105 protein-coding genes and 9 pseudogenes (2 of these 114 cut by a window edge) are annotated in these 115,343 nt (G+C 46.1%); 52 read left to right on the forward strand and 62 right to left on the reverse strand.

Annotated elements, in window-relative coordinates; translation table 11 throughout:
• Window positions 1-177 carry the 3' end of a LysR family transcriptional regulator gene (locus NDI44_RS03530; RefSeq protein WP_190412394.1) on the forward strand. Its footprint begins 705 nt before the window's first position, so 177 of the gene's 882 nt are visible here — the last part of the coding sequence; the start codon falls outside the window, past its left edge; it ends in the stop codon at window positions 175-177.
• Between the two features lie 159 nt (window positions 178-336).
• Here the strand turns inward: NDI44_RS03530 and NDI44_RS03535 are convergent, their stop codons facing one another.
• Together NDI44_RS03535 and NDI44_RS03540 are read right to left on the reverse strand one after the other, a co-directional pair.
• Complete coding sequence (locus tag NDI44_RS03535; protein ID WP_190412395.1) at window positions 337-810, reverse strand: shikimate kinase; 474 nt, start codon at window positions 808-810, stop codon at window positions 337-339.
• Between the two features lie 65 nt (window positions 811-875).
• Window positions 876-2,075 carry an FAD-dependent monooxygenase gene (locus NDI44_RS03540; RefSeq protein ID WP_190412396.1) on the reverse strand — a complete coding sequence of 400 codons (1,200 nt, stop codon included), beginning with the start codon at window positions 2,073-2,075 and terminating at the stop codon, window positions 876-878.
• 220 nt (window positions 2,076-2,295) lie between these two features.
• On the opposite strand from NDI44_RS03540, the gene NDI44_RS03545 reads away from it, so the two are divergent.
• The 4 genes from NDI44_RS03545 (at window position 2,296) to NDI44_RS03560 (ending at window position 7,406) form a co-directional block, all read left to right on the forward strand.
• Complete coding sequence (locus tag NDI44_RS03545) at window positions 2,296-3,192, forward strand: pirin family protein (protein ID WP_190412397.1); 897 nt, start codon at window positions 2,296-2,298, stop codon at window positions 3,190-3,192.
• Between the two features lie 182 nt (window positions 3,193-3,374).
• Window positions 3,375-4,739 (forward strand): pyridoxal-dependent decarboxylase, encoded by a 1,365-nt coding sequence (locus NDI44_RS03550; protein ID WP_190412398.1) that lies wholly within the window; start codon window positions 3,375-3,377, stop codon window positions 4,737-4,739.
• A gap of 266 nt (window positions 4,740-5,005) precedes the next feature.
• On the forward strand, window positions 5,006-6,487 hold the full coding sequence (locus tag NDI44_RS03555; RefSeq protein WP_190412399.1) for a hypothetical protein: 1,482 nt from the start codon (window positions 5,006-5,008) through the stop codon (window positions 6,485-6,487).
• A 46-nt stretch (window positions 6,488-6,533) separates the two neighbouring features.
• On the forward strand, window positions 6,534-7,406 hold the full coding sequence (locus NDI44_RS03560) for a macro domain-containing protein (protein WP_190412400.1): 873 nt from the start codon (window positions 6,534-6,536) through the stop codon (window positions 7,404-7,406).
• A gap of 88 nt (window positions 7,407-7,494) precedes the next feature.
• Here the strand turns inward: NDI44_RS03560 and NDI44_RS03565 are convergent, their stop codons facing one another.
• From NDI44_RS03565 to NDI44_RS03575, 3 genes are all read right to left on the reverse strand, one after another.
• Window positions 7,495-8,115 (reverse strand): DNA-3-methyladenine glycosylase, encoded by a 621-nt coding sequence (locus NDI44_RS03565; RefSeq protein ID WP_190412401.1) that lies wholly within the window; start codon window positions 8,113-8,115, stop codon window positions 7,495-7,497.
• 23 nt (window positions 8,116-8,138) lie between these two features.
• Entirely contained in the window at window positions 8,139-10,034 is a 1,896-nt protein-coding gene (locus tag NDI44_RS03570) for a potassium transporter TrkA (RefSeq protein ID WP_190412402.1), read from the reverse strand.
• 508 nt (window positions 10,035-10,542) lie between these two features.
• Complete coding sequence (locus tag NDI44_RS03575; protein WP_190412403.1) at window positions 10,543-10,896, reverse strand: DOPA 4,5-dioxygenase family protein; 354 nt, start codon at window positions 10,894-10,896, stop codon at window positions 10,543-10,545.
• Between the two features lie 542 nt (window positions 10,897-11,438).
• Between NDI44_RS03575 and katG the strand changes: the two genes are divergently transcribed.
• Window positions 11,439-13,667, forward strand: a complete 2,229-nt coding sequence (katG, locus tag NDI44_RS03580; protein WP_190412404.1) for a catalase/peroxidase HPI — start codon at window positions 11,439-11,441, stop codon at window positions 13,665-13,667.
• 381 nt (window positions 13,668-14,048) lie between these two features.
• On the opposite strand, the gene NDI44_RS03585 is transcribed toward katG, so the two are convergent.
• The 6 genes from NDI44_RS03585 to tmpT form a co-directional block, all read right to left on the reverse strand.
• Window positions 14,049-14,567 (reverse strand): DUF1993 domain-containing protein, encoded by a 519-nt coding sequence (locus NDI44_RS03585; protein WP_190412405.1) that lies wholly within the window; start codon window positions 14,565-14,567, stop codon window positions 14,049-14,051.
• 178 nt (window positions 14,568-14,745) lie between these two features.
• Window positions 14,746-15,216 (reverse strand): cupin domain-containing protein, encoded by a 471-nt coding sequence (locus tag NDI44_RS03590; protein WP_190412406.1) that lies wholly within the window; start codon window positions 15,214-15,216, stop codon window positions 14,746-14,748.
• A gap of 426 nt (window positions 15,217-15,642) precedes the next feature.
• Complete coding sequence (locus tag NDI44_RS03595) at window positions 15,643-17,655, reverse strand: methyl-accepting chemotaxis protein (protein ID WP_190412407.1); 2,013 nt, start codon at window positions 17,653-17,655, stop codon at window positions 15,643-15,645.
• Window positions 17,656-17,965: 310 nt separating this feature from the next.
• Window positions 17,966-18,940 (reverse strand): aldo/keto reductase, encoded by a 975-nt coding sequence (locus NDI44_RS03600; protein ID WP_190412408.1) that lies wholly within the window; start codon window positions 18,938-18,940, stop codon window positions 17,966-17,968.
• A 104-nt stretch (window positions 18,941-19,044) separates the two neighbouring features.
• On the reverse strand, window positions 19,045-19,848 hold the full coding sequence (locus NDI44_RS03605) for a sulfite exporter TauE/SafE family protein (RefSeq protein ID WP_190412409.1): 804 nt from the start codon (window positions 19,846-19,848) through the stop codon (window positions 19,045-19,047).
• A gap of 14 nt (window positions 19,849-19,862) precedes the next feature.
• The gene (gene tmpT / locus NDI44_RS03610) at window positions 19,863-20,501 is read right to left on the reverse strand and encodes a thiopurine S-methyltransferase (RefSeq protein ID WP_190412410.1); all 639 of its coding nucleotides are present in this window, start codon (window positions 20,499-20,501) and stop codon (window positions 19,863-19,865) included.
• A gap of 136 nt (window positions 20,502-20,637) precedes the next feature.
• On the opposite strand from tmpT, the gene NDI44_RS03615 reads away from it, so the two are divergent.
• A complete protein-coding gene (locus tag NDI44_RS03615; protein ID WP_190412411.1) occupies window positions 20,638-21,057 on the forward strand; it encodes a helix-turn-helix domain-containing protein in 420 nt (139 codons plus the stop codon).
• 222 nt (window positions 21,058-21,279) lie between these two features.
• Here NDI44_RS03615 and NDI44_RS03620 read toward each other — a convergent pair whose 3' ends face one another.
• Entirely contained in the window at window positions 21,280-22,032 is a 753-nt protein-coding gene (locus tag NDI44_RS03620; RefSeq protein WP_190412412.1) for a DUF4336 domain-containing protein, read from the reverse strand.
• Window positions 22,033-22,214: 182 nt separating this feature from the next.
• Between NDI44_RS03620 and pyrC the strand changes: the two genes are divergently transcribed.
• The gene (pyrC, locus tag NDI44_RS03625) at window positions 22,215-23,267 is read left to right on the forward strand and encodes a dihydroorotase (protein WP_190412413.1); all 1,053 of its coding nucleotides are present in this window, start codon (window positions 22,215-22,217) and stop codon (window positions 23,265-23,267) included.
• Between the two features lie 180 nt (window positions 23,268-23,447).
• A complete protein-coding gene (locus NDI44_RS03630) occupies window positions 23,448-24,068 on the forward strand; it encodes a heme-binding protein (protein WP_190412414.1) in 621 nt (206 codons plus the stop codon).
• On the opposite strand, the gene NDI44_RS03635 is transcribed toward NDI44_RS03630, so the two are convergent.
• The 5 genes from NDI44_RS03635 to NDI44_RS03655 all read right to left on the reverse strand — a co-directional run bounded on the left by NDI44_RS03635 (window position 24,065) and on the right by NDI44_RS03655 (window position 33,356).
• Window positions 24,065-24,361: an antibiotic biosynthesis monooxygenase gene (locus NDI44_RS03635; RefSeq protein WP_190412859.1), complete on the reverse strand. Its 297-nt coding sequence runs from the start codon at window positions 24,359-24,361 to the stop codon at window positions 24,065-24,067. The genes NDI44_RS03630 and NDI44_RS03635 overlap by 4 nt on opposite strands.
• 47 nt (window positions 24,362-24,408) lie before the next feature.
• Window positions 24,409-24,633 (reverse strand): hypothetical protein, encoded by a 225-nt coding sequence (locus tag NDI44_RS03640; RefSeq protein WP_190412415.1) that lies wholly within the window; start codon window positions 24,631-24,633, stop codon window positions 24,409-24,411.
• A gap of 283 nt (window positions 24,634-24,916) precedes the next feature.
• A complete protein-coding gene (locus NDI44_RS03645) occupies window positions 24,917-30,265 on the reverse strand; it encodes an AAA family ATPase (RefSeq protein WP_190412416.1) in 5,349 nt (1,782 codons plus the stop codon).
• Window positions 30,266-30,793: 528 nt separating this feature from the next.
• Window positions 30,794-32,368 (reverse strand): amidase, encoded by a 1,575-nt coding sequence (locus NDI44_RS03650; protein WP_190412417.1) that lies wholly within the window; start codon window positions 32,366-32,368, stop codon window positions 30,794-30,796.
• A gap of 91 nt (window positions 32,369-32,459) precedes the next feature.
• On the reverse strand, window positions 32,460-33,356 hold the full coding sequence (locus NDI44_RS03655; protein ID WP_190412418.1) for an AraC family transcriptional regulator: 897 nt from the start codon (window positions 33,354-33,356) through the stop codon (window positions 32,460-32,462).
• A 129-nt stretch (window positions 33,357-33,485) separates the two neighbouring features.
• Here NDI44_RS03655 and NDI44_RS03660 point away from each other — a divergent pair, with 129 nt between their 5' ends.
• Entirely contained in the window at window positions 33,486-33,617 is a 132-nt protein-coding gene (locus NDI44_RS03660) for a hypothetical protein (RefSeq protein WP_277877551.1), read from the forward strand.
• Window positions 33,618-33,656: 39 nt separating this feature from the next.
• Here NDI44_RS03660 and NDI44_RS03665 read toward each other — a convergent pair whose 3' ends face one another.
• Complete coding sequence (locus NDI44_RS03665) at window positions 33,657-35,360, reverse strand: bifunctional diguanylate cyclase/phosphodiesterase (RefSeq protein WP_190412419.1); 1,704 nt, start codon at window positions 35,358-35,360, stop codon at window positions 33,657-33,659.
• Between the two features lie 481 nt (window positions 35,361-35,841).
• Here NDI44_RS03665 and NDI44_RS03670 point away from each other — a divergent pair, with 481 nt between their 5' ends.
• The 6 genes and pseudogenes from NDI44_RS03670 to NDI44_RS03695 form a co-directional block, all read left to right on the forward strand.
• Entirely contained in the window at window positions 35,842-36,072 is a 231-nt protein-coding gene (locus NDI44_RS03670; RefSeq protein ID WP_190412420.1) for a hypothetical protein, read from the forward strand.
• A 174-nt stretch (window positions 36,073-36,246) separates the two neighbouring features.
• The gene (locus tag NDI44_RS03675; RefSeq protein ID WP_190412860.1) at window positions 36,247-37,983 is read left to right on the forward strand and encodes an ABC transporter transmembrane domain-containing protein; all 1,737 of its coding nucleotides are present in this window, start codon (window positions 36,247-36,249) and stop codon (window positions 37,981-37,983) included.
• A gap of 153 nt (window positions 37,984-38,136) precedes the next feature.
• A complete protein-coding gene (locus NDI44_RS03680) occupies window positions 38,137-38,364 on the forward strand; it encodes a hypothetical protein (RefSeq protein ID WP_190412421.1) in 228 nt (75 codons plus the stop codon).
• A gap of 53 nt (window positions 38,365-38,417) precedes the next feature.
• Complete coding sequence (locus NDI44_RS03685) at window positions 38,418-38,699, forward strand: hypothetical protein (protein ID WP_190673222.1); 282 nt, start codon at window positions 38,418-38,420, stop codon at window positions 38,697-38,699.
• A 705-nt stretch (window positions 38,700-39,404) separates the two neighbouring features.
• Window positions 39,405-39,962, forward strand: a complete 558-nt coding sequence (locus NDI44_RS03690) for a PEP-CTERM sorting domain-containing protein (protein ID WP_199302304.1) — start codon at window positions 39,405-39,407, stop codon at window positions 39,960-39,962.
• Window positions 39,963-40,208: 246 nt separating this feature from the next.
• Window positions 40,209-40,587, forward strand: a pseudogene (locus NDI44_RS03695) (hypothetical protein); the annotation flags it as partial.
• Between the two features lie 27 nt (window positions 40,588-40,614).
• Here the strand turns inward: NDI44_RS03695 and NDI44_RS03700 are convergent.
• Complete coding sequence (locus tag NDI44_RS03700) at window positions 40,615-40,776, reverse strand: helix-turn-helix domain-containing protein (protein ID WP_199304824.1); 162 nt, start codon at window positions 40,774-40,776, stop codon at window positions 40,615-40,617.
• A gap of 412 nt (window positions 40,777-41,188) precedes the next feature.
• Here NDI44_RS03700 and NDI44_RS03705 point away from each other — a divergent pair, with 412 nt between their 5' ends.
• Window positions 41,189-42,973, forward strand: coding sequence for an ABC transporter ATP-binding protein (locus NDI44_RS03705; protein WP_190412423.1), 1,785 nt, complete (start codon window positions 41,189-41,191; stop codon window positions 42,971-42,973).
• 90 nt (window positions 42,974-43,063) lie between these two features.
• Here the strand turns inward: NDI44_RS03705 and NDI44_RS03710 are convergent, their stop codons facing one another.
• Complete coding sequence (locus NDI44_RS03710; RefSeq protein ID WP_190412424.1) at window positions 43,064-44,467, reverse strand: sugar porter family MFS transporter; 1,404 nt, start codon at window positions 44,465-44,467, stop codon at window positions 43,064-43,066.
• Window positions 44,468-45,000: 533 nt separating this feature from the next.
• Between NDI44_RS03710 and NDI44_RS03715 the strand changes: the two genes are divergently transcribed.
• Window positions 45,001-47,685: a hypothetical protein gene (locus NDI44_RS03715; protein ID WP_190412425.1), complete on the forward strand. Its 2,685-nt coding sequence runs from the start codon at window positions 45,001-45,003 to the stop codon at window positions 47,683-47,685.
• Window positions 47,686-47,863: 178 nt separating this feature from the next.
• On the opposite strand, the gene NDI44_RS03720 is transcribed toward NDI44_RS03715, so the two are convergent.
• Window positions 47,864-48,079, reverse strand: coding sequence for a hypothetical protein (locus NDI44_RS03720; protein ID WP_190412426.1), 216 nt, complete (start codon window positions 48,077-48,079; stop codon window positions 47,864-47,866).
• Window positions 48,080-48,481: 402 nt separating this feature from the next.
• On the opposite strand from NDI44_RS03720, the gene NDI44_RS03725 reads away from it, so the two are divergent.
• From NDI44_RS03725 to NDI44_RS03740, 4 genes are all read left to right on the forward strand, one after another.
• Window positions 48,482-49,732: a glycoside hydrolase family 10 protein gene (locus NDI44_RS03725; protein ID WP_190412427.1), complete on the forward strand. Its 1,251-nt coding sequence runs from the start codon at window positions 48,482-48,484 to the stop codon at window positions 49,730-49,732.
• 509 nt (window positions 49,733-50,241) lie between these two features.
• Window positions 50,242-50,835, forward strand: coding sequence for an HPP family protein (locus tag NDI44_RS03730; protein ID WP_190412428.1), 594 nt, complete (start codon window positions 50,242-50,244; stop codon window positions 50,833-50,835).
• A gap of 294 nt (window positions 50,836-51,129) precedes the next feature.
• The gene (locus NDI44_RS03735; protein WP_190412429.1) at window positions 51,130-51,993 is read left to right on the forward strand and encodes a neutral zinc metallopeptidase; all 864 of its coding nucleotides are present in this window, start codon (window positions 51,130-51,132) and stop codon (window positions 51,991-51,993) included.
• Window positions 51,994-52,145: 152 nt separating this feature from the next.
• Entirely contained in the window at window positions 52,146-52,706 is a 561-nt protein-coding gene (locus tag NDI44_RS03740; protein WP_190412861.1) for a Uma2 family endonuclease, read from the forward strand.
• A gap of 131 nt (window positions 52,707-52,837) precedes the next feature.
• Here NDI44_RS03740 and NDI44_RS03745 read toward each other — a convergent pair whose 3' ends face one another.
• Window positions 52,838-53,830 (reverse strand): Rieske 2Fe-2S domain-containing protein, encoded by a 993-nt coding sequence (locus tag NDI44_RS03745; protein WP_190412430.1) that lies wholly within the window; start codon window positions 53,828-53,830, stop codon window positions 52,838-52,840.
• Window positions 53,831-53,882: 52 nt separating this feature from the next.
• Between NDI44_RS03745 and NDI44_RS03750 the strand changes: the two are divergent.
• The 3 genes and pseudogenes from NDI44_RS03750 to NDI44_RS03760 all read left to right on the forward strand — a co-directional run.
• Window positions 53,883-54,485 (forward strand): annotated as a pseudogene (locus NDI44_RS03750) (TetR/AcrR family transcriptional regulator); the annotation flags it as partial.
• Window positions 54,486-54,542: 57 nt separating this feature from the next.
• A pseudogene (locus NDI44_RS03755) lies at window positions 54,543-54,647 on the forward strand (TetR/AcrR family transcriptional regulator); the annotation flags it as partial.
• Window positions 54,648-54,904: 257 nt separating this feature from the next.
• On the forward strand, window positions 54,905-55,480 hold the full coding sequence (locus NDI44_RS03760) for a hypothetical protein (protein WP_190412432.1): 576 nt from the start codon (window positions 54,905-54,907) through the stop codon (window positions 55,478-55,480).
• A gap of 125 nt (window positions 55,481-55,605) precedes the next feature.
• Here NDI44_RS03760 and NDI44_RS03765 read toward each other — a convergent pair whose 3' ends face one another.
• From NDI44_RS03765 to NDI44_RS03810, 10 genes are all read right to left on the reverse strand, one after another.
• Window positions 55,606-56,229, reverse strand: coding sequence for an antibiotic biosynthesis monooxygenase (locus NDI44_RS03765; RefSeq protein WP_190412433.1), 624 nt, complete (start codon window positions 56,227-56,229; stop codon window positions 55,606-55,608).
• Between the two features lie 54 nt (window positions 56,230-56,283).
• On the reverse strand, window positions 56,284-56,931 hold the full coding sequence (locus NDI44_RS03770; protein WP_190412434.1) for an antibiotic biosynthesis monooxygenase: 648 nt from the start codon (window positions 56,929-56,931) through the stop codon (window positions 56,284-56,286).
• 126 nt (window positions 56,932-57,057) lie between these two features.
• Window positions 57,058-57,954, reverse strand: a complete 897-nt coding sequence (locus tag NDI44_RS03775) for an AraC family transcriptional regulator (RefSeq protein ID WP_190412435.1) — start codon at window positions 57,952-57,954, stop codon at window positions 57,058-57,060.
• 158 nt (window positions 57,955-58,112) lie between these two features.
• A complete protein-coding gene (locus NDI44_RS03780) occupies window positions 58,113-60,386 on the reverse strand; it encodes an ATP-binding protein (RefSeq protein WP_190412862.1) in 2,274 nt (757 codons plus the stop codon).
• A 252-nt stretch (window positions 60,387-60,638) separates the two neighbouring features.
• Window positions 60,639-61,463, reverse strand: a complete 825-nt coding sequence (locus NDI44_RS03785) for a M90 family metallopeptidase (RefSeq protein WP_190412436.1) — start codon at window positions 61,461-61,463, stop codon at window positions 60,639-60,641.
• 177 nt (window positions 61,464-61,640) lie between these two features.
• Complete coding sequence (locus NDI44_RS03790; RefSeq protein WP_190412437.1) at window positions 61,641-62,945, reverse strand: Tudor-knot domain-containing protein; 1,305 nt, start codon at window positions 62,943-62,945, stop codon at window positions 61,641-61,643.
• Window positions 62,946-63,279: 334 nt separating this feature from the next.
• The gene (locus tag NDI44_RS03795) at window positions 63,280-63,702 is read right to left on the reverse strand and encodes a Spy/CpxP family protein refolding chaperone (RefSeq protein ID WP_190412438.1); all 423 of its coding nucleotides are present in this window, start codon (window positions 63,700-63,702) and stop codon (window positions 63,280-63,282) included.
• Between the two features lie 278 nt (window positions 63,703-63,980).
• A complete protein-coding gene (locus NDI44_RS03800; protein WP_190412439.1) occupies window positions 63,981-64,250 on the reverse strand; it encodes a hypothetical protein in 270 nt (89 codons plus the stop codon).
• A complete protein-coding gene (locus NDI44_RS03805; protein WP_190412440.1) occupies window positions 64,247-64,465 on the reverse strand; it encodes a hypothetical protein in 219 nt (72 codons plus the stop codon). Before NDI44_RS03805 ends, NDI44_RS03800 begins: the two co-directional genes overlap by 4 nt.
• A 552-nt stretch (window positions 64,466-65,017) precedes the next feature.
• Entirely contained in the window at window positions 65,018-66,985 is a 1,968-nt protein-coding gene (locus NDI44_RS03810) for an AIPR family protein (RefSeq protein WP_190412441.1), read from the reverse strand.
• A gap of 218 nt (window positions 66,986-67,203) precedes the next feature.
• Here NDI44_RS03810 and NDI44_RS03815 point away from each other — a divergent pair.
• Window positions 67,204-67,390 (forward strand): annotated as a pseudogene (locus NDI44_RS03815) (threonine ammonia-lyase, biosynthetic); the annotation flags it as partial.
• Window positions 67,391-67,413: 23 nt separating this feature from the next.
• Here NDI44_RS03815 and NDI44_RS03820 read toward each other — a convergent pair.
• Genes NDI44_RS03820 through NDI44_RS03830 form a run of 3 tightly spaced genes read right to left on the reverse strand, consistent with a single transcriptional unit; the run spans window position 67,414 to window position 68,260 of the window.
• Window positions 67,414-67,656: a hypothetical protein gene (locus tag NDI44_RS03820; RefSeq protein WP_190412442.1), complete on the reverse strand. Its 243-nt coding sequence runs from the start codon at window positions 67,654-67,656 to the stop codon at window positions 67,414-67,416.
• A gap of 44 nt (window positions 67,657-67,700) precedes the next feature.
• The gene (locus tag NDI44_RS03825; RefSeq protein ID WP_190412443.1) at window positions 67,701-68,039 is read right to left on the reverse strand and encodes a type II toxin-antitoxin system PemK/MazF family toxin; all 339 of its coding nucleotides are present in this window, start codon (window positions 68,037-68,039) and stop codon (window positions 67,701-67,703) included.
• A complete protein-coding gene (locus NDI44_RS03830; RefSeq protein ID WP_190412444.1) occupies window positions 68,036-68,260 on the reverse strand; it encodes a hypothetical protein in 225 nt (74 codons plus the stop codon). Before NDI44_RS03830 ends, NDI44_RS03825 begins: the two co-directional genes overlap by 4 nt.
• Before the next feature lie 127 nt (window positions 68,261-68,387).
• Here NDI44_RS03830 and ilvA point away from each other — a divergent pair, with 127 nt between their 5' ends.
• Window positions 68,388-69,932, forward strand: coding sequence for a threonine ammonia-lyase, biosynthetic (gene ilvA / locus NDI44_RS03835; protein ID WP_190412445.1), 1,545 nt, complete (start codon window positions 68,388-68,390; stop codon window positions 69,930-69,932).
• A 128-nt stretch (window positions 69,933-70,060) separates the two neighbouring features.
• Here the strand turns inward: ilvA and NDI44_RS03840 are convergent, their stop codons facing one another.
• The 3 genes from NDI44_RS03840 to NDI44_RS03850 all read right to left on the reverse strand — a co-directional run bounded on the left by NDI44_RS03840 (window position 70,061) and on the right by NDI44_RS03850 (window position 72,901).
• Window positions 70,061-71,170: a vWA domain-containing protein gene (locus NDI44_RS03840; RefSeq protein WP_190412446.1), complete on the reverse strand. Its 1,110-nt coding sequence runs from the start codon at window positions 71,168-71,170 to the stop codon at window positions 70,061-70,063.
• Window positions 71,171-71,504: 334 nt separating this feature from the next.
• A complete protein-coding gene (locus tag NDI44_RS03845) occupies window positions 71,505-72,410 on the reverse strand; it encodes a type 1 glutamine amidotransferase domain-containing protein (RefSeq protein ID WP_199304826.1) in 906 nt (301 codons plus the stop codon).
• 188 nt (window positions 72,411-72,598) lie between these two features.
• The gene (locus tag NDI44_RS03850) at window positions 72,599-72,901 is read right to left on the reverse strand and encodes a hypothetical protein (RefSeq protein ID WP_190412447.1); all 303 of its coding nucleotides are present in this window, start codon (window positions 72,899-72,901) and stop codon (window positions 72,599-72,601) included.
• Window positions 72,902-73,010: 109 nt separating this feature from the next.
• On the opposite strand from NDI44_RS03850, the gene NDI44_RS03855 reads away from it, so the two are divergent.
• Window positions 73,011-74,234, forward strand: a complete 1,224-nt coding sequence (locus NDI44_RS03855) for an ROK family transcriptional regulator (protein WP_190412448.1) — start codon at window positions 73,011-73,013, stop codon at window positions 74,232-74,234.
• Window positions 74,235-74,426: 192 nt separating this feature from the next.
• The gene (locus NDI44_RS03860; RefSeq protein WP_190412449.1) at window positions 74,427-75,749 is read left to right on the forward strand and encodes an amino acid permease; all 1,323 of its coding nucleotides are present in this window, start codon (window positions 74,427-74,429) and stop codon (window positions 75,747-75,749) included.
• 191 nt (window positions 75,750-75,940) lie between these two features.
• On the opposite strand, the gene NDI44_RS03865 is transcribed toward NDI44_RS03860, so the two are convergent.
• The 6 genes from NDI44_RS03865 to NDI44_RS03890 form a co-directional block, all read right to left on the reverse strand.
• Window positions 75,941-76,672, reverse strand: coding sequence for a tetratricopeptide repeat protein (locus NDI44_RS03865; RefSeq protein WP_190412450.1), 732 nt, complete (start codon window positions 76,670-76,672; stop codon window positions 75,941-75,943).
• A gap of 311 nt (window positions 76,673-76,983) precedes the next feature.
• Window positions 76,984-77,454: a cupin domain-containing protein gene (locus tag NDI44_RS03870; RefSeq protein ID WP_190412451.1), complete on the reverse strand. Its 471-nt coding sequence runs from the start codon at window positions 77,452-77,454 to the stop codon at window positions 76,984-76,986.
• Window positions 77,455-77,627: 173 nt separating this feature from the next.
• Window positions 77,628-77,927: a hypothetical protein gene (locus NDI44_RS03875; RefSeq protein WP_190412452.1), complete on the reverse strand. Its 300-nt coding sequence runs from the start codon at window positions 77,925-77,927 to the stop codon at window positions 77,628-77,630.
• A gap of 167 nt (window positions 77,928-78,094) precedes the next feature.
• The gene (locus NDI44_RS03880) at window positions 78,095-78,574 is read right to left on the reverse strand and encodes a GNAT family N-acetyltransferase (RefSeq protein ID WP_190412453.1); all 480 of its coding nucleotides are present in this window, start codon (window positions 78,572-78,574) and stop codon (window positions 78,095-78,097) included.
• Between the two features lie 100 nt (window positions 78,575-78,674).
• Entirely contained in the window at window positions 78,675-78,920 is a 246-nt protein-coding gene (locus tag NDI44_RS03885) for a hypothetical protein (protein WP_190412454.1), read from the reverse strand.
• Between the two features lie 13 nt (window positions 78,921-78,933).
• Window positions 78,934-79,524, reverse strand: coding sequence for a PadR family transcriptional regulator (locus NDI44_RS03890; RefSeq protein WP_190412455.1), 591 nt, complete (start codon window positions 79,522-79,524; stop codon window positions 78,934-78,936).
• A 476-nt stretch (window positions 79,525-80,000) separates the two neighbouring features.
• Here NDI44_RS03890 and NDI44_RS03895 point away from each other — a divergent pair, with 476 nt between their 5' ends.
• The 3 genes from NDI44_RS03895 (at window position 80,001) to NDI44_RS03905 (ending at window position 82,194) form a co-directional block, all read left to right on the forward strand.
• Window positions 80,001-80,267, forward strand: coding sequence for a hypothetical protein (locus NDI44_RS03895; RefSeq protein ID WP_190412456.1), 267 nt, complete (start codon window positions 80,001-80,003; stop codon window positions 80,265-80,267).
• A gap of 83 nt (window positions 80,268-80,350) precedes the next feature.
• Window positions 80,351-80,794: an ester cyclase gene (locus tag NDI44_RS03900; protein ID WP_242030512.1), complete on the forward strand. Its 444-nt coding sequence runs from the start codon at window positions 80,351-80,353 to the stop codon at window positions 80,792-80,794.
• A 206-nt stretch (window positions 80,795-81,000) separates the two neighbouring features.
• Window positions 81,001-82,194, forward strand: a complete 1,194-nt coding sequence (locus NDI44_RS03905; RefSeq protein ID WP_190412457.1) for a GUN4 domain-containing protein — start codon at window positions 81,001-81,003, stop codon at window positions 82,192-82,194.
• On the opposite strand, the gene NDI44_RS03910 is transcribed toward NDI44_RS03905, so the two are convergent.
• The 3 genes and pseudogenes from NDI44_RS03910 to NDI44_RS03920 all read right to left on the reverse strand — a co-directional run bounded on the left by NDI44_RS03910 (window position 82,172) and on the right by NDI44_RS03920 (window position 83,389).
• On the reverse strand, window positions 82,172-82,792 hold the full coding sequence (locus tag NDI44_RS03910; protein WP_190412458.1) for an alpha-ketoglutarate-dependent dioxygenase AlkB: 621 nt from the start codon (window positions 82,790-82,792) through the stop codon (window positions 82,172-82,174). The genes NDI44_RS03905 and NDI44_RS03910 overlap by 23 nt on opposite strands.
• Before the next feature lie 46 nt (window positions 82,793-82,838).
• Window positions 82,839-83,000, reverse strand: a pseudogene (locus NDI44_RS03915) (TrpB-like pyridoxal-phosphate dependent enzyme); the annotation flags it as partial.
• A 146-nt stretch (window positions 83,001-83,146) separates the two neighbouring features.
• The gene (locus NDI44_RS03920) at window positions 83,147-83,389 is read right to left on the reverse strand and encodes a hypothetical protein (RefSeq protein ID WP_199304828.1); all 243 of its coding nucleotides are present in this window, start codon (window positions 83,387-83,389) and stop codon (window positions 83,147-83,149) included.
• 156 nt (window positions 83,390-83,545) lie between these two features.
• Between NDI44_RS03920 and NDI44_RS03925 the strand changes: the two genes are divergently transcribed.
• Together NDI44_RS03925 and NDI44_RS03930 are read left to right on the forward strand one after the other, a co-directional pair.
• Window positions 83,546-86,533: an NACHT domain-containing protein gene (locus NDI44_RS03925; RefSeq protein ID WP_190412459.1), complete on the forward strand. Its 2,988-nt coding sequence runs from the start codon at window positions 83,546-83,548 to the stop codon at window positions 86,531-86,533.
• 131 nt (window positions 86,534-86,664) lie between these two features.
• Window positions 86,665-86,970, forward strand: a pseudogene (locus NDI44_RS03930) (Uma2 family endonuclease); the annotation flags it as partial.
• A gap of 213 nt (window positions 86,971-87,183) precedes the next feature.
• Here NDI44_RS03930 and NDI44_RS03935 read toward each other — a convergent pair.
• Window positions 87,184-87,528, reverse strand: coding sequence for a hypothetical protein (locus NDI44_RS03935; RefSeq protein WP_190412460.1), 345 nt, complete (start codon window positions 87,526-87,528; stop codon window positions 87,184-87,186).
• A 468-nt stretch (window positions 87,529-87,996) separates the two neighbouring features.
• Between NDI44_RS03935 and NDI44_RS03940 the strand changes: the two are divergent.
• Window positions 87,997-88,293, forward strand: a pseudogene (locus tag NDI44_RS03940) (Uma2 family endonuclease); the annotation flags it as partial.
• Between the two features lie 40 nt (window positions 88,294-88,333).
• Here the strand turns inward: NDI44_RS03940 and NDI44_RS03945 are convergent.
• The gene (locus NDI44_RS03945; protein WP_190412461.1) at window positions 88,334-88,522 is read right to left on the reverse strand and encodes a hypothetical protein; all 189 of its coding nucleotides are present in this window, start codon (window positions 88,520-88,522) and stop codon (window positions 88,334-88,336) included.
• A gap of 30 nt (window positions 88,523-88,552) precedes the next feature.
• On the opposite strand from NDI44_RS03945, the gene NDI44_RS03950 reads away from it, so the two are divergent.
• Together NDI44_RS03950 and NDI44_RS03955 are read left to right on the forward strand one after the other, a co-directional pair.
• Window positions 88,553-89,386: an aldo/keto reductase gene (locus NDI44_RS03950; protein WP_199304829.1), complete on the forward strand. Its 834-nt coding sequence runs from the start codon at window positions 88,553-88,555 to the stop codon at window positions 89,384-89,386.
• A gap of 99 nt (window positions 89,387-89,485) precedes the next feature.
• Window positions 89,486-90,730 (forward strand): b-glycosidase, encoded by a 1,245-nt coding sequence (locus tag NDI44_RS03955; RefSeq protein ID WP_190412463.1) that lies wholly within the window; start codon window positions 89,486-89,488, stop codon window positions 90,728-90,730.
• 101 nt (window positions 90,731-90,831) lie between these two features.
• Here NDI44_RS03955 and NDI44_RS03960 read toward each other — a convergent pair whose 3' ends face one another.
• Complete coding sequence (locus NDI44_RS03960; RefSeq protein ID WP_190412464.1) at window positions 90,832-91,566, reverse strand: class I SAM-dependent methyltransferase; 735 nt, start codon at window positions 91,564-91,566, stop codon at window positions 90,832-90,834.
• A 23-nt stretch (window positions 91,567-91,589) separates the two neighbouring features.
• Window positions 91,590-91,846, reverse strand: a pseudogene (locus NDI44_RS03965) (aminoacyl-tRNA hydrolase); the annotation flags it as partial.
• Between the two features lie 132 nt (window positions 91,847-91,978).
• Here NDI44_RS03965 and NDI44_RS03970 point away from each other — a divergent pair.
• Window positions 91,979-92,728 carry an alpha/beta hydrolase gene (locus NDI44_RS03970; protein WP_190412466.1) on the forward strand — a complete coding sequence of 250 codons (750 nt, stop codon included), beginning with the start codon at window positions 91,979-91,981 and terminating at the stop codon, window positions 92,726-92,728.
• Window positions 92,729-92,733: 5 nt separating this feature from the next.
• A complete protein-coding gene (locus NDI44_RS03975) occupies window positions 92,734-93,327 on the forward strand; it encodes a TetR/AcrR family transcriptional regulator (RefSeq protein WP_190412467.1) in 594 nt (197 codons plus the stop codon).
• A 14-nt stretch (window positions 93,328-93,341) separates the two neighbouring features.
• Here the strand turns inward: NDI44_RS03975 and arfB are convergent, their stop codons facing one another.
• Entirely contained in the window at window positions 93,342-93,758 is a 417-nt protein-coding gene (gene arfB / locus NDI44_RS03980) for an alternative ribosome rescue aminoacyl-tRNA hydrolase ArfB (protein ID WP_190412468.1), read from the reverse strand.
• 270 nt (window positions 93,759-94,028) lie between these two features.
• On the opposite strand from arfB, the gene NDI44_RS03985 reads away from it, so the two are divergent.
• Together NDI44_RS03985 and NDI44_RS03990 are read left to right on the forward strand one after the other, a co-directional pair.
• A complete protein-coding gene (locus tag NDI44_RS03985; protein WP_190412469.1) occupies window positions 94,029-94,745 on the forward strand; it encodes a class I SAM-dependent methyltransferase in 717 nt (238 codons plus the stop codon).
• A gap of 26 nt (window positions 94,746-94,771) precedes the next feature.
• Window positions 94,772-95,518, forward strand: a complete 747-nt coding sequence (locus NDI44_RS03990; protein ID WP_190412470.1) for a L,D-transpeptidase — start codon at window positions 94,772-94,774, stop codon at window positions 95,516-95,518.
• A 215-nt stretch (window positions 95,519-95,733) separates the two neighbouring features.
• Here the strand turns inward: NDI44_RS03990 and NDI44_RS03995 are convergent.
• A pseudogene (locus tag NDI44_RS03995) lies at window positions 95,734-95,841 on the reverse strand (aminoacyl-tRNA hydrolase); the annotation flags it as partial.
• A 107-nt stretch (window positions 95,842-95,948) separates the two neighbouring features.
• On the opposite strand from NDI44_RS03995, the gene NDI44_RS04000 reads away from it, so the two are divergent.
• From NDI44_RS04000 to NDI44_RS04010, 3 genes are all read left to right on the forward strand, one after another.
• Window positions 95,949-97,688 carry an ABC transporter ATP-binding protein/permease gene (locus NDI44_RS04000; protein ID WP_190412472.1) on the forward strand — a complete coding sequence of 580 codons (1,740 nt, stop codon included), beginning with the start codon at window positions 95,949-95,951 and terminating at the stop codon, window positions 97,686-97,688.
• A 173-nt stretch (window positions 97,689-97,861) separates the two neighbouring features.
• A complete protein-coding gene (locus tag NDI44_RS04005; RefSeq protein ID WP_190412473.1) occupies window positions 97,862-98,155 on the forward strand; it encodes a hypothetical protein in 294 nt (97 codons plus the stop codon).
• 2 nt (window positions 98,156-98,157) lie between these two features.
• Entirely contained in the window at window positions 98,158-98,310 is a 153-nt protein-coding gene (locus tag NDI44_RS04010) for a hypothetical protein (protein ID WP_190412474.1), read from the forward strand.
• 31 nt (window positions 98,311-98,341) lie between these two features.
• Here the strand turns inward: NDI44_RS04010 and NDI44_RS04015 are convergent, their stop codons facing one another.
• Both NDI44_RS04015 and NDI44_RS04020 read right to left on the reverse strand, forming a co-directional pair.
• Window positions 98,342-99,028 (reverse strand): Coq4 family protein, encoded by a 687-nt coding sequence (locus tag NDI44_RS04015; protein ID WP_190412475.1) that lies wholly within the window; start codon window positions 99,026-99,028, stop codon window positions 98,342-98,344.
• A 315-nt stretch (window positions 99,029-99,343) separates the two neighbouring features.
• Complete coding sequence (locus NDI44_RS04020; RefSeq protein WP_190412476.1) at window positions 99,344-99,898, reverse strand: DUF6438 domain-containing protein; 555 nt, start codon at window positions 99,896-99,898, stop codon at window positions 99,344-99,346.
• A gap of 343 nt (window positions 99,899-100,241) precedes the next feature.
• Here NDI44_RS04020 and NDI44_RS04025 point away from each other — a divergent pair, with 343 nt between their 5' ends.
• The 5 genes from NDI44_RS04025 (at window position 100,242) to NDI44_RS04045 (ending at window position 104,181) form a co-directional block, all read left to right on the forward strand.
• The gene (locus tag NDI44_RS04025) at window positions 100,242-100,517 is read left to right on the forward strand and encodes a UBP-type zinc finger domain-containing protein (protein ID WP_190412477.1); all 276 of its coding nucleotides are present in this window, start codon (window positions 100,242-100,244) and stop codon (window positions 100,515-100,517) included.
• 147 nt (window positions 100,518-100,664) lie between these two features.
• Window positions 100,665-100,931, forward strand: coding sequence for a Precorrin-3B methylase (locus NDI44_RS04030; RefSeq protein WP_190412478.1), 267 nt, complete (start codon window positions 100,665-100,667; stop codon window positions 100,929-100,931).
• Between the two features lie 138 nt (window positions 100,932-101,069).
• Window positions 101,070-102,716, forward strand: coding sequence for an AAA family ATPase (locus NDI44_RS04035; protein ID WP_190412479.1), 1,647 nt, complete (start codon window positions 101,070-101,072; stop codon window positions 102,714-102,716).
• Window positions 102,717-102,765: 49 nt separating this feature from the next.
• Window positions 102,766-102,993, forward strand: coding sequence for a hypothetical protein (locus NDI44_RS04040; RefSeq protein ID WP_190412480.1), 228 nt, complete (start codon window positions 102,766-102,768; stop codon window positions 102,991-102,993).
• A gap of 30 nt (window positions 102,994-103,023) precedes the next feature.
• Window positions 103,024-104,181, forward strand: coding sequence for a hypothetical protein (locus NDI44_RS04045; protein WP_190412481.1), 1,158 nt, complete (start codon window positions 103,024-103,026; stop codon window positions 104,179-104,181).
• Window positions 104,182-104,199: 18 nt separating this feature from the next.
• Here the strand turns inward: NDI44_RS04045 and NDI44_RS04050 are convergent, their stop codons facing one another.
• Together NDI44_RS04050 and NDI44_RS04055 are read right to left on the reverse strand one after the other, a co-directional pair.
• A complete protein-coding gene (locus tag NDI44_RS04050; protein WP_190412482.1) occupies window positions 104,200-104,856 on the reverse strand; it encodes an SDR family oxidoreductase in 657 nt (218 codons plus the stop codon).
• A gap of 212 nt (window positions 104,857-105,068) precedes the next feature.
• The gene (locus NDI44_RS04055) at window positions 105,069-106,949 is read right to left on the reverse strand and encodes an ABC transporter ATP-binding protein (RefSeq protein WP_339380644.1); all 1,881 of its coding nucleotides are present in this window, start codon (window positions 106,947-106,949) and stop codon (window positions 105,069-105,071) included.
• Between the two features lie 368 nt (window positions 106,950-107,317).
• Between NDI44_RS04055 and NDI44_RS04060 the strand changes: the two genes are divergently transcribed.
• A complete protein-coding gene (locus NDI44_RS04060; protein ID WP_190412483.1) occupies window positions 107,318-108,412 on the forward strand; it encodes a WD40 repeat domain-containing protein in 1,095 nt (364 codons plus the stop codon).
• A 45-nt stretch (window positions 108,413-108,457) separates the two neighbouring features.
• Here NDI44_RS04060 and NDI44_RS04065 read toward each other — a convergent pair whose 3' ends face one another.
• On the reverse strand, window positions 108,458-110,173 hold the full coding sequence (locus NDI44_RS04065) for a pseudouridine synthase (protein WP_339380645.1): 1,716 nt from the start codon (window positions 110,171-110,173) through the stop codon (window positions 108,458-108,460).
• Between the two features lie 42 nt (window positions 110,174-110,215).
• Entirely contained in the window at window positions 110,216-110,461 is a 246-nt protein-coding gene (locus NDI44_RS04070) for a hypothetical protein (RefSeq protein ID WP_190412484.1), read from the reverse strand.
• A gap of 186 nt (window positions 110,462-110,647) precedes the next feature.
• On the opposite strand from NDI44_RS04070, the gene NDI44_RS04075 reads away from it, so the two are divergent.
• Together NDI44_RS04075 and NDI44_RS04080 are read left to right on the forward strand one after the other, a co-directional pair.
• Entirely contained in the window at window positions 110,648-111,700 is a 1,053-nt protein-coding gene (locus NDI44_RS04075; RefSeq protein ID WP_190412485.1) for a type IV toxin-antitoxin system AbiEi family antitoxin, read from the forward strand.
• The gene (locus tag NDI44_RS04080) at window positions 111,693-112,457 is read left to right on the forward strand and encodes a nucleotidyl transferase AbiEii/AbiGii toxin family protein (RefSeq protein WP_190412486.1); all 765 of its coding nucleotides are present in this window, start codon (window positions 111,693-111,695) and stop codon (window positions 112,455-112,457) included. The genes NDI44_RS04075 and NDI44_RS04080 overlap by 8 nt, the downstream gene beginning before the upstream one ends.
• A 380-nt stretch (window positions 112,458-112,837) precedes the next feature.
• Here NDI44_RS04080 and NDI44_RS04085 read toward each other — a convergent pair whose 3' ends face one another.
• The 3 genes from NDI44_RS04085 to NDI44_RS04095 all read right to left on the reverse strand — a co-directional run.
• Window positions 112,838-113,542, reverse strand: coding sequence for a DevA family ABC transporter ATP-binding protein (locus NDI44_RS04085; protein WP_190412487.1), 705 nt, complete (start codon window positions 113,540-113,542; stop codon window positions 112,838-112,840).
• A gap of 9 nt (window positions 113,543-113,551) precedes the next feature.
• Window positions 113,552-114,727 carry an ABC transporter permease DevC gene (gene devC / locus NDI44_RS04090; RefSeq protein ID WP_190412488.1) on the reverse strand — a complete coding sequence of 392 codons (1,176 nt, stop codon included), beginning with the start codon at window positions 114,725-114,727 and terminating at the stop codon, window positions 113,552-113,554.
• A gap of 136 nt (window positions 114,728-114,863) precedes the next feature.
• A protein-coding gene (locus NDI44_RS04095) for an ABC exporter membrane fusion protein (RefSeq protein WP_190412489.1) crosses the window boundary here: on the reverse strand, window positions 114,864-115,343 show its final stretch. Its footprint extends 717 nt past the window's final position; only the last 480 of its 1,197 coding nucleotides appear in the window; its start codon lies off the right edge, out of view; the stop codon is at window positions 114,864-114,866.

Genomic DNA, 115,343 nt, shown 5'->3' on the forward strand with positions numbered 1-115,343 from the left:
CCCATATGGGCGTTTACTGATGAACTCCGAAATCAATCGGTCAAAGTCATCCTTGCAGAATACGAACCTGACCCAATACCGATTCAGGTCGTTTACCGTCGAGGACGCTTTCAGTCGGCGAAGATTAAATGCTTTATTGACTTTCTCATAGATGAATTTAAGGCTGGACTGTCTTGAAACAATAGACCTCTTGCTCTCATTCGCTGCTGGGATACTATGGGGTCTGAAATTAGGCGATAGCGAAGCGAGAAGAGCGAAGCGCAACTTGATTGATGCGTCGGCACAGATGCCTTCACCGCTGATGCCTTCACCGCTGATGCCAATGTTAGAAGCTGCTTATATAGATTCAATGACCCTAAGAATATCTTCATCAGTAGTCGGACTATTATTATCAATAACCGCATCCCATTGATGGCTAATGCTTGCTGCTATCTTATTGTATTCTTCTACTTTCTCATCTGATACGGGTATGTGTTCTGAATTGTCTCTGTTTCTCACTCTTCTCAAACACTCTTCTAAATCAGCAAAGACTTTTATCAACTTGACTTCGTATTTATTTCTTAATGACGAATGCATCTGATTGAATCCGTCTCCTGCCCCTAAACTTTCAATCATTACCTTACTATGCTGCTGAAACTCCTTATCGATTTCCTTCTCAACTGTTTCCCAACCATTCTCACCTGGCGCTAATTTCAGCCAGATCGGCTCTACTCTTAAGAACTTTATGTCTGTATTTTTATTGACTTGACTTCCAATATATGTTTTTCCTGAGCCTTTTGGACCAATGAGTATGTATAGTATTTTCCTCATCTTGTTATTACCTGTAACGGCTCTACTTGTATTGCAAACATGACGACAGGAGTTTACCCCCTAGTTCACACCATTAACTGTATCTGCGTTACCCCTTGGCGCAACTGGCGCTGCCTTTGTAACCAAGAGTGGCGCACGCCCTTGCCCAGCAGGGGTGCTAGCTGACTCACCGCCCAACGCAACAGTGCGCTTTTACGTAGTAGCTCAGCCTGAGCCGCTTCCTGACTTTGAAGCTGCTGCGCTCGAATAATCTCCGGCTCTCGCTCAGCTTGAATCTGTGGTAATACCGCATCAATTGCCGCATCTGTTGCTCCCTCACGCAACAGGGGAACTAGATGATTTGCTGCAACGATCGCATCCCGCAGAGCCATATTGATGCCTTGGGCGCGAATCGGTGACATCGGGTGAACAGCATCGCCCAACAGCAGTAACCCTGGTGCATACCAGCGCGGACAACGCCCGACGACAACGGATAACAGAATAGGCCGTTCAATACTTTCTGTGTGAGTCCGGATATGCTCGGCTAACCAGGGGGGCGATGCTTCTGCCAAAATATCAGGCCAATCGGCTTGCTTCCAGCCCATTGGGGCATCTTCATGGAGTGCCCAGCCTATCTGAAGATTCCCCTCGGAAGAGCGAAACAGCCCAAATGCATTGCGATCGCGAACAATTGAATAAAATACGTTCTCGGATTCCAAGCGATCGCTATCAGCCAATTTAAACCAAAGAATATCAAAGCTTCCGGACTGTTGTTCTAGAGGCAAGTTAGCTCGCTGCCGAACAACAGAATTACGACCATCTGCCCCTATGACTAGATTGGCACAGATGGAGCGATCGTCACCCAGCTTCACGCCCGAAACCCGTTGCTCGCTCCACAGCAAATCCTGCACGGGACTGCCCTGGATAAACTCAAAATTGGGATAAGTGTTTGCCTTGTCAATTACTGCTTCCAGGAAAGCTGGCTGTGAAACGAGAGTGCAGGGCTTACCACCCGGTTCGATTGGCTCATCAACTCGAAACAGAAACCGATTCTCAATCAGAACTTCCCAAGCATCTAAAGGTCGATGAGGGATGCTCTCTAGCACAGACGACAATCCCATCTGCTCTAGAGCATCTAGCCCACTGGGCATCAGTCCCTCACCGCGAAAAACTCTCCGGAAGTTACGGGAGGATTCAATCAGTTTGACGGCGATGCCACGTTTGACGAGAAGCAGTGCAAGCGTTGCACCAGCAGGCCCAGCTCCGACAATTACAACCTGAGTCATCACTTTAAAACTGCTTTGAATGATTTGAGAATACCAAAGTTATCTGTGCCATCTAACTCCTAGCAATAGCGTGGCACAGCCAAAATGAGGTAAGCAGCTCCAGGCTGTAGAGAAGATGCAATCAACAATCTGTATCCCTAATCAGAAGGAAGAAGCTGATATAGCTCTAAGATTAGAAAATTAATCAGGCGTTGGTCAGAATTACGGGGTAATCTTTGCTATGTCCAACAGCATTGGTGATGTTCTTGAACCCGAAGTTAAAGATTTGGGCGGATTTGAGGCGAGGCGCATCTTGCCTCACGCAACTCGGCAGATGGTTGGACCATTCATCTTTTTCGACCATCTCGGCCCAGCTACCTTTGCACCGGGTCAAGGAATGGATGTGCGACCGCATCCGCATATCAATTTAGCAACACTGACTTACTTGTTTGAAGGGGTGCTGCTCCATAGCGATAGTCTCAAGGTTGTTCAAGAAATTCATCCCGGAGCAGTGAACTGGATGACTGCGGGTCGTGGCATTGTCCATTCGGAGCGAACGCCCAATGCGGTTCGGAGTCGCGAAAGACGGCTACATGGTATCCAGACGTGGCTCGCACTTCCTTCGGAACATGAGGAGACCGAACCTTGGTTTCGTCACTACCCAGCGACTGACATCCCCGCTTGGCAAGATGGGGGTGTCTCAATCACACTAATTGCAGGGCAGGCGTATGGTCGCACATCACCCGTTCAAACGTTCTCGCCGATGATCTACCTCGATGTCCAACTGCCGACTGGAACCGAGTTCACGCTGCCTCCGGACTATAGTGAGCAAGCCGTCTATAGCGTTACAAACGGTCTGAGCATAGATGGCGAACCGCTGGAGCCACAACGAATGATTGTATTGAATCCCAATCAGACTGTGAGCATTAGTGCGAAAGCTGACGCTCGTTGCATTGTGGTAGGTGGTGAACCTGTCGGTGAGCGGCACAAGTGGTGGAATTTTGTCTCTAGCCGCCTTGAGCGCATTGAGCAAGCGAAAGCGGACTGGAAGAACGGACGGTTTGAGCGGGTTCCAGATGAAACCGAGTTTATCCCCCTGCCTGAAGAACCCCTCTCGCGACCTGAACAACCGCTCTAAAAGGCTATTTCAAACTTGTTTTAACGCTGTTCAGCCCTACCTGTTTAAAATTATCTTTCTTAGGTACAGGAGCTTATTCCTATTGAGGCGCGGCGGCAGCTTGTTGCATCCAAAAATCATTCCATCAGCGCGATGCTCGCTTATGCGGGATTGTTTAGCTCCGTGCAGGGAAGGAAGAAGATATGCGAAAACTCTTGCAAACAACGGCTGAATTGGCGATTCGCTATCTTGAAGGCTTAGACGCTCGTAACGTTGAGCCAACGGAGGCAGCGATCGCTAACCTCATCCAATTCGATGAACCTCTCCCCAATCAGTCTGTCGATGCCGAACTCGTCTTGCAGCAGCTCGATGAAATTGGCTCAGCCGCATCAATGGCACAGGCAGGCTCTCGCTTCTTCGGATTTGTCACGGGTGGTTCCCTGCCTGCCGCCTTAGCCGCCAACTGGCTAGCCGCCGCGTGGGATCAAAATTGTGGACTCTATCGCATCACTCCAGCCACAGCCTTACTGGAGCAGGTAGCTCTGCGCTGGCTCCTCGACGTACTGCATCTCCCCGCCGACTGCGGTGGTGCTTTCGTTACGGGAGCAACCGTTGCTAACTTTACCGCATTAGCCGCTGCCCGCCACGCCGTACTCGAACGGGAAGGTTGGAATGTAGAAGCAGACGGGTTGTTTGGTGCGCCACCGATTACGGTTGCCGTCAGCGAGGAAGTACACCCAAGCTTGTTGAAAGCGTTGGGATTGCTGGGATTAGGTCGAAGCCGAGTGGTGAAAGTGCCTGTTGATGGACAGGGGCGGATGCGTGCGGATGCCATTCCCGCCCTGACTCGTCCTGCGATTATCTGTACCCAAGTGGGAAATGTGAACACAGGCGCGTGCGATCCAGTTGGAGCGATTTGCGATCGCGCCCAGGAAGTAGGAGCCTGGGTGCATGTAGACGGCGCATTCGGACTCTGGGCAGCAGCAGCACCATCGTTGGCGCACCTCACGGCTGGTATGGAAGAGGCAGATTCTTGGGCGACAGATGCTCACAAGTGGTTGAACGTGCCGTATGACAGTGGATTGGCGTTTGTTCGCGATGCCCATGCGTTGCAAGCGGCAATGGCGATTACTGCGGAGTATTTACCCACCGTCAGCGAGCAGCGCAATCCGTCAGACTATACTCCTGAATTATCCAGGCGTGCGCGTGGCGTTGAAGTGTGGGCAGCATTGCGAGCGCTCGGTCGTTCTGGTTTGGCAGACTTAATTGAGCGGACTTGTTGCCATGCCCGACATTTTGCCAAGGAGTTGAAAGCGGCTGGATACCCGATTCTCAACGAGGTGGTGTTGAATCAAGTCTTAGTGTCCTTTGGAGATGCAGAAACGACTCATCGAGCGATCGCGGATATTCAAGCTGAGGGGACTTGTTGGTGTGGCAGTACGGTTTGGCAAGGGCAAACGGCGATGCGAATTAGCGTTTCGTCTTGGGCAACAACGGATGCTGATGTAGAAAAAAGTTTGGCAGCTATGCTGCGAGTTGCTGGGAAATATTGTTCTAGTGAATTTTAGGATGAGCGATCGCTTGACGATTGCAGATTGCGATAACCAAATAAATCACCATTTGCATCGAATATCGACCTATTCTTAGTGTTTAACGCCTACAGAACCCGGTTTTATACGCTATACATAGGATAAGTTCGCTTCATATACACATGCCAGTAGAAGCTAAAGTCTACCTTGTCCTCATTGCCAGTCCTGGAGACGTTGCCGAAGAAAGGGACATCATCCGAGACCAAGTTTTTCGGTGGAACGCGATCCACACGGCGGACAGGAAAATGATGCTGATGCCCATTGGCTGGGAAACAAACGCGACACCCAGTCTTGAAGCACGGGGACAAGCTGTTATCAATCGGCAGTTGGTCGATATCTGTGACCTAGTAATAGGTGTCTTTTGGACTCGCTTAGGTACTCCCACCCCTGAAGCGGAATCCGGGACAGTTGAAGAAATTGAACGAGCGCATAACGAAGGTAAACGCTGCATTGTTTACTTCTCCGATCGAGAAGTATCACTATCCAAAACTGACCAAAGACAATATAAACGCCTTCAAAAATACAAAGGAGCCTTGCAAGCTAAAGGACTCACTGACAACTACCGTCACCTTGAAGAATTCAAAGATAAAGTCTTTCGACATATTACATCTGCTGTTTTAGAAATTGCTAGAGAAGACAAAGAACGTCGTGCAGCAGAACAGGAAGCAAAACTCACTGAACAAGCGATTGGTTTACCAGTTCAGGCAATACCGACCATTTCTAGTGCAGATATCTCATTCAATACGCGCTTTGAAGCGCAAACTTCTGTCAAAACATTGCTAGAGTCACGCTTTGGCGTTCAAGACATGGAGGATGCCAAAGAACAAGAAATCGCAAGAATTCAGTCCGTACTAACCTCACCTGATCTTGCTGAACTGCTTTCTCGACAGGCAAGTGCTGAAACTATTTCCGCGAGCGCGCAAATTTTAGAAACAGCTACAACACCATCCATGTATGCGATGGCAGCGATTGGACGTTACGCAGATAACACCTCGCTGGAATGGCTAGACATTGCCGGAGACTGGATCGAGCGGCTCAGTACTGGAAAGGTTGAAGGTGGCTATAAATGGGCGAATTATATCAAGACTTACCCTGGACTGCTTCTACTATACGCTCTGGGAATTTCAGCTTTGCGTGCAAGCAAAATGAATTTTTTACAGACAGTTGCGTCTCGCCAAGTTTATTCACACGAATACAATTTGGAGCGCCCTCTGCTAGACACAATTGATCCAAGATATGTATTCTATGACTCTGTTTCAGGCATGATAGAACCAGGATTTGAGCGTCGATTTGCCCCTGTTAGCGATCATCTGGCTCCACTACTGAAGAGCAAGCTTTACCCTAATGAAGAAGAAGCGAGATACCTAGATTGGTTTGACTTTTTTGAGTTTTTACTTTCCTTCAAAGCAGTGCAACAACTGGAGTCACATCCTTATTTCGGTTCATTTACCTGGCGTTGGGAAACCAAGAGATTCACGTTCAAAATGATCCAGGATGCGGCTGTACGACAAGGAAGGTATGGAGCTGCCATATCAGACTTCTTCGGAGGTAATGCTGGACTAGAAGAAACCGCCGTAAGTTATGACAGAATTGCCAGCCAATCTCAGAGGGATTTTGGGCGTGCAAATCCTCCAAATTACATAAGACATCTCATTCAACTTGCCAAAGCAGGTAAAAGAGTATCAAGCTATCAAGAATTAGTAAATGTTCTTCAGCCAAGCAAGTAGTACTTGCTTGGAATGACACTATTAACTTCATCAAACAACATACTCGATGAATGATAAATTCTCAGGAGCTGGTGTTTACCTAACTCTGTTGAAAAAAGTTGGATTAAAACGATTCGCAACTTCATTTTCTAGTAATTTTGGTTGGTTTTGGCTCTTTATGGAGCCAGCTAGTTTTTTTATTCCAGAGAAACTCAACTTTGGCTTATCAGGTTATTTAAGCTTGGTTTTTGTATCTCTTGCTCTGGCAATTATCCAAAATCTTCCTCGAAAAGCTGTATCAAGTAGTCTATCTTCACCCGATACAGAGATTGAGATTAAGGTTGGAGACCTATTTCATGAAAATGGACATTTAGTTATTGGTTCCAATGATGTCTTTGATACTGAGCTAGGGGAAATCATCAGGGACTCAAGTGTACAGGGGCAATTTCTCAAACGAGTTTACAAAGGTAACTTTAGGCAATTCGATGCCGAAATCGAAATTGCACTTCAGGCTCATAATAGTTCTCGCTGTCTAGACCCTGATAAAACTCGTGGCAAAGCTTGGCGATATCCAATTGGCACTGCACTCACACTCGGCTCTTATGAAAAACGGTACTTTCTTATCGCCTATGGACACATGAACAATGATTTAACAGTTGAGTCAAATCCTGATTTCATATCAGTTTCATTGGATAATCTCTGGCAAGAAGTTCGCCGTAGATGCAACGGTACAGATGTGGCAATTCCAATTATCGGTTCCGATCTTGCCCGTAGTGGTCTTTCCCGAATGCAACTAGCCAAGCTGATCATTACTTCCTTCATTCTGGAATCAAAAAGAAGATTTATCACACGCAAACTGACTGTAATGATTTATCCAAAAGATTTGGATTCTGTAGATTTTTATGCACTTCAGGAGTTTCTACAGTCCGTTTGCTTTTGAAAAGACTTCTTCAGCTAATAGGATGGCAGTGTGATCGCCAGTGTGAATGAAGGAGTGATCGCATCTTCCCCCCTTTTCGCAGCAGTCCTCAAACTGGCTTTAGCTCCAAACTACGCCACAAGTACCACGAGGCAATACTGCAATAGGGCTTCCACTTTTGTCCAAAGCTTTCTGTTGTCTTGCGGTCGGGAAGTGCCTCAAGATTGTAGAGTTTCCGAATCCCTGCACGTACACCCAAGTCATCCACAGGCAAAACATCCCACCGCTTGAGACGGAAAATCAGGAGCATCTGCACAGTCCATCGTCCGACGCCTTTGACCCGCGTTAGACTCTTGATAATCGCCTCATCGTCCATGACTTCCAACTCTTCAAGCGTAGGCAATCCGTCGCTCGTATGGCGTGCCAAGTCTTTGATATAAGAGATTTTGGGGCGTGAAATCCCCACGCCGCGAAGGACTTCATCTGGCGTGTCGAGGACATCTTGCGCTGAAGGAAACAGAGTGTCTGGGTAAAGCTGGAGAAACCGAGCGTGGATGACTTTAGCCACCTTGGTGGAAAGTTGTTGGTGGAGAATTGACCGGGATAGGCAAAAGAACAAGTCTCCCTCCAGTTCGTACTGGTTCAGTTGACACGCACCAATTTGGTCAATGAGTCGTCCCAGGATAGGGTCGGAATCTTTGAGAAAGTCAATCGCGATCGCGTACATCAATACAAAAAGATTGAAACTGAAATTTAGTTTTCTGCTAATAGAACGATCGTATCTTGCGGGGCAAACGTAATCAGTTGATCTTTTTTGGGATTGATCGTCACCCCATAAGCTCTACCTGAATTATTAGCATCCGCTTTACAACGATAGCCAATTGCTGATTCACCACGTTGCTTGGCGGCTTCAACAACTGTGTAAAAATTAACGGGATGATCGAGCGCAACATACTCACCGATAGGCTTAAGATAAATTTCTGAGCCTTCAGGACTAAAGAGATCGGCAAACACAGCATTGAGGCTTTTCTGTTCGGAAACTTGAGCCAGCAGCCGACTAACAATTTGCTCGCTGATGACAAAATCATCCGGGCGAGCCACTTGTGCCAAGGCTTGATTTCGCAAATCTAAAATTTCCGTGACAACCTGAAAATTGCACTTATAGCGATCGGCAATATCCCGCAGATAAAGCAATGTAATCAAGATTTGAGCATCCGCTTGCTCTGGTTCTAAGTCAGTATTGCAGAGTACGAGAACATGATTGTATTTAGTTAAGTCGAGGCTTTCTAATACCTGACGCTCGGTAGGATTTCCCTGAGAATACCGCACAGTCTGTTGTTGTAAGTTGAGCGATTCAGTTGATACGACCTCAGCCTCTGGAAACTCAGCAACGACTGTAACGGTGGAGCCGGGAGCAACGTAACGATCGAGTAGTTGAATAATGGTAGAAATGCGGTTATTCCAGCCCAAAATTAAGGTGTTTTCTGCGGCGGCGATCGCATTTTTCTCTTTAACTTGAATCGCTTGACGATCGATAGGGATATTAGATAGTTGAGATAGATGAATGGTACTGTCATCTTCGCTAATCAAAACAAGTTGTTCGTTGGGTTGTAACGACCTGTCGATCGGTGGATTAAGCTGGATCGTCCCATCAGCGTGTTTAATTCCCAGTACCGCAGAATCGTTGTAGGCTAAAAGCGCATCGCCGTAGGTTTTTCCTTGTAAAGTTGGTTCTGCTTTGATATAAATTTCATTCCCACTAAAATCAAGTAGCTCCATGTAAACCGTTGATAAGCCTGATTGACGACAGGTTTGCACGACGATCCGCGAGATGAGATCGTTCGTCAGTAAAACCTCTATGTCGTTGCGTCCGATTAGACTAACAACGTCGGAACTCTTGGGGTCTTGAACTTGAGCAACGATGTGATAAGGCTGGGATACGCTGCGCGGAATACTGGTAATTGCCAGCAGAGTTTTTATGAGTTGAATATCAGAATGGGCATTGGATGAGCTTAAAATCACGATTGAGCGTGCCGTTTGGACGTTAACCATCCCTAAGTCAGTAATATTGCTGGGACTACCCGTGCGACAAACTAAGCGAATTTTGGAACGTTTACCCAAGATATTAGAAAGGGTATCTTCCATCTGTACTTTGTCCTCTTCACTGAGAATGACAATGCAAGTACCGGGTCGATTGGCATTAGCAAGAGTGAGTTCTGAGATGAGGGTAAATACTTGCAGCGACCAACCCAAAATTACGATGTGATCGGTTTCAACGACACGGGAACGTCCTTTCCGTAAGTCTTCTAGCTTCGTATCGATGCCGCTACTGAGAATGCCGATTAGGGTACTGATGATGAAGATACCGCCAAAGGTCACAAAGAGCATCGCAAACCGAAATAGCCAGCCTGTATCGCCGCCCATTGCGCCTGAGTCTAGAGTCCGCATGAAAACGCTCCAAATCGCTTCTGGAGGATGAAGGCGATCGCTTCCTTCCGGCGCAACTCCGGTGATGCTGACCAAGAATCCCATTAAAAAGATAAAGGCTAGAGAGGTCAAGGCTAATCCGCCAATCAGAGCAACAGTACCTCTAGCCATGAAATTATCGAACCCGTAGCGGACGCGCTCTGAAAGCGTAATTTTACTCATCTTGATGGAAGTTTCCTTGCTGCGATGACAAATAGTTTTAGGTGAGGGAGCGGAACTCCTAATTTTGGATGAATTTCAGGTTCCCTAGTACCTTTCGGTAATCTATATAAGTATTCCCAGATTTACTGGCACTACAGCTATTTTTTGAAAGTTTGTTACGAAGGGCTGAGCTGCGTACCTTTTTAGTAGAAGCGATCGCACGTTGCAAAGAATCAATTATTGACCGGATGAAACCCAGGAATATTATGAGGAGTTACTGTCGCTCGAAGACAAAATAGATAGCTTAGTGTACCGTCACAACTCACAAATGAAGCAAGCTAATTGCCTACGGAAACCAACTTCTAGTACACGATCAGATGCTGGGCGATCGCTCTCAGTTTAGGTACCGAACTGGGCGAGAGGTGTGAAAATGGGGCTAGCCTTCACTTTGTGAATGGGAGTGCGATCGCCCCATAACACCCTTATTAGGGGAGATAGACAACTGCGATCGCCACTAGCTGTCTCATTATTAGCGGATTCCAATCGGCCTTAAAATCTCGATATTCAGCTCTAGCTTCTCTCCCAACCACAGAGAACGATCGGTGTGGTCTCCCACATCATCGCCTGTTGAGGGGTGGACGAGAATATCCAATCCCTCACGATTGAGCATTAACCAGGGGACAACCTTGCCAAATTGCTCTGGTAAGAATGCAACTTGATACATTGCCTTTGGGTGTGGACCAATGGGCTTGTCATGCCATCGTCCGAGTTGCACTTCAAAAGACGCGCCCAATCCTTCACGTACACGCGCCGCCGCATCACGACTGGAGGTATCGAAGTAGATATGAGCATGAAAACCCGTAATCTGGGCAGTATCTTTCATAGCGCTTAGCTCCACTTTATCTAGGCGTCAACGAATCGTAATGGTTGATATTTCTCTGTGGCAGGCAATACTTGCATCATAACTGACACTCTTGTCCGTCTAGTGCGATCGCCCCTTGCCATAGGTTGGGTTGACAGAAGGAAACTCAACATCCCCATTCGGCAAAGTTTGATCTAATTCGATAATGAACAATCAGTGCGATCGCAATGAGTACACTGTGCTAGTAACTTAACAAACCTAATAGAGTTGCGATCTGCGCGACGCTTCGGTGACGCCTGCTGTAGGATGCAAGGGAGGGCTGTAGGGCGAATGCAGCAGCGCTGGACTACACCCCACTTCGCTAACGCTATCGCACTCTTGGTTTATTGGTAATTAACTAATTTGTTGCAAATCACAAATTCATTGTTTCAAATCATAACGTTGATTATATTTCTCTTCAATTATTTGTTCATCGATTATTCCAGTAATTACTATGTGCTATTTGTTGGCAATACCCGCAATACATCAAAAAATCGACCCACACATCTTGATAGGAAAATAGTATGAGCAGCCAAAGCGGATGCCCATTTACGGGCGGCGGTCAGAAATCTCAGCCTCGTCATATGCCGTCGAACCGAGACTGGTGGCCGAATTATTTGAATCTGAGCATCCTCCACCAGCACACCCCCCAAGCCAATCCTATGGGTGAGGAATTCAACTACGCTGAGGAATTCAAAAGTCTGGACTTAGCTGCCTTGAGGGCAGATATCTACGAGCTGATGACCACCTCCCAGGACTGGTGGCCAGCCGACTACGGTCATTATGGGCCGCTCTTCATTCGGATGGCTTGGCACAGCGCCGGCACATATCGGATTGGCGATGGTCGCGGCGGCGCGGGTTCGGGTAGCCAGCGGTTTGAGCCGCTCAACAGTTGGCCTGACAATGCCAACCTCGACAAGGCGCGCATGTTGCTTTGGCCCATCAAGCAGAAATACGGCAAGAAAATTTCGTGGGCTGACCTGATGATCTTCGCCGGCAATTGCGCCTTGGAATCGATGGGCTTCAAAACGTTGGGCTTTGCTGGTGGGCGCGTGGATGTCTGGCAGCCAGAAGAAGACATCTACTGGGGTTCTGAGAAAGCTTGGCTCGGCAATGAGCGTTACGAAGGCGATCGCGTACTCCTGAATCCCCTCGGCGCTGTTCAGATGGGCCTGATCTACGTCAACCCGGAAGGACCAGACGGCGAACCCGATCCGGTCGGCTCAGGGCGCGATATTCGCGAAACCTTTGGTCGGATGGCGATGAACGACGAGGAGACAGTCGCGCTCACCGCTGGTGGACATACCTTTGGCAAATGTCACGGTGCGGGCGAGGCGACGCACGTAGGTGCCGATCCTGGGGGTGCCACCATCATCGATCAGGGTCTTGGCTGGAAGAACGCCTTCAACACGGGTGTCGGCGTTGATGCGATCACCAGCGGTATCGAAGGCGCATGGACTCCCACGCCGACGCAATGGGACAACAGCTATCTCGAAACCTTGTTCAAATATGACTGGGAGCTGACGAAAAGCCCCGCTGGCGCGTGGCAATGGAAGCCCAAGGGCGACGCTGGTGCGGGTACGGTACCCGACGCGCACGATCCGTCGAAACGCCACGCCCCCATGATGACCACGGCGGACATGGCGATGAAGATGGACCCCATCTACAACCAGATTGCGAAGCGTTACCACGACAACCCGGATGAGTTTGCCGAGCAGTTCGCCAAGGCGTGGTTCAAGCTGACGCACCGCGACATGGGACCCCGCTCTCGCTATCTCGGCCCGGAGGTTCCCCAGGAAGAGTTCTTGTGGCAAGATCCCATCCCCGCAGTTGACCATGAGTTGATTGATGAGCAAGACATCGCCGCTCTCAAAGCCAAGATTTTAGCTTCGGGGCTGTCTGTCTCCCAACTGGTTTCGACCGCTTGGGCGTCGGCAGTGACCTTCCGCTGCTCCGATATGCGCGGTGGCGCGAATGGGGCGCGCATTCGTCTTGCGCCGCAGAAGGATTGGGAAGTCAACCAGCCAGCCCAGTTGGCAACGGTGCTGCAAACCCTAGAGGGAATCCAACAGGAGTTCAACAGCTCGCAGTCTGGCGGGAAGCGGGTTTCGATCGCTGACTTGATCGTTCTGGGCGGCTGCGCGGGCATTGAGCAAGCAGCGAAGAACGCTGGTCACGACGTGACGGTTCCCTTTACACCGGGACGCACGGATGCATCGCAAGAGAAAACGGATGTAGAATCCTTCGCTCCACTTGAGCCGACGGCGGACGGGTTCCGCAACTACACGAGCGGCAAACACAGCGAATCGCTCGAAGAGCTGCTGGTGGATCGGGCGCAATTGCTGTCCCTGTCAGCCCCTCAGATGACGGCTCTCTTGGGCGGCTTGCGCGTCCTGGGTGCAAACTTTGGAGGGTCTAAACACGGCGTCTTCACCCATCGCCCAGAAACGCTGACCAATGATTTCTTCGTGAACCTGCTCGACCTGGGTACGACGTGGAAGGCGACCTCTGAAGATGAGTATGAGTTCGAGGGGAGCGATCGCAAAACAGGCGACCTGAAGTGGACTGCGACCCGTGTTGACCTGATCTTCGGCTCAAACTCTCAGCTCCGCGCCCTTGCAGAAGTCTACGGATGTGTGGACTCGCAGCAGAAGTTTGTCAATGACTTTGTAGCAGCCTGGGACAAGGTGATGAACCGCGATCGCTATGACCTTCGCACAGTCTTAGCGTCAAGCTCTGCTAGGGGTTTTTAGCCTAGCGGACGCTAGACTAACCCGCGGCAATCTTGAACGCGGGTAGAAGCCAAAAACAAAACGGAGGGCGGCGTTTCAATTTGATTTGAAACGCTGCCCTCAGTTCTAGACCCTAACGCCAAAGCCACTTAAAAAGCTGTAATTGGGTTCTTGTTAGTGCCAATTTGCGAGCTTTAGCATAACCTAGAGCAGTCACCAGAACACCCAGAAAATCGAATACACAACGGCTGTTCACAGCATTGCGTAGAGTTGCATACAGAGTAGATTTAACCTCTTGATATACGTCGCTGCTGGTTCCAAAGCATAACAGCTCAAATCAGCGGCGGCAATAATCCCGAATTTAGAGCGAGTGACTCTTGACCGTCCGCTACATTTAAATAGTTAGGCCTCATTCTTTCTGATTAATGGCACCAAGTGCAGCATGTAATCTCGTTTTCCAATTGGTACACCAGCCATGCGAAGAATATCGTAAGCTGTGACCATATGGAAGTAAAAGTTTGGAATTAGAAATTCATTCACGTAGGCATTACCAGATAACTCGACGTAGAGGTCCTGACTCAAGTTAATGCGCGTCACCTCAGCTAGCTTTGCATCTTCAGCGTTAACACCCAAAAGAAGTTCCTTAGTGTTTGCTATGTGTTCGTATGCCTGTGTGAGAGCTATGACGTCTGGCTCTAGATTATTCGCAGGTTTGCCATCACACCACAGAGCAAAGTTGCGTGGTTGATTGCAGGTGAAAGCAATCTGTGTACCGAAGGGAAACATATCAGCTGCAATGCGCTTTTGAAGAAACGACTCGTCATCACAAAAATGAGTCTGAGCTGACTCCAAAAGATGCTCAAGAGTCGCTAAGCGGCTTTGAAAGAGGGTTCGGATTAAATCTATATTCTGGCTTTGCATTTTGCGATCCCTCAAGTCTTTTCTATGAACCCTAGCTGTAATTAGAACAAATTTCAGCCGAACACTCTTGGCCAGCGGTTGCCAACACTTTATTTAACTCCACAAGTGGCCGCTGCACCAGAGTTGTTATGCTGCGATCGCTCCAACAGATATCAATCCTCAGTAGATTGCTTGCTGCTCAAAAAAGTTGAAGCGCTGACTCATCAAATATGTAGGCGGACTCATCATCCCTAATCACTCGTTTACCAAGCCGAGGAAAAACGCCAACATCTAAGCGTCCTGCTTCTCCACCTATCAGATATACAAGGTCTTCATCGAATGGATTACGAAGATGATGGGGTTGTTGAGGTAGCCCAAAGCCCATGAAGTCTCCTGGTTCGACTTCGTACTCCACATCTCCAATTTCCGCAATACCTCGACCTGACAAAATGTAAACCCATTCTTCTTCATTCTGGTGAGCGTGGAAAATGAAGGATTCTTTGCCTGATGGTACACGAGCAATCGTTACACCAATGCGTTTAAGACCAACAGCACGCCCAAGGAAGCGTAAATAAATTTCTGAATTGGGGTTAAGCGGATGACGAAACTCAAACGCATCCATTGAATTGATGTCTGATGCTTTCAGCAGGGAATGTTGTTCATCAGTCACGTTGATGTCCTCCTATCAAGTTGGTAAAGGGTCTGAGCACCACAATAAAGCCTAAACCGCTCCGCAGATACCCTTCACCTGCCGCCCTACCGAAACCTCAAAATAATTCAATCTTGAACATCGACAGATAGCCCTTTGGTTGCCTCTTTACCGAAGACTCAGCAGCATAACGGTACAGTTGAGCCGATACAGATAACTTTGTGATTCCAACTAATCAATTTTGATGTTCGGCGGGTGCATGGGCGTTGTTGTACCGCGTAGTTATGGAACAAACCCAAACGAATCCATAGTTGTCGTGCTACTACTTGAGCAGGGCTATTCACCTCCAAATACGCCACAGTAACTTCTCCAACCGGAGTTCTCCCTAAAGCTTCACCAGATTCAATACTGGCCTGGAAATGCTCACTCCATTGGGATTAATTGGGACTATCCACGGTTTGCAGCTTGACTCAAAGCATTCATCGCACTGACAACTTGCTGAATTCCGCTCGACTGTTGTTTAGCCGTTAGAGAGATTTGCTGACTATTCACTGTAATCGTATTGACTGCATCTACGATCTCTTCCACGGTTTTACGGCCTTCATCGGATACTGCCACAGTAGCTTTCGTCGCTTTTTGAATACTGGCTACCAGTTCACTAATCTGTTCAGCCGATTTACGGCTTCTATCCGCTAGTTTTCGAATCTCAGCAGCCACAACAGCAAAGCCCCTACCGTTTTCGCCTGCCCGAACTGCTTCGACCGCCGCATTGAGTGCCAACATGTTCGTTTGGTTAGCTAAATCACTAACTAAGTTAGAAATCGCATTGATTTGAGTCGTTTGATCTCTAAAGTGTAAGATTTGTTCTCCAATTTGTTCGACCTTCGCTTTTAAGCTAGAAGCAGTTCCAGAACCGTTCTTTTGCTCACTATCATCAATCAATATGAGAACTTGGCGCGCTCCAGTTGCAGCCGCTTCAGCTTGTTCAGCCGCTTGCCGAGAAGAGGTATTTAACTCATCCATTGTGGCAGTCGTCTGATTGACCGAAATAGCCTGCTGCTCCAGGTTTCTCTGTAATTCTGTCGTTTTAGCCTCCAATTCTGTCGTTTTAGCCTCCAATTCTGTCGTTTTAGCGGCGACCTCTCGGATCATTGTGTTGAATGCCTGTGCTAACCGACCTAACTCATCTTGGCTGCTGTCATCAAGAACCACCTGAAACTCTCCATTGGCAATTCGATTCGTTGCAACAGTGATTTCTTCTAAAGGAGTTGCAATGCGCCGACGTAAAACCCAAAACACAATTGCTACAACAATCATGAGGGAGCCAAAGCCTAGAAACAACGTAAAGCGAGCTAGCGAGATCGCTTTTTCAGCCAAAATTGCTTTGGGTAAAACGGTAACAAAGTACCAATCAGGTCCCTGTAGCGTAGTGACAGCTAAGTAATTGCTCTCGTTCGGATTATCGATGACGACTTGATCGGTTGCTTTATTTGTGACCGCCTCAAAAATACGTTTTAGCTGAGTGTCTCCTGATTCAAGAATTTTAAACTCACCTTTTTGTTGCTGAATTTGCTCCATCAATTGCGGATGAGCGATCAGGCGACCATCTTTTCGAAAAATTAGGTTATAACCGCCTTCAATGTGCTCCTCGATCGTTCGCTTAAATAAATCATTCAGTAATACATCCTGTCCAAGAGTACCGATGATTCTGTCATTAGAGTAGATAGGCGTTACACAAGAAAGAATCCAGATTTTAGCAACCCCATCGATTTGAGCCCCCGACCAAACCGTTTCTCTGGCTGGATTGTGCTTCTGGTCACCAACCCACACATATTCTTCCTTAGATAAGTCAAAGCCAACGGGGGCATCCTGTGCCCATGTTGGATAATCAGGCCAGTAAATAACAGCAATATTCTCTGGCATATTCAGGTAGAGATCCGGAAAGCGATTATGCCAGGGTGGACCATAGGCATTGATTAAATCGTAGGACGTTACTACGCGACGGCGAATGTCATCATTGATTAGAACTGGCTTATCAATGAACACGCCTGCTTGCCGTTTGCCATCGAACAAGTTGGGGCGATTGCGGGTTGCCCCATCGGGAAAACGCACAAATAGCTGATCGAAGCGAGCTTTCACGCCTTCGCTATCAGTATTTTCCAAGCGTCGTAGCCACTCCTCCTTAAAGATGGCATGGTTATCTTCTGCCATTAAAAAGATACTTTGTTCTCGTTGACCTCGCTCTATTACATGACTCTTGAGTTGGTCTAACGTCTGCGACTTGAGAGTAGAAACAATCTGAAAGTAGCTAATCGCTGTTGAGCCAACAATAACAGCCGTAACACTAAACGCAATTTGAATAAGTGTTCGACGAGTAAGTGATTTTTTCGTTTTAGCTTGAGAAGATAAGGATTTTTGACTCTGAGAGCCTTGTTTTGTAGGAGAATGAAAGTCAAACATTTATAGTTTTAAGTTAACAGTTATGTTTTAGCTTAATTAAGCTGCCCACAAACTATTTAAAGTTAGTAAAAATCCTTACAATTTGAAATAATACTGAGAGTTGTGCTAATACTGAGTAAGCGGCACCTGAGACTGTAAATTATTTTGTGAAGCGGTCAAAATTAACTCAAATATTAGAAGGTCGCCTATGCCTCGCCGTCGTCGCGAAGATAGGCATTGCATAACAGAGGGCGTACATGCAGCATAAGGAGTGCTCCGCTGCTCAGCGTGCGATCGCAATTCCCGCCGAGAGCATCGGCTCCACCCCTGTTTAAGGAACCCGCCCACCCCTAGCTGCTGTAAACAACGAGTACCACTCTTCCCGCGTCAAAGCGACTTCATCGGCTAAAGCGCACGCTGCAATCCGTTCTGGTTTAGTTGACCCCACAATCGGTTGAATGCCCGCAGGATGGCGCAACAGCCAAGCGAGAACAATGGCTTCACGACTTGTCTGCTTTGCCTCAGCCAACAGACTCACGAGCTGAGCCGTCTTGCTCAACGCCAGATCGGCTTCTGCGTTGGGTTTGAAAAGCTTGCCACCTGCCAGCGGTGCCCAGGCCTGTATTAAGATATTGTGGTTGCGGCAGTAGTCCAGCGTTCCGGTTGCCAAGGCTGAGCTGACGCCAGACATGTTTGCAACAATGCCCTCGTCAATCAAATACGAGTGCAACAGGCTTAGCTCCACCTGATTGATCAGCAGCGGTTGCCCCACGCTCTTTTGCAATAGCTCAATCTGCCCCGCTGTATGATTACTGACCCCGAAGTAGCGCACCTTGCCCGCCGTCTGCAACGCATCAAAGGCTCGCGCGACTTCCTCGGGTTCTACTAGCGGGTCAGGGCGATGCAGCAGCAGAATATCGAGGTAGTCGGTTTGCAGTCTTTGCAAACTGCCTTCCACGGACGCGACGATGTGCTCATAGCTAAAGTCGTAGCGCTGGGGGTCGCTTGGCTGAGGATCTCCCTCGAAACGAATACCGCACTTCGACTGAAGCACAATTTGCTCACGCAAACCTGGGGAGGCTTTGAGCACATCACCAAACACCTGCTCTGACTTGCCCCGCGTGTAAATATCTGCATGGTCAAACAGGGTAATGTCCGTTTCTAGAGCTGCCTTAATGACCCGAGATGCACTTTCCCTCACATCTGTAGAAAGCGGTGTATCATCCCAAGTGCCGCCAATATTCATGCAGCCATAGGCAACTCGCGAAACTCTCAAATCAGTGCCCGACAGCGTGTAGGTATGCATCAGCGTCTAGAGCTAGGTGGAGCGATGAACAGGTCACTCTGTCCCCATCCTACTGGCGGTCACAGCATCTGCCCACTAATTAGGAACACACTTTTAGGTCAACACTAAACAACTGAGAAAAGCATCTTGATACTCAGAACCAGCGAGAGAACGGCGAATATCTTCTTCAAATGAGTCTCAGGTAAACGATGAGAATAGCGAGCACCATAGGGAGCCGCAATCGAACCCGCGATCGCGATTACTAAAAAAGCTGGCACATAGATAAAGCCAATCGTATAGGGAAGGCTCAACGTTTGAGACCAGCCACTCATCATGTACCCAACAGTACCTGCGATCGCAATGGGAAATCCAATTGCAGATGAAGTACCAATCGCCTTTTTCATCTCCATATTCTGATAGCTGAGGTAAGTGATTGTTAAAAAACCACCCCCCACCGCAGCAAGAGCGGATACCGATCCAATGCCTGTTCCCGCTAGCAATAAGCCACGTAACTTAGTCGGCTTTCGGCTAGCTTTTGGTCGCCAATTTAGAAACATCTGACCCGCGACCAGAGCCATAAACAGCGCAAAGAATATAGCGATGTAAGCTGAGTTGACCTTGGCGGCGATGCGGGTAATCAGAAAGGCACCCACCACAATGCCGGGTGCCATCCCGTAAACCACCTTCCACAATACAGTTCCTTGAGCAGCATGGGCGCGAATACTTGCGATTGAAGAAATGATCGTGCAAGCCAATGTTGTTCCTAACGCCAAATGAACGACGTTATCTGCACTGATACCCTGGTTACTAAAAATGGATACTAGCAGGGGAACGAGTATTCCACCGCCACCAACCCCCAGTAAGCCTGCCATAAAACCGACAAAGAAACCCAACAAAATGTACAACAACATCCATTCAATACTCAGCATATCAACCTAACTTTTTAGAATCTTTTGAGCAACCAAATCCTCTCAATTGCTGCAACTTTTCCCTTTAATCCACCAGTGATTTCCCTGCTTTCAACAGAGTTCAATTGATAAGCAGACGCATAATGGTGTTTTACTTCTGCTTCACCGACTGAGAATGGAGGGCCATCCATGAGTTGTTGATTGTATTCGTAAGAAATCAGCAACTGCGGTGCCGCGTGGGTGATTTCCATCAAGTGTGACGTATATTGATGACGCCTATTTTCAGGCATTGCAACCAACGCTGCGCGGTCATATACCGCGTCAACCGGCCCAAGAACTTCAGCAGACACATCAAAAATATCGCCAACAAATATGTCGATATCCTTGGCGGAGTAGTGGGTTAATTTACCAACTCTGGAGATTTTTGGCTTGACTCCCAGGTCGTTAAACAATTCGTTAATTGCAAGTTCGCTTAACTCTGCACCAACCACTCGATGACCACAATTAAGCAACCATGCAAGATCGCGCGTCTTGCCACACAACGGTAGAAATACACGACCGCCCTTCGCCACATTTAATTTTTCAAAATGTTCGACAAGGAATGGGTTTTCCTCACTTTGGTGAAAACCAATATCTCCCGCTTCCCATTTTTGCTGCCAAAAACTTGCTTCCATATCAACGCCTCCATTGCTCAAGGTATCCATCATCTGCCACAAACCGATCGCGTCAGCCTTGTGCTTATTTGTGTTTGAATATACGATACAACTTCAAGTTGACTTGAAGTCAAGCAGTCGTTGCACCAAGAAAATCATGGATATCACTGAGGTCTCAAAGGCTTCTGGATTACCGACCTCAACGCTACGATTTTATGAGGAAAAAGGACTGATCCAGTCGAACGGCAGAAATGGCTTACGGAGGCTCTTTGATGCCAGTGTCATAGGACGGCTCGCTTTGATTTCCTTGGGGCGTAGCGCCGGTTTCTCCCTCGATGAGATTCGTGAAATGTTTACGCCTGAAGTCCCTGAAATCAATAGAACGCTGCTCTTAGCGAAGGCAGATGAGTTAAACAAAAAGATTAAAGAACTGACTGCGATGCGCGATGGACTTCGTCACGCAGCAGCCTGCACTGCGCCTAACCATTTTGAATGTCCAAAATTTCTGCGACTCCTGCGTATTGCTGGTAAAAATCGCTTTAGGCAACCCAAGAAATTGAAGGACAATAAGCTTTAAGCAAGAAGCTCAGAAAAAGTAAGGCAAACGATATTAAATGCTTTTAGAAATGCTTAACCTAGCCCTTCACAATACGTTCAGTTATACAATTTAGTCCAATAACGCCCTAAATGCTTGCTGGCTAACGGCAAAAGTGAGCGACGGTAGATCCAAGTGAAACTAAGCATGAGATCCTTTACACTATCCGCTTCATTAAAGTGTTAGCTTGCTGTCGTCTAAACGTTATTCAAGCCAGCGAAAAGCACGGCGTAACTCAGCAGTACCGTTATTCTCATACCAACGACCGTGGGATAGGATAACTTTTTCAGGGTTCCACTGAAGTATTCGCTGTAAGCAGCTACGTGCCTGTTCCTTTTTCCCGATAAATGTCATTCGCAAATCCAATGGGAGTTTTCCATCCGGATCGGCAACACCCCCTAATTTAAGTAGCCAGTGCAACTGCTGACTCACTTTATTTAGTTCAAAGTTTTCGATGAGATCGGCAAGGATGAGAGTGGCGCTCTTGCGGTGGAAAAAGACGACTTCTTCCATAAATCGACCGCCACGAAAGATTAATTGGTCTAGGTCTGCTACCCACTCATGTGGCGGTTCATCTTCCAAGTCAGCATCAAAATCCACTGCAATTTTCTGCTGCGCGGCACGATCGCGAACACCTGGAGATGCCCATGCTATAGCTTCTGAATAGGCGCTAGTCCAAGCACCGATATGGGCGTAATGAATTTTGTTGGGCGAAATGAGGTGGCGCAGTGAACCGAGGGAGTCAATTTGAGCTTTCAGTTCTGGAGTCAATTCTGTTGGTGAATGACACCATAGGTCACCAGTGCTCAGTCGCACAATCGTCATTCGGGTTGGGAAGGGAACCTTTGCTCCATACATTGCCATCTGCACGATGGAACCATCTACGATCCAAATATCTTCGTCAACCTGTTTCAGAAGGTTGATTGGTTCATAAAGTGCGATCGCGTCGTTGCTCATAGCTATGAAAGGAAGGTAAAGGCTTACTGCTCTAGCGCGGGGTATAAAAGTAGGCTAGCAGTGCCCATCACCTGCCGCAAGTAACCTCTGCATCAAACCGATTATCTGTTGGTAGGTAGTGTGCCTGGGCGTTGTTAGCTTGGTCTTCCTTGCTAAATCACTCGCGGTTTTATAATTGAGTGATGCAAAAGCTTACGATTACCCAACCTGACGACTGGCATCTGCATCTACGTGACGGTGCAGCGCTGAAAGCGGTTCTGCCCCATACGGTGCGTCAGTTTGCCCGCGCTATCATCATGCCGAACTTGAAGCCCCCAGTACGCTCGGTAGCTGATGCTGCGGCCTATCGCGATCGCATCCTTGCAGTGATTCCGGCTGGGAAACAGTTTGAGCCACTGATGACGCTCTACCTCACCGACAACACCAGCCCCGAAGAAATTATCCGAGCTAAAAAATCCCAGTTTGTCAAAGCGGTCAAGTACTACCCAGCCGGTGCAACGACTAATTCAGACTTCGGTGTGACGGACATTCGTAAGTGCGATCGCGTCTTTGAAGCGATGCAGCAGGTAGAGCTGCCTTTATTGCTGCACGGGGAAGTGACCGATCCAGATGTTGATATGTTCGACCGCGAGAAAGCGTTTATCGAGCGACATTTGATCCCCCTCAAGCAGCGATTTCCCAACCTGCGCGTGGTACTTGAACACGTTACCACCTCAGATGCTGTGCAGTATGTCCTGTCTGCCAACAATATCGCTGCAACAATTACACCACAACATTTATTGTTTAACCGCAATATCCTCTTTCAAGGTGGCATTCGTCCTCATTTTTACTGCCTGCCCATTTTGAAACGAGAGGAGCATCGCCTTGCGCTTTTGCAAGCAGCAACCTCTGGCAATCCTAAGTTTTTTCTTGGCACTGATAGCGCTCCCCATCCCCGCAATGGCAAAGAAAGTTCCTGTGGTTGTGCGGGTTGCTATTCGGCTCTGCACGCGATGGAGTTATATGCAGAAGCTTTTGAGAGCGTTGATGCACTCGATAAACTTGAAGCTTTCGCCAGTTTCTATGGGCCAGATTTTTATCAACTCCCGCGCAATACCGAACAGATTACCTTGACCAGAACGACCTGGCGCGTTCCCGATGAATTGCCATTTACTGAATCTGGACTTGTGCCTTTACGGGCAGGTCAGGAGATGACGTGGCAAATGCTTGACGCTAGCATAGCTGAGGCTAATTGATTTAGGCAATCGTGTTATAGACACGCTATTCCTTAGGTTCGGAGCTGATGGGTAAAGGTAAGATAGGTACTGTGTCGAGAGGGAATTGCGATCGCATGATTGCGCTGTGCAAGGAAGGTGAAACCCTGCTCGCATGAAAAACTGCCAGACTGAGAATAGGATGAATTTCTGAGGTTCCCTGTGAAGCTAGAGAACATATTATTCCCCGTAGGAATCCTGGTAGTAGTTGCGATCGCATTTTTCGCCTACAGTGCTACCGCCGCTCCCTTGCCAGAAGGATTTCCCCCTCCAACACCAGAAGGGCAAATTGAAGTCAAACAATATCCCGCATACCGTTCTGCCACAGTTCGCTATTCAGGAGAACTCTCAATGGCAGCTAATAGAGCTTTTGACCCTCTTTATCGCCACATCAGCTCTAACAATATCTCCATGACGGCTCCGGTAGAAACCCGTTATCCAGTTAACACCCTAGAAGCCAGTGAGATGGGCGCATCCAATGAACGGGGTGAAGCACTTGTTTCATTCCTCTACCGCAGCACTGACATCTACCCTTCTGAGATTGCACAAAACATTCAGGTAGAAGATATTGCACCCATGACAGTCGTCAGCCTTGGGCTAAAAGGCAGTTACGATTACGTAAGCTACCAAAAGAACATAGAGCGCTTACGGGAGTGGTTAGCGCAGCACCCGGAGTGGACTGTCGTCGGTTCACCTCGCCGCTTCTTCTACGATGCTCCCTATGTCCCCGAACCTGCCAAGCGCAGTGAAATCCAAATTCCAATTCGTCGGGTAGATGGCTAGCGAAAAGCAACGACCTCATAGTGTTCCACTGTTGGGAACGGGTCATAGAAGTGATGCAACAAGGAACGCCACTGTTGGTACTCTGGCGATTGTCGAAACCCAATCGTGTGGTCTTCTAACGTCTGCCAGCGCACAAGTAGAATATAGCGGTTCGTGGTTTCTAAGCAACGTTGGAGTTCATGAGAGATGTACCCTGGCATGGAGGCAATGATGGTTGAAGCTGTTTTAAAAGCAGTTTCAAACTCATTAACCATACTGGGCTTAACATCAAGGATGGCAACCTCTAGTATCATGGGCTGGATGTTTTTAGCACGGATACTGTAGTACAAGGTGCTATCAACTAGCGGCGGCTTTCACAGCATCGCTTTCTCTTCAGTAACATTGGTGCAGTCGAGAGTGCATGAATGATACTCAATACATCATAAGTCCACTGAGGAAGGATTAACGTCATCGCAATTTCTTCTAGGGTGTGAATAATGCCCACTGCGATCGCAAGATTCAGCGTCAATCCTCCATAACAAAAGCCGAAGAGAGCGATCGCTCTAATATATCGCTCTTGTGTCACTCCAGGAAAATAAAAATAGTAGCCAATGGATGAAAGCCCTACTCAATGGACAATCTAGCGATCGCTTGCCTGATAGAAACTCATGTCATAGCCTCAAATGCTAAACCTAGCTTGGTGTAAGGAGTTCAGCTTTCGCTCAGGCGAGAGTGACAAAAGAGCGATAACAAGCGGTGAAAACGGGTATCATTCATCAGTAAAGAGACAAAGGCTGAAACCTATACATATCAATAATTCCAACTCAGAGTTGCCCCAGGTTGCACCAACCTTCTATTTTTGCCTAGTCCTAATCGCGTTGAGTGCAGCGCTGTTGATAAATTTGAGCTGCTTTATCTGTAGGATTGCGGCGCAGGCACTCAGCAAATAATCGCTCAGCATCTCTAAGCTTTTGCCAATGGTAGAGTATCAAAGCTTCTTCAAATAGCGTTCTCGTGGCTACCTTGCCCTCATAAGTCTCAGGCGGATCGGCATCGAAAACTTCAAACATCGATACCGCTTTTGATTTTCCCTTAACTTTTACGCGATCGATAAGACGGATAGCATACTGGTTAGAATCTGGCAAAGACTGGAAAGTGTGGTGACTAATTAACAGCGAAATCCCATATTGTTTGGTCAAGCTTTCTATCCGCGAGGCTAAATTAACTGCATCGCTAATCACCGTGCTATCCATCCGGTTTTTTCCCCCAACCGTACCGAGTATTAAAGAACCTGTATTGATGCCAATGCCAATCTTAATCGGTACGTATCCAGAAGCGGTGCGATGTTGATTATATTCGGTAAGACGATGCAGCATATCAATTCCTGCTTTCACTGCATTATCTGCCTTACCACTAAATAGAGCCATAATTGCATCGCCAATATATTTATCAATAAACCCTTGGTTTTCAATAATGGCTGGCTCCATGTGAGATAAATAGGAATTAATAAATTTGAAATTGTCTTGAGGGTTCATACTTTCCGATAAAGTTGTGAATTCGCGAATATCAGAAAATAGTACCGACATTTCCTGTTGAACTTGGTCGCCTAATTTAACATCAGTAATGCTCTCTTTATCCAATAATTGGAGGAATTGGCGGGGGACAAAGCGCTCAAAAGCGTGATTGAGTTCGGTGAGATTGTTGTAGAGACGGGCATTATCAATGGAAATTGCGGCCTGAGAGGAAAGCAGATTTAAGAGTTCTACGCGATCGGGAGTAAAAGCCTCTGTGGTTAGGTTGTTTTCTAAATAGATAATTCCTGCGAGTTTACCTTGATGTTGGAGAGGAAAGCACAAAATTGATTTAGGCTTATGTACTTTGATATAGGGGGAATGAGCAAATTTAGGGTCATTAGCAGCATCGTTCAAGACTACACTTTCCTGCGTGCGAGCCACATAGTTAACAATTGTGTGAGACATGAGAAGTTTATCATTAGGTTCCCATACAGACTGGACGGGGATTGACTGCAACACAGTCACGCCATCTTTATCCGCAGATCCTTCAGCTTCTATCAGCAATTTTCCCTTTTTTTCCAGAATCAAAAAGCCCGTTTGCGCTCCGGCATTCTCAATAATAATCCGCATCAATTTTGCCAGTAATTTATCTAGCACAATTTCTTCAGATAGAGTTTGCGAAGCTTTCATGATTGCGATCAAATCCAGTTCAGAGGAAGTGCTACTTCCTGTTGTGGTAGGCGGCGTAGATAGCTTAGTGCTAAGTGTTCCCCTGTTAGAGGGCTTTCTTTGTAATAAGTGAGGATAGCGCGTATCTAAATCGTTAACTTTAGCTGTTGCACCCCAGCGGAGATAGCAATAACGGGCATCTTGCATATAGACTTGCGCGATTTTATCTTGATCTAAAGCGAGATAAAACTTAGCGGCGAGTTCGTGTGCTAGTGCTTCTTCATTGATGTATTCATGTTCTTTAGCAAGAGCAATAGCTTTTTTGTAATAGTCCATTGCCATCATCTTCTCTCCTTGAACCCGGTGCAATTCTGCTTCCACTAGATAAAACTTGTGTAAATGATTCATTGGGGCATAATGCGCCCGTTTTTTGAGTTTTTTCTGGTTAGCTCGCACCTGGTTAAGTAGGCGTTTCTGCTGAAATTTAGAGGTGGAAGAATATGTAGCAATTCGTGCGAGAGAATCGTAAAAGTAAAACAACGTAACGATCAGCAACCCTACTGCATTATCTACACATCTTGCCGCTAGTGCCGCATTGTCTAGGGCTTCCTCGTACTCTCCAAATAGGTAACAGAGTGTCAGTTTTTCAAAATATATAAAAAAAAGTGCGGTTCGGTCATTCGCTTCAATAAGCAGGGGCAGTTTTTTCGACTCGTCAAAAAAATCGCCAATTAAACGGCAGGGATTTTTCGATTGCCCCATCAAATTCAGCGCCCTCTGCCGATTTAGACTAATCTCATGCAGGTTTTGCTCTTGCTTTAATTTTTGGATAGCATCGCTGTATTTGGTTGCCTCCCGCTCAACAACAGCTAACTCCTGTCCTATGCAATAGGAATGGTAGGAATACATCTCTACGCAATACGTCCCATATTCTAAATCTCCTGTTTCTAGTCCGATAGAATATCCGAGCAGCAAAGGCTGTAACGTCTGTCTTCCATGCTCCTGCCAATGCCTAATAAAGTAATTAAAAATAGAGATTACTCTAGTTTTCACGCTTCTAGCGTTGAGCCGCTCTGATAGACTTAAAGCTAGATTGCCAAATTTATAACCAGATTCAATGTCTCCTAATACTCCACAAAGAATCAAACCATAAGATACATACATCACTGAGGAGAAGGAAGCATTGCCGTATTTGAGCGAGATATTGATACCTTTAAAAATAACCAGTGGGAATAAATTAGGAGCCGCTCTATAGGAAGCAGAAACCATTCTCGCTAGAATACGACTTGCTGCCAACTTATCAGGAGCAGTCATTTCCGGTAAGTCGATTAAGTCCTCAATGCGTTTCCCCCGCAAGGCTAACTTTGTCCCTGTCAAACCGAGTAAGACATCTAACTTACTGGGCTTTTTAGGCAAACTGACTCCTAACAGTTTCAGAACTGTTAGTCCAGTATCGAGTGCTTCTAATAGCTCGTCCTGTGCTAGATAAGCAGAGATTTTGACTTCATAAACTTTCACCTTATCCAGCAATACTTTGCCGTGTTGCAACACGACTGGAACTAATCTCTCCATTTCATCGAATTGACCGCACAAATAGGCAGCTTCTGCGGCTTCTACATACAGAGCAAGTGTAGTATTGTACTGCCTCTGCCAACTTGACCCTGCTTCACTTCCCTTTTTGCTAAGGGAGGACTGAGGGGGGTTCAACAATTCTAAGCCGCTGGTTAAGTAGGTAAGGGCGGGTTGATAAGCGACTGATGCTTTGGCTTTCTTGCCAGCTATTAGGTTTAACTTTGCCAATTCATCTCGTTTCTGCTGGTTTTCGAGCAGGTTACTGCCGAAATTCAATTGATTAACAATGTCAAAGATTTTTTCCTCTTGCTGCTGGAGTGGGGTATTATTCAGGAGCAGTTGACCGATTTGCAGATGGTAGGCTTGCTTGCGGTGTTCAGGAATGAGAGAATAGGCGGCTTGTTGGATGCGATCGTGGACAAACCTGTAAGCTACCTTGAATTCCTCCGGATTTCGGTTTGTTTGCAGAAATTTGTAATCATCTCCCACTGGGACAATTAGACCTTCTCGCACGGCTGACCACAGTTCCTTTGCCGTTTCTGTTTGCGGCTTTTCACCTACAATTGAGAGAGTTTTTAAATCAAACTGGTTACCGATACAAGCAGCGGTTTTTAATACTTCTTGCGTCACTTCTGGTAGTTTTTGAATTTTTTGAGTCATCAACTCAACAACATTATCAGTAATACCTCGTGCTTGAATTTGCTCTAAATTCCACTGCCAACTGCCACTGAGAAAATCGAAATCTAATAGGTTTTCTGTATAAAGCGACTGGAGAAACTCTTTCAGGAAGAACGGATTACCCTGAGTTTTAGCAAGCACTAATTCGGCTAATGGCTTTGCTCTTTCTGCGTCACACTTAAGCGTATCGGCAATTAATTGATTGACACAACTTAAATCTAACGGCGAGAGCAAGATAGAATTTACAGTTGCTCCAGCTTTTTGAATTTCTGATAAGGTAATTTTCAAGGGATGGGCTGCACTGACTTCATTATCCCGATATGCTCCAATTACCAGTAGATACGAAGTATCTACATCAGTCATCATTAACTGCATTAATTTCAGAGTAGCGGAGTCGGCCCACTGTAAGTCATCTAGAAAGATAACTAAGGGATGCTCTTGTTGACAAAAGACATGAATGAAGTTTTGAAAGACTAAGTTAAACCGATTTTGAAATTCAGTCGCGGCTAGCTCTAGGACGGCTGGTTGCTTGCCAATAATCAGTTCGATTTCGGGGATGACATCAATAATAATTTGTCCGTTGGCTCCTAATGCTGATAGGAGTTTGTCACGCCATACCTGTAGTTGTTCGGACGTTTCAGTTAGCAGTTGTCGAACTAATTCTCGGAATGCACTGACGATAGCACTGTAAGGAATATTTCGCTGGAACTGGTCAAACTTACCAGAAATGTAATAACCGCGTCGTTCGGTAATGGGTTTATAGATTTCTTGAACTAATACTGATTTACCAATACCGGAATAACCAGCAACGAGCATGAGTTGGCTGGTACCATGAGTTATCTGCTCAAAAGCTGCGAGTAACGTTTCAATTTGGCTTGACCTGCCATAGAGCTTCTGCGGGATTTGAAATTTATCAGAAATATCTTGTTCGCCTAAAACAAAATCTTCAATTTTATCACCACTTTCTAGTTGCATCAGACAGAGCGCCAAATCGTCTCTAATGCCTAAAGCACTTTGGTATCGTTCCTCTGCTGTTTTCGCCATGAGTTTCATCACGATTTCTGAAACGACTAGAGGAATTTCGGGATTAACTCTATGGGGTGGGACGGGTTGTCTAGCAATATGACAATGAACCAACTCCATTGCATCGGTAGCGTCAAAAGGCAATTGGTTTGCCAATATTTTATAAAAGGTAACTCCCAGCGAGTAAAAGTCAGTGCGGTAATCGATCGCTCGATTCATCCTGCCTGTTTGTTCGGGAGAAATATAAGCTAACGTTCCTTCTAAAACATTAGGGCTTTTTAAGGCAGTGTTTTCCCTGGACAAGACTGTGGACAAGCCAAAGTCAATAATTTTTAATTCTCCGGTTTGAGAGTTAAAAACAATATTGGACGGGTTAATATCTTTATGGATAATGTTTGACTGATGAATTCTCCCCAGACTTTCAGCGATCTGAATGGCGATTTGGAGAAAATCTAATAAGGTAAACTGTCTTTTTTCGAGTAATCTCTCTAAGGATTCTCCACCGAAATCCTCTAATAGCATTACCAGTGTGTTGTTATGTTTTCGTAGCTCGTGAGCCTTCACAACTCCCCCTAGTTCAAAGCTACGGGTGATTTCATATTCCTGCTGGTAACGGACAAGTTCGGCAGGGGTAGGATAGTCTTCTTTGAGGACTTTCAGGATCAGCCGTTGGTTATCTTGTTCTCTAATTCCCCGGTAGACAAGTGTACTGGTGCTTTCGTAAATTTGGGCTAAAACTTTAATTCCAGGGAGTTTAATCATGTTTGGGTCTCCATTTTTGGCAGTCATGAACTTTACGGGCGATGGTCAACGACTGCTGATGGTACTCAATCGCCTTGGCCGAGTTGCCCAGGGAAGCGTAAACATTTCGCCAATTACCCAATGCTGACCCTTCACTTTAACGGTCTTTAATCTCTCGGTAGATAATCAATGTCTGTTGACAACACTCAAGGCTTCTTGAAATTGACTTGTCTGACTCTAGTGATTTCTTTGCTCCAACAACTTAGTATCGCAGCCAACAGGCTAGTATTTTTTCTAATATTCATCTAAGGATCGAGGATATATCGCTCTTTTATCACTCTCACCGGAGCGAAAGCTGAAACCATTACAGCAAGCTAGTTTTAGCATTTGAGCCTATGACATGAGTTTCTATCAGGCAAGCGATCGCTAGATTGTCCATTAAGTAGGGCTTTCATCCATTGGCTACTATTTTTATTTTCCTGGAGTGACACAAGAGCGATAACTGCGATCTCTCTTGAAAATAGGGGTCAAGGGAGATGTCAGCCTAACCTAAACAGGTGGATGAATCGGATAGTCAGGTTGCGACTGGAAATGTTCTTCTATTGCCGCCATCACCGCTAAAACAATATCTTCACGCCAGTGACGCGCTGCAACTTGTACACCCACAGGTAACCCAACACTCCCTTGTTCTACTTTGGAAGCTGTTTGCTCACTTAACTGTGTACTAAGTAAGCGATCGCTTTCTTCACCCGGACGCACCCGCGTGACGGATACCACGCCTGCGGGCATACCCAGTAAATTGTACGGGATAGTATAAGTCGCATCTTGGAGTAAATAATTACTACTGCCATGAGTCAGTGCTGGCAGAGCGCAAACTGGAGAGAGTATCGCATCCAATTGTTTAGCTTCCATTGCTGCCATAAAAGCTGCACGGTAGCGGTTACGTTCATCAATCGTTTGCCAATATTCGCTGACGGATACTTCGCCCATATAAGGGAAAAGCTTAGCGATGAGCGACTGACCCATCAATCCAGAAATTGCGGCAATAACTCTGAGTAAAGGTTTTGGCAGAGAAGCTGTTTGAATGGTCTGATTAATTTGTGGATGCCGTTTGCTGTTACCTAACTGCCTTTTCGAGGTTACTAAGCCATCTGCACCATAGAGTTGGAGGTATAACTGTAAAGCTTTAAGCAAGTCTGGAGGTGTCCACTCTTCGACAATTGCACCACGTTTTTCAAGTGAAAGGGCAGCTTCTCTCACAGCGCGCCGCACAGCAGGGGAAGGGGTAATGATGCCGTTGTCAGTGAAAAAAGCGATTCGCAGATTTTCCAGCTTGACATCAGATGGTTCGCGCCAAGGTACGGGTGGAATACTAGGGTCAAACGTTTCCTGTCCCGGTGCCGCCAGAACCTTCATCGCCAGGTTCAAGTCAGCAACAGTCCGTGCCATTGGGCCGGGTTGTGCCAGTATCGCTTCTTGACCGGGCAACAGGGGTATGTGACCGACCATCGATAACCTACTCGATGTCGGTTTGAGGCTGCAAATTCCACAGGCATGGGCAGGCATCCGGACACTGCCACCAATATCACTTCCCAAGCCAAGACACGAACCCAAAGCCGCGATAATCGCCGCTTCACCACCACTGCTTCCCCCTGGAGAGCGTTCCGGATTCCAGGGATTCACGGTGCGACCGTAGACGGGATTATCCGATTCGTTCGATGCTAGCAACTGGGGGACATTGGTTTTACCTAAAATAATCGCTCCTGCCTGTTGCAGTCTTGTGACCAGTGGTGCATCCTGCTTTGCCGTTTGGCTGAGAGCAGAGATTCCCATGTTGGAGACAGTCCCCGCTACATCAAATGACTCTTTAATGGTGATGGGTACTCCGTGTAATAGTCCCAGTGTTTCTCCCCTAGAGCGAGCTTCATCAGCAGCTTTTGCTTGCGCTCGCGCTTGGTCAAATAGAGGGATAATTACAGCATTTAAGCGAGGATTAACCTCCTCAATGCGTTGAATGTGCGCCTCAACGACTTCGCTGGCAGAAAGTTCTCCAGCCGCAATTTTTTGAGCAATTTCTGTGGCGCTGCTGCCAACAATAGCGGAAGGAATTTTGACGGTATCCATTGACCACTCGCTTGATAACTCTACATTACTCAGAATTACCTTTCTAATCTAGAGCGTCTTGTAGATTCGTCCAATTTGTTGTACGTTCTTGCTATCCTTGTCGGATATGTCTGGGAGTCACGCCTAGCAGACGTTTCAAGTGACGGTTGAGATGGCTTTGGTTGGCAAAACCAACGCTGTAGGCTACCTCTGCAATACTGAGTTCTCCGTTTAGGAGTAATTCTTTAGCCCGTTCGACTCGACGGCGAATCACATATTGATGCGGAGTCAAGCCCGTTGACTGTTTAAACAAGCGAGTGAAATAATGGGGACTCATCTGCACGATTTTCGCCAGTTCCGCTAAACCTAAATCTCGATCGAGATGCCCATTAATGTAGTCAATGACTTGCCGCAATTGGTGTCTGGAAAGACCGCCATTATAGTCACGTAAAATGGGTTGGCGTGCCGAGTAGTGTTGTAACAGGTGAACGGCTAGAGCATTTGCCATCGTTTCAGCGTAGAGACGACTCCCTTGAGGGTTGTTTTCTAACACTTGCTTAAGTGCCAGCCCAATTTGCAGAACTAGCCCATCAGATGTGGCAAACTGAGGCAATAGCTCAACGTTAGAAGGTTCAGCCGATTCGTCAACAGCACGAGCGAGAATATCAGGAGCTATAGCGATAACAATAAAGTCATGTTCTGCATTCCAACAAGAACGATGACTAACCTGGGCGGGAGTAATAACAATATCCCCTTCAACGACTTGCTCATGCTGAATTTTTCCGTCTAGGGTTCGCCGTGCCTGAATCGGAGCCTCGGTTTTTGGGAAAATGAGAAGACTATGCCAAAAGAGACTGGAAACTTCAGGAGCTTCAAAGGCAGGTGTGCGGAAATGTCCCAGGAAAATGTTATTCCAGCCCGCATGAAGACTTGTGATAATTGGCGATCGCTCTAAGATTTGGATGAGATCGTCTTCGTTAGCGATCGCTCTAGGTTTGGCTTCTGGCATGGGGTGAACTCATCCCTACATGCTTAGTGTATCAATATCGATCGCGTAGTTCATCGACACAAAAAGCCGCAGGCGCACAAAGATTCCATCTTTCTGATGGAGCAGCTTCTGCAATACAACTAGGAATTCATGAGAGCCAAACCGAAGGCTCCCAATCGCTCTGCGCCTTCTGAAGGCGTGGAGGATCGAGAGTTGTTGTGGATGTGGTTGCACGCCAAAAGCGATCGCACTCACCCAATACGAAACAAGTGCGATCGCTAGAGATTAAAGGAGGCAGTCTAACAGCCAGCCAGATTTTCTCTAGGCTACGGCTTGCTGAAAACTTTCTTGGAGCATTTGAGCGATCGCATCAGCGGGGACAGGACGGCTAAAGTAGAACCCCTGACCTTCTTCACACCCCCGTCTTTGCAAGTAGTCAAACTGTTCTTGGGTTTCTATGCCTTCTGCTGTAATGTTCAACCGCAGGCTCTTTGCGAGGGCAATGATGGCATCGGTTACAGCGGCACTATCAGGATTAGATGTCACATCCTGCACAAATGACCGATCGATCTTGAGCATGGTAACGGGAAAGCGCTTCAAGTAGTTCAGAGAGGAATAGCCGGTGCCAAAATCATCCAAAGCCAGCAAGATACCCAGGTTTCGTAATTGCTCTAAAGTGTTAACAGATCGCTGAACGTCCCCCATGAGGAGGCTTTCAGTCACTTCTAGTTCTAGGTAAGATGCTTTTAACCCGGTTTCCTCAAGGGTTTGGTTGACGACTTCGACTAGATTTGGTTGTTCAAACTGTCGAGCTGACAGATTTACCGATATCCGAATTGGAGGGAATCCGGCAAGCTGCCAAGCACGAGTTTGGGCGCAAGCAGTTCGCAAAACCCATTCTCCTATTTGCACGATCGAACCATTTGCTTCTGCAATGGGAATAAACTTAGCTGGAGAAACCAACCCTAGCGTCGGGTGCTGCCAGCGAACCAGGGCTTCCATTGCCGTGATTTTTCTGGTATGCAAATCAATTAAGGGTTGGTAATAAACCACCATTTCGTTGCGCTCAACCGCTCCATGTAATTCATTTTCTAATACCAGTCGTTCCTGCAACTGAGCATTCACTTCTGGCGAATAGAACTGATATTGGCTACGTCCTTGTTGTTTCGCCTGATATAGCGCCAGACGAGCCTGTTGCAACAGTTTATCCACACCATTGCGATCTTCTAGGTCATTAATTGCGATACCAATACTGGCGGTAATCCGAATCGAGCTACCCTCTAAAAAGAAGGGTTTTGCCAGCGTACTTACTAGCAACTGGGATAGCTTGATCGCGCTCTCAAAGCAGGGAATTTCCGTTAGCGCGATCGCAAATTCATCTCCACTCACATGAGCCAAAATCTCTGTTTGACCCATACAGGTTGTCAAACGTTGGGCAACTGCTCTTAACAGCAAATTTAAGGTTTCCCGATCCAATGTATGACTCATATCAGTGAAATCGTCGATACCCAACAAAAGCACTGCTACCAGCCGCTGGTTGTTTTCAGATTGGGATACTATCTGATGCAAGCGATCGCAGAATAAATCCCGATTAGGTAATCCAGTCAGTCCATCGTAGTTGCTGATGTAGTGAATTAATTCATCTAACTTATGAAGAGTTTGTGAGGTATCTGCCATTAATGTGCCTGCTTCATCGGCAAATTCTGTAGGCAGTTCGGGTAACTTTTTGGTATTCAAATAGTCTTGTAATGCAGCAGATGTCAAAATGACTGGGGCGAGGAGGTGGCGTAGTGCATACAGAGTAGCTGCTGTACCCACTAAGGTAGCCAACAGAGCAATCACCAGCACTCGCACTGTCATTTCCCAGGAATAAGAGTTTGAAATAACGAAAGTTATCAATAAGGTTAAAAGTGGTACGTGAGTGCCTAAAAATGCCACCAACATAATTTTGGCGGTATAGCTTTTCTTAAGCAGTCCGAACCGAGCTAGAAAGGAGTAGAGGGCAAGCTTGCAATTGAGTTTCATAGATGCTGCTCAAGGGTTAAAAGTTGGCAAATTACTTACCAAGTAATATGGCAGAACCATATCTGGCATTTTGGAGATATAGAGGACTACTTCCCTTTCAAATCAACCGATGCAAGGTTACATTTATAACCTTAAATATGGTATTTACCGAAACCAAATTTTAGATTTTCGATACATCTCATTACACAGTACATTTTTGAAATCATAAATGTTCACCGTATAATCACTGATTTATAAAAAAATTAAGAATAAATAAAGCTTTTATCTCCGAGAAATTAGGGAAAGTGAAAGCGATCGCCAGAGTTTAAGTTACTCAGTGTAATGCTTTGAGCGTGGGACGACCGGGAAAGATTGCGATCGCATATACAGCATTTTTCAGTTAGGTGGAGTAAATGGCGGTTCTAACGTTCGATAGAGGCTTTTTAATTGCTATGCCGCTATAGATGTATGGCACCCAAACGAGAATTGCTATAGATCTCCGGTGACTTCGATCAGGTGGGTAGATGACGTATTGGCGTGGGTGGGTTTCCTCACATCTTGCAACCTGGTGGCTGAAACCGCACAGCGATCGCAAGCACACAAACAAAACCTGGCTACGCAGGTTATAAAATCCTTGATTTTCGGTGAGTCTGCGCTTTTAAAGCTGGGAATGCGATCGCCCCAGAATTCTATTGTGACGGCTTACGGCTTAGTGTTACGGCTTAGTGCATGATGCGATCGCGACTTGAGTGAGGCGTGAGGCGACGGTTATGCAAAGCAGCTTGTCCTTGAGGATTGCAGCTTTTTTCTATCGAATCTTAGTTAATCTTAGTCAGGAGAGACTTTTCTAAATACAGAAGGGTAAATTCTATTGGTTCAGCAATCAGAACTCCAAAACAAGTCATCGATGCAGCCGCTTCAGCGCGTGCTAGGAAGTTTAATCGCCTACCGTTGGATCTCGATAGGGGCGTTGCTCAGTTCCTTGCTTTTAACGGCTGCTTATGCCGTCACTCCCCAACTGTTTCGTTGGGGAATCGATGAAGGGATTGCCCAGCGAAACCTCCAAATTGTGTTTTACAGCGCTGGATGGATGGTCGTTGCTGCGATCGCGCGCGGTTTGTTTAACTTCGGACAAAGTTTTTGGGCAGAAACCGCATCTCAGGGGGTTGCCTACGATCTGCGAAACAAGATTTTCAGCAAGATTCAAAACCTCAGTTTCAGCTATCACGACCAATCCCAGACTTCTCAACTGCTAACTCGCGTCACTAGCGATATTGAGCAAATCCGCACGTTCCTCAGTACGAGCCTGATGCAAGTGATCGGTGCAGTCATAACACTTGTCAGCATTGCCACCATCCTGCTGTTAATGAACTGGCAACTAGCGCTGATTACGCTAACAGTCGTACCCATCTCAGGGTGGTTGTTGGCGCAATTTCTCACCAAAAATAGCCGGTTGTTCGGGCAAGTTCAGGAGCAACTCGGTAATCTGAATACTGTATTGCAAGAGAACCTGCTGGGCGTGCGAGTGGTAAAAGCGTTTGTCCGAGAATCAGCAGAAGCAAAGCGTTACACGACGCTGAATGATGCGTTGATTGTGACCAACATGAAGACCATTCGCGCCATCCGCGATACTTTTCCGTTCATCTTTTTGCTCAGTAACTTGGTGACAGTCGTTGTCATCGGTTATGGGGGTGCAGAGGTCATTGAAAATCGGTTTTCAATTGGAGAATTGGTAGCGTTTAACTCTTACTTGCTGTTGATTCTTCAACCCGTTTTATTAATAGGATTTGCGGCTCCCGCGATCGCGCAAGCGGCAGCATCTGCCGAACGAGTCTATGAAGTAGTGGATGCAGAGATTGAAATTCGCGATCGCCCTGGTGCTGTCCCTTTTGAAACTTGCGGCGGTCGAATTACATTTGAAAATGTCTCGTTCCGCTATCCAGGAGCCACCACAGAAGCCCTGAAAGGTGTTTCTTTTGAAACTAAACCGAAAGAACTCATCGCCATTCTGGGGATGACTGGTTCCGGGAAAAGCACCATTATCAACCTGATTCCGCGCTTCTATGATGTTACGGCGGGGTCAGTTCGCATCGATGGACGAGATGTGCGGGACTTCACCCTAACAAGTTTGCGATCGCATATTGGCATTGTATTTCAGGAAACCACACTGTTCTCTGGCACCATCCGCGAGAATATTGCTTATGCTAAGCCTGATGCAGACTTGGAGCAAGTCATTGAAGTCGCAAAAGCCACGCAAATGCACGACTTTATTACTAGCTTGCCCGATGGTTACGAAACGATTGTTGGAGAACGCGGTGTAGGCTTATCGGGCGGACAAAAGCAACGGATCGCGATCGCTCGCACATTGCTGACAGATTACAGCATTCTCATCCTCGATGACAGCACCTCTGCCGTAGATGCCAGAACCGCTGCCCAGATTCAGGAGGAACTCGATCGCCTGATGCGCCAAAAGGCTTGCACGACCTTTGCGATCGCTCAACGCATTAGTACCGTGCGGAATGCCGATCGGATTTTGTTGATGGATCAAGGACGACTAATGGCGCAAGGAACGCATGAAGAATTGATGCAAAATAGTCCACTTTACGGGGCAATTTTAGAATCGCAGGTAAAGCGAACAAGTTGATAAACACAATCATAATATGCGGTTCTCAGTTGAGTGGAATTGCGATTCTAGAAGAGTTATTTGAACGTCTGGAGCAGCAGCATTACTCCCACCATATGAGAAGAGAACTGCTATAATCGGGGCACAATTAATTCATCTTGCCGCCCGATTCTCTTGCTATTTAACTCCTATACCTTTATCTTCTGCTTTTTACCGATTACTCTAATTGGCTTTTTTGCCCTAAAAAAATTTCGCTTGATCTGGGTAGCGATCGCGTGGTTACTGCTAGCCTCCCTCGCGTTTTACAGTTATTGGAGCATCACCTTCCTACCCGTGTTGTTGGGATTGATCGCTGTTAACTACTCCGTGAGTAGGCTGATTAGGCAAGCGATCGCGACTTAGGTATCTGCCTCAACCTCGTGCTCCTAGGCTTTTACAAGTATGCCAGCTTTGCCATGACTGTGGTCAATCAACTGCTCAATACAGGCTGGAGTATTCCTGCAATTCCCTTGCCTCCAGGTATCTCCTTCTACACCTTTACCCCGATTGCTTATTTGGTGGACACCAATCGCGGCAAAACCCTAGACACCAACCCGATCGCCTACAGTCAATTTGTGACATTCTTCCCTCACCTCATTTCCGGTCCAATTCCCCGTGATCATGAGTTGATGCCCCAATTCCTCAACCTAAAACACTTCATTTTTTCCCATCGAAACTTGGCATTAGGATTGACATAGTTCACGCTGGGATTGTTTAAAAAAGTCGTGATTGTCGAGCATCTAGCTCCGTGGGTTTCCCAGTGTTCAGCCATGCCAGTGCTGTCACGTTGATTGAGGCATGGGTAGGAGTAATAAGTTATACACTCCAACTTTATTTTGATTTCTGTTGGTCCAGAAACAGGGTTTCTTTTGCACCTACTTTGGTGAATGAAACATCGCTGCTAAGCTAAGCTTCTATGTACCACCAAGATGCTAGAGCCTACGTATCCCTCCCCACACTGACGAAAGAACGTCGTAGATCGGCATCTTGCCGGAAATTCGCCTGTAGGTGACATTCACGCAAGTGTGAATGCACATAATTTGCATTTGTCAATACTTATGTGCCAAATTTATCGAGTCTAAACACAACTTTTTACGTATTATGACGGATGAAAGCCCCTGAACATCAGTGTTTTGGCTGTAGTATAAGTCCTGTTAGCGATATTTCTATCTATCTTTAGGTATATTTTTTTGATGAAGATAGGCTCAAAACGTTGACTTCACCGATCGGGGTATGCCAATCTGTTCTCAGTGATGACACTCTAATGAGCGCGAAATTATCTAACTACAGTAAGTTTTTACAGATATTGATGGGTAGTTTCTACTAATCCGAAGGTTTTCGCGAATCGTACTTCTAGAGTAATTCTCACTGTCAACCTTAATTTGTTTGGAGAGATCGGAAAAATGGCTACCTCAACTATCATGACTGCAAACATTCTGAAGAAGTTAGTGTTAGGTGTCGCTGTTGGCGCTGTTTCCCTAGTTTCCATGAAAGCAAATCCAGCTAATGCAGCTTCTTTTAACTTCTCATTCGTATGGAATTATAATCAGCAGGAATATGGAACTGGAAGTGTAGAAGGCTTTGACAATGATTCAGATGGCCTTCTGACCAAAAATGAACTTACTTCTTTTAATACCTCTTTACCTTTGGAGGGGGCTTATCTTAATTTGAACGATTTATTTGGTTTTGGTAGTTTTGACTTAAATACAGGGGTGTGGAACGCAGACGCACCTGGCTGGGGTCAACCCAATTTGGCCTGGTTCAGTTGGAATGGGGGAGGCAACTCTGTGAATCCGCTGTGGGCTACTATGACAACTAATGATTATGTCCCGACACCGCCGACACCGCCTGCGACCGTCCCCGAACCCGCTTCTACCTTCGGCTTGCTGGCATTAGGTGCAATGGGTGCTGGTTCCATGCTGAAGCGCAAACAGCAACAAAAAGCGACAGTTAAAGCATAACTTAACAACCTAAACCGATTCAATAACAGAAGGGTTAGGCTAACAGTTGCAACAAACCTGTCAAACCAATTAAAGCACAATCCGTGTTTTTCCCAGTGGAAAGCGCGGCTATTTTTTTGGGGGGGATGATGCAATGGCGCTAGAAAGCGGGTTTCTGGGGTGGGATCTGAGCAAAGAATGTTTGGTGCGATCGCACCTCTACTTTAAGTTACCATTTCCTTGTCGCCATCAGCTAAACTTCCTCATGTTAACCCAAAGCAAATCCACCAAGTGCTACAGGCTCATAGCGAAGGCACCAGTTTACGAGGGATTAGTCGCATCAGTGGACTGGCTTACAACACGTTGTGAGTATTGTTCGCTCATCGAGTGCCAAAGCTCAGTTGGTTCATAACAACCAAGTTGAACAGGTCACAACCGAGGCAACAAACAGGTCGGTGGCATCGTAGACAAAACAAATTTGGCAAAGTGTGGGAGCTTTCCGTCACTAACAACGCGACTCGTGGTGAGTTACTTCAACTGGATTTGGCAGCATAGTCGATTGAAGACAACGGCGGCTCAGCGAGCTGGACTGGCTGACCACCCTTGGAGTTGGCATGATCTTGCTACCTTCCCAACAATAACCTGATGCACTACTGTTGATTCTTATATCTCTCTACTCAGTAGCTTCTATGTAGTAGTAACCCCCAAGTTTGCGAGTTACAATCTGACCATTCTTAATCAGGTTGTGAACTCGCTGACGAGTTACGCATAGCAGCAATGCTGTTTGAGCTACAGAAAGTAAGTCAGGGCTGTCCTTTGAAGCAATGTCTGTCATACGATGAGCTAAAAGGGTGCTTTGATCTCACAAATCCTTTGTCAATATTGCATCTGTGACTTCAACTATCTGTAAGCTCTTAATTTCGCTGAGAAATGCGATCGCGTATTGCTTGAGGCACATTCTCCCAGTCTTGGTCTGTCATTGGTGTTGCCGGAGCGAACTCTAACCCTTCCAGTAGCAGTGATTCCAGCCGTTCCTTCTTTTCGTGCCCGATCCTGACGGATTAACTTGCAAAAATACTCGCTGACTGTACTATAGCCACCGGGTCATAAGAATTCCTCCAAGCCTCACAGCCTACATAATGTCAAATTATGCCATAACAAACAGTGAGCTATGACGGATGTGGGTTTGAGAGAGTCCTTCCAGACGATACGATAGCGAAGTGAAAAAATAAGTCGGGAATAAAAGCATGAGAGTCCCAGGCCCCGTTGTCGCATCCGAGCAAAAAGCAACTCACCAACTCTCAACTCTGCGGCGCTTTTTACGATATCTCCGACCTTATCGGAAAGAAATTCCCATTGCTTTAACCTTAGTGGCGATTGGGGCTACAACGCAATCCATTGGCCCTTTTTTGATTGGTTGGTCTATTGACAATCTGATTGCGCGGGGAAATCTGCGGGGATTGTTATTGATGTTGGGGGTACTGGGACTGATCTACATCCTCGGTGTTTGGGCAATTCGAGGACAGATTATGCGCGTGGGTTCGATCGTGCAGCGCGTACTGGCTCAACTGCGGCAAGATATTTTTATTAAAATCCAAAGCCTTCCAATCAGCTTTTTCGATCGCAGCGAAGCGGGTGATTTGATGAGCCGCTTGCTGAATGATGTGAATACAGTGAATCAAGCATTTGGACAGACGATTGCCCAAATGTTGGGCAACACGTTCAGCTTAATTGGCATTATTATTGCCATGCTCTCAATCGATCTGAAACTTGGTTTGCTGAGCAATTTAGCGGTGCCATTGATGATTTTCACGACTGGCTTGTTTTCCCGCTGGGCAAGAGCGAGATTTCGCGTCACGCGGCAGACAATCGGCGATCTTTCCGCCAAGCTAGAAGAAGGTATCAGCAGTGTCCGGGAAGCACAAGCATTTAATCGCATCCAACTCAATATTGAAGAGTTTGATGTTGTCAACGCAGCCAATCGCGATGCCAACGTTGAAGCAGTGGCAATTACGGCTGCATTTTTGCCGTCGATTGATTTTCTCAATACATTAGCTACCGCCGCAGTGTTGGCGTATGGAGGATATCTGGCGGTGACAGGAGCCGCAACTGTGGGGGTTGTAACCTCCTTTTTACTATACGTTCAGCAGTTCTTTCGTCCTATCCAAATTCTCAGCCAATTTTATACGCAAGCTCAATCGGCGATGGCAGGTTTGGAGCGGATTTTTCTACTGTTAGATGAACCTTCGCAACTTAACGATGCCCCTAATGCGACTGAGATGCCGCCTATTCAGGGTGAGGTGCGGTTTGAAGCGGTGACATTTGGCTATACCCCTACTCAACTCGTACTCAAAGGGGTGAATCTGCACGCTCAACCGGGACAGATGATTGCATTAGTTGGACCAACCGGAGCGGGTAAAAGTACGATTATTAACTTAATTCTGCGCTTCTACGATGTGTCTGGGGGCGCAGTTAAAATTGATGGGATTGATGTACGGAGCGTGACGCAGGCGAGTTTGCGTCGTCAAATTGGCATTGTTTTGCAAGACAATATTTTGTTCAGCGGTACAGTTGCGGAAAATATTGCTTTCGGCTGTCCTCACGCCACGCAAGCTGATATTGAAGCAGCGGCGCAATTAGCTAATGTGCATGAATTTATCATTTCCTTGCCGCAAGGATACGCGACTCAATTGGGAGAACGGGGTGCGCCTCTGAGCCAAGGACAGCGACAGCTGGTAAGTATTGCGCGTGCTGTATTAATCAACCCCCGAATTTTGATTCTGGATGAAGCTACCAGTAGTATTGATACTCGCACAGAAGCGCTGGTGCAGGATGCGATCGCGCGTCTACTCCAAAGTCGCACAAGCTTTGTGATTGCCCACCGCCTCAGTACAGTAACGCAAGCCGATCAAGTGTTAGTGATTCAGCAAGGACAAATTGTGGAACGAGGTACTCACGCAGAACTCATCGCTCAACAAGGTGTCTATGCCAATCTCTATGCACTTCAACTGGGTGCAAATTCTACTCAATAGGGTGGTGCAAGGATGCTGGTTAAAACTTAGCGCGATCGCACTCTGTTCAATTACCGCCGATAACCAAAGAACCTGCGGTGAAAGTCGATACTACACCATTTCCTCTAGTTCTTTACCCTTGGTTTCTTTAATCAGCAGCAGAACGAAGAACAAGGAAATCGCCGCAGCAGTCGCATACAAGCCATAGGCAAAGCCTAAACCCACATCCTTGAGAGGGGGAAAGGTCGTGGACACCGCAAAGTTGGCAATCCACTGAGCCGCAGCAGCAACGGATAGTGCCGCCCCGCGAATCCGATTATTAAACATCTCCCCTAGCATCACCCAAACGACGGGTCCCCAAGAGAAGCCGAAGCAGAAGACGTAGAGGTTAGCAGCTAGCAGCGCAATGATGCCAGAATTTCCAGTTAGGGAGGGGTTCCCGGCGGCATCTAGGGGCGCACTGCCAAAGGTTGCCGCCAGCGTTCCTAGGGTAAGAGTCATGCCCAGAGAACCCAGGATCAGCAGAGGTTTGCGTCCAAACTTGTCCACGAAAGCGATCGCGACTAGCGTTGTCACAATATTGGTGATACTGGTAATCACCGTAATCCACAGCGAATCCTTCTCGGAAAAGCCTACCGCCTGCCACAGCACGCTGCTGTAGTAGAAAATCACGTTAATCCCTACCAACTGTTGCAGAACAGATAACCCAATACCAACCCAGACTATCGTGAGTAAGCCATGCCTACCCATGAGATCGGACAGTTGAGGTTTGCGTTCCCGCAATACCGTCTGCCGAATCTCCTGTACTTTCGCCTCAACATCTCCACCCAAAACCTTTGCCAAAACCGAAGCTGCTTCTGCTTCCCGTCCTTGAGCGACCAAGTAGCGGGGTGATTCTGGAATCCGCAGTGCGCCTACTGCATAGGCAATGGCAGCTGGGATCTCAGTCCAGAACATCCAACGCCAAGCCGGGACTCCAAACCAGAAGGGCGCTTCCGCGGAACCAGCAGCAACAGCGATGAAGTAGTCGCACAGCAAGGCAATGAATATCCCGGTAACGATCGCAAGTTGCTGGAGAGAACCGAGTCGTCCGCGCAGGTGTGCAGGGGAAACTTCGGCAATGTAGGCGGGGGCGATAACGCTCGCAGCACCAACTGCTACCCCGCCCACCAATCGCCAAACCATGAAATCCCAAATAGTAAAGGCAATACCGGAACCTACGGCGCTGATCAAAAACATAATAGCCGCGACGATCATCGTTTTTACCCGCCCATAGCGATCGGCGAGCTGTCCGGCAAAGAAGGCTCCCACTGCTGAACCCAGTAGTGCGGAGGAAACGGCGAATCCCGTTGCCACACTACCCACTTGAAACTCTCTTCCCAAAGCGGCTACTGCGCCATTAATTACGGCAGTATCAAAACCAAACAAAAAGCCGCCAATCGCAGCTACCAGCGCCAGCATCAGCACATAGGATGTGCTGGCTTTAGGCATAACAGGTTTGTTGTGAATAGTCATTTGTTAATCCCTAAGTCAAACGCAAATGCAAAGCTAAATTGATTTCGATTTGCTCATCCATACAAACTTTGAAACGCAAAGCCTGCCAAGCGATAGCCAGCAACCTATCGTGGTAGCTTTCTATCGCTTGGCGATTACCTCCAGTACGTTGCGCGATCGCTCATGTACTACGGCAATTACTACTTTTGTGAACTTCGGAGACAACGAGCAGATTTGTCTCCTGGTTTAGGTTTGATAGCTAGTCTGTGTTTAATGTGAGAACTGGGATAAACCGGGTTATCAGAAAGATGTAAATTTATTTCTCACCATGAGAACATTGTTTGATCCCACCTTCTGACTAGCATCAATCTTTAGGATTAAACCAACGAAAACGTAAGGAACTGTAAGATTTAGCGAAAAAACTTAACATTACAACCCAAATTGGCTGAATATCCTTGTCATATTGGGCATTTGTCATTTTTTATACTACTGCAAATCCCATAGTGTACTATATTCTTAATAAGAGAGCCATAAGGAAAACTGGTAAACTTGGTATGGAAGTTAATGCCCAATGTAAGCGGATTCTTGAAGGTATTGAGCGCCTAGAAGAGTATCTTCAAGAGCGAATTGCAAAGGAAGCTCTAGACTTGGACTCAAACTTCGAGACGAATAGAAACCAGGAATTGCTTCTGCGGTTAAAGAAAAGCTTACTTCAATATACTGAGCGGGGAAAGAACTTAGTTTACGTCGGTCTCATGGGTCACTTTTCAACAGGTAAATCCAGTACTATAAACTCGTTGCTTGAGTTAGATGAAACTTCTGAGGAAGTTAGGAAAGTAGGCTTAAATCCTGTTGATAAGTCGATTACACTGATCACTCATAGTGATAATAAAGACTCAATTTTGACTACTACTAGAGAGGGTCTAATATCAATCAGAGCGAGTTTCATCGATAGCGAGTTTCTGAGAAATATAGTCTTAGCTGATACTCCGGGAACAGGCGATCCATTGCTTGCAAGTGAAATAGCTAGAGACTTTTTGCCAATTTGTGATTTGGTTATTTACTTTTTTTCTGCGGCTATTCCTCTTGATAGCGCGGATGTTCCTCTTCTGACTGAAAAGTACTCCCATCTAGCTTTTATTCCTATTCGATTTGTTATTACACGAGCTGATGAATTCAAACATAACGATGAAACTCCTTTTAGTCATAAAAATTTTAACAAAATAAAAGCTGATAGTTTTTTAAACGAATTAACGCAAAGAATTAATCATTTGTTTAAAAACAGTTCTTATGTTGACCATCAAAGTATAAACTTAATAGATAATAAATCGAAGTTTAACATAGAACAATTACGCCAAAGTCTTATTGCTTTTGCTAATATTTCAGATGTTCAATCCCAGATTAATATTCATAGCCATAAAATAATATATTTTAAATCGAGTGCGGAAAAACTACAATCTTTCTTTTGTAATTTCTTACTTGAAAAGCTAGGTTTTTTGTCCAATGTTATAAAGACATCAGAGAAAAATATTGAGCGCTTTAAAGGCAAAATTCGGGTAACTAATAATACACTTACTGAATCTTGGAATAAAGAGATTAGCTCGATCAACGAAATAAAACAGAAGACGTACAAGCAGCTTTTAGCGGTGCCAGCAATTCCTAGTTCTATAAATTTGCTGTGTTCTCAAGATAAGAAGGTTAATCAACCAGGTTATTTTAGTAGTCAAAATGAAAATGAACCAGACTATTATATTAGGCAAGAAGTAACTGAACGGATTAAACTCATAAAAACCAGGATTGAGCGCAATATTACGCCGCAATTTAAAAATGATGTATCTGCTAATAAGGGTAGGATTGATAATTTATTGTCTTTAAATAGTCTGAGTAGTTCTGAAGCTCTGGAATTAGGATTTTCAGCCTTTCAGCGTGATAAATTATTCGTTGACGTAGATTTTCTACCATCACCAATTTTATTTGACAAAGCGTTAGATTACTGCCAGAAAATTGATAATCAACTTACTCAATATCACCGAGATTTAGAAGCTGCTGTAGAAAAACTTAAAAAGCTATTAAATGAACAGCATCCATTAAAAGAATATGAGTCACGTCTAAAGTCAGCTATTAATGATTTAACGAAAGATTTTGATGATTACTTCGACAGTATAACTGTCTACAGGAGTGGAGTATTCGCACTGAATGTTAAAGAAGCGATTTCAAAGCTTGGTCTTGGACATCGAATGGATGAGCTAGAGTCTGATGAATTAACTGAGGAAGAAAAAGCAATAATTAAGCAGGATGCACAGGAGCATATTTTTCCGGATGCCTCTCGAAGCTTTATCGATGCTTCAAAGAACTTTGTTAATTTACAAGCCTCCTCTGAAGAGCTTCAAGGCAAGATTAAAGTAATGTCTTCGGAAAAGTCCGCTTTACTTGACAGTTCGCTAGAAGATTGGAAACAATCTCAGATAGCTATTATTAAAGATGAGTTTGCTAAAGAGGTTGAATCTGAAATTGATAGATTACAACGGATTGTCAATACTAAAATAAGAGAACTATTTGCCACGTTTGATGATGAGTGGAAAAAAGAGGTAAGTATAATGCAAGCTGAAAGGAGAAAACGCTTTGCTATTTTGACTATCTCATTTGGTGTGATTGGGCTAGTTTTGTATCTTCTTTATATCTTTGGAACGCCAAGAAATTTATCAAATAACCTGTTTGTAACAATTGTATTGGGTGTGATAATCAATCTTGTTAGCAACGTTGTAGGTTTTATTTGGGCAATAGTTACAGATAAGTTCCCGATAAACATTAAAGCGAAGGAAAGCAATATACTTGGACGATTACGTGAAGATTATTTTGAAATAATTAATAATAGTATAGCTAGGGTTCATGATTCAATAACTCCTGATAGCCAAATCTTACATGAGTTTTGGAAAAATTTACTAATAACTGAGCCTCTAAAAGCTTGGGCTATAAAGAGAGAGAGCTTCTACAAAAACCTTATAACTTACACTGATGAATACTCTAAACTTAGTCAAAAATATGTGCAAATTGTAAATGATACCGCAGAAGCGGCTTCTAGGTACTTTTCCGATACAGAGTATAACCTTCAAAAGCTAAATGAGTTCTCAGATACTTTACAGCAAACTGCAATAAAACCTTCATTTGAGTTGTTGGCTGAAACAAAGGCAAATCTGGATACTGTAATTCAAAACATTCAAGAAATTGATTTTGCATAATTGCATATTGCATAATTACTGCAAATCGAGGAAAAGTTCGTAAATTCTGCTAATGGGTTTTGTCGCATCACTGTAATAGTGAAAGGTGGTTGTTGCGAAGGATGAGGGGAATGCGTGGTAAACTATCAAACTCCTAAGAGAGATGAGTCAGCTGTAGAGTATTTGAAGCGCATCCTGTTCAATCACCCTTATTATCAGCCGACTGCATTGCTTGCATCAATGTCTCACCCGCACCAAAAGCCTCATAAGGAGTTGGCAAATAATAAACTTTATAAGGCTCCAAAGGAGAAATATCCTCGTTAGTATCCAAATCTTCCGCCAGGATACGGATCAACTTAAGTTTATCGGGTGCAGAAAGTTGTCGCACCATCGGCACTAACTCTGCTAAATTCATTTCTGGCTCCTTATTACTCTGCCTACGCTAATCTGAACAGCCTTGACCCTTATTTTATGTGCCCTAGAGCAAGACAGACATGAGGCAATAGCGCGAACCGACAGGTCGGCGCTTCGCGATCGCACTTACGGATCGAGTTGAAACAAAAACTATAGATCCAACTGTCTCTGGGAAAGGATTTAGATGAAGGCGATCGCTAATAATGTTTGATAGAGCGTAGGCCGTAATTCTACTTAGAATACCCCGACGCTTCAGCTTTTCTAATACAACAATTCAGGATTACTGATTGAATGATTCCTGTTAACAATCAATTTTTCAGTAGATATAAATACCTGTAAACTATTAATCGTTCATTTCATCACTAGGCTAAGCGATCGGATAGCTAACTTATTATTCAAATTTATGAAATTGCATTTCATCCCTAGAGGTTGGTGGCGATCGCTCAAGTATCTCTTGTTAATGTTTCTGGCATCATTGATCGCAGTATTGCTGGCTGGCAACCCGATTTCTGCGATCGCGCAAAGCCCAATGCCACTAGAAGCGATCGAGCAAAGCCCAATACCCGAAGCGACCCCTCAGAAACGTTTTCAGGAAATTCGCGGGGTTTGGATGACCAACAATGACAATAAAATCCTCAGAGATCGCCCCAAGCTGCAAAATGCTGTCAGTCAACTGGCGCAGCTAAACTTCAACACGATCTATCCTGTAGTGTGGAATTCTGGCTATACGCTTTACCAAAGTGCCATAGCACAACGGGAAGGCATTCAATCTTCTGTCAGCAAAGGCTTACAGGGACAAGATATCATCGCTGACCTGATTGCCCAAGCCCATCGCCAAGGCTTGCTAGTGATTCCCTGGTTTGAGTTCGGTTTCATGGCTCCCCCGCTATCGGAATTGACATCAAATCATCCGAATTGGATTACGCAACGGCGGGATGGTAGCCAAACTTGGATTGGCGCTGCGGGTGAGGTTGTGTGGCTTAATCCCTTCCATCCAGATGTGCAGCAATTTATCACCGATCTGGTGCTGGAAGTCGTCACTAAATATGATGCCGATGGTATTCAGTTTGACGATCACACCAGTTTGCCCAATGAATTTGGCTACGATCGCTACACGCTTGCCTTGTATAAACAGGAAACCAAGAAAGATGCGCCTTCCAATCCCAAAGATCCTGCATGGGTGCGCTGGCGTGCAGATAAAATTACGGCATTCATGACACAACTCAATAAAGCTGTAAAAGAGAGAAAAACCAACGCAATTTTCTCCGTTGCTCCTAATCCCTACGTCACTGCTTACAATACTTATCTGCAAGATTGGTTGAATTGGGTGCGAAAAGATATTGTGGACGAGTTAATTGTGCAAGTTTATCGTCCCAATCTGCAAAGTTTTCTCGACCAGCTGACCCGCCCGGAAATCCAAGAAGTGCAACAAAAAATTCCAACTGGAGTTGGTGTTCTCACTGGCTTGAGAAATAAGCCTGTTTCGATGCGACTGATTCAATCTAAAGTACGGGCAGCTCGCGATCGCGGCTTGGGTGTAACTTTCTTCTATTATGAAAGCCTTTGGGACGATGCACCAGAACCCAGAGCGGAACGGCAATCTAATTTTCAAAATCTCTTCAACTTCCCGGCTTCCCGCTTTGCGATCAGATAACTTGGGGATCTTTAACAAAGCGATAGCTTCGCTTGCGCCAAGGGCGAACGCGCGCTTCTCCTCTATGCACTAAAAATTCATCTATCTGAGCGATCGCTTGCTTCATTCACGCAAGCGATCGTTTTTTGCTGTCAACGTATCAATAAAACTGATTACTTAAATTGCTTATTCTTATGAATTAGAGGTTCCATTTTGAACGAGGAAAAGATAAGGTTGACCTAATGTTAAGATTTCATGACATTTGTTAACGCAGGAGAATATTTTTCATGTTAGATGAGGTTTTTTGTCATCCTTCTGCTTGTATGAAAGAGAATTATGGCATCTATACCTTCTTTCCCTAGATTGAATAACAGCATTTAAGTTTGCTATAGCAATACGGTTGAATTGCAGAATTTAGATATTTATCTGGTCATAGCTTGCAAATCCCTATAAAAATTTGCAAGCTGAGCAGAGCGATTTTTTATGACCAATTTTTCCGATTTTACTATCTGAATAAAAGTAAAAAAACGATGAGAAGTTATCTGCCTAAAGGGCGAAATTATCGCACCATTCTGCCTCAATTAAATTACAAAAGTATTCGTTTGAGAGTAGACAATTACTGCTTAAAAATACGCGGTAGTAAACGTGCAGTTCCTTTAGAGAGACCCGATCATAGGCATATTCTGTGGAGTTCGCTGGGTAGTTTCATCGGCATTGCAGCCACAGCTTATTTATCGGTGAAAACTGGCGCTCCTCTACTAATGGCTCCCTTTGGTGCTACCAGCGTCTTGATTTTTGGTGTACCTGATAGTCCCTTAGCACAACCGCGTAATGTAATCGGCGGTAATTTTATCGCGGCTCTAGTTAGCTTGACGATTTTGCATCTTTTTGGTGCGGAACCCTGGGCGATGGGAATGGCTGTGGCAACTGCTATTGGCATGATGCAGTTCACAGGGACATTGCATCCACCTTCGGGAGCTGTTGCATTAGTCGTAATGATGACGAAGGCACAGTGGCAGTTTCTGCTAACCCCGGCACTTGAAGGTTCTATTATTTTGGTACTCTGTGCAGTAGTTTTTAACAATCTTGCTCAAGACAGGACGTATCCTAAGCACTGGTTTTGAGCAGTCTGAATCTCTACATGAGTAGTGGTAGAAAGGGTCGGGTTAACTAAGGATCGGAGGTTGATTAACCTCCGATTTTTTGCGTAGGGGCTTTTCTTGTGCCATTCTTCTACTGTTTGACCCTGAGATAGCCTTCCCTAAGAAGGATCGTCTATAAATCAGCGCCGTCCCTCTGGCAGAGGATCTAGATGAAGGCGATCGCTAATATTTGTAGTGGGTTGTGGAAAGTCTGGGTTAGGTGAAATAGCACTTTACTTACTTCTGCTGGGTTGAGTAGTTTGGAGACTTGAAGCTATGCGCTGGGAATTCGGTCGTAAAAGCAGCAACGTTGAGGACAGACGCGGGGGTGGGGTTTCTGGCCCTCTAGTTGGGGGTGGTATTGGGACAATCGTTCTGGCGGTCATTGTTGCCCTCTTGGGGGGAGATCCGGGTGCAGTGTTGCAGCAAGGACAAGAACAAGTACCGAGCGATCGCACTTCTTCCCAGTCTCCTCAAACACAATCATCTGCTGCGAACGATCGCATGGCTGATTTCGTTTCGGTTGTCTTGGCGGATACAGAAGATACATGGGGTACGCTGTTTCGTCAAAACGGAGAGAACTATGTCGAGCCTAAGTTAGTTCTCTTCTCAAATTCGGTACAGTCGGCTTGTGGTTCTGCCAGTGCGGCAGTTGGGCCGTTTTATTGCCCCGCCGATCAAAAAGTCTATATTGACTTAAGTTTTTATCAAGATTTGAAGTATAAGCTCAACGCACCAGGAGACTTTGCCCAAGCGTATGTAATTGCTCACGAGGTTGGGCATCATGTGCAGAACTTAATGGGAATTTCGAGTAAAGTTCGTACATTACAGCGTCAAGCTAGTCGCGCAGAGGCGAATCAACTTTCAGTCAGGTTGGAGTTACAAGCAGACTGTTTTGCTGGCATCTGGGCGCATCATGCTAATCGTTCCCGGCAAATCTTGGAAGCAGGCGACGTTGAAGAGGCGCTGAATGCTGCTAGCAGTATTGGCGATGATCGCTTGCAGAGTCAGTCCAAAGGGCATGTTGTCCCGGATTCTTTTACTCACGGTAGTTCAGCGCAGCGAGTCCGCTGGTTCAAGCGGGGGATTCAGACAGGGGAACCTGCACAATGCAACACCTTTGCAGCAGCAAATCCCTAAGAAAATAGGGTGTTGGAACTTTAGTAGGAAGCGATCGCAATCTCCACAGCGCGATCGCTTTTTTATTCATGGTTGCGATCGCGCTTTGGAGCTTATCGATGGCAAAGACGATAAAATTCTGTCATAGCGGCAACGATACCGAACTCAAGGTGATGACAACAGCGATTCCTTCATCCCTTACCCTCGAAGAATTCCTAAAACTGCCAGAAACTAAACCTGCCAGTGAATTTATTGGCGGTCGAATTCACCAAAAACCGATGCCTCAAGGCAAACACTCTCGCCTACAACTTAAATTTTGTGATGCTGTCAATGCAGTTGCAGAAACTCCACGAATTGCCTTAGCGTTTCCAGAATTACGCTGTACATTTGGTGGGCGCTCGATTGTTCCAGATGCTTCTGTATTCCTTTGGGAACGAATTCCTTTTGAAGCAGATGGCGAAGTACCGAATGCTTTTGAAATTTACCCGGATTGGACGATAGAAATTCTCTCACCCGAACAGAGAGCTACTAAAGTCATTAGTAACATTTTGCACTGCCTTAAATATGGCACTCAGTTAGGATGGTTAATCGATCCAGATGAGCGGTTAATTTTGGCATTTATTCCAGGACAGGAACCTGTCGAGTTAGCAGGAAGCGATCGCCTACCAATCCCAAAATTCCTCGCTTTGGATTTAACCGTTGATCGAGTCTTTGGATGGCTTAGAGTTGGTTGATTGGTACTGAACTCTGCATCATACTCAATTGACACTATACATAAGCGCGATCGCTTCCGGCACGTTACGCGATCCCAATCAGGTGATGCTGAAACCAACAGATACCATAATATTGAAGAGCTATGCGCCGTCTACTTTGAAAGATTAGGTTCCACAACATTTGGGAAATTTTGAAAATTGCGCCGCACCCAGTCCATACCCACTTCATTATTGAGTTTAATTTTCTGAGGCGTATTCGGATAAATTTTACCCAAAATATCAGCATCTTGATCAACTACCACCTTGCCAAACTCGAGATATGTCCTGCCAAATAGCTTAAAGGCAGGGTGCTTAGCTTGACCAAATAGCAAAATGTAAGTCCTTGTGCGGTTCTCGGCTTCTGGGATAAAGATGTGACACTGGACTACTTTACCTAATGGCATTTCACCATGAAAAATCACCAGAGATGGGAAGTAGTTTTCCAGGTGGGCTTTGATGCTTGTCGGGAGTAGGAATAAATCGAGTTTTCTCAGCTTTTCTGCCAAGCTGTAAGGGGCGGTGGGCATATCATAAAAGGCATGGGAATGATACCCATTGTCAATGAATTGATGAAATTCCACATTGGTAACTCGGAATAATTCCTGGTGAGTACCGTTTTGGTGATTATAGTCGTGCATATTCAGCAACATAGTCAGCAAATCGGTCTCTACACTTGTATCTGCGGTATGCCCGACAAAGTAGTAGGTATCTGCAATGTCATTCAAGAGTGCGGGAATCGGCACTTTTGGCTCGTATCCGCCGTAAGACCAGATGAAATCTCCTTGAATTGTTAACTCTAACGGTTTCAGTTGAGGCAACGTTTTCTTTTCCGTTCCCGGCAAAACGGTGCATCCTTCTGAATCAAACGGCAAGGCATGAAACGGGCAGACGACAGTACTCGTACCATCCGTGTGTGCTTCGCACCATCCTTCTGACAACATTGCTCCCATGTGAGGACAGGCATTGGGCAGGGCATGGATTCCTCCAGCAGCGTCTTTCCACATCACATAATCATTACCATACAGAGAAATCTTCCGAGGTTGGTTCACTACCAACATCGACTTGTGCGCCAACAACCAAGGCGCACCGAAAAGCATAGACTGCATAATGTTCTCCGGTAGAGATAAAATTGTGAATAATCCGTCGTGTTTCCAGGATATGACAGAATATTCACATTCGTCAAGAAGTCTGCGCCGTCAACCCAAACAGCAGCGAGGTAAAGAACGGGTCGAAAAAATCTTGGATGCAGCAGCGGCAGTGTTTGACGAAGTGGGCTATGAAGCGGCAACCACCCATCTGATTGCAGCCAAAGCGGGGACGGCAATTGGGTCTTTGTATCAGTTTTTTCCCGATAAAGCTGCCATTTTTAAGGCGATGGAATTACGCCATACCGAGCGCGTTAAGGCCATGTGGTCGAGGGCAGATACGCCAGAGATGGTTCGATTACCACTCCGACAGATGATTCATGGATTGGTCAGCGCGATCGCACAGATGTTTGAACAACCTGTGTCACGGGTGGTGTTTGTGCAGTTTTTTATATCCCGCGAGATTTTCCAGTCGATCGATGAAAGCATGACCCAGGAAGCAATTGACTTCATGGCTGGTCTCTTAAAGCAAAGAAATTCGGCATTAAGTAAGGCGCAATGTAGTCTATTGGCAGAGGTTTGCGTCCACAGCAGTAATGCTGTCATTCTGTCGGCACTTCGGAACCCAGATCAACAACATCGTCAAGAGTTGGTGCAGCAGATTGAGGACTTGTTGGTGTCATATTTAGAGCCGTATGTAGGGAACGCTCAGTTGGACAATGTAATGAAAGTAATGAAGTGTCCGCATTGTCAATCGGAGCAGTTATCTAAAAACGGGTATCGAAGGGGGAAGCAGTGCTATCTCTGTAAGGAATGTGGGAAACAGTTTGTGGAGAATTCCCAGGGTTTCTGATCCCCGTTCGGTAGCAGTATCAATCGCCCTGACTTCACACCCAAAAAAAGCGATCGCTTTCTTTATTCTTGGTTGTGAATTGCCACCAATCCCAAAATTCCTCACCGTTGATCCGGTCTTTGGATGGCTTAGGGTAGGCTGATGAGCGATGAATGCATCAGTATGGGCGATCGCACTAACAGACACCTACCATTAAAAGCAACCTACGGCAAAATAAGAGGGAGGTTAACACGGTCGCAGCTATGTCTAAAAGCAAAAAGCACAATCTCAAATGGCTCAAAGAAACCTTAGAGCTAAAAGAAGACCATAACTGGAAATCAAAGCCAGGAACTCGGATCTTCGTAGCAGGACGAGGAGCCTTGCGCTTCGATGTCCCTGAGGATTGGCATTTTGAACCGGATGAGAAGTCATTCCGGTTTTTAGACAAAAAGCCACCCAACGATGATGCTCGCTTAGAAGCTTCTTTTAATTTACTCCCGCCTGGAAACTGGAAAGATTTTCCCTTGGTTCCCTTATTAAAGAAGGTAGTTAAAGATGATGAACGTCAGCCAATCGAGCGAGGGGAAATTATTCAACTCAAGCGTCAAACTGCCCGCATTGTTTGGACTCAGTTCAAATTTATTGACCCAGAAGAACACCGCGAAGCTTATTCCCGAACCTGTATTGGGCTAGGTTCTGGTGTTCAGTGTCTGATTACTTTTGACTACTGGGTGGACGATGCAGATCGCCTAATTCCTGTCTGGGATACGGTTATGGAATCGTTAGTGCTAGGGCTTTATATCCGCGATCCTCGAACCGGACTGGCATTACCCGACTAGAGGTTGGGGGATCTAAATTCTCAAACTGTGATGGCAAGAAAAGTTTGCGATCGCTTTGTTCATTCCGAAGAGCGATCGCGCTGGTGCCTACGTGCAGCTAATAACCAACCTACAGCAGCTATCTATTAGGCTACAGTCTGTGTATGTACGACATTGTACAGATGAAATTCGTTTTGGGCTAAACCTTCCCAATACGGTTGCTCTGGGTTGAAACCAGGTTGCTTGAGAATTGCTTCAAAGGCTTCTTTGCTCTCCCATTGACCGTAGTTAAACATTCGAGTACCATCTAGACTTCGATGAAAGGTAGCTGAGAGTAACCCCACTGAGTTGCTCATCGCACGTTCTAATTCAGTAGAGGTTCGTCTAACCATCTCAGGTTGATTAATTGGCATCATGCGGAATTCAGCAAGATGCGTCATGCGATCGCCTTGGGCAATTTCAACTTCTGCCGATAGCGATCGACTGGCAGTTACTTCCAGTAAGAGTGAATCAGGCGGGAAGAATTCACTGAACACTGTTGGACGAGGCAAGCTGCGGTAATCAAATTTGGGATTCCATTGGCTATAAGTAAAAACTCGCACTCCATCTAAACTACGATGCACGCTGGCTGATACGAAGAAAGGATTGTCAATCCAGGATTTGATTTGTTCTTGGATAACTGCCTCAATCAAGGCTGACTGATGGCGCTCTGCAACAGTGTACAGGTCTAGCCCAACGAGCGCTGTATTAGTCCGGTCAATCTGTACCATAGTTTTATGCTCCTAACCAGTCAACACATGATGATTGTGCTTCAATGTTATGAATTAGTTGATGAGAGTGAAGACTACCTCGTGAAGCGACATTTGAAACTCATTGTTGGCAAGTGAGCGCATCACCATGAGAGGCTCAGCCATCGGAGGATTCGCGTTCATCTTGGCATACAATTGTTGGGAACTCCACAGCCCATAATTGATAGCGCGGGCACCATCAAGACTTCGATGAAAGTGTGTGGTGATTAATCCGGCTTGTCCTGAGATTTGCCGTATTGCTTCTGCTGTCGCTTCTAAAAAGTGGGGCTGATTAGCAGGATCTTTCAATCTAAACATACCAAAGTTGATGAGTTCCCCCATGTTCGCTGTGATTTGCATTTGACTGTCTGCTGGCTCACTCATAAAAATGTCGTAAAGATGAGAGTCTGGAGCAAAGAAACCAGTAATCTTAGTCGCCAGAGCGATATCGCGGTTATTGATATAGGCTTCATAACTAGCTAGATTTTGCCACTGCACATAATTGACAACACGCAACCCATCCAAGCTGCGATGAATTGCATTTGCAATGTATCCAGGCTGCTGTTTAAGGATATCGTGAGTGTAGGCTATCAAACTATCTATCAATAACCATTGTTGGTCGGGCTGGGTAACAAAAATATCTAGTTCTGCCAGAACTGGGTTGTCCTTGAATACGGTAAGCATTTAGATGATTCCTCTGTACTGACTAAGGCTGATTGGTCAAACCGAAACGCCACGAATTGCCCAACCGATAATATAGAGTCTGCTTCCTGCCGTATAGTCGTTTTTTGCGGTTTTAAAAGATTCTTGCTACTTTTTTAAAAATTGTTTTGGTGTAACTCCAGTAAGGCGCTTAAAGTGTCTGCCAAATTGGCTTTGGCTGGTAAAACCAACTTGCAGGGCAACATTTACAATACTCTGCTGCTCCTGCATCATTAATTCCTGAGCGCGTTCAATCCGACGTTTAATCACATATTGGTAAGGAGAGTAACCTGTAGACTGCTTAAACAGTCGGGCAAAATGATACTGACTCATACCGAGTTCGGTGGCGATCGCTTCTAAGGAAACATCTTCAGCTAGATGAGCCTGGATATAGTCGATCGCCTGTTGCAATTTATGGCTAGGCAAACGACCTGAGTAAGATCGTATTTCTCGCCTTCGAGTTGAATAGTGCCGTAATAGATGAACAGCTAATGCATTTGCCATCGATTCTGCATAAAGGCGATCGCTTAACCCGTCTATTTCTAGTTCGGTTTTGAGTGCCAAACCAATTTGCTGGATCAAAGGATCGCAAATCTTAAGCTGTGGCGCAACTTGAGCATCGTCTGCATCAACCGATTCGTATAGGGCAGAAGTAAACAGCTTCGGTTCAAGGCGAAGTAACAAGAATTCCGCATCAGTATCCCAAAACAGTTTGCGATCCCAAAACAGTTTGCGATGTAGATAGGGAGGTGTAATCATAATGTCACCTTCAGCCAGACGATTGCTGCTGCGTCGCCCATCTATCGTTCGTTCTAACTGAATCGGTTGACCAAGATGAATACTGAGGAGATAATTCGGAAGGCAACACTCAGACTCCTGATTAGCGGGTTGATGATGGTGTTCAACCTGAAGAATATCTGAGACAATGTCTTGACTTCGCAAAATTGGCGATCGCGGCACAACCTGTAAGACAGCATTTTTTTGGTAGAGTCTTGGTTTATGCACTCTCTTCTAGCACTTGTGCCGTACTTTCATTGTCTAAATTTTAGTATAGGCGATCGCATCGGCTAGATCGTTGTTGGAAAGCTTGCGATCGCATTCGCATTTACTCATATGTTATACCGCTCAGCTTGGTCAGTCCGCCTCGCATCCCCTAAATACCGTTAGATAGCAGCGCTGAGTTGTTGACGGATGGGAATCTGAATCACAAACTCGGTTCCCTCACCAGGAGTGGAGAAGCATTCCAATTTACCGCCATGCTTTTCTGTGACAATTTGATAGCTGATGGACATCCCCATCCCCGTTCCTTTCCCAACCGGCTTAGTTGTGAAGAAGGGATTGAATATCCGTTGCTGAATATCTTTGGGAATACCAACGCCATTATCCGCGATCGCGATTTGCACCCATTGCGAATCAATCACTGAAGTGGAGATAGTGATTTGATCGGGATGGTCTTTTTTCTCCTGATACGTGCAATTGGCTTTGGTTTCTTCGAGTGCATCAATCGCGTTTACCACGATATTCATTAAGACTTGGTTGAGTTGTCCCGGATAACACTCTACAAGGGGCAACTTTCCATAGTCTCTAATCACTGCGATCGCTGGGCGGTCTGGTTTGGGTTTCAGGCGATGTTGCAAGATCAGCAGCGTACTTTCAATTCCTTCATGGATATCTACTTCCTTCATGTCCGCTTCATCCAATCGAGAGAACGTCCTTAACGATTTAACAATTTCTCGAATCCGTTCAGTCCCTAGTTTCATGGATGAGAGCAACTTCAACATATCTTCGTTGAGAAACTCTAAATCCATCTCATCAATTTTGGCTTCAATTGCAGGTGTGGGAAGGGGATATTCTTGCTGGTAAAGCTGCACTAACTCTAGAAGATTCTGAGCATATTCATCGACAAAAGTGACATTGCCATGAATAAAGTTGACCGGATTGTTAATTTCATGGGCTACTCCAGCCACCAATTGTCCCAAACTGGACATTTTTTCGGTCTGGATCACTTGTGCTTGAGTGCGCCGTAAATCAACCAGGGTTTGTGAGAGTTCTGCTGTCCTGACTTCGACTCGATTTTCCAATTCGGCGTTCGTCTGCGCCAGTTCGTTAAAGGAATCTTGTAACTGAGAAGCCATGTGATTGAAGGACTGTGCCACCGCATCTAGTTCTTTGATGTTGGTCGTTTCAACGGTTTGGTCTAACTGTCCAGTCGCGATCGCTTCCGATGCTTGGCTCAACTTTAAGATCGGACGAGTAATCCAGCGTGATGTATAGATTCCTAAAATCGTTGCCGCTGCCAACGCTCCCAGACACAGGAGGATAGTTGTGCGAGTGTTGGCGTTAATTTGAGAAGTGAAATCAGATTCCGGCACGGTGACAACCACCAGCCAGTCCAAGCCAAAGCGATCGCGCCAGGGCGTGACTTGAATAAACTGACGCTGTCGGTTGAATGTTACCTGAAGTTCTTGAGTATTTTGAAGGGTTTTGAAATTCTGGAATTGTTGTTTGAGTTTTTCTGCTACGGTGCGAATCAAGGGATCTGGGCTGTCTAGGGCACTGTGGCGTTTTGTCTCATTCTTGACTTTGTGTACAACGGGTTGAGTGCTGGAACTGCCAATCAGCAAGCCATCCCGTTCCATGATAAAGACTTGTCCGGAAGGGCTAACTTTCAAGTTCCTCAAGAATTCACTCACATTCGTGAGTAGCAAATCTACCATCAGAAGGCTGCGTAGCTTGCCCTTCTGGTCATAAATTGGGTATCTAGCAGGGACTGCAACATAGTAATTAAGACCAATGTCAGAAGTGCCGCTGTGGCTTTTTATTGCCTTACCTGCTTCAGTAATCTGTACCGTGTTCTCAAATGCGTATGTGTAGATACCAGCCCAGGCTGGCTTACCTGCTTTAATGATGTCTTTCACTCCTGGTGGTAAAAAAGGATCGGCCTGATAACTCTGCAAAAGGCTTTTCCGGTTGCCCCGTTGATCGGCGATGTAATCCGATGCCACACCGTTTCCAGGGAGATTTTCAAAAACCAGGAGATTCACGCCATTTACCCAACGCCCAGCGCCTGATTCGGCACCATTCGGTAGAGCATAGCCAATGTAGCTGATTGTTTCAAATGCTCTAGCTTGACTCCAGAAATACTGTTCGCTAGCTTTAGGGTCATTCAGATTCAATCGTCCAGAAGCGATCGCATCTGCATTGACTTGGTTTAATTGCTGTGGCAGCGCCAGATATGTATCCAAGTGTTCATCAACCTGTTGACTCGCTTTGTCAATCAGTTGATTGGCTAGGTCATTGACTGCTTTCTGCCCGTTTCTAAATGACAGATAGCCGACTAACCCTACCGCTGCAAATATTTGTAATACAAAGGGAACGATAAGAATCAGACGCAAGGGAAACTGGTGCGTAGACTTAGCAGGACGAGCTGTTTTGATATTCAAGGGGGTCGCTCAGCAGAAGGTTTCAAGGAAGTACACAAAAGTATGGAATCTTACCTTATAGTTCCCGAATCTACTTTAGAAACATCATTTGAGCTTAAGTTTCAGTAGAAAGGCTTAAATGAGAGCGATCGCAGCTTAAGCCTTTGGGAGAATTGCGTGGTTTTGTTGCAGTCTGCGATTAAGCAGCCTCGCTTGCGATCGGTGTAGTTGGGCGATCGCGCTAACCTTCGATGAAATTGAAACTATTTAAACCCACTGTACTGGATCTAGTTGATAGTAGCGTTGCAGTTGGTCATAAAGTGCTGGATGCTGCTTCAGCAATTGGCGGGGCTTTTCAAAAAAAGTCTCTGTTGCTACAGCAAAAAATTCGGCGGGATTCGTTGCACCATAACTATCCATTACCGTCTTTACGCCTCGTTGAATATCATTGCAGAGTTGTTGATATTCTTCTGTCATCACCTTTGCCCAAAGGTCATAGTCTGAATCTCGCTGCAAAATAGGAACACCCTCAGCTTTACCATCTTCTTGATCTAACTGATGGGCAAATTCATGAAGCACCACGTTATGTCCATCCCGCCAATTGTAAGTGTCTTGCTTCACCTGTTCCCAAGACAGTACCAGTTGGTCATTTGTCCACGATTCCCCCAATCTTGCTACACGTCTTTCTTCAACAATATAATTCCCGGTGTAAGCGGTTTCATTAACAAGATATGTGCTAGGGTAAACCAGAATCGAACGAAGTTTAGGAAAGTAGGTTTCTCGCTCGTTGAGTAAGAGTAAGCAGGCGACAGCCGCAATAATCACCTTCATTTCTTCCGTTACCGCTAATCCTCCACAACCAATAAATTGTTTTTCTGCTAAAAACACTTGAATGTGTCCCTGAAGCCGTTTTCGTTCAGCGGGAGAAAGAAAAAGGTAAACAGGAAGATTATTCTCAACAATCGCATTCCATAAGGGTAAAAAAGGACGCTGTTGCAGGCGGTTCCGTCGTCGTTTAACTAGGACAGGATTGACTAAAATCCCAGTGATAATCAGTCCAACGATCAGAAAAACAATAATTGTTTCAACCATTGACTTTTAAGACTTTTATGCTTTCTGATTCACAGACAAGCTTGTGGATGAAATATCTCTGAATTACATTATAGGATTACGCCTTTGCTGCCTGCCTGAAAAAAAGAGAGATCGCTCTAATGGTGGACGACTGACCATGAGAGCGATCGCTGATTTGACTCCTTGCTCATTCAGAAGTTAGCAAATCTCGTCCAGATCGACCCACTTGTCATAGGATGAATCGTAACCAATGTAATGAATAAAGTATTGCTGGCCTTGGATCTTCTCAATCGTTGCAGAATACCAATCTTCTTCTTCATCATCCCAACCTTTTACCTTTTGATCCACAGTATATCCGTTGTCATCGGATGAGCCACTATTGGGAATACGAATGTCATCTTCGTCAACCCACTCATCATGGGATGAACCGTAACCGATGTAATGAACAAAGTATTGGTTATCTTTGATTTTCTGAAGCGTTGCTTGATACCAATCCTCTTCCTCACTATCCCAGACTTCTATTGTTTGACCTACTGCATACTGATAGGTATCTGATATTACAGTAGAAGAAACATCTTGATGGAGTTTTTGCTCCTCTTCCGTAACTTCCTCTTTTACCAAAGTATAGGCTTTTAAAATTAGATTGCGAGCCACACTTTGAACTCCTGTATGCTCGTAGTAATTGGTGGTTTGATCCAAAAAAGCTGCCACAAAGTCTAAGTTATCATCAGCAATCTGGATAAAATTACCCAAACTATTAGAAATAGATTGCGGCGTGACGCCTGTCTTGGATACTAAATTCTGCATCCAGCCTTGTACAGAATTGAAACCTTGAGTGAGAAAACCAAGTTTATCGGAGGGATTATTCCCTGGTAGAAAGTTCTGGACGGCTAAGAAAACCGGATTTTGAGCTAATACGCTAGCATCAGCGCCACTAATCGTTCCCTGAATTTTGCTGAGAAAGTCAGGGCCCAATGGCAGAATTCCATCTATACAAACTAAAGCCATCATCCGCGTTAGGGATGCATCTTTATAGTTGTTAGCGAGAGAATTAGCAAATTCTTGTGGATTCGGTTGGGGAATGCCATTCAGTTTACAGAAGGCGATAATTTCGATAGCGATTTTTAGAACAAGGTCAATACTTTGAGTTACGTCTGCTTTGGGAGTGATGTTGCCCAAAAAAGAGAGAAAGCTTATTTTTTCACTAACTTTATTGGCTAAAGCCGCCGCTGCCATCGCTGTATCTGCTTTATCAATTGTTTGATAAAGTTTGATTGCGGTCTGATAGCCTTGTTGAGGATCGTGATATAAAGCAACAGGGCGATCGCGGATTTTTTGGATTACCTTGGCATCAGTTTCTCCAGTAATACTACGGATACTATTATCAAACCCTACTAAGTTATTCCACTGACTTGGCACTACATAATCAAGAGCCTTTAAAACTTTAACCGTGATATTATCAGTTGGTAGTTCATCAACCAACTGAATAATTGATTTTTCCATACGTTGCTTCCTTGAAAACTAAGGTTTTTCTTGAATTGTACTCGATAAAATTTTGAGCCTTGGATTTATTTATATTTCATAACTCTTTTGGATCAATTAACTTTTAGAGGCAGAACAAGCCTCTAATTAATAGCTATGAAAGAATATTTATAAAATTATTGTTCAATATTATTGGAAATTGAAACAGATGTTTTGCTAGACCAAATACAGTCTGCGTTTGATGAAAACAAGAGGGCATGGGAAGTGATTATTCCCATGCCCCTTGATGCTGTGTACTTGCTAGGTAAACTCCTTTCGAGCTACTTTTTCTTACAAAGCAATCGCAACGCCCCCGTTAGGACTGTGGTTGTTGACGGCGTTGACGCCATTGCTGGCGCAATTGCTCAAGTTGTTGTTTTTGCTCAGCAGTCAACACTGCTTCCATCTGGCTCTTGCTACTCTGGCGAACCGCTTGGAGTCTTGTTTTCTGGTCTTCCGTCAAGTTTAGATTCGGTCTTTGCCGTTGCTCTTTAGCAAGGCGCATTTGTTCCTTTTGCTCTGCGGTGAAAATAGCATCCATTTGCTGCCGCGTAGACTCTTTAATTTGCTGCATTTGTGCTTTTTGAGCATCAGTCAAATTCAGCTGGTCATACTTCATTCCTGCGCCACCACGACCAGGACCTGCAAAGGCAACATTGGTGAAAGCGGGAATCATTGGGGAAGCGGCAAGGATCAACGCGATCGCTCCTGGCAAGAAGAACAAAGGTTTCATCTTCATAACTGTGCAAATTCCGGGTTGTTAGTGTGTAGCAACAACGCATTCGATTGTTGTATTACCTTAGACCGGGCAAGAGTAAAGATGGTTCAGTCTTGGTTAAAAATCATTGTCTACTATTCGCCCCATCTCTCAGATGTATCGCCTATAGCCTTTACTAAGCAAAGGAATAAGCGGTTGAGAGATTCACAGAATTGTTCGCTTATGAAATGCGATCGCGTAGCGTACCAAAGGCGATCGCACTGCTGTCTATGTGCAGCCAAAACTAATGTGAGAGATCGCTATAACTGGGAGAGCAACTTGTCGTAGTCTGTATGTGTACCAATCCAAAACCACACAATACCATTCTCGTTTCTCACGCCGACAGCACGATAACTTTTACTAACACGAGCAGAATAGATAGGAAGGGTGGGATGGACTTGCTTGAAGCGAAGACTAGGATGCCAAGGATCTTGCTTGAACTGCCGATATGCGTCGCGTGCTTGTTGCTGAACCTGCTGAGGAATAGTGGCAAATGCTTTGCGAAACTGAGATGTTGTTCTAGATTTCACAGGGTTTCTGGATCTAACTCTTGGGTTTTGCCTGCCCGATCTTCAGCTAATGCCTCTGCTGCAAGTTTGGCAAGCATATCCTGAGACTGTGAAAACGCTCTATCCCAACAAGCTTCATCTTCAAGCTCTTCAAGGATAAATGCTGCGATTGCATCTTGTTCGGTTTCAGGAAGCTGCATGACTCTTGCGATCGCCTGTTCAAGTAGCTTGGTCATGGTTGTTGCATTGTTGCAGAAAATACTCTGTAATCATTGTACTGTTCTGTTCTAATCCAAGAGCCTGAAACTCACTTACAACCGAACTTGACGAGGCAATGTAATCTTGGTCGTTCCACAGATAACCTGGCGGTAACTTGACACGGTTGCAACTGTGATCGCACTTCTACATACAGCCAAAACCAACCTCCACGAGCGATCGCTTTCTTCATTCCTGCTTGCGATCGCGCTTATATAGCTTCAAGATGAGGATTGTGCCTAGTTACGCCTCAACTTTGCTTCCAGTTTCCATTGCTATACGCGGGATGGTGCTTACGCGAGAGATTGGGGTGTGGATAGTCCGATTGAATGGAATTGTTGTGTTGCTAGTGAATAATGGGATGTTGGGTTTCCTTGCGTTTTCTCAACTTACTAGCGCGTCTAGTCTAATTTAGTGGATACAGCAATTATCGAAATTCTGTCAAAAGGCACTTTTATGGATTTTTCTAACCCAGCATTTTAGCTTAGACGGGCTACTACGGCGAAGCGTGATCGCACGTGGCTTTGGCAGATTTAAATCTCCCTACTGGAGTCCACCATTAAGACTTTACCATCAGCGTCATACACAACCCCATCTTTTTGATGATATCGTCGGCCACTGTCTACAAGTTGACGGATCGCCTGACTCACTTTGTAAGGCTTACAACCTAGATGAGTAGCAATCTCAGCGTGAACACCAGGTTTCCAAGGCTGTTCAGGAAGAACTGCGTCTACAGCCTTGAGAAACTCTTCAGGTAAAGTTTTTCCTTTTGGTGGAAGATTATCATCAATTGTACGTCGCCCAACAACTTGAGGAAGAGCTATGCCATAAGTACTCGCAGCAGTTTGGCAACATTTCCTGACAAGCTCAGGACTCCGGAAATCTTTAGACTTTGGTTTCTCGCTGCGTTGGCTTTGAATCAATGCCCATGTTTCTTCAATCAACTCAGGAATAAGGGCTTTAACATCTAGTTGGATAAGATTCTGTGATGTGAATGTAAAGGTCTGAAAGATCCGGGACACCGACACTAAAGCAACCAAGCTTCTCCACTTTGCTAGAAAACGTTCTTCATCTGGACGAACTCGCTCTAGTCCCTCTTCAGTTCGCTTGATCACCTCAACGATGGAGACCCAAGCCTGTAAAGGTATAGAGTCTGAAAATACTTGTACATAAGTCTCGTCGCTTCGCATGAAACGTGCTCGAAGCCGTGCGGCCTTTGCAGGGTTTTTCATAAGCAAAGCAACCATTCCACTTGCAAGATACATTGGTGTCACAAACCTAGTCGATGGTTTTCCAATGTTGCGGTAGTAGTTTTTACGCCGTTCGTAAAACCATCCATGTCGCTCAAGTATCTCTTCGATGTCACGCTGAATTTTATCTGTTGCACGCAAAGAGGCAAGTTCAACAGGGGTTTGGTTATTTGTTGCACGGATAATACGATCTCGAACAGTTGCGTCAGAGGATACAAGAACTTTAACAAGAAGAGAGCGGTTATACGATTGAGAGCCAAGCGTTTGAAAGTGTTTATAGACACTCTCTGTAGTTTGGAGTCCATTGACAATCTGAATATCTTCAATATGAAGTTCTTTCCCATCTATAAATGCATGACTAGCAAGCATTGTAACGCCGTTATTAAGCCACCAGAAATCAGGTGCGGTAGGATCTGCAAGCGAAATTAATATATCCTCATTTACACCAGTTGATCCCAAGTAGTCTCGCACATTAGAGTCGAATAAATAGCGCCGGATAGCTCCGCTCTCATCAGTAACAAAGCGGCAATAATCTTCTATTTGTGTAAGCAAAACGTAACTAGCACGCTCTAGTGAAAGAATTTCTAGAAAGCGAAGTGACAGAGAAAACGATTTTATGCGACGATAAAGTGAGATAAGTTCCGCAGCACCTAGAAAGTCGAACTGAGCTTTACATGCACTAAATAAAGTTTTTGTAAGAGCAACAATCTGTTCGGATCTAGCACGAACGTTTTCTGCAACAGCATTAGAGTCTCCCCGCGAAACATAGGCAAAGCGTATAGTGAAGCTTGGATTAACTGCTGAGAGACGCCGATAAGCTTGATGAAGACGTTTTCGTGCATCTAACAGTTCATCAGAGTAGGCACCACAAAGGTTATCAAGCTCTATGCCTAAATCGAACAGTTCCTGAATGCTAGCAAGAAGCGCATTTAGAGGTGCTTGTTGAAATGTCTCATGAGATTTACAGGTAATAACGTACACAAGAATCTCGGCATTTCGCCTGGGCCAAACAAAGTCTTCTATTTCTAACAATAAATTGCCATTCACAAAGATAAAGAAGCCATCGACGCCACCATCGTCGCGACCATCAACCCAGCCAAAGTCAATTTCGTCAAAGGAGAGATCAAAGTCCTTAAGAGTCTGCTCAAAAGCAAAAAACTCAAATACTTCATCACGCCTGCAAGAGGGATAGCCTTCAGAGAGCCGTTGGTCTATTATTCCGTCAAGAAGAATGACATCGTTCTTCGCCATAGAGCTATACTACTTTGCTAAAGTGTTGCAATACTAGAGCTGGACAAAGGATTTTAACCTCGTTATATCTATCAAAACTTTAGCAATTTCGTATGTACGCTGACTATTTACATACAGTCCGCAGTTTAGCAAAGCGATCGCATCCTCACTTCCACACCTCAAAGCCACGAGTAAAGTAAAGTTGTCTTCCATCCGCCATCTGCCACCCCCTTCACCCCATGCTTTGCGACTACCTGGTACAAATCCTGACGGCTCGTGTCTGATGTCGTCCAAGAAACGCCCCTAGAATACGCCCCAAACCTCTCCGCACGACTGAATAAAAAACTTCTGCTGAAGCGGTAAGATATGCAGTCAGTCTTTTCCTTCAAGCTGCGGGGTGCTTACAACAAGATGGTGCAACTGCCGACTGCTAAAGCGATCACCTACAGTTAGACTGTCTCACTACTACTTGCTTGAGGCATCGCTTCAATGAGTGCCCGAAGCACCTTATTTACTGAGTCCGGTGTTGAGAAAACTTCGGCAACATCCTCATCCAAAACAACGACTGTTAGCTTTGGCTTTCCACTTCGATTTGTAAAGCGGTTAGGCTTTGCTTTTTTGTAATTGAAGCGGTACTCTGGCAAAAGCTCATCTTCAGAGTTTGAAGGTTGCTCAAAAGGCGTTTTGTTCATAATCTTCACGCTTCCTGCGAGTGGCGAGACTGACACTAGGGTTCTTAATTGTCCAATTCTGCAAGAGCCACCTTCACACAATCCCGAACACCTTGCCAATCACGTTCTGATAACTGCCCAATGCAAACCAAGTTGGCAGAGGGAGGCAACGTTACAATGAAACTCCGAAAAACAGACGCAACCCTTAAACCTGCTGCTTGCCAATCCTGAAGCACGTAATCGGTTATGCCTAATGCAGTTGTCTGAGTCGTAATCAGCCCGACAATTACATCAGGGCGATTTGCATGATAGGTTGCCGAGGACAACACGACAGCAGGACGACGTTTAACACCTGTGACACCAGGAAAATCAACGGTGACAACATCACCTGGATTAAAGCTCACTCAGCGAACTCCTCGCTCTCAGGGTCGTCCGTTGCAGCATATTGTAAGGAAAAGGTAACTAGATCGAGTTGATCTTGCTCTGTCCATGTATCACTTTGATCAACAACATCAGCATTGTGCTGTACTAGATCATTGAGAATCAGTGTTGCCAAGCGTAACCGCTCTGTTGGTGACAAAGTGCGAATAACCTGGGTATAAATTTCTTGGATGGTGGTTGGCATAACAAATCCTCCTGCCCCTCATCCTAATTTAAATCTATGGTTGTGCTCCCACCCTCACCCCCACACCTCAGAACCACCAGTGAAGTAAAATTGTCTTCCATCCGCCATCTGTAACCCCCTTCACCCCATGCTTTGCGACTACCTGGTACAAATCCTGACGGCTCGTGTCTATGATGTCGCCCAAGAAACGCCCCTAGAATACGCCCCAAATCTCTCCGCACGGCTGAATAATAAACTCCTGCTCAAACGGGAGGATATGCAATCAGTCTTTTCCTTCAAGTTGCGGGGTGCTTACAACAAGATGGCGCACCTGTCGCCGGATATGCTGGCGCAGGGTGTCATTGCTGCATCCGCAGGGAACCATGCCCAAGGAGTCGCCCTGGCTGCGCGTCAGTTAGGAACGCGATCGCTTATCGTCATGCCAGTCACCACGCCGCAAGTGAAGGTGGATGCCGTTAAAGCGCGTGGGGGAGAAGTTGTATTGCATGGAGATACTTACGACGATGCTTATGCTTTTGCCCGTCAGATGGAAGCCGAAAAAGGCTTAACCTTTATTCACCCCTTTGACGATCCGCACGTAATTGCCGGACAGGGGACAATTGGGATGGAAATTCTGCGGCAATGTCAGCAACCCATTCATGCTATTTTTGTGGCGATTGGCGGTGGTGGATTAATCGCTGGTATTGCGGCGTATGTAAAAAGGTTGCGTCCCGATATTAAGATTATTGGCGTTGAACCCGTTGATGCCGATGCGATGCATCAATCCCTGAAAGCTGGAAAACGGGTGCGCTTGTCGAATGTCGGTTTATTTGCCGATGGGGTTGCAGTGCGGGAAGTGGGGGAAGAAACCTTCCGGCTGTGTCAAGAGTATGTCGATGAAATCATTCTGGTGGATACGGATGACACTTGTGCTGCAATTAAAGACGTATTTGAGGATACGCGATCGATTTTAGAACCAGCAGGTGCATTAGCGATCGCGGGCGCTAAAGCCTACGTCGAACGGGAGCAAATTGAAGGACAAACGCTAGTTGCTGTTGCCTGCGGTGCTAACATGAACTTCGATCGCCTCCGCTTTGTCGCAGAACGAGCCGAGTTTGGCGAACGCCGCGAAGCCATTTATGCCGTTACAATTCCCGAACAACCGGGCAGTCTCCGCAAGTTTTGCGAATGTCTTGGCAGACGCAATCTTACTGAGTTTAGCTATCGCATTGCCGATGAAAAAGAAGCCCAAATTTTTGTCGGCGTGCAAATTCAAAACCGTGCCGATGCTGCAAAGATGGCAGAAAGTTTTGAAGCTTGCGGGTTCAAAACCCTTGACTTAACCGATGACGAGCTGACCAAATTGCACTTACGTCACATGGTTGGCGGACGTTCTCCCCTCGCTTGCGATGAATTGCTTTATCGCTTCGAGTTTCCCGAACGTCCCGGTGCATTAATGAAGTTTGTCGGTTCTATGAGTCCCAACTGGAATATTAGTATGTTCCACTATCGCAACAATGGCGCAGACTACGGGCGAATTGTCGTAGGGATGCAAGTGCCTCCCCGCGAGATGGAAGAGTGGCAAGCATTCCTCGATACCCTCGGTTATCGCTATTGGGATGAAAGCAAGAATCCCGCCTACAAGCTGTTTTTGGGACAGGAAAATTGTATCCCGCTCTCGCCCTATCGCTAATACACCTAATACACAATAGGGCTTACGCACCAACCCGTTACGGTTGCATCTTTGTTTCCTTTTCGGCTTCTGCGTAAGTCCTGAATATCTCAAACCAAGTTTGAATTAACTCTAGAGTAGCCCAGGAATTATTGAAGCTTAAATCCTTTAGCTGCTAATTGCTTGCGGAGACTTTGAATAATTACAGAATCAAGGGTATTTTTGCTACTACTAGCACTAACCTGGCGCTGTTTTTCAACATATTCGCTACGCTTTTGATATAAGTCGCGGATCGTTTTTTGAATTGTCTCCCTTTCGGCCTTCTTCGCTGCTACATATTCTTGCTTTTGAGCTAAAGTCATCCCTTGCATAGCTTTCGGCAAAGCATTATTCGGTAATTTCTCAAGGCTAACGATTCCCTTGTCGAGAGCATCAATCAAATCCCAAGAAGCATTGTTGTAATAGGCAGAAGCTTTGGAGTTCCCACGCATAGCCAAATTCATGCCGGAGTTACTATCTTCAATCGTCTGACGCTGTTGTCCAACTTCTCCTTCTGCACCATAGGGAATGTAAGTTTGATTGAGCTTATCATTCCAAGTAGCAATTTGCTCATCGTAAGGAGACTTAATAAATTCAGTTTTTTCGTCTTGATTAATATTGAAGTGGCTACCTTGTGCTAAATAAGCTCCTGAAGCCCAAAGTTGTCGCTCCCGATCTTCTGATAAACCACAGTAGATAGTATTCACTAAAGTATTTCCCTTAGCAGCGAGATCGACTGCTTCGCGCCAAACTATCGGGCCTTGATCGAATGATTCATTACCCGCAATAAAAATAACCCGAAAATCTGCTTTATCTTTACTCCAGTTTAATTCTTTTACGGCTGAGCGGATTACCCAGCCAGCATATTCTTGACCGCCGTTGGTCTGAATACTAAATAGCTTTTCGGAAACTAAATCTAATTCTGGAGTAAATCCAGTTAAAAGTCTGACAAAACCTTCTTCAGAGGGCAAATTATCATTTCCATAATGGTATAAAGCCACTTCTAATTCTGGGACTTCGCTATCTTTAGTTACTTTAGTTAAAGAGTTGACAATTTGCCAAAGTTGAGTACGAGTTTGGTCTATGAGTCCATCCATACTATTACTAGAATCTAAAAGGATGGCGATCTGAATCTTAGCTTTAGCAAATGCTTTGGTAGGAAAACATAGAATGCTTAAGGTTAGGGCTGTAGCGAATAAAATCCGAGTTATTTTCTGCATAGATTTTTTAATTGCTGGATAAAGGAGTATTTTCTGCTAATTTCAGCTAAATTTAGCTTATTGATATCTCCGTTGCCAAAAATGTAACAACAAGTACAGGCAAAATCCAGCGATCAAACCTTTCTGGAAAGTTAAATCGCTGAGTAGCGATTAGGGACTTCAACCACAAGCAACGTCAACCGTTATTGGATATCACGACCAAAGGCAAGAATGGCTGTTCGTTTTAAGATCCGAACAGCCATTCTGCTCCTGTGAGATGAGGGTTACAGACAAAGACGATTGCGAAACGGGTTGGGGTGCAAGGGACAAGCGTCAGTGTCTTGGCAAATTTACATTAAGCCTTTCCTAAAAAATGCTTCCTGACCCAGATGGGGATAACTCGCGCCTCGTCGAGCGCTTCGACGAACTCTTGGGCGATCGCGCGATCCGAGGCAAGATTCTGACCGGAGATCAGCTCTCTGTCCTGCACAACAAAGCTTTGGTCGCTCGAACCATGCTCAACCCGACCGCCAGCGCTGGCTAGCGCATCGGCGACGTAGAACGGCACCTGACCGTCGAGTATCTCCCGTTCAATCGGATACTCTTCTTCGTTCGAGAAGCTGGTCATGCGGTAGCCAGCATATTGCCAATCCGCAGCAGCCGCCTTCGCCGCCTCTCGATCGCCATCTACGAGAGCCTTCCGGTAGGCGGTGGCGTTCGGCAAAGCGGCTAGCGTTGCAACTGAGCCGTGGCACAAGAAGGCGCTTGGCTTCGACGTTTTATGGAAGTAGCGCAGTATCTGTCCGAGGTCGGGATCTTGCATTAAGTCATTCATCGGTGCATAACCACCGGGAACGTAGACACCGATGTAGCGATCCAATCCCTCTGACAAAACCGCTTTTAATGTCTTCGGGTTCTGCATACTGGGGTAGCTGTCAAGGAATGCGATCGCGTGTTGTAGCGCTTCGGGATCGTTGTCGAAGCGGGAGTCCTTGGCATGAGCAAGAATGACGGGTTTTTTGCCATCGGGTGTGGCAATGACCACCTCGTAGCCAGCTTCAATGAACTGCTGGACTGGCACGGTAAGGTCTTCTAGGGAGTACCCTGTGGGAACGACGCGATAATTTTTCAGTTGCAGTGTGTTCGTGCTAGAAGCCACCAGTAGCACGCGACCTAGGCTTTTTGCCGAGGAGGGTTGCTCCGGTAGGCTGGTGAGAGCTTTTGAGAACAGAGAGGTCATCATATTCTTTGTGGAGTTCATGGATATTTCCTTCATCAATGGGTTTGTCGAGTGCTGCACAGGTTGAAATCTAGAACCCCTATCCTGCTTGCGCGGGAAGTTACACAGGGGTTAGCACAGTGCAATTGGGGTTGAGATGATGGGGTAATAACCTTGACACAGCAAAATTGAGTTTTCATGTTCTCAAGAACATCGCTTACCGTATGGGCTTAGTCGCTGATGTTCCAGAGATTCGGTTGTGATCTGCGATAATGTCGTTCATCCAGCCAAATCGTCAATTCTTGCCTGTCGTCAAAGCGGATAGTGCGATCGCTTGCCGGATCGCAAACTCGCCAGTATTTGTTGCCAGCGCGATCGCTTTTTTGCTGGATTCGCGGTTCGCCAGCGGGTGTGTACCAGTCATTGGCAAAAGCCTGCCACATCCCCTTTAGCTTTAAACCGGCTAACTCACCTACCTGGGGAGAAAGTTGTTCAAGCTGGTTGTAATTCCGTTTTTGTTGGAAGGTTCGCATAACTGAGACCGATTAACTTCAATAATTTCATCTTAGATTGTTTGTTTAACGAACAAACTAACTCATGATAGTTTGTCATTACAACAAACAACAGGGCGGATAGTTTCTTATGAAGACAAATGCCAACCAGAAAAAACTTACGACTGATGCCAGCCTGCTCAAGCAAATCAACTTTGCTCGGATTCTCAGTTTGCTACGCTATCACCCCCGCCTCAGCCGCGCCGAGATTGCACGACGAACCGGCTTAACTCGTTCAACCGTTACCGTGATTACGGCAGAACTGATTGCAACTGGACTCCTGCGAGAAGGAAAGGAAACTGCATCTGGAACAGAAGGGGGGCGTCCTGGGGTGGAGTTAGAACTCGATCCAGAGGGAGCCTTTTTTATCGGAGTTGCCCTTGGGGATGAAAATATCCGCGTCATTGAACTCAACCTGGCAGCACAAGTGACTCGTCGAGTAGAAGCATCCATGACCGCAGACACCGATCCAGCAACCGTTACCCGGCAATTAGTCGAGTTGATTCAACAAGTCTGGCAGGCAAATCCAGACGGCGAAGCGAAATATCGGGGAATTGGCATCACGGTTCCAGGCTCCTTAAATCGGGAAGGAATTATCCTTCGTGCCCCTAGATTGCATTGGCAGAATGTGGACTTGCGACCTTATTTGAATCCTCATCTGGATGTGCCGTTGTTTATCGAGAATGATGCGAATGCAGGTGCGCTTGTCGAGACGTATTTGAGTGGCTCGATGCCCAGCCATAGCTTGCTCTACCTGTTTCTGGGTGTCGGGGTGGGGGCGGGAATAGTACTGAATAATCGTTTGTTACGGGGGGCGGGGGGCACTGCGAGCGAAGTTCGCGAACTGATGATTGACCCGCATAGTTCTCAGACATCCGTAGGAGGGCGTGCGGGGACGCTAGAAGCTTTATGCAGCAAGGTTGGGCTATTGAGTGCCTATCATCAACAAAGTGGAGAGACGAGCGACCTGAATACGCTACTGTCTCGGTTGGAACAAGCGGATGCGATCGCGCAAGCGGTTGTGAAACAGTGGGGAATGTATCTGAGTTGGGGTGTACGAGGGTTAGTGGGTGTACTCAACCCGGAACGGATTGTCTTTGGAGGATCGCTGGCGGTGCTGGTGCCCTACGTGCAAGAGCAATTGGATGAGATGTTGCAAAATTGTCTGCCCGATAGAAGCGGATATGGCTTTGACAGTGCAGCTCGATTCCGGTTAGAGATTTCCCAATTTGGAGAAGATTCGGCGGCGATTGGTGGTGCAGTACTGGTTTATGAATCATTATTTCAGATGCCGGATCTGCTGCTGCTGCACTAATTATTCTGGATGAAGCTGCTACCCAAGCCATTCTCGATCGCCTAAATGTGGCGAAACAGTCCTTATTTGCAAGCCTTGTTTAATCGTGGCTTGTGTCTTAGCAATTTGCGATCGCGCTTCCACCTCCTACCCCCTATACTGACGAGCAGAAAGATTGCAAGATTGGGTAAATACAAGGATAAGAAAAATTTTATGGAACCGAATGCAGAAGCGGATTCACTCAAGCGAGTGTTTGGATTGCCGACGCTGGTGATTTATGGGGTTGGGGATATTCTCGGTGCCGGAATATATGCAGTGGTTGGAAAAATTGCCGGACTTTCCGGCTCTTTGGTTTGGGTTTCTTTCCTGGTATCCATGACTGTTGCGGCACTCACTGCATTAAGTTATGCAGAACTCGGTAATCGAGTTCCCCAAAGCGGAGGAGTCGCTAGTTTCATCCACAGAGCATTTCGCCGGGATTGGCTCTCAATCTTGGTAGGCTGGTTGATGTTTTGTACCTGTCTTGTTTCAATGGCGACGCTCTCAAAAGCGTTTGCAGGCTATCTCAATGCTTTTGCTCCAGCGATTCCAGATTGGTTGATTATCCTGGCGCTATTTGCGGGTCTTGCATTTGTCAATTTTAGGGGAATGCAGGAGTCCTCAGCCTTAAATATTTTTTGCACGTCTCTTGAAGTTTCAGGTCTTCTGATTGTTATCTTTGTCGCCACCGTTTTCCTCATCGGGAACCCAGCAGGCGCGGCGAATCCGGTTCCCATCCCCGTCCCCAACGCACCACCGATTGGTTGGATAGCCGTGGTTCAGGGAGCAGCACTCGCCTTCTACGCCTTCATTGGGTTTGAGGATATTGTCAATGTTTCCGAGGAAGTGAAAGATCCCCAGCGCAATGTTCCGAGAGCAATTCTTCTTTCCCTGGGGATTGCCGGTATCATTTATGTTCTCGTTTCCTGGCTTGCCGTTCAGGTAATCAGTTCGGCGGAACTTGCCGCCTCGAAAGCTCCTCTTCTCGAAGTCGTTCAGCGATCGCAGCCAAATTTTCCAGCAGTCATCTTTTCACTGATTGCGCTGTTCGCCGTTCTCAATACTGCTTTGCTGAATTTTGTCACGGCATCGCGGCTGCTTTACGGAATGTCGCGGGAAGGACTGCTTCCAGCTTGGTTAGGAAAATTACATCCACGCCGCGCAACTCCTTACCGAACGCTGGTTGTCATTCTCCCGCTCGTGATTTTTCTCGCGCTTTCAGGTACACTTCAATTCCTAGCCGGAACAACTGCAACCTTGATTCTGGCAATGTTCTCTCTCGTCAACCTCTCACTGCTAGTCATTAAACGGCAAGAACCCCAAACCACTGGGTTTCAGGTTCCTGCTGCGATTCCGGCTTTAGCACTAATTTCCAACTTAGTTCTGATTGCCTTTGCCTCTCGTGAAAGTCACATTTTGGCGTTAGTGTTTACAGGTTTAGGCATTCTCATCATTTTAATTCGCAATGCTCTTAGCAGGAGATTACCAAGCTCCTAACTTTATCTGCGATACAGCTTGATCGCATTCAGTTGAAGGATAGAATGCGATCGCTCAATTAGATTGCAAACTGTAAATCTAGCTATCACACTTTACTCTCCAAGCATTGGTCGTACCTGCAATCTCTAGAAGTTCCAATTAGAACCGTTATAAATAGAGATTCAAACAGGACTATACTGCTCTTTTTCTTTTTACCGATCAGCCTGTTCACGCGTTAATAACAAAGCTTTCTGGATGGCTGCTTTTCCTTCTTCTGTTCTGTCTACAGCATTGAGCAAAAATCCCAGGTTATAGTAAGCTGCCGCATAGCTTGGATCAAGCTTGATCGCTTCTTCAAACACTGCAATTGCTGCATCAAATCGACCTTGATTACCAAATACTTGTCCGAGGTATTCATATACAACAACCGAATTTGGTGCCAGTTTTATGGTGCGCTGAAGTACGCTGATAGCATCTTTGTATTTGCCCTGCTTATTCAAAGCTACACCTAAATGGTAATGTGCTGCTACAGATTGAGGAGCAACCTGAATTGCATATTGAAAGCTAGTAATTGCCTCGTCGTATTTCTCTAGATTTATAAGTACCATACCAAGACCAACAAAGGCATCTGGTTGGCTTAAATCAATCTCGATCGCTTTTCGATAGATTGTCATAGCCTCTTCAAATCTTTGCTTATCGGCTAGTGTCGCAGCCATATTCAGGTAAGCTGCTGAATAATTAGGTGCAATCCTAATAGCGTTTTGGTAGGCAGAGATAGCTTCTTCACGCTTACCTTGATAATCCAAAGCCATTCCTAACTTGAGGTAGACATACGCATTACTAGGATCGTGCTTCAGAAAACGCCTCCATATTGACTCAGCCTCAACATATTCACCAGCTTGCTGTGCTAAATCTCCGGATTGAAGTAGTTTTTCCAAATCCATAAATTTTCTCCCCATTCTGGGGTTATCTATATCGGTCTTATCCAGTATTAACCTAATGTCGCAATCTACCCCTCCGATGCAGCTTTACCGCTTACTTGAGGGGAAGTCTTCGCAGAACAGGAACGATCGCTCCTCGCTGTAGGTTGGGTTGAGTCTGTCACGCCCTTGCTTGTAAATCAGTAGGTAACGTGACAAACATGGCTCGATTTGGCGATTGCGCGGAGCGCAGCGCCAGAGGCGATCGCATTCAGTTGAAAGATAGAATGCGATCGCCCAACGTTTCGATGCAGCGCGGTTGTTAGGCAGTGCTATTAATATGCGCGACCATCTTTGTGCGTTAAAGCCCATTCGCCATTCGGCAATTGTGTTGCTTTGAGATCGTCATTTGGGAATACAACCTCATCTCCCTCAGTGCGATCGCCAACCTCAAGATAGGTTACATTTTCCTGGGATCGATTAATCAGTTGATGGGCGATACCTGTGCCTGCCTTAAATCCATAGCAGTCACCGGGATGCAAAACGAATTCCTCTTCGTCGAGTACCAGCGTTGGACTGCCTTCCAATACCAAGATAAATTCTTCTTGCTTTGAGTGGCTGTGAGCAAGAGCAGAAACTGCACCGGGTGAGAGATGGGTTAAGTTAACTCCAAAATGAGTCAACCCAAAATAGTCACCCAGTTTTCGCTTTTGTCGTCCCTGAACAAGGGAAGCATAAGGTTCTGGGTATATTGTCTTACCGCTCGGTGCTGAAATCGATTCAGATGAAATTGGCGATTGTTTCATAACTTACCCTTCCTTGTTAGGTTAATGGCGTAACAAGCCCAAGCTTGCTTTACTTTTCCCGTATCGTCAAACCATAGCACTTCAGTTACTATGCCCCGATACCCTCGGTAATACAGCGTGATGCTATCTACACAATGCTCATTTATCCACCCGTTATTTCCCTGGGCTTGCTATTAGATACCCCACGTATTATCCCAGCCATCGCACTCTTGAATCAGTTGATGTACCGCAGCATCTGCGGTTGAAAATGTACCGCAATTAGTTCTTTTTGTTCCAGATGCCGCATGACCCACATCTTGATACAACGCAAACTGACCATCCTCAGAGTAAATAGAGAGCGTAATAGCAACGCCATTTGTATACTGTTTCCACAAGCTAACAAATGAAGCTCCTTGTGGTATCAGATTTCTATCTTTGACATCACAAATCCATTGCCGTTGTTGCAAGTCTGTCCGCGTATTTTCCTCTATCATTACATTCCATGCTCTTATCGTATTTGAGTTGTACTATTGCCTAAACAAACACTAATTGAGCCAAAACTGCACTAGACACCGATTCTAAACAAGGATTTACAAGAACGAACAGGCGATCGCATTAAGTTGAAGGATACAATGCGATCGCGAAATCAACACATTTGCACTTAAAGCTTCTTGAAGTATCTGGCAACTGGGAATAGCTCAAAGCCCGCCTTTTCATAGGTGTGACGGGCTGGGGCATGACCGGGATCGCCCCCAGTCTCAACCATAGCAATAGACATCCCAGCATCTTTCATCCAAGCCAGAGCGAATTCTATCAGCGCACTACCAATGCCGCGACCTTGAAAGTCCGGATCGACAGCAACCATGTAGATTTCACCCATGCTGTCCTCTGAGTGGAGTTTCACGGCTACAAAGCCCACAGCAGAACCTGCATCGATCGCAACCCATACATTCGTGTCTTCCGCAGCGCAGACATCCTCGACCGCTTTTTGCTGGCTTACGCGCCAATGATTGGGATAGAATGCCTGGTACACATCAGCGTTCATCGCGTTCTGAATCGAATCAAAGACTGGAGTCCACGCCCGAAGCGAAAGACGAATAACAGCATCAAGGTGGCGAGGCTCGTATGGTTCAATTTGCATTCCCACATGAACTCCAGTTAACTCTGCAAGCTTTATCCAACATACTACAATATAATACAAGCTCTGATAGCTTGGTTTTGAATGCTTACAGCAACTTGCCTCAATCGACGCCAATCGGTTTTCGCAAGTTTGAGAGTTCCGCTTCTAGATCGAGAATCTTGGCTTTTGCAGTCGCCCGTTCCTGGTGAAGCGTTTCCCGAAGATGGTGTAGAGATTTCTTCAACCGTTCAATTTTCTGCTGTGCATCAGTGTTTTGAAAGGCTCTCATCTGTGGTAAACCCTCAGCGTCTTGACCCAGAATACGACAGACAGCACCGCAAGTTGGGCAGTTCGTTACCTCTAACATAACAACCTCCCGCTTACTGCTCTGCAAGCAGCTTGTAAATCTCACGCTTTACCTGAACAAGCAGATCGCGTACTCGATTGGCTTGCTCCACATTGCCACTTCGAGCAACTTGGGTGACAGCATCATTCAACTGGGTTAAAGTATGCCGCAATTCAATCAATTCAGAAGGCTTATTTTCTGTAAAACTGTCGTGAGGGTTTCTTGAATGGGAGTGCTGGTTGCGATCGCTCAAGAATTGTCTGCCACTCTCGGTAATCGTATAAACCCGCTTGCCCTCGACTTCCTCACTGGTCAAATAACCGCCTTCTTCCAGCATCTGAAGCGTTGGATAGACAGAGCCTGGACTAGGGCGGCGAAAGCCACCGCGACGTGCTTCTAGCTCTTTCATCAATTCATAACCATGCTGGGGACGCTCAGATAGAAGCCCAAGCAGAAGGAACTTAATGTCACCGCGACGAGTGCGAGGCTCATCTCCCCATCCGCCACCCGACGAACCTCTGCGTCCATGTCGCCCACTCATAAAGAATGGATTGCTCAGTCCTTGTCCTTCTCCTGCCCATGCTGGTACAAAAAAACTGGGATGAAATTGTCTGTGTCTGAACATACTTTGCTCCTTGTGGTTGTGAGTTATCGCGATATATCGTTAAATCTAAAATCAATCTATCGCGATATATCGGATTTGACAATCACAAGTTTTACATACCTGCTCAGTTGTCAATTGCCCATTAAAAATTTGAGTTAGGGTAAAAAGACCAAGAGAGGTTGAGTGTAACTCAACCTCTTAACGCTCTCGCATCTCCATTTTGTTCATCGACGTTGACAAAAACAGGAAAGCTCACAGCCTTGATTGCTTGCCGGGAAAAGATTTCAGACGTTGTGGTACTCAATTGTCAGGAACGGTGCCATACCCCTAAAAGAGAAGTTTGTAGTATATTAGTAGCACGTCTCAACCCCTCATGGTTTCGTTAGCGCTCGATCGGGCTTTGCCTAAAGCAAATCGTAGAACTGTTGCTTCCGGAGGTACAAGGCAGCATACATTACACCCCTTGGCGTAGGCATATCAGAGCCAGAGGCAACACATTGGGCTACAGTCAAACCCCCTGCACAAAACCACGACCTAGTATTCAATGTTCAAAAGTAACACGGACATCTGGCAGCGATCGCGCTTGTTTAGTGTTGGGTGAGTGCAATCCGTATCCTCCAAAAGGTGTCTTTGCTCGTAGTAGATCACCTTTGCACCACCGCCGTCAAACCAGCAGTCCGTACAGTATGGTGTTAGTCCACGCTGCATCTGTTGATAGTGCGATCGCTCATCACCGTAGATTGAATCGGGCTTTGGAAAACTAACATCTCATTATTTATGTGATTCATTTGGCAGCATTGCGGTTGTTTGCCAGCACTTAGCATCACCGTTGTGCAGCAAATAATAATTGGTTGTAATTGTCTTTGGTATGATTAGCGATATGAAATCGCCCAAAGAAGTTCTACACGACTGGGTTGCGGCCTATAACGCTCGCGATCCTTACGCACTCATCGAGCTTTATCACGATGATGCCATCAACCATCAGGTTGCTTTTGGTGCCCCACTTCAAGGGCGCGAGGTACTGCTTGAGAGTTTCATCGCCTTCTTCAATGCCTTTCCAGACAACTACACGCATCCTGAAAATATCTTCGAGGATGGTGAGTGGGCGATCGTTGAGTGGAGCGGTGGCGGTACATTCTTGGGTGAGCTTGGCGGCAACCCACCAACCGGCAAGAGTTTTACACTACGCGGGTGTGGCTTCTTTCAGGTCATTGATGGCAAAATTCGTTTCCAGCGTGGCTACATAGACAAGTACACTTGGTTCACGCAAATTGGTTTACCAGTCTCATAGGCTTGTAAGTGTTGCACAACAACGAAGCTCATCCGAGTGTCGGCAGCAAAGGCGGCTTAACTTTGCCTTTCGTCTTCTGAGTTTATCGGTGCGGACAAATAGAGAGATCGCCTTTGTATCTCAAACTGAAACAAAGCAACTGATTCAATCGCAAACTTGCCAGACTGGAAACGACATCAAGATTAAAGAATACTTAAGCTAGCGATATGAAGCGCTCTATTGCAGTTGGACTACTGACATTTCTGGCTATTGGCTGTAGCACCAATCTTCCAACATCCTCCACTCAATCTCCCGCACCTGTAGCAATTGCTGCCAAACCTGCTGCCAACTCCTCAACCGTCCAAAGTCGGGATGTGTTTTATCTAAGCGATCGCTTTGGGTTTCGCTTCGTTTCCCCGCGTGGCTATGTCATCACGCCTACCGAAACGACTCAATCGACGAAGCCAAGTCCCCCGCTGGAAGTCCTAGAAGTCTGGCAGCAGAAAGATTTTTTGAACCGGGAGAATTTACCTGAAACTCCTCCGATCGTCAGCATCACTATTTACGACAACTCCAAGCGGTTGCCCCTCACCAGTTGGAAAGGCGAACTCAGCCAAAATGACGATCGCCCCCTCACCGTTGCGGGACAGAAAGCGATCGCTTACACTTCCACTGGACTCTACGAGTCTGATAACGTGCTATTCAGCAGTCCCGATGGTCGCTATGTATTTCGCCTACAAGGAGCCTACCTGCAAAAGAACGATTCCATCCGGCAGGTATATCAGGACACCGTTAAAAGCTTTACCTTCGATGCGATCGCTAGCACTTCTCCTAATAAATGGCGCATCAACTACAGCCACCTCAAAAGCCTTTTAGCCGCCGGTGACTGGCGGGGTGCGGATGTGGAGACTCGCGCCATCTTCCAGCGATTGCAGAAACTCCAAGGACAGGGTGCAGACTTACTCTACGGCAGCAAAACTCTGCTCAATAGTCTTCCCTGCGAAGACTTTCGTACCATAGATACCCTCTGGTCGCAAGCCAGTAAGGGACGCTTTGGGTACAGCGCTCAAAAGCGCATCTGGCAGCAAACTGCCTCCCAGACGAAAAATCCGAAAGCACGAGTTGAGAAGTTCGGTCAGGCAGTGGGATGGTATAGATCCCAACCATTGCCGGAAAAGAATCCTTTTGGGGTAGTGTTAGCTGGAACCAAATGGCGGTTGGATTCAGAACTGAATTCTACTGCTACCGCACCAATCGGACAGTTTCCCTGGGCAGGAATTTCCTCAAACTTACTGAGTGACATGCTCAGCGAACCCGGTTGTGGCAGTTGTACCACGGATGCCATTTATCTTGCTAGCGATCGCTATTACGACTACGTGCCTGCTTTGTTTACCAAGCTCAATCAGTGTCAAGTTCGCTAGTTAGGCGAACTGACAAGTCAATGACTCGAAAGGTCAAATTAATCCGGGGAGGAACCGGACGTTCAGTTTTAGGAATTTGATGCTGCCAGTAGTGCTGCGTTGTCCCTTGCATCAACAAGAAACTACCAGAAGTTAACTCCAGTTGATGCTTCAAGCCTTTCTCGGCTCGATGCCGCAGCATGAACCGCCGCGTTCCTCCCAAACTCAGAGAACCAATGACTGGATTGTGTCCTAGCTCCGGTTCATCATCGCTGTGCCAGCCCATACTGTCATTGCCATCTCGGTAGAGATTGAGCAACACGCTGTTGAACACCACACCAGAAACTGCTTCAGCCTTTGTCTTGAGGTCAAGTAGCGTGCGCGTCCAGGGAGAGGGGTGCATCGTGATGCCAGAGTAAGTGTAGGATACACCGGGATTGGCATACCAAGCCGTCAGTCTGGGTTGAGGCATTGAGCGCCCGTAGATGCTAATCCAGTCTTGTCGCCAGTCGATTGTTTCAGTCAGTTGTGTGAGCAAGCGATCGCTTTCCTCCCCATCCAGCAGAGACGGGTAGAATACGATATCTGCGTCAGGCAGTTGCAGAGGGACACTGAGCATAAAACAAACACAACTGAGAGCGGCAAGAAATCAGCTTTCCAGAACCCTAACCGACAGCAGGTAATCCTGCTAGAGCGATCGCGACTTCCTCTGCACTGTACTCAGTATCTATCAATTTTCCGGTCTGATAGTCCATGTACGCCTGCATATCAAAGTGCCCATGACCGCAAAGGTTAAACAAAATGACCTTACTTTCTCCCGACTCTTTGTACATTCGGGCTTACAGAGAAAGTAGCGGCTTTCTTGAGTTGAGGTTTCTATTGTCGCCGACTCCACGAAGCGGACGCTATGCGATCGCTCCTCTCCTGCAAAACCTTGAGCAAGGAAGTGTTATGGTTCAGTATCAAAAACTGACTATTCCTTTTTCTGCGATGGGTTGGATTGCATCACGGGCACGAGAACCTTTAGGAGAAGGGCAATTGACCCAATCACACTAGCGATCGCTCCAATCACTACCGCTGTTGCCAGGATAATTTCAGTTGGACTGGTGCCATATTGCATCCAGGCGGAAGGGGATTCGATGGGAGCGGGATTCGTCGTCATGACCTGGGCAGGCTGAGTGTTAGGCATAGAAGGATTGGAAGTTAAGGTTGTCATTGATTTCTGTTGAACTCGATAAATCCAACTTACTGACTAGGAGCAGCCCAAACCAGGGATGCTAAGTGACGATAACAAACATCCCTTAACGAACCTAAACGTCCATCTCTTTACCTGGTTAAAGTAGAGCTAATTGCTACAAGTAGATTGAATGCTATGGGTTCCAGCCGAGAGCGTGGCTTTTCAGTTACACCCGAACGACTCGCATTTATCGAGCAGAAAATGCGTGAGATGGGGATTGAGAGCCGTGAAGCCTTGGCAAAAGCAGCAAATTTAAGCTCAGACGTTATTCACAAGAAGCTTTTTTCAGGAAGAAAGGTTGACAGGAGTACAGTTGAAGCGATCGCAAAGACTTTAAAGATTCAGCCTACGGAACTTGTCGAGTCAGATAGATGGTATCGACGTTCTAAACGCGCAAAATCTCAGGCTTCTACAAGCATTGATTGGCAGTACGTTTGCCGAACCATGCTCGATCGCCAGAAGAAGCTCAGCACCAATGAAGTTATTGCTTCAGAAGCGATGCAGTTTGATTTACTGGATGATGAAATCTTTATCTCGCTGGCGTTGGTTGAGCGGAAGGAGCCAGAGCAATTAAGCCAGAATGTTCATCCGGCAAGACCTATAGAGCAGTATGAGGAAAAGCCGCCGATTGAGTATGAGCAGTTTCGGGAACAGATATTGCGACAGGGAAATAGCGATCGCATTGCCATCATTGGTGAACCCGGAGCCGGAAAGACAACACTTTTACAGCACATCGCCTTCTGGATTCTAGACAAAGAGCTTGGTCTACCAATTTGGATCTCTTTGGGTGACTTGATTAAAAACGGTGATTTGCAACGTCTAAAGGATTACTTAACTCAGGTGTGGTTGGATAATGCCGTGCGAGATGTTACTCAGGACGTTAAATCTGATTTTTTGAAACAGTTAAATGAACAACGAGTGTGGCTGTTGCTGGATGGAGCCGATGAAATTGTTGCGTCGTCTGGCATTGCACTACGCGAAATTAATAATCAGCTTCGCGGTTGGATAAGTCAGTCGTGCATTATTCTGACCTGCCGCATCAATGTTTGGGAAGTAGATAGCAATGCTCTTAGAGATTTCCAAACCTATCGCACAAAGGAGTTTCATTATCCAACTCAAGTAGAACAATTCATTGAAAGTGGATTTCGTAAAAGCAATCAACAAAGCGGTGAACGTCTTAAAACCGAGTTAGCCAACACTGAACGTACTCGGCTTCAACAACTCGTCAGAAACCCATTACAGTTGATGATGCTTTGTACGACATGGCATGAGCAAGAGAGCTTGCCAGCAACTAAGGCTGAGTTATACAAGCGATTTGTCAGTGAGTTTTACAAGTGGAATAGAAGCAAGTGGAAGAAGAAAGACCTGAATTATGCATTCTTTCCAAATACAGTAGCTAAACAAGAAAAACTCAATAAAGCTCTTGGGCGTTTAGCGTGTCGTGCATTAGATGAGGAATCATCACCATTTCGATTGCCACACAATTTAGTTTTTGATGAACTGGGCGATCCCGATGAAGACGGTTCTTATTTTTGGTTAGCTCTTAATCTTGGCTGGCTTCAAGTTGCTAGAGATTCAGATAAACCGTCAGACAAAGTATACACATTCTTTCATCCAACCTTTCAGGAATATTTTGCTGCGTTATCGATCGATGATTGGCATGATTTTCTAAATCACACTTCTCACAATCCGGAGGAAGGAACTTATCGAATTTTTGAATTTAATTGGAAAGAGGTAATTTTATTGTGGGCTGGAAGAGAGGAAATATCCCCTCATCTCAAGGATATGTTTATTAAACAATTAATCTATTTTGACAGCAAAGAAAGTTTTTATTGGTACAAAGCTTTTTGTTTGGCGGCTGAATGTATGTCGGAATTTGCTTCTCTAAAATATCTGGACAGCATTATAGATAGAATCATTGAATGGAGTTTCGGATATTTTGATTCAAAGGAAAAAGAGTGGAAAACTTTTATTAACCCGATTTCGTCTCAGGCAAAGGAATCCTTAGTAAGGATTAGCAATGAAAAAATAACCAAGAAATTGAGTAACTTAATAAGCACTTGTAATAATGAAAAAATACTTATAGAGATTGCTATTTCATTAGCAAATTTTGTTGGAGGTAGATCAATAGCGATACAAGTTTTAGAATACATAATTGATACAAGTCATTTTAGTAGTACATCTATAGAAGCAGCTAAAGTTTTATATAAAATCGTTCCTAATAATTCAATGTCAATTCAGAAACTCTTAGGTTTACTTAAAGGAAATGATTATAGAATGTCTGCTTTGGCTTTGAAGGAAATTCTTACAGATAAGAGAGAAGTAATAAAAATATTAGAGAGTAAGATTGAGAAATTCGAACAAGAAAATTTAAATACTTACCTTTTAGCTAGCACATTAAATAAAATCGACCCTGGAAATATTTTTGCTGTAAATACTTTGATACGAACGATTCCAAAGATAGAAAATGAATCTTTTTGTAGATTGTTAATTGATATACTAGGAGATATACTGGAACAAACAGCAAACAAAGAGGCTGTGAACACTTTAAGAGCTTTAATTAAGACTAGAGTCGATGAAGATGATGAATTTTTAAGGTACGAAGCAATAATTAATTTGAGCAAAATCGAACCTAATAATCCAGAAAATATTTCTGAATTAATGAAGATCGTGTTTTATGGAGATGAGCTAGCTTATTGGGAGCGTTTAAATGGTGCTGTAGTATTAATGCAATTACTACCAGATAAAAATATACAAACACCTATTGAAGAGCTGTTAAGAAAAATGATTATAGAAAATTCTCATACCGCATCTTTTTGTATGTTAGCTTCAGAGGAACTGGCGAAAATAAAGTCTGGTAAATCTTTTGCTCTCCAAACCCTACTGGATCTAGCTCAAACAAGTCAAGGTTTATCTGATGGTACAGATGTGCTTCACAAAATAAAAAAGATTATTACTAAAGAGGATTATTCAAAAATAATTAGAGTTTTTAAAAAATATCTAGTAGATCGGACTATAGAAATTAATCCTTGGTTTTATGTAGATTGTTATCAATTGATTTGGCATTGTACTCAAAATATGAGCTATTTAGAGTTTTATCGAGCATGGAATAATCTTACTTAAGATACCCTGTAGATAATATGTATCGTTTAGAAGCTGTTCAGATTTAAGCAAATACTATAAAAGAAGTTACGTTAAAGCGATCGCCATCCAAACCCCATCACTCCTAATCTGGAAACAGACCAGAGACTCTTATGACCACGGCAACGATAGCAACACCCCAAAGGGAAGAACCCCTCCTGTTTGAGGGATTGACCTGGAGAGAGTTCAAAGCAGTCGAGCAATTGTTAGACCGTCCAGGATATCGGCTTTCCTTCCTGGATGGAGTACTGGAGATTCGACGGATGCCAGGGGAACCCCACGAAACAGTTAAGAAGAGGATCGGTGCATTGGTGGAGCTTTACCTGCTTATAGCAGGGTTTGACTTCACCCCAACTGGCTCCATGATCCTAGAAAGTGAAGCTGGAGCCGTCAAGCGAGAGGCGGATGAATCCTATAGAACCCATTTGACATCTTTTGCTGGGGTGCTTGGCTTTGAAGTAAGCCGTTACTTTGCGATCAATGATAGAGCCTGCTTAAACTCGACTGTTTTTTGCAAGAACAGGGATAAAACCAGCTAGCTGCAAGGCTTTTAGTTTCAGGAATAGATCTCAAATGGGTTCTATACAAGAGGGCAATCGAATTTGGCTGAACTACGAGCTAAGTTACAAATTTTATAGATTGATCGTCAGGATTTTTTTCTTGCTTTTTTTGTCGCTCAACACGACTGTATTGTAGGGTGATGTATCCGTTCCCGGCGGAATTGGCAGCCAAAAACTGGGGTTTTTATGATCGAGTTCGCCTAAATCAATGCTTTTCGTTATATCGCCATCTGTTGCAAGATTTGCGGTAAGTTCGCCTTTATAATCTTCAATTAAAAAGTCGCTAAATAAAACGACTTGCCCACCCTCAGGATGTATACCAAGGATGACCTGACCGCTGAAAGTTGTGCCTTTTCGTTCTTCATCAACCGTTGCCATTATGATTTCCGAGGGGTCTTGACCGGACATATCTGCCATAAACTTTTTCCTGGGCGAATTCTCAACAATTGAAAATGATTTTACAAGAGCGCTATGGGCAATCGCAAAACTCTCAGGACGTATTTCTGCATCGGTCTTGCAAATGTATAGCCAAGTTACTTCGGGTTTAACGCCTAATTGGAAGATTGAGTAGGGATGAGTAGAGGCTGAAAGCGATCGCGAAGCGTTGCTGCTATAAGAGATCGCATCACAGAAACCTGATAGAGGGGAGACGTTGAGAAGTTTCCGGATTCTGTTCTAACAACCTACGAGAGCCACGGGAAGGGGTAGGCAGGAACACCAAGGTCAAATGCTTGTAGGTCATTTTCAAGGGGTCAGGAAGCGATCACCTAAACAGCATCCCAGCACAAGAGGGTAGTACAGAGATAAGCTTTGCCATGCCTATAGAACCCATTTGACATCTCAACAAGAGGCTGAAAGTCTTTTGTTGAGATGTCAAATGGGTTCTATAAACTTACCCCTGGTCGAGTGCGTCCCGATCTGGCGATCGAAGTGGTGTTTACCAGTGGCGGCATTAACAAACTAGAGGTATACAAGCGCCTGAAGATTCCTGAAGTGTGGTTCTGGGAAGACGGAGTGCTAGAGATTTATCACCTGCGGGGAGAGGGCAACACTCTGGACTACGAAAAAATTTTCAGTAGTGAGGAAATGAAAGGGATCGATCTGGATTTGTTGTTACGTTGCATCAATATGGTGAATCACGTTGATGCCATCAAGACCTTTCAACAGGCACTCCAGAAATAGCTGGTCAAAGGCGATCGCGGCTCTGATCTTCGGTATTTCACTATAACGGCGATCGCAATTCCCACTGATGTGACTCAACTAGAAGCTTGCCAGCAGTTGATAGAGAAGGCGATCGCCGCATTGCGATGAGAACAAGTGCAAGCAGAACTACAAGCTCATTGCGTTTCCCACAACAGCGCTTTTCTCTACAATTGATGCCATGCCCATGCGTCAGCCAAAAAGCGCTCAAGGGCAATAGCTTGAATAGATGGAAACTGCTATGCGAACCCTTAAACTACCTTCTGGACAATTAATTCCGATTCTTGGTATGGGCACCTGGCAGATGGGGGAGAATGCCAGGAATCGCCAAAGCGAAATTGATGCCTTACGTCACGGACTCGATTTGGGTTTATCTTTGATTGACACTGCCGAAATGTATGGCGAAGGCGGTGCAGAGGAAGTAATCGCAGAAGCGATCGCTTCTCGTCGGGCGGAAGTCTTTCTAGTCAGCAAGGTCTACCCTCATAACGCCTCGAAACGAGGGACAATTGCTGCCTGCGAAAGAAGTCTCCAACGCTTGAAAACCGACTATCTTGACCTTTACCTGCTGCACTGGCGCGGTTCTGTACCGCTGGGAGAGACGCTGGAAGCATTGGCGACGCTTCAACAATCCGGCAAAATTCGCAGCTATGGAGTGAGTAATTTTGATGCCAAGGATATGGAGGAAGCCATTGGGTTGAAGGATGGGAAAGGAATTGCTACCAATCAAGTCCTCTACAACCTGATGCGACGGGGAATTGAGTGGAATTTACTGCCCTGGTGTCGGCAACAAGGTATCCCTATCATGGCGTATTCTCCAATTGAGCAAGGGCGTTTGCTGAACCATCAAACACTCAAGGCGATCGCTCAAGAACGAGGAGTCACTGCGGCTCAAGTAGCGATCGCCTGGTTGTTGCATCAAGACAATGTAATTGTAATTCCCAAATCCAGCCGCATTGACCATGTAGAGCAGAATTATGCTGCCTTGAATTTGAAATTGAGTGCTGATGAATTGGCTTCCTTAGATGCTGCCTTTCCAGCACCCACTAAACCTGTTTCCTTAGAAATGCTGTAAACACTTCTCCAAAGAACTCAACGGATTTATCTCGCGTTGGATAGTGTCTCAAATGAGCAAGAGTGCCTACCATGACGAGTTAACTTACAGAGCAAACGCATGGCTCAACGACCTGGAATCTTCCCCACCTTCTTCATCTCTGGCTTTGAGTGTTCGACGTTTCTCTGGAAGGACAAGCAACGGCGAAATCTAATTAAAGAGACACAGCACGATTGCCACGCGCAGGAAGATTACAACATCTTGCGATCGCTGGGAATTGATGTGGCACGAGAAGGGATTCCTTGGCCTCTAGTCGATCGTAATGGCTGCTACGACTTCTCTAGCCTTGACACCACGATCAAAGCAATGCAGCAGACGCAGATCGTTCCCATCTGGGATCTCTGCCACTACGGATATCCAGACGATCTCGATCCATTTAGTGAGGAGTTTACCGAGCGCTTTGCCCGTTACTGTCGCGCCGCAGCAGAGTATGTGATTCCGCGCTTGCGTGGTCCCTATTTCTTCACACCGATTAATGAAATTACGTTTTTCTCGTTCTGCGGTGGTGAGTGGGGTTGGGTTGCTCCTTATAAAACCACAAAAGAAGACCGTTTTCGCTTGCGATTGGCGTTGTGTAAGGCAGCGATCGCAGGGGTGAAAGCGATTCGGGAGGTAGAACCTGCCTCTAGGATGGTTCACATCGATCCCTTGGTTCAGGTGGTCGCACCGCGCGATCGCCCGGACCAGATCGACGCAGCACATGTGGAAACCTATGTGGATACCTTTTTGGCGTGGGATATTCTCTACGGGAAAGAACACCCTGAACTCGGCGGTTCCTCGGAAATTCTTGATATCGTTGGGGCAAATCACTATTCCTTCGGTCAGATGGAATACCGAGAAAATGGCCCCCATCAGGCGCTAGAACCCCACGACAATCGCATCAAACCGCTTTGCGAGCTAATGCGGTGGGTGTGGGAACGCTATCGCAGACCGATGATCGTTGGCGAAACCAGTGGCATGGAAGCAGGCAGAGATGAGTGGCTAAAAGACGTAGTGGAAGAGTCTCTAGCAGCGGTTAATTCTGGGATGGATCTGCATGGCATTTGTTTATTCCCTGCTGTTGATATGCCGGATTGGCATACCGGAAAGTGGCTGCACAACGGGATTTACGATTTGGTGGAAGAAGGGGATAATCTGAAGCGGGTGCCTTGCGAACCATACATTGCAGAGCTACGACGCTGGCAGAAGGAATTCAATCGGGTCACGACACTGGATGCTGACCCCTTGAGCGATCCAGTAGAACTGCAAGATGTTATTGACGCAGCTAAACGATTGCAGCCAGAAGCCGATCGCAATTGGCATTAAAGATTCAATCCAGCACTCTCACTCATCCGCGACGTTGCCTCGCATCGTCTTCAGTTGCGATCGCTTAAAGTCTTGATGGCTGTCGGAACAATCGCCAAGAGTCAAAGGTTGCTCATAGGCTTTCTGGCAATCAATGCAGCATGGGCATTGGGTAAAGCAAACTGACCATAACAACGCTGAATTTCGACTTGGTAGCCCACCTGTTGCAACATCGTGGCAATTTCTGCTGCTGCATATAGTTGCTGGCGATGAACCTCGTCATCTCGACGATAATCGTTTCCTACTTGCCGAAAGGTAATGATTCGCCGAGTCAGGATGTGCTGTGAATCTTCCTGTTTTTCCACCAAAACAATCCAATCTTCGCCTTCAGTAAAGCTTTTGACTGGAGTTGCAGAAGTCAGCTGTCCGGGTTCTGCAATATCAAAGATAAAAACGCCTCCCGGCGCGAGAGCATCATAGATGCGTTGGAACACCTGGGTAAGTGTTTGGTGGTCGGGGTCAAACAGGTAATTAAAACATTCACTAATCGAAATCACCGCATTACAGTCAGGAATTTCGACCTTGAACAACGAGCCTACCTGAAATTTAGCTAGAGGAACTCGACAACGGGCAATTTCAATCATGTCAGCTGAGATATCAACTCCCAAGACTTGGTATCCTGCCCTAACCAACTCCTCAGCTGACAGACCACTACCACACCCCAAATCTACAATCAGTCCATCCTGAATGCCATGCTGTTTGAGAATTGCCAGAATTTCTGGCATTGCTTGCAGAACGTAACTCCTGAAGCCGACATCGTGAATATAAGCAAGGTCTTTTCTGTACCACTCACTCATCCGTAACTTTTCCTCGCATCGTCTTAATCTGACTTCTTAATCTGACTTCGCTTAGTTTTGCTATCCAGACGCTTTCTTTGAGAACTACGAGTCGGTTTGCTGGGTTTACGGGGTTTGGGTAACGCGATAGCGAAGCGCAGATCGCACTTTTAATCAAGTCTTGCAATCGTTGCAATGCCTCTTCTCGGTTCTGCTCCTGGCTGCGGTGTTCTTGAGCCTTGATGACAATCACCCCTTCCTTGGTAATGGACTGGTCGGAAAGCTTCAATAGCCGCTTTTTTGTGTTGACTGATTGTTCAGTCATAAATTATATTGAGGATGAAACAATCGATCCTATCAGCCCAGGCTGTTGCTGGAAAATCAGGCTGAAACGTTCATTGTGACTGTCCTACAAACCTGAAAGGAGACAGACATGGATTTGCATTACGAAGTTCAAGGTAAGGGTGAGGCGGTTGTGCTGATTCATAACGCAATGGCAGATTTGCGGGATTGGGAGTTCATTGCCCCGCAACTAGCCCAGACTTATCAGGTCATCACTTTTGACGGACGCGGTGCCGGACAGTCACCCCCACTACTCAAACCTGCCCACTATGTTGAGGATTTGCGGCAGTTGCTTGACCATCTCAATCTCGATCGCGTGATTCTAGTTGGACATTCGATCGGCGGTCAAATTGCGACCGATTTTGCCCTGGCTTATCCTGATAGAGTAACCAGGCTGGTGCTGGTGGCTCCGGGATTATCGGGCTTCCAGTTCTCACCCGATGTTCAACAATGGTACGCGCAAATCAATGCGGTAGCTCCAGATTTGGAAAAAATGGTTGAGGTGTTGTTGAACCATCCTGTGTACAGTGTCGTGATGTCCAGTCCACAGCGCGATCGCATAATTGAGATGACAACGCACAACATGAAACGGTCTTTTGAATGGAAAACCTATGAGATGCTCTGGGCACAGCCACCCACCATTGATCGCTTAAGTGAGCTTCAAACCAAAACGCTGTTTATCATCGGCAAAAAGGATATGCCTGACCTTTTCAAGGTTGCCGAATTATTTCAACAGGTACCCGACATTCACTTTGCCTACATTGAAGGAGCCGATCATATGCCTACATTCACTCATGCTGATGAGGTTTCGAGTCGGATCGTTCAATTTCTCAGTGAGTAGAACCTATGCCGCGTACCCCAGCAGAAAACGAGCGCATCCGTCAGGCAACGCGGGAGCAAATCTTGAAAACGGCGATGGATTTGTTCTTCACGAAAGGCTATCACGCCACGTCGATTGAAGATATCGCCAAACAAGCGCAGATTTCAAAGGGACTGCTTTACCACTACTTCAAGGGTAAAGAAGATGTTTTGGCAGCAATGGTCGATGTGCGGCTCAACGAGCTGCTGGTTGTCATGAATGCTGCCGTTGCAAAGTCAACGCCTGTTGAGCAAATTCGCCATATTGCCGAAGGTGCGTTAGACGATGTGCGACGGCAACCGGAGGTTTTCCGATTTTATCTCAATCTGTTTACCCAACCCAGGCTCGACCCGATTGTGGCGAAATATAGCCAGAAGTTGATGGATGAGCAGGCAAAGCAGTTTGAAATTCAGACGCAGATGTTCACCGAATTGGGAGTTGCTAACCCACGACAGCGATCGCTCTATTTTTCCTCGACGCTTCAGGGCATCATGCTGATGTTTTCCACCTATCCTAAAACCTATCCGTTAGATGCTGTCAAGGCACAGGTGATTACAGAATTTTGTGGGGAGGTAGACTGAGTGTTCGCACCCTCTCATTCATCCGTAACCTTTCCTCGCATCGTTTTAATCTGACTTCGCTTAGTTTTGCTATCCAGACGCTTTCTCTGAGAGCTACGAGTTGGCTTGCTCCTTTTGCGTGGTTTGACGACTGCGATCGCACTCTTGATCAAGTCTTGCAATCGTTGCAATGCTTCTTCTCGATTTTGCTCTTGGCTGCGGTGTTCCTGTGCTTTGATGACAATGACACCTTCTTTAGTGATGCGTTGGTCGGAAAGCTTCAACAGCCGCTCTTTGTAGCGTTCAGGTAGTGAGGAAGCGATGATGTCAAAGCGCAGGTGAATGGCAGTTGCCACCTTATTTACATTTTGTCCCCCTGCCCCTTGCGATCGCACCGCACTCATCTCAATCTCATGCTCTGGAATACTTACGGTGTTAGAAATTTGCAGCATGATTGATTCGCTTGATTATAGACAGTGGAGCATTGCACGGAAATTGTTGCCCAGTTTAGCTTTATTGGTGCTGATTCCAGCATAAAGTAGTAGCCACGCCTCTAGCTCCCTGTGTAGCTGCAATATATCAAACACGAAGTTTTTAGTTCGCTACGCCTAGAAACGTTAACTTTGTGCTGCAACTGGTTCCTCGACAACGCTTGAGTGCTTTCATACTGTTCATGCTATTGGCGATCGCTGCACGTATAATTTGCACAACTGGAGGCTTTTATGTCCCAATCTGATTTGGAATACCGCTTGCATTTAAGTTGGAATACGAATGCTCGTGCTTGGACAAAAGCAGTCCGCGAGCAACTAATATCCAGTCGCCGCGTTGTGACTGATGCCGCCATTGTGGAGGTTTTGGTGGCGCTGCAACCTCGCCGCGTGCTAGATGTTGGATGCGGTGAAGGTTGGCTGGTACGCGCATTAAACGAACGCAGTATCGAAGCCTTTGGAGTAGATGGGAGTTCTGCTTTAGTTCAACAAGCTCACGCAGCAGGTGGTGGTAGGTTTCGCACCCTCTCTTACGATCGGATCGTCAACGACCCAAATCAACTCGATGGACTATACGATCTCGTAGTCTGTAACTTCTCGCTGTTAGGGGAAACCATTGTACCGCTGCTGGCTGCGCTGGGTACAGTTCTAGTACCTAATGGGCACCTAGTTGTGCAGACGGTTCACCCGTGGAGTGCCTGTGGCGACACCGCCTACAAGGAGGGCTGGCGAACCGAGTGCTTCACGAGCTTTGGCGAGGAGGAGTGGGAGCCAATGCCTTGGTATTTTCGGACTATCAGTTCGTGGCTGACAGCTTTTAACCAAGCAAAGTTGCAGATACGCCAATGTATTGAACCACTTGAGCCAACAACGCAGCATCCTCTATCGCTTATTCTCGTGTCCTGCGTAGAAGAACAATTCAGAGGATCTGCCTTATATGATGAGAAATAGTTGAGCAAGCCCCAGTTAGGTTAGTTGTGTTTACAACATCTCGTCTCATCTCAAACTGGCTCTTAGTTGCACTACCAATAGCCCTATGCGCTTGTGCATCATCTGATGCTGTCGTTTCAACTCCAAAAAACGTAATTGAAGCCAAGCCACAATCCTTGCCACCATCCGTAAATAATGCTGAGAAACTCAACAGCATTCAAGAAGAACGTTACTCGCTGCTCATTCATCGAGTAGACAAGCGCTTGGAGGTACTCAATAACCAAAGCGTTCCGATTTACAAAGCAACTATCGGCATTGGTAAGGGCGGACTCAAAGACAAACAAAACATGAATGACTTTGTTACTCCCACAGGCGAGATGAGCGTAGACTTGATTCTCTACAAAAAGTCTGAGTACAACCAGATTTCCCAAAATAACGTTAAGCGTTTTGTCAAAGTTACTCAGTATCGCAACTTAGTTAACCCTCAGCAAGGATTAGTTCAGCTATTCAAGAACATGAACCATCTTGACTTTGATGGGAACGGTAGCCCAGACAGAGCTTATGGAAATGGCTATATCGGACTCACTTCAACGACAAGCATCACGGGTCCCAAAATGAGTACATTTCAGGGAACGCCTTACTGGTTTTCAATCGCACTTCATGGTACACCCGATCCTGACAATATTGGTCAAGCTAACTCAGGTGGCTGCATCCATCTGGACTCAAACACTTTGCAGCAGTTAATTGAGAAGGGTTGGGTGAAGTTAGGTACCAAAGTAACGATTGTTGATTAATGTATTGACGTGGTTGTGTTTTCTGCGATCGCGGTAATGCTCTTTGTTCACAAATCAAGCTGACTATAAATAAGCTAGTTTTCCGCTAAACTTGCCCCTTCATAACTTATTATTCGCGCCTTTGTATAGTTAGCTTCTGCAATTGGCATCGCACTCCGCACTTTTATACCTGAAGATTTGGCAGAAGTTTGTATTGATTGGCTGCAACTGCGCTCAGAATTTGGTACCTTATTGACGTTTTGCCCGCCTGCCCCTTGAGAGGGCATTGCAATCATCTCAATCTCATACTCTGGGATACTCACCGTGTTAAAAATTTGTAGCATAATTTAACAATTGTCCAGAGATGAGTCGCACCAGTCGTTGAGCAGATTTCGCTCTGATTCGCCTTTATTCATTATCTCCTGACAGACAAAGTAAGGAAAATAAGCCGATGGATCGATTGAATTTCAATGTAGTCCAGCAGTTCTGGACGATCGCTAAGTCCTATTGGTCAGGGGATGAAAAATGGCAAGCCAGAGGGTTATTGCTGGGAGTCGTGCTGTTACTGCTGGCGTATACAGGATTGAGTGTAGTTCTCAACAACAAGCGAGGAGTGCTGATTTCAGCCCTCTCAGCCCGTGATGAGCCACGCTTCTGGGAAACTGTCATCATTTTCATTGGCGTGCTGGTGATCTATGCACCGTTGCTCGCAGGCTATACCTATCTGCGCGATCGCCTGAGTTTGCAATGGCGGAAATGGCTCACCCATCGATTCGTGGATAACTACTTTCGCGATCGCGCCTATTACAATCTGCATATCTCAGGCACTGAAATCGATAACCCAGATCAGCGGATTGCAGAGGATGTTAGGAGTTTTACCCAGGAATCTCTCACCTTTGTACTGGTGTTGGTGCAGTCTGTGTTGTCAACGATCGCCTTCAGCAGCGTACTCTGGGGCATTTCTAAACCCCTGGTGTTGTTTCTGGTGCTGTATGCCCTAATTGGGACAGTAGTAACAACTTTTGTATTTGGTAAGCCGCTTGTCCGACTCAACTTTGAACAATTGAAGAGAGAAGCGAATCTCCGCTTTGGTTTGGTGCGGATTCGGGAGAATGCGGAAGCGATCGCATTCTATCGAGGGGAAGAACAGGAGTCAAACCAAGTTAAGCATCGGTTCCTCGATGTGTTTGAGAACGTCAAACGCCTACTGGTTTGGGAATTAAACTTAAATGTTCTCACCAACGCTTATGAGTTCATCCCCTTCGTCCTGCCTGCCCTAGTTGTCGCACCCGCGATTTTTGCCGGGGAAATGGAGGTGGGTAAAGTTTCTGAGGCACAGGGGGCTTTTGTCCGCGTCTTTTTCTCGCTCAATGTTGTCGTTGCCCGCTTCCAGCAATTGACCACTTTTGGCGCTGGGATTAATCGTCTTTATACCTTTGCCCAGTTTTTAGAACAGGCAGAGGCAGATCGGGCATCCGATGAGCAACCCAGGATTCAGACGGTATCAGCAGATCGGCTGGCAGTCCAACATCTCAGCCTGCAAACGCCTAACTATCAGCGCACATTAGTCGAAGATTTGTCGCTAGAGTTACCTGCGGGAGAGGGACTTTTGGTGATGGGACCAAGTGGTTGTGGTAAGAGTTCGCTGCTGAGAGCGATCGCAGGTTTGTGGGATTCTGGTACAGGGAAAATTGTTCGTCCTGAATCCGACGAGATCCTATTTTTGCCGCAACGTCCCTACATGGTGCTTGGTACTCTGCGCGATCAATTGCTGTATCCCAACACGCATCTTGAGGTTGACGACGAACACTTAAAGCAAGTGCTGGAACAGGTTAATTTAGCAGGTTTAGAGGAAAGATTTGGCGGTTTTGATGCCCAGGAGGATTGGGCAGATGTCCTCTCTTTGGGCGAACAACAACGGCTAACTTTCGCCCGGTTGCTGCTGAACAAACCCAACTACGCCATCCTAGATGAAGCAACTAGCGCCCTAGATTTGGATAACGAGGAACGGTTGTATCAACATTTGCAGGCAAAAGGGACTACTTTCTTAAGTGTGGGACATCGTGCTACGTTGGCAAATTATCATCAGTCATTGCTGGAACTCTCCCAGGATAGGACTTGGCAGCTTAAACAACCCCTAGCTCTTGTCGAAGAACAACCGGAGTTGTTGGAACTTCCATCGACTACCTGATATTTTAGGGCGCTCGGCGGAAGCATCCCATTTGTGCAAAAATACCTGCTGATTGAAATAGCCAATGCAATGGAAGCTGGCAAGCTCAAGTCCGGAGATAAGCCAATCCATGACCATAGACATATCAAATCTAAGGTTTAAATCCCGTTCAGTTCGCTAAAGTTTAAAAAGATATGAATCGTATTGATGGAGAATCTAAATCCCAAATGATACCGTTGTGGAATAAATCTTTTAGTGCTTTTTGCTTGGGTCTGTTTGTGATGTTCGCAGGGAATATCGTTCTGATTGGTTGTGGTGAAGCCGCTAAAAATTCCGAACCTGTACAAGAATCGGAAAAAGAATCCAACCAGGGTAATCAGGCTGATGATGACGATAACGAGGGGCAAGAGACCACTGGCTCATCCGATCAAAATGACGATGAGGAGAAGGATGGACAAGAGGAGAAGGATGGAGAAGATAAGGATTAGCAGTGGCGATTCACCTAGCGCGATCGCTTGATAGCCGCAGCCACCGATTCGCGTGTACTCTGAATTTACACGCGAAAGGGACGACTTTTTTGAGTGTGGGGCATCGCTCTACGTTGGCAAATTATCCATCAGTCTTTGCTGGAATCCCAGAATAGACGTGACAGATTAAACAACCGCTAGCTCTGCTCAAACATGGCGAAAAGGAGTGACATTTAACTCCGCTCTCCAGTCTCCTAGTGGTTTTTCCCAAGCCTCTTCCCACTTTTGCCCTAGAAAGGGTTTTGCCCGATCCCCCAAATCGTAGCTCTGCTGAATGAGACGTACAAGCGGGTTTAAATCGCTGTTCATCTTGATCGTATTCAGGGTGATTGCGGCAATCAACATCACTGCAAGGGGAGAGCGATTTTGCGCGAGCGTAAATGCTTGCAGCCCAATCTCTCCAACAGGATCGGTGCCAAATCCTGTCACGGTATGCCAAATATCATGAGTTTGTCGCATACGCAGTGCTAAATAGCTTGTGTCATCTTGAAGTTCGACTTGGCGATAAAACTCTGGATCGAGCTTGGCTGCTCGCATATGAGAGGCATAGGCAAAGCCTAACGAATCTTCAGGCAGCTTGAGTAACGCTTCTAAATTGGGAGTCGGTGCAATATATTGTTCTTCAAAAAGTTGAGCGATTTCAGGATAGGACTTGAGATAGGTAATCGCAGCAGCAGAAACTTCATGGTTGGCTAAGGCAGCAGCAATATCAAAAACTGCCTCGATATCTGTTCCGTTATCGATAAAGGCAAGGAAACCTTCCAAACCTTTCAGAAGTTCTGGAGTAACCGAGCGACTCATATCAGCATTGATAATCGAGGGAGATTTTGACATCGGGAAACCTTCGGTAATCAAAATGAACGAACCCTTGGCGGGATAACTTCACGTATCTGGATCGAGACCCGCAGCTCTTAACCGTTCTGCCTGTTGTGCTGTCCTATACTCTAGCTGCGATCGCTCTGTTGCGTTCGGCTTCTACCTCAGTTAACACGCAACTTCCTTGTGCATCATACTAGCGCAGCCACCATCTGTTTAGGACTATTTTAGGGATTCTTGAATTGCCTGATTGCGACTATCTAGGGGCAAAGTTTTGTAGCCATTGAGTAAGAGCGAGATGCCTCCGGCAAGTTGCGCGGGATGCCAATCCAATTACTTCGTAGTTCCCCGTGGGGCGCGTTCAGCATCTGTTCCAATCCACTGCTTAGAATTCACTACGGTATCGATTTTATTTTCCAATTCTGTTAGTTGAGTCGGTGCATCAGGTGAAGGAAGGTAATGGTGTACTGTTTTTTGTTTCTTGCCGATTGTCAATGAGGTGATGGCAGAAGGTGCATCGGTGTGTCCACCTGTATAGCTGTCTTGAAGCTTGAAGTAATTGAGCTTTTGAAAGTCTGCAATGAGCTTTCTCGCTGCTGTTTTACTAATAGTTGTTGTTCGGGTGCCAGTCACTTTCACAAACCGTTTGCCCTCGTAAACCACCTTGCCATTGCCATAAACAGTGAGCTTATAAATGGGGCAAAAGCCAAAACAGGCTGTCCGTTCGAGTGTCAGCGCAACTTGTGGTGAGACTTGTCGAGGTTGATTGAGTAGCCTTTGATTCGGAGTAGTGGTTTCAGCCGCCAGGAACGGGGAGTTAGGAATAGAGACGCTTAGAACACTACTGGCTACACCGATTATTAGACTTAGAAGAAGTGGCGATCGCATTATCGTTAGGCTCTAAATCAGAAAGATTCACTTAACTTCGAGTCTATTCGGCTGTTTCAGCTCTCAGTTCCCGGTTTCTAATTCAGAAACTAGAAGACGATGTAGGAATTTTCTATTTTTAGGCTAAATTATCGGCTGTTGATGCAATCGGGAAATCATTGGTGTTCTCCGTAGACGAGTTGGGTTGTTACACCGCAGCGCACCCTAGAACAACTCAGCTTTGACAACTGAACGCACAGCGATATTTTCAAGGGGTACAGAAAGCAAGCGATCGCTCTTTTAGGCTCTAGAATTGGAAGCATCCCATGAGCGACTCCAACTCATACATTGATTAGGAAACCCTATGTCCTGCAAACACCTCAATGAAGTGACTCTGCAAAACCTAATCCATAAAGCCAACTATCCGGTGTTTCGCTGTGAAGAGTGCATGCGGATCAATGGTCGTTGGGTGCATCTTCGCATTTGTCAGACGTGCGGTAAGATGCTGTGCTGCGACTCGTCAGAACATCAGCATGCTCGTCGTCACTATGAGGAAACCGGACATACTGTAATCAGCTCAGCGGAGTTAGGAGAGCAATGGCTGTGGTGTTTTGTGGATGAGCAGCAGAAGAATTATTGAAGATACGCTCAATTGGGGTATCTCCCCAACTGACAAGTAATTTTAAAGGAAGGCGATCGCATAATCCTTCCAAACACTAGATCGAAGAAGGAGCAATCACCTTGATGCTACGGGTTAGGATTTAGGGTAGGGCGTTCTGATTGAAGTATGGCAAAGCAGGAAAATCCTCTCACGGGAGAAGCACTCATTAAGGAAGTTTGTCGGCGGATTCGGGTTGCCCGTAGCTACTGGGATGCTCATAATAACGCTGCTTGTCGGGGAGAACGCGATCGCGCTTTAGCCCTTTACAACACGCTAACGAAAGAACAAAAAGACAAGATTCCGCAGCAGTTGCGGGTGTGGCTTCGCTACCGCAGTGAAAAATACTTTGGCGCACACCGAACACCACCCAAGTCGAAACGAAAGTCGAAATAGTGTTTTCCTTGGGTTGTCAGGGAAATGCGATCGCGCTGTAAAAGCAGAGGCTTACCTGAAGTGAGGCGGCGAGCGCTCTTTGAGTAAGTGTTTCAGATGTAATTATCTTATACGTTTCTAGGAGTTCGTAGATTTCGCATGAAAGTTGAGATAACGATTAAAAACTATCGTTGCTTTCCAGATTTTAAGCCAGCTCAAATTACTCTACAGAAAGGTTGCACTGCCTTTATAGGAGTTAATAATTCAGGGAAATCTTCCTTACTAAAGTTTTTCTATGAATTTCGTCAGCTCTTTCAAGTAGCTTCTACCGGCAACCCCTGGGTAGAATTGGCAGCAGGTCGCTCATATGGATTTAATTTTCCCAAAGAAGTCTTAACCCCTCAAGATGTCTTTTGTAATGCGACAAATCCTCGTCCTCTCGAAATACAACTTCAATTTGTGCCCGACGAGGCTGACGACAAAGAAGAGATTCAATTATCTCCGTCTAAAATAGTCATCTCTGTTCCAAGAAACCAGACAATTTTTACTGCTTTGATCTATCAAGGAAATCAGTCTCTTCCACCTAAAACCTATAAGTTTGATGGAGTACAGCTTATTGATCCAGATCACAATTTTTCTCCTGTAGCATACCTGGCTGCTGTTCTTAATGTGTTCAAAGATTTGGCGGAAACACAATACATTGGTCCATTCAGAAATGCAATTAATCTTTTCCCAACTAGTAACATAAATGAAGTTCAAACGATTCAGTACTTGCATATTAGCTACTTTGATATCACTATAGGCCCCCCTTTTATTAAAAAATGGAGAGAATCTTCAACAGGTTTTGATAAGTCAATCATCAAATCTACGAACAATATTACTAATGATCTTAAAGGAATCTTTGGTTTTGAAAATCTAAAGATTGATTCGTCCGTCAATGATCAAACATTCAATTTTTCTATAGACGGAGAGGTATATACTCTTCATGAACTAGGTTCTGGTCTAGCTCAATTTTTTTTGGTGCTTGCGAATATAGCTTTACAAAAACCGTCCTACATACTTATTGACGAGCCTGAACTTAATCTTCATCCCTTGCTACAATCTCGCTTCCTTATAACTATTGCTAAATATGCAACTCAAGGAATTTTGTTTGCCACTCACAGTCTTGGATTAGCACGAACAAGTGCCGACCGAATCTATTCTGTTCAAAAGGAATCTGATGGAGGGAGTAGAGTTGCCGAATATGGTCGAGAACCTCGACCAGCAGAATTGCTTGGTGAATTAAGCTTCTCTGGCTATATAGAACTCGGATTCAGAAAAATCTTACTTGTAGAGGGGTCTACTGACTTAAAAGTAATTCAACAGTTTCTTCGTTTATATAAAAAAGACCAGGACGTTGTCCTCTTGCCTTTAAGAGGACGCGAAGGTATTCACAACAATGCTCTTGAAGGCTTATGCGAAGTTAGACGTATTTGTGAAGAAGTTTACGCTTTAATTGACAGTGAACGTTCTTCTGCTGATGCTCCATTACAACAACGAATTAATGATTTTAGCCAATTGTGTTGTCAAGCTGGGATTAAATGCCACATTCTAAAATATCGAGCTACTGAGAATTATTTGTCTGAGGCAGCAATCAAAAAAGTAAAAGGTAATAAATATCGAGCACTTCAGCCTTACGAGAAACTTGGAGATATGAAGCCTAGTTGGGATAAAGTCGAGAATTGGCTTATAGCAAAGGAAATGACTCTTACAGAATTAGAGACAACAGATCTTGGTCAATTTCTAAGGAAAGTGTGTGAAGAATAGAGTGCAAAACTCCCTAGAACACATCGATGAGTGAAGCGATCGCTGCAATGTGCAAATCATAGGCACCAATCGGATTTACTGCACTGGCAAGACGCGCACGAATTTGACCGCACGCGATCGCAGCCTCATCCCCAAAAGGAAGCGAGGCAAACCGCCCAACTTACAAGCCATTCTAAAAGAAGGCGATCGCAAACGAAGCCTCATTCATGTCTCTATCTTGAGCGAAGTGTTGCCAAGCCAAGGGAAACAGAACCATTCATCTAGAGTCATTAGTTAGTAGTGAATCACTACTACTTTTGCCTTGAGTATGAAGAAAACAACTGCCTTAACAGTGACCGTCCTTGCGATCGCTACACTTGTGGGGACATCTGTGGCACATTCTGCTGGCTTCTTCGCTCAAGCACCAACCGCTTCCGTAGCTCAAGCTAAACCATCTTGGGAAAACTCCAAGCTAGTTCACAAGTTGCCCACTGTCGCAAACTATGCCAAGTTTAGCTCTAATGGACTTCTACTCGTCTGTAATGGTGAACAGGGTAAAGCCATTCAGTTGTGGGATGTAACGAAAGGGGAATTACTCTCATCTATCAAAGCCGACGATACCACTTCCTTTGGAGATGTTGCCATCAGCCCTGATAGACAGTTTGTTGCCAGCATCATCTACTCGCAAATTGATAAATCAATAGCAGTTGGTCTGTGGAATAGCAAAACCGGAGAACCGATCTGGAAAAAACCAATTTTTACCAATAGCGCAGAGTTTCGCGGCTCTAAGGATTCTGGGGAAAATTTCCCGGCTAGCATTATTTCCAGCTTGGAATTTAGCCCAAACGGACAATCTATTGCCAGTAGCGCCCGAAAATATTTTGGTTCCGAAAATCCGCAGATTCAGCTATGGGATGTAGCAACCGGCGAAAAGCGCTTTGTATTAAAGAGTAATATCAAATCTTTACGAGGGGTGCGTTTTAGCCCTGATAGCCAAGTGTTAGCCAGCCTCGGTTCCAATCAATCTATCCTCAAGGGAGGAACTTATCACTGGCAAGGCTTGATTCAACTTTGGAATCCTAACACAGGTCAACTCCTCCATACCCTAAAAGAAAAAGATCAGTTACTTCCCCAGAGCATGGCCTTTAGCCCGGATGGTCGAACGTTAACCAGCCTGTCAAAAGACGCGATATATGAAGCTCACCTCCGCACTTGGGACGTGAAAACGGGTGGAACTGTGCGTACTGTTTCGGCTTCGGTAGACAGAACGGATGACCAGTTATCACTCAGTCCTGATGCTAAAACCTACTTGGTTGCTGGTCAGGTAGCTGGTTCACGTATTATTAATGTCGAAATTCGCAAGGAATGGCCTCTTAGTGGTTTTGATGTGAGTAGTGGTGCTAGTACAGGATTATTTAGCCCAGATGGTCAGATGTTGGCTGTTCCAACGGTAGCAGGAATTCCGATTTGGCAAGCTGGTAATTAGTAATTGGTAATTGATAACTTACCAGGGAAGCACCTCCCCATTGGCGTGCCAAAAAGTGCCTGTATTCTCCAGCGTCAACTCATCAATCCGCGCCAACAAACCCTTTACAGACTCTTCCGGTGTAATGCCAGTAAAGTTCGTCATACGACTTTGAACTAACCCTGGATGCAGAATTGCCACTGCGATCGCACGCGGTTTGAGGTCGAGAGATAGCGATTTGCCAGCCATCGATAACGCCACCTTCGACATCCGATAGCCATAAGAACTGCCAGAGGTATTATCTGCAATTGAACCCATCCGACTTGTCATCAGCGCAATCTTGGAACCTGCTTTAAGCAGTGGCAATAGGGCGTGAGTCACTCGTAAAGGCCCCAGCGCATTCACTTCAAACTGCTCTCGAATGCTCTCAAAATCCAAGTTTTCCAGCGTCACGCGCTTGATGATTCCGGCATTATTAATTAGAACATCAATCGTCGTGTCACCCAGGCGATCGCGTAAATCAGCAACCGATGCATCAGAGGTAATATCAATCCCCTCCTCAACCTGCACCCCTAGCTGCTTCAACTCCTCAGAAGCAGTGCGACAAATGGCAATGACATTACCCCGCGCTTGCAGTTGGCGGCAATATTCGTAACCAATTCCCCGATTAGCACCCGTAACCAGATAAGTTGCCATGCGAACTCCCATGTCTTGATTAGAGGGACATCTCTAGACACTCATAGCCTATCTGAAACTGTCGCTTACCATCGTGTTCCAGAATGTTGCCGGGTGCGATAATTACCCGAACAAAATCTCAAGTGGGAATCTGTAGAATTGACTGCTTTAGCGCTGATCCTCCGACCTTCAGGCGGGGAATGAGCTTAAAGTGTTTCAATTTTCTAGCATCGTCAGGTCGAGGATGGCTTGTAGTCCAGCATTCGGAAGTAGAGTCCTTTTTGGGATAGAAGTTCGTCATGAGTGCCTTCTTCAACGATCTCGCCCTCCTGCATCACAAAAATGCGATCGCAGTCTACGACAGTTTCGAGTCGGTGCGTCACTAAGATAATTGTTCTTTTGCGACGCAGACGCTGGAGGGTTTCTATAACCCATTGCTCGTGCTTCAAATCTAGCGAACTCGTGGGTTCGTCGAGGATGAGTATCGGAGCCTTCGTCGCTAGCGCCCGCGCGATCGCTAACCGCTGCCGCTGTCCGCCGGAAAGGTTCTGACCGCCCTCGCTGAGCATCGTATCGTACCGCTCCGGCAAGGCTTCGATGAACTCAGCCGCCCCGGATTCCACCGCCGCCTCCCGAATCTCTTGCAAGGTCGCTTCCTCGCAGCCATAGGTAATATTCTCCGCGATCGTTCCGGGGAAAAGCGGACTGCCTTGCGTGACCAGCGCCATGTGTTTGCGGACATCGGCAACCTTAAGGGTGCGGATATCGAAACCGTCGAGTTGGACGCTGCCCCCTGTCGGGTCGTAGAAGCGTGGCAAGAGATTGAGCAGCGTGCTTTTTCCTGTGCCGCTTGGACCCAAAAACGCTACCATCTGACCCGGTTCGATAGTTGCATCGATTTCCCGTAACACGGGTCGCTCAGGGATGTACTCAAAGCTTACGTTGGAAAGGGTTAGGGTGCGGGGATGGACGGGAAACGATCGCGCATCAGGCTCGTCCTTGATGGTGGGTGGCTCGTCAATGACCGTAAAGACGCGATCGCATGAGGCTACGAATGTCTGGATCTTGGTCGTGAACCCCAACACCCAACCGATTGGGTCCCAGAACTGATTAAGGTACGCCAAGAATACGATCAGATCGCCGAGGGTCAGGCCGTTCGGCACCTGGCGCAAAAACTGGTCGCGATAGACCAGATACCCGCCGTAGCCGAAGATTACCCCGCTTCCCAGAGCGAAGACTACCTGAACCGCGAGCGGATAGAGGTTTTCCTGCCAATGGAGCCGCATGGAGGCAGCGACGCTGCGATCGACCACCCGCGTGAAGCGCCGCGACTCCGTCGCTTCTCGACGGAAAGACTGGATGAGTCCGATCAACTCTATCGCTTGCTGCATGGTTGAGGTCATGATCGCATCGGTCTGCTTCGACTCAAACGCCCGACGCCGAATCCTTCCCTCGAAGTACCAGTTCGCGAGTAACAGAAGCGGCGTGAATGAAAGTGCGAACACGGTGAGAAGGACATGGCGCGACAGCATGATCCAGATCATCGCCGTCAGCGTCACCGATGCAGCGGTAGAGCCGATCAGCGTATCGATTACCCCCCAAGGACCGAGGCTGTCGTAGCTCAATCGGTAGATAGCGTCGCCTTGCGATCGCGAACCGTGCCAGCCGAGACTCAGCGCCTGCATTTTGTCGTAGAGTTCGGTGCGAACCCGCAAGGTTCCGTTGTACTGGATGCGGTAGTTCAACATTTTACGGAGCATCATGACGGTATCGCTCAGGATTCTGATGAGCATTGCCACGAACGCCATTCCGAAAATTTGGTTCAGCTTGCCTTCCCCAAGCGGGGCAAGAAACAGCCGATGAATCCAGTTGGGTTTCGGGGTTGGAGAGAGAACCGTATCGACTAGAATCGCCATAGGCCAAGCGTTGAGAAGGTTGCAAAGCACCGATGCCCCAATCAGAAGCAAGAGCGTGACGATCAGCCAGATGTCCCTACGAAAGTAAGAAATAGACCGGAGGACGATCCGCACCAACCAATGTTGGTATATTGACCGCTTCACCATTTTTGGCGGATTTTCCCGGCTTTTTAAAGATGCTTTGAGTGGAAAAGTCATGGATGTGCTGGGTGACTCTAAGCAGAACAATGACACCAATTGGACAATTTCAGAGAGCCGGGGGTCAGAAATCAACTTTGGTTTTTAACCCCTTGAAAGACGATTCAAAACTCCTGAAACCCTTGAAAAATTCTAGGTTAGGTAGGACGTAAGCGTAGGCGCGTTCATGCCGTAAGACTTGCCAGTTCAAAAAAGCATCAATCAGTTGGGTGAATCAACTGGGTGATGTGCGATCGCAAATTGCTTTGTTAAGGTCGGGCTGTTGTAGCTGTTATGACGGCAACATTTGCATATACAACTGCCGTCTTATTGGATTGTATCGGCGAGTCATAAAGTTTTTGTCCTACCTGAGCTATATACCTATCTATATGAAAAATCTCAAGCAATTGTCTTGGAAAAACGCGCTCGCTCTGGCTGTTATGGCAACAATTGCCACTGGCGCGATCGCTAAACTCCCATCAATAGCCCAACCCTCAACCCAACCCAGTTCAACAACCGCTAACTCCAAAAGAGACTTTGAGCCAATCTACAATTTAAGCGGGCATAACAGCGATGTTACTTTTCTAACCTTCAATACGAATAGTCAAATCCTGTTTAGCCATAGCCCTGGCGGGGCACTCAAGCTGTGGAACCTCAAAACAGGTAAGCTGCTGCGGACCCTGAATGAAAAAATATATGCCGCAGGTGTCGTTGCGGTTACTCCCAATGTCCAAACCTTGGTGACGGTTGACCGTAAGGCACAGGATAATGACAAAACGATTAAGGTGTGGAATCTGAAAACGAATAAACTTCTCCGCACCTTGAACGGTCATTCACAACCAGTCAATCACCTTGAAATCAGTGCCGATGGGCAAACTTTAGTCAGTGCCAGTAATGACAAGAAAGTGTTGGTGTGGAACCTGAAAACAGGCAAACGGCTACAGACTATCAATCCACAATCAACCCCGATTCGGTCGATTGCCCTCAGCCCAAACAGTCAGATACTCGCGACTGGCGGTGGAGAATATGTGGATCAAAATACCAGTACGGACACCAGCATTCAGCTATGGGATGTCAAGACAGGAAAACTGCTGGGTACTCTCGAAGGACAGACTAGCCCAATTAGTTCCATTGCGATCGCTCCCGATGGGCAGACGCTTGTCAGCGTTGCAGATTCCATCAAGATATGGAACCTGAGAACAAAGCAGCTTCTCCACACATTACCCGGAGGTTCCGCTTCCATTTCAATTAGCCCTGATGGGCAGAAGCTGGTTACGGCTGCTTGGGATCATTCAGTTAAATTGTGGAATTTGCGGACTGGAACGCTACTTAAAACACTGTTTGAGCCTTCTATTAACGACCAAAATCTTGGTCGCATATACACAACCAGCATTGCCTTTAGTCCGGATGGCAAAACGATTGCCATCGGTTCTGGGGGTGTTTTGTCCACTTTTGGAATCAGTGTTTTGCGGGGGTCTTTTTGAAGCGCCGATCGCCTTTTGATAAGTTACCGTCATCAGAGCAATTCATCAAAACGGTGTCTTTGTTTGTAAATGCAAAGGTTGTCCAGATTGCGGATGCACAAAGCGAAGTTCCCTGGCGTGCAGATGTAACCGACTGACAGTTGCACGACATCCGTAAAGGCGATCGCCTAATATCGTTACCCCAAGTCCTCGCGGATCGGCTGCGTGAACCCGTAGCTGATGGGTGCGTCCAGTTAGGGGGATAAACTCTATGCGAGTCCAATCGCCTTCCCTAGCGATAACTTGGAAGCGAGTCAAGCTAGGTTTACCGCGTTCATCGACTTTTTGATAGGGACGATTTTCCGGATCTCCCCATAAAGGGAGTGCGATCGCACCTTGCTCAATTGTCACCGAACCGGAAAGTAAGGCTTCGTAAACCTTGTAAACTTGCCGCCGCTGAAACTGCTGACTGAGTTGACGATGGGTTGAGCGATCGCGTGCCAGCAAGAGAATACCAGATGTTTCTTGATCCAGACGATGCACAGATGCGATCGCCATGCCATCCGGTAACAGATGACGCAAGCGACTGAGGACACTATCAAAGGTGTGGTGATAACGACCAGGTACTGATAGGAACCCTGCGGGTTTGTTCATCGCAATCAGCCATTCATCTTCATAAACAATGGGGACCTCTCCCCACACCCCTCCCCTAATAGGGGAGGGGCTTCTTACGCCCTCTTCCCTCCCCCCCTTTTTTAGGGGGGGCAGGGGGGGATCGAAGGGGAGGTTAGCTTCCAATCCCGAAAGCAGAAATCCCATTAATGGCTGACAGCGTTCTGCACAGGCTCCATAAAATTCTCCCTGAATTTTGTCTCGATCTGCTGAAGATGACCCCCACCAAAACTCTGCCATTGCCAGTGGCTTCAGTCCATGCGTTGCCGCATAGTGCAGCAGCTTAGGGGCGCAACAGTCTCCGGTTCCAGTGGGCATCGAGCCTCCTGGCATCAATTCCTGCAACGATAGAGACTCTCCTGCAAAATTAGTCAGGCTATATGCCGCGTGTATCTGAGTCTGCAATTCGCGGGATAGTTCTTTGCGCTGTTTTTTGAGTTCGCGCATCCGCTCCTGGGTTGCTTCAATCAATTCCTTAAGTGGCTGCAACACTTTATTCTGCTGGCGTTTGAGCATTCGTCGCTCAATTCCATGCTGACGACTTTCTTCGTCAAGTTCTTCGAGGGCAATCGTCAGCGCTTCTCCAGTTAGTGTTTCGCAGAGTCGCTGACGTTTTCGGTGTCGTTGCTGCTTGCAATCTCGATGGCGATCGCTCATTTCTTGCAACTGCTGTTCAAACTTGCGAGAGTGCGTTTCGTACTGCTGCCATTCTGGAAGTTGCTTTAGGGTAATCAATTCCTGCTTAATCGCCTCCAGTTGGGCTAAGGTGCGGGCTTCTTCTAGAGCAACTTCGTCTCGTCCCGGAATTGGCGGCACCCAGCCCTCGATTGTACTATTACCATTGAGAAGACCGGAGAAGGCTTTAAGTATCTGTTGTTCGCCATTCGGCAGTTCAACCAGCAGGATTCCATACATCTTGCCTTCATCGGAATAACAGTCATTATTGGCAAGATGCTGCATTAACTCTCTAGCGATCGCTTCTGCTTCCGGGGTGCGGGGTAGTCTCAGTAGTTCACCACTTTGAGGACAGCGCCCTTCATACCAATAGTTTTGAAGACCTTTGGCAACCTCTGTAGATAGTCTCTTGCGGGTATCTATTTTCTCATGCACCGATGATTACTCTAGCAACGCCTACAACAAAAAGACCCACAATTAGGATAGCTGCTGTAGCTTTTTAAACTCGGCAATTTGATAGCAGCGATAATCTCCAGTCGTTACCAGTCTTGCCCAATGATCGCAATTGAGGCGATATATGATGTGAGGGGTTTTGGGTGAGAGCGATCGCACCGTTTGTCTCTGGCATTCGTTGATGCGATCGCCTGTACCGTAGATGCTCTGGTATCGGCGATAGAGTCTATAACAGTAAATGTGTTGAAGATTTATTTGGTATATACCCAATTTCTGGTGATGTTAAACTGTGCTGGCTAATTGCATAGGATTCGCCAGTATACTAGAAGTCCGTGCTGTACATCAAATCAGTACTAAATAGAAGATTTTTAGCAGGCATTTAGAATAAGATATAGAGTGCAGCGTAAAACTTGCTCAAACTGAATAAAATGGGCGTATCTGAAACGGTTGATTTCTATGCAGCCGAAGCATCCCCTATTGCAAAAATGTCTAAAATTACTTGAGTCCTTGCCGAACCTTCAGGCAAAGGTTGAGGCATTGCCGTATATCACAGATAATCTATTGGCGGATGGTCGGCTGATCCTTTACGGATCTGGGCAACAGGTAGAGTACGTTTGTGAAATTAAGTCGGATATTACCAGCGAAACGATTGATTTTATCGTTGACTATCTGCTTCACTTTAGACAAAGACTTGACGATGAACAAAGACCTTTGTTGGTGACACAAAATTTATCTGAACGAGTAGTCGATCGGTTGCTTAAAAAGAATATTGAATTCATTGATACAACGGGTAATATTTACCTCAACAGTCCAATTACCTACATTTTGGTACGCCGTCAGTCTCATTCAGGCGTAACGTCTAACATTACAAATAGCTCACTGCAACTTATCTATGTCTTGCTGAAATTCCCTCATATTTTGAAAGAGAAAGATTTTGAGCGGGAACTAGCTGTAGCCTCCGGAATCTCATTGAGTACCGTCAGACACACCTTAGAAAAGCTCTATAAACTCGACTATCTCCAGCGGAAACGGGGTGATTATAGGATTGTGGATTACATCAAACTCTTAGAACGTTGGGAGATGGGCTACGTTGAAAGCTTGCGTTCTAAGTTATTGATTGATACCTTTACTCCAGTGGGAAAGCGTCCTTTCTACGAGATTGCTGACGCGATTGCTCGACAGGCTCAAGAGTATGGCTACCTGATTGGCGGAGAACTGGGAGCAGCGCTTGCCACTGACTATTTGCGCCCCATTGGTGCTACCCTCCATGTACCAGAGGATTACCGCCCAATCTTTGTAAAGCTGAAACTCAAACCCAGCCCTCAAGGAGAAATTGCACTGTTGCGACAATTCGGAAGTCATAATGCCTGGAATTGCGATCAATTCACGTCCCTTGTCGATCCAGTGTTCATTCATGCTGAATTGCAAACAAGCAACGACGATCGCTTGCGAGAAACTGCCGAGCGCCTCTTTGGCAAGTATATCGCTCAGAGGGCAAACGATGCTTGAACCGAAGGACAAAAAAGTTCTGGCAGATATTAAGGCAGCTGTCGATTCTTTGGAACTACCAATGCTGATAGTTGGTGCTGGAGCTAGGCTCCTCATTTTTGACCAACACTACAACGTTCAAGGACGTAGCACTAAGGATTGGGATGTGGCGATTCCGATAGCGAGTTGGTCAGATTTTCAAACCTTGAGCGATCGCATGACTAAAGGCTCGTCTCCTCGCTTTAGCACAACCCAATTACCCCACAACTTTATTCACATTGAAACTGAAACAAAAGTTGACATTGTGCCTTTTGGGGTAATTAGTGAGCCAGATCAACAGATTGAATGGGCTGACGGCAATCAAATGAACGTCATGGGTTTGGAAGAAGCTTTAATCCATGCAAGTGTAGAGACAATTGACGATCTTAAGCTTCAGGTCGTCGATACACCAGGTTTCATTGTACTGAAGCTATTTGCTTGGGGCGATCGCCGAGAAAAGACAAACAAAGACTTGCAAGATATCGACTTCATCCTTGTGCATTACAGCGATGATGAGCGCGTGTACGAAGAACTCGCTGAAGAACTCGCTGAAGGGCAGATTAAATATCTAGATGCGGCGATTTATCTGCTTGGACGGGACATCCGGAAAATCTTCCGAGATGAGACGGTGGTTCAACTCAATGCCCTTCTGGAGCGGCTTGTGCATGAATCAGACGATGATGCACCTGATTCTAATGAGTGGAGGCTTAAAGTCCTAAAAAGAGGAATTAACAGCTAGAGGGTTTGATTGCAGTGATAAAATCAAGGCGATCGGCTTGCGGGTGCCGGAGGCGATCACAACCTCGAATAAACAGAGCGAACTGACTCTTTCTGCGCTAGGCTAACGCCTCGCTTCGCTAACGCTATCGCACCAGATGATTTTAGCTGCACGTAGACATCAACGCGATCGCCTGCCGTCATAGTTTCAGAGTGTCAGTATAGTAAAGCCAATGGTGAGAAGCAATATCCGTGCGATCGCTTCCAGGTGGATGTCAGGATGCCTGTTTGTGATGGTGTGGTAGCAAATTTTGAAATCCGTCAACGCTTTCCTGCATTCGCGTTCGGTGGCTTCATTAAAGTTGCATATTGCATTTAGATCATCTATGTTACAAATAATTTCTAAGCGACTGATGCCAGCGCAGTATCACTTGCTAAGTATCCATCTTCCATGTGAACAATGCGATCGGCAATATCCAAAATGCGGTTGTCATGAGTCACCAATAGAATGGTACAACCTTGTTCTTTTGCCAGTATTTGCATCAGGCTAACGACTTCACGACCGGATTTGCTATCGAGAGCAGCAGTCGGTTCGTCAGCAAGAATCAGTTTGGGATGACTCACCAAGGCGCGGGCGATCGCTACTCGTTGCTTTTGCCCACCCGACAGATCGGCGGGATAGTAATTGATCCGATTTCCCAGTCCTACCTGTTCTAGCATTTCGGCTGAGCGCTGGCGCATCTGGTGTGGAGAAATATCCTTGTGCAACTCTAAGCCCATCTTGACGTTCTGGAGTGCCGTTAAGCTACCGTGCAAGTTGTGCGCCTGAAAGATATAACCATTGTGCCGTCGCGCTTGTACCAGTGCTGTCGGATTTGCACCACAGAGTTCTTGTCCTAACACCTTGAGACTACCCGATTGGGCAGATCGCAATCCACCAACTAAAGTTAGCAGCGTGGTTTTGCCGGAACCAGAAGGCCCGGTCATGATGATAATCTCACCAGCATTGATTTCTAAACTGATGTCAAATAAAACTTGTTTGCGGAGTTGATCTTGACCAAAGTAGTGATCGAGGTTGTGAATAGAGATGACAGGTTGAGGAGACATAATATAAACCTAAAACATATCAGCCGGGTCAGCTGATTGCAATTTGCGGGTAGCGATCGCTCCAGAAAGGGTACACATCACCATCGTCAACATCAGCACGAAAATCCCTCGCGCCACAGTCATGTACAGAGGCAAATTCGTCGCATTACGAGTCAGGCGGTACAGTCCTGCGGAAATGGCAATACTAGGGATAAAGCCGATGATTGCTAAGATAACGGCTTCTTCAAACACCACCATGAGTAGGTAGCGATTGCGATAGCCCATTGCCTTGAAAGTGGCGTATTCTCCCATGTGAGCATTCACATCTGTTGAGAGAACTTGGTAGACAATGATAACGCCAACAATGAAGCCCATTGTCACGCCCAAGTTAAAAATAAATCCAATCGGTGTATTCTTTGCCCAGTAGCTTCTTTCAAACTCGATAAATTCCTGCCGAGTCAGAACCTGAACATCATTCGGCAAGTGTGCTTTCAAAGCTTGTACCGTTTGCACTGCATCGGTTCCGGGTTGCAGTTGCAGTAAGCCGACACTGACGCTGCTTGCCTGTCTGCGGGGAAACAACCGCAGAAAGTTTTGGTCGCTGGTAATCAGGTGTCCGTCTGCACCAAAGGAAGATCCGATGCGAATTTTGCCAGCAACGGTAATACTATGCCGCTCAATTTCTGTCTTCAGTGGCTGGTTTTGTTCGAGTTGCGCGATCGCTGCTTTGTAGTCTCCACGGCTACCGCTGTCAAACAAAACTGTGTTAGGCAGCTTAATCTGGTTTAATTGTTGGTTAATGTCTGGTTGCTCAAAGACTGAGCTGTTAGGGTCAAATCCCAACATCAGCATACTCGTTTCGCGCTGGGTGGTGGGATGCTTCCAGTTCACCATGTTGGCGTAGAGTGCTTCCGCAGACTGAACGCCTGGAATATCCATCGACTGGTACAAACGCCGTCGCGGGAAGGACGACATATTTGATAGATTGCGAGCTTGAGGGCTGAGCAGAACGACATCGGCGCGAACGCTATTGTGGACTAAAACGGCACTGTTGAATAGCGCACTCTGAAACCCCAACTGCATCAACATCAAGACATCTGCAAACACAACACCCGCACACGCAACGACCAGTTTTCCTTTTTGATGACTTAGTTGCAGCCATCCTAACGGTGTTCGACGTTGGAGTTGTTGAATCAAGCCAATCATATAGCAGTCCTATTTGCGTTGTAAATTTTTTTAGGAACCGCGAAGACGCACTAGCGAAGCCATGCGCGTTAGCGCTATAGAGCGCGAAGGATGAGTAAGAAGAGAGATCCCTGATTTTTTGAATTAATTAGGATTGCTATAGTTCAATGACCACCTTAACTTGCTGATTCGTGAGTCGGGCAGCCTTGCGAGTAGAGTCTGCATCCAGACGAATTTTGACTTCCACAATGCGCCCATCAATATTGGCGGAGGGATCGCTGTTCACAATGTCTTGGCGCAGCACTTTGTAGCCAACCTGTTCGACAGTCCCGCTGAGTTCGCTGTCAATCGAGTCACTACTCACCCGCGCCGTTTGTCCTGGACGGATCTTCTTGATGTCACTCTGATAAACTTCTGCGATCGCAAACATCTGCTGAGTTCGCCCAATTTCGGCAATTCCGTCGTTGCTAATTAGTTCGCCGGGACGGGTGTAGATTTTGAGGATTTGACCATCTTGAGGCGATCGCACGGATGCCTGCTCTAAGTTTGCCTTGGCTTGCTCAACGGCTGCTAAGGCTTGCCGAACATCGGCGTGGGCTACCTGCACGTCTACTGGGCGCACCTCTGCAATTCGATC

The organism is Trichocoleus sp. DQ-A3, from assembly GCF_039961975.1.
GTDB lineage: Bacteria > Cyanobacteriota > Cyanobacteriia > Cyanobacteriales > FACHB-T130 > FACHB-T130.

Excerpts from the sequence above, each read along its gene's own strand:
- NDI44_RS03690 (WP_199302304.1), top strand. The coding sequence starts at position 39,405 with ATGGCTACCTCAACTATCATGACTGCAAACATTCTGAAGAAGTTAGTG.
- NDI44_RS03935 (WP_190412460.1), bottom strand. The coding sequence starts at position 87,528 with ATGGCAGATATGTCCGGTCAAGACCCCTCGGAAATCATAATGGCAACG.
- NDI44_RS03595 (WP_190412407.1), bottom strand. The coding sequence starts at position 17,655 with ATGTTTGACTTTCATTCTCCTACAAAACAAGGCTCTCAGAGTCAAAAA.
- NDI44_RS04085 (WP_190412487.1), bottom strand. The coding sequence starts at position 113,542 with ATGTCTCCTCAACCTGTCATCTCTATTCACAACCTCGATCACTACTTT.
- NDI44_RS03910 (WP_190412458.1), bottom strand. The coding sequence starts at position 82,792 with ATGCTCAGTGTCCCTCTGCAACTGCCTGACGCAGATATCGTATTCTAC.
- NDI44_RS03540 (WP_190412396.1), bottom strand. The coding sequence starts at position 2,075 with ATGACTCAGGTTGTAATTGTCGGAGCTGGGCCTGCTGGTGCAACGCTT.
- NDI44_RS03615 (WP_190412411.1), top strand. The coding sequence starts at position 20,638 with ATGGATATCACTGAGGTCTCAAAGGCTTCTGGATTACCGACCTCAACG.
- NDI44_RS03655 (WP_190412418.1), bottom strand. The coding sequence starts at position 33,356 with ATGCCAGAAGCCAAACCTAGAGCGATCGCTAACGAAGACGATCTCATC.
- NDI44_RS03905 (WP_190412457.1), top strand. The coding sequence starts at position 81,001 with ATGAAGCGCTCTATTGCAGTTGGACTACTGACATTTCTGGCTATTGGC.
- NDI44_RS03770 (WP_190412434.1), bottom strand. The coding sequence starts at position 56,931 with ATGCTTACCGTATTCAAGGACAACCCAGTTCTGGCAGAACTAGATATT.
- katG (WP_190412404.1), top strand. The coding sequence starts at position 11,439 with ATGAGCAGCCAAAGCGGATGCCCATTTACGGGCGGCGGTCAGAAATCT.
- NDI44_RS04000 (WP_190412472.1), top strand. The coding sequence starts at position 95,949 with ATGGATCGATTGAATTTCAATGTAGTCCAGCAGTTCTGGACGATCGCT.
- NDI44_RS03745 (WP_190412430.1), bottom strand. The coding sequence starts at position 53,830 with ATGCAGTCTATGCTTTTCGGTGCGCCTTGGTTGTTGGCGCACAAGTCG.
- NDI44_RS03805 (WP_190412440.1), bottom strand. The coding sequence starts at position 64,465 with ATGACCAAGCTACTTGAACAGGCGATCGCAAGAGTCATGCAGCTTCCT.
- NDI44_RS03765 (WP_190412433.1), bottom strand. The coding sequence starts at position 56,229 with ATGGTACAGATTGACCGGACTAATACAGCGCTCGTTGGGCTAGACCTG.
- NDI44_RS03620 (WP_190412412.1), bottom strand. The coding sequence starts at position 22,032 with ATGAGCAACGACGCGATCGCACTTTATGAACCAATCAACCTTCTGAAA.
- arfB (WP_190412468.1), bottom strand. The coding sequence starts at position 93,758 with ATGCTGCAAATTTCTAACACCGTAAGTATTCCAGAGCATGAGATTGAG.
- NDI44_RS03550 (WP_190412398.1), top strand. The coding sequence starts at position 3,375 with ATGCGAAAACTCTTGCAAACAACGGCTGAATTGGCGATTCGCTATCTT.
- NDI44_RS04055 (WP_339380644.1), bottom strand. The coding sequence starts at position 106,949 with ATGACTTTTCCACTCAAAGCATCTTTAAAAAGCCGGGAAAATCCGCCA.
- NDI44_RS03705 (WP_190412423.1), top strand. The coding sequence starts at position 41,189 with ATGAGAGTCCCAGGCCCCGTTGTCGCATCCGAGCAAAAAGCAACTCAC.
- NDI44_RS03885 (WP_190412454.1), bottom strand. The coding sequence starts at position 78,920 with ATGTTAGAGGTAACGAACTGCCCAACTTGCGGTGCTGTCTGTCGTATT.
- NDI44_RS03820 (WP_190412442.1), bottom strand. The coding sequence starts at position 67,656 with ATGAACAAAACGCCTTTTGAGCAACCTTCAAACTCTGAAGATGAGCTT.
- NDI44_RS03600 (WP_190412408.1), bottom strand. The coding sequence starts at position 18,940 with ATGCATACCTACACGCTGTCGGGCACTGATTTGAGAGTTTCGCGAGTT.
- NDI44_RS03830 (WP_190412444.1), bottom strand. The coding sequence starts at position 68,260 with ATGCCAACCACCATCCAAGAAATTTATACCCAGGTTATTCGCACTTTG.
- NDI44_RS03875 (WP_190412452.1), bottom strand. The coding sequence starts at position 77,927 with ATGATAGAGGAAAATACGCGGACAGACTTGCAACAACGGCAATGGATT.
- NDI44_RS04005 (WP_190412473.1), top strand. The coding sequence starts at position 97,862 with ATGAATCGTATTGATGGAGAATCTAAATCCCAAATGATACCGTTGTGG.
- NDI44_RS03650 (WP_190412417.1), bottom strand. The coding sequence starts at position 32,368 with ATGGATACCGTCAAAATTCCTTCCGCTATTGTTGGCAGCAGCGCCACA.
- NDI44_RS03735 (WP_190412429.1), top strand. The coding sequence starts at position 51,130 with ATGCGCTGGGAATTCGGTCGTAAAAGCAGCAACGTTGAGGACAGACGC.
- NDI44_RS03570 (WP_190412402.1), bottom strand. The coding sequence starts at position 10,034 with ATGAGTAAAATTACGCTTTCAGAGCGCGTCCGCTACGGGTTCGATAAT.
- NDI44_RS03585 (WP_190412405.1), bottom strand. The coding sequence starts at position 14,567 with ATGCAAAGCCAGAATATAGATTTAATCCGAACCCTCTTTCAAAGCCGC.
- NDI44_RS03685 (WP_190673222.1), top strand. The coding sequence starts at position 38,418 with ATGACTGTGGTCAATCAACTGCTCAATACAGGCTGGAGTATTCCTGCA.
- NDI44_RS03575 (WP_190412403.1), bottom strand. The coding sequence starts at position 10,896 with ATGAAAGATACTGCCCAGATTACGGGTTTTCATGCTCATATCTACTTC.
- NDI44_RS03785 (WP_190412436.1), bottom strand. The coding sequence starts at position 61,463 with ATGGTTGAAACAATTATTGTTTTTCTGATCGTTGGACTGATTATCACT.
- NDI44_RS03870 (WP_190412451.1), bottom strand. The coding sequence starts at position 77,454 with ATGAAACAATCGCCAATTTCATCTGAATCGATTTCAGCACCGAGCGGT.
- NDI44_RS03925 (WP_190412459.1), top strand. The coding sequence starts at position 83,546 with ATGGGTTCCAGCCGAGAGCGTGGCTTTTCAGTTACACCCGAACGACTC.
- NDI44_RS03555 (WP_190412399.1), top strand. The coding sequence starts at position 5,006 with ATGATGCTGATGCCCATTGGCTGGGAAACAAACGCGACACCCAGTCTT.
- NDI44_RS03605 (WP_190412409.1), bottom strand. The coding sequence starts at position 19,848 with ATGCTGAGTATTGAATGGATGTTGTTGTACATTTTGTTGGGTTTCTTT.
- NDI44_RS03840 (WP_190412446.1), bottom strand. The coding sequence starts at position 71,170 with ATGCAGAAAATAACTCGGATTTTATTCGCTACAGCCCTAACCTTAAGC.
- NDI44_RS03970 (WP_190412466.1), top strand. The coding sequence starts at position 91,979 with ATGGATTTGCATTACGAAGTTCAAGGTAAGGGTGAGGCGGTTGTGCTG.
- NDI44_RS03855 (WP_190412448.1), top strand. The coding sequence starts at position 73,011 with ATGAAGACAAATGCCAACCAGAAAAAACTTACGACTGATGCCAGCCTG.
- ilvA (WP_190412445.1), top strand. The coding sequence starts at position 68,388 with ATGCTTTGCGACTACCTGGTACAAATCCTGACGGCTCGTGTCTATGAT.
- NDI44_RS03535 (WP_190412395.1), bottom strand. The coding sequence starts at position 810 with ATGAGGAAAATACTATACATACTCATTGGTCCAAAAGGCTCAGGAAAA.
- NDI44_RS03985 (WP_190412469.1), top strand. The coding sequence starts at position 94,029 with ATGTCCCAATCTGATTTGGAATACCGCTTGCATTTAAGTTGGAATACG.
- NDI44_RS04050 (WP_190412482.1), bottom strand. The coding sequence starts at position 104,856 with ATGGCAACTTATCTGGTTACGGGTGCTAATCGGGGAATTGGTTACGAA.
- NDI44_RS04015 (WP_190412475.1), bottom strand. The coding sequence starts at position 99,028 with ATGTCAAAATCTCCCTCGATTATCAATGCTGATATGAGTCGCTCGGTT.
- NDI44_RS03790 (WP_190412437.1), bottom strand. The coding sequence starts at position 62,945 with ATGGAAAAATCAATTATTCAGTTGGTTGATGAACTACCAACTGATAAT.
- NDI44_RS03715 (WP_190412425.1), top strand. The coding sequence starts at position 45,001 with ATGGAAGTTAATGCCCAATGTAAGCGGATTCTTGAAGGTATTGAGCGC.
- NDI44_RS03720 (WP_190412426.1), bottom strand. The coding sequence starts at position 48,079 with ATGAATTTAGCAGAGTTAGTGCCGATGGTGCGACAACTTTCTGCACCC.
- NDI44_RS03890 (WP_190412455.1), bottom strand. The coding sequence starts at position 79,524 with ATGTTCAGACACAGACAATTTCATCCCAGTTTTTTTGTACCAGCATGG.
- NDI44_RS03810 (WP_190412441.1), bottom strand. The coding sequence starts at position 66,985 with ATGGCGAAGAACGATGTCATTCTTCTTGACGGAATAATAGACCAACGG.
- NDI44_RS03730 (WP_190412428.1), top strand. The coding sequence starts at position 50,242 with ATGAGAAGTTATCTGCCTAAAGGGCGAAATTATCGCACCATTCTGCCT.
- NDI44_RS03760 (WP_190412432.1), top strand. The coding sequence starts at position 54,905 with ATGTCTAAAAGCAAAAAGCACAATCTCAAATGGCTCAAAGAAACCTTA.
- NDI44_RS03675 (WP_190412860.1), top strand. The coding sequence starts at position 36,247 with ATGCAGCCGCTTCAGCGCGTGCTAGGAAGTTTAATCGCCTACCGTTGG.
- devC (WP_190412488.1), bottom strand. The coding sequence starts at position 114,727 with ATGATTGGCTTGATTCAACAACTCCAACGTCGAACACCGTTAGGATGG.
- NDI44_RS03560 (WP_190412400.1), top strand. The coding sequence starts at position 6,534 with ATGAATGATAAATTCTCAGGAGCTGGTGTTTACCTAACTCTGTTGAAA.
- NDI44_RS03920 (WP_199304828.1), bottom strand. The coding sequence starts at position 83,389 with ATGACAACCTTAACTTCCAATCCTTCTATGCCTAACACTCAGCCTGCC.
- NDI44_RS03955 (WP_190412463.1), top strand. The coding sequence starts at position 89,486 with ATGGCTCAACGACCTGGAATCTTCCCCACCTTCTTCATCTCTGGCTTT.
- pyrC (WP_190412413.1), top strand. The coding sequence starts at position 22,215 with ATGCAAAAGCTTACGATTACCCAACCTGACGACTGGCATCTGCATCTA.
- NDI44_RS03545 (WP_190412397.1), top strand. The coding sequence starts at position 2,296 with ATGTCCAACAGCATTGGTGATGTTCTTGAACCCGAAGTTAAAGATTTG.
- NDI44_RS04025 (WP_190412477.1), top strand. The coding sequence starts at position 100,242 with ATGTCCTGCAAACACCTCAATGAAGTGACTCTGCAAAACCTAATCCAT.
- NDI44_RS03865 (WP_190412450.1), bottom strand. The coding sequence starts at position 76,672 with ATGGATTTGGAAAAACTACTTCAATCCGGAGATTTAGCACAGCAAGCT.
- NDI44_RS03710 (WP_190412424.1), bottom strand. The coding sequence starts at position 44,467 with ATGACTATTCACAACAAACCTGTTATGCCTAAAGCCAGCACATCCTAT.
- NDI44_RS03660 (WP_277877551.1), top strand. The coding sequence starts at position 33,486 with ATGAGAGCCAAACCGAAGGCTCCCAATCGCTCTGCGCCTTCTGAAGGC.
- NDI44_RS03795 (WP_190412438.1), bottom strand. The coding sequence starts at position 63,702 with ATGAAGATGAAACCTTTGTTCTTCTTGCCAGGAGCGATCGCGTTGATC.
- NDI44_RS04030 (WP_190412478.1), top strand. The coding sequence starts at position 100,665 with ATGGCAAAGCAGGAAAATCCTCTCACGGGAGAAGCACTCATTAAGGAA.
- NDI44_RS03975 (WP_190412467.1), top strand. The coding sequence starts at position 92,734 with ATGCCGCGTACCCCAGCAGAAAACGAGCGCATCCGTCAGGCAACGCGG.
- NDI44_RS04035 (WP_190412479.1), top strand. The coding sequence starts at position 101,070 with ATGAAAGTTGAGATAACGATTAAAAACTATCGTTGCTTTCCAGATTTT.
- NDI44_RS03860 (WP_190412449.1), top strand. The coding sequence starts at position 74,427 with ATGGAACCGAATGCAGAAGCGGATTCACTCAAGCGAGTGTTTGGATTG.
- NDI44_RS03850 (WP_190412447.1), bottom strand. The coding sequence starts at position 72,901 with ATGCGAACCTTCCAACAAAAACGGAATTACAACCAGCTTGAACAACTT.
- NDI44_RS03845 (WP_199304826.1), bottom strand. The coding sequence starts at position 72,410 with ATGAACTCCACAAAGAATATGATGACCTCTCTGTTCTCAAAAGCTCTC.
- NDI44_RS03880 (WP_190412453.1), bottom strand. The coding sequence starts at position 78,574 with ATGCAAATTGAACCATACGAGCCTCGCCACCTTGATGCTGTTATTCGT.
- tmpT (WP_190412410.1), bottom strand. The coding sequence starts at position 20,501 with ATGGAAGCAAGTTTTTGGCAGCAAAAATGGGAAGCGGGAGATATTGGT.
- NDI44_RS03635 (WP_190412859.1), bottom strand. The coding sequence starts at position 24,361 with ATGATACTAGAGGTTGCCATCCTTGATGTTAAGCCCAGTATGGTTAAT.
- NDI44_RS04080 (WP_190412486.1), top strand. The coding sequence starts at position 111,693 with ATGCTTGAACCGAAGGACAAAAAAGTTCTGGCAGATATTAAGGCAGCT.
- NDI44_RS03960 (WP_190412464.1), bottom strand. The coding sequence starts at position 91,566 with ATGAGTGAGTGGTACAGAAAAGACCTTGCTTATATTCACGATGTCGGC.
- NDI44_RS04075 (WP_190412485.1), top strand. The coding sequence starts at position 110,648 with ATGCAGCCGAAGCATCCCCTATTGCAAAAATGTCTAAAATTACTTGAG.
- NDI44_RS04060 (WP_190412483.1), top strand. The coding sequence starts at position 107,318 with ATGAAAAATCTCAAGCAATTGTCTTGGAAAAACGCGCTCGCTCTGGCT.
- NDI44_RS03645 (WP_190412416.1), bottom strand. The coding sequence starts at position 30,265 with ATGATTAAACTCCCTGGAATTAAAGTTTTAGCCCAAATTTACGAAAGC.
- NDI44_RS03665 (WP_190412419.1), bottom strand. The coding sequence starts at position 35,360 with ATGAAACTCAATTGCAAGCTTGCCCTCTACTCCTTTCTAGCTCGGTTC.
- NDI44_RS03700 (WP_199304824.1), bottom strand. The coding sequence starts at position 40,776 with ATGACAGACATTGCTTCAAAGGACAGCCCTGACTTACTTTCTGTAGCT.
- NDI44_RS04020 (WP_190412476.1), bottom strand. The coding sequence starts at position 99,898 with ATGCGATCGCCACTTCTTCTAAGTCTAATAATCGGTGTAGCCAGTAGT.
- NDI44_RS03950 (WP_199304829.1), top strand. The coding sequence starts at position 88,553 with ATGCGAACCCTTAAACTACCTTCTGGACAATTAATTCCGATTCTTGGT.
- NDI44_RS03725 (WP_190412427.1), top strand. The coding sequence starts at position 48,482 with ATGAAATTGCATTTCATCCCTAGAGGTTGGTGGCGATCGCTCAAGTAT.
- NDI44_RS03740 (WP_190412861.1), top strand. The coding sequence starts at position 52,146 with ATGACAACAGCGATTCCTTCATCCCTTACCCTCGAAGAATTCCTAAAA.
- NDI44_RS04045 (WP_190412481.1), top strand. The coding sequence starts at position 103,024 with ATGAAGAAAACAACTGCCTTAACAGTGACCGTCCTTGCGATCGCTACA.